The sequence below is a fragment of the Zoogloea sp. genome, from assembly GCF_041908905.1.
GTDB lineage: Bacteria > Pseudomonadota > Gammaproteobacteria > Burkholderiales > Rhodocyclaceae > Zoogloea.
Genome location: NZ_JAYREK010000013.1, coordinates 1 through 92,065, shown reverse-complemented (window position 1 = coordinate 92,065; position 92,065 = coordinate 1). Strand labels below are relative to the sequence as shown.

Genomic DNA, 92,065 nt, shown 5'->3' with positions numbered 1-92,065 from the left:
TACCGCCGTCTCGGCGATGTCCGCGAGATCGCCGTCTGCCAGGGCAAGATCGCCGACATCCTCCAGGACCGCGGACAGCTCGACGAGGCACTGACCATCCTCCAGCAGGAGGCCCTCCCTGCCTTTCAGCGCCTCGGCGATGTCCGCGAGATCGCCGTCTGCCAGGGCAGGATCGCCGACATCCTGCAGGACCGCGGACAGCTCGACGAGGCCCTGACCATCCGCGAGCAGGAACAGCTCCCCATCTACCGCCGCCTCGGCGATGTCCGCGCCATCGCCGTCACCCAGGGCAAGATCGCCGACATCCTCCAGGCCCGCGGACAGCTCGACGAGGCCCTGCGCATCCGCGAGCAGGAACAGCTCCCCGCCCTGGAGCGCCTCGGCGACGTCCGCGCACTCCTGGTCTCCCGCGCCAATCTCGCCATCAACCTCCTCCAGCGTGACGCCCCCGGCGACCGGGATCGTGCCCGCGACCTCCTCACCCTCGCCCTCGCCGACGCCCGCCGCTTAGGCATCCCCGAGGCCGGGCAGATCGAAGCGATCCTGAAGCAGCACGGGTTCCAGCCCGAGGCCTGACCCGCCGGCGGAGCCTCAGCCCGCCCCCCCTCACTCATGCCGCAGCGCCTCGATCGGGTCCAGCCTTGCCGCCCGGCTCGCCGGCACGTAGCCGAAGATCACCCCGATCGCCGCCGAGAAGCCGAAGGACAGCAGGTTGATGCCCGGGTTGAAGAGGTAGGGCACGTGCATCAGCGCGGCGCCGGCCATCGAGGCGGCGGTGGCGAGGGCGATGCCGATGAGGCCGCCGAGGGACGACAGCACCACCGCCTCGATCAAAAACTGCAGTAGCACCTCCCGCTCCAGGGCGCCGATGGCGAGGCGGATGCCGATCTCGCGGGTGCGCTCGGTGACCGACACCAGCATGATGTTCATGATGCCGATGCCGCCCACCAGCAGGCTCACCGCGGCCACCGCGCCGAGCAGGCCGGTCATCACCTTGGTGGTGCCGGACAGCGTCTCGGCGATCTGGCGGGTGTCCATCACCGAGAAGTTGTCGTCGTCGCCAGGGGCGATGTGGCGGCGTTCGCGCATCAGCCAGGTCACCTGGTTCTTGGCCACGTCCATCGAGGCTTCGTCCTTCACCGAGATCATCAGGGTGGCCACGTCGGTGCTGCCGGTGAGGCGGCGCTGCAGGGTGCGCAACGGCACCACCACGATGTCGTCCTGGTCGCTGCCCATGGTGGACTGGCCCTTGGAGGCCAGCAGGCCGATCACCTCGCACGAGAACTGCTTGACCCGCAGCGGCTGGCCGATGGGGTCGAGGCCACCGAAGAGCTCGCGGCGGATGGTCTCGCCGATCACGCACACGGCGGCGCCGGCGCGCTCCTCGGCGGGGTTGAAGACGCGGCCGGCGGCGAGCTGCCATTTGCCGGCGGTGAACCAGTCGGCGGTGGTGCCGGTGACGCCGGACGACCAGTTGCGCGCCATCGCCACCAGGGTCACGGCCTTGCTGGCCACCGGCACCGCGGCGGCGAGGCCGCTCACCTGGCTGCGGAGGGCGTCGGCGTCGGCCACCTTGAAGCGTGGCGCGCCGGCCGAGTCGCGACCGGGGCCGAGCATCTGGCCGGGCCGCACGATGAGCAGGTTGCTGCCGAGGCTGGCGATCTGGTCCGACACCGCGCGGGTGGCGCCGTTGCCGAGGGTGACCATGGTGATCACCGCCGAGACGCCGATCACGATGCCCAGGATGGTGAGGAAGGAGCGCATCAGGTTGCGCCGGATCTCGCGCAGGGCGAGCTGCAGGGCGTTCCAGATCATGGCTGGCCTCCGGGCTCGCGGCGTTCGTCGCTGGCGATGCGCCCATCCACCAGGCGCACGATGCGGTGGGCGTAGGCGGCCATGTCGGCCTCGTGGGTGACCATCACCACGGTGATGCCCTGGTCGCGGTTGAGGCCCGCCAGCAGGTCCATGATCTCGCGGCTGCGGGCGGTGTCGAGGTTGCCGGTGGGCTCGTCGGCGAGGAGCAGCGACGGCCCGGTGACCAGCGCCCGGGCGATCGCCACCCGCTGCTGCTGGCCGCCGGAGAGCTCGGCCGGGCCGTGGTGCTCCCAGCCGGTGAGGCCCACCGCGGCCAGCGCGGCGCGGGCGGCGGCGTGGCGGGCGGCGGCCGGCTCGCCCCGGTAGAGCAGCGGCAATTCCACGTTCTCCTGGGCCGAGGTGCGGGCCAGCAGGTTGAAGCCCTGGAAGATGAAGCCCAGCGCGTGCCGGCGTAAGAGCGCCCGCTGGTCGCGGCTGAGGCCCTCGACGGCCAGGCCGCGGAAGCGGTAGCTGCCGCCGCTGGGGGTGTCGAGGCAGCCGAGGATGTTCATCAGCGACGACTTGCCCGAGCCGCTGGGGCCCATGATGGCCACGAAGTCACCTGACTCTATCGTCAGGTCGATGCCGCGCAGGGCCTGGAAGGCGGCGGCGCCGCTGCCGAAGACGCGGGTGACGCCTTCGAGCACGATCAGGGGTTCGGCGGCGCTCATGGCCTGGGGGTGACGGCTTCGACGATCACCTCGGCGCCCGCCACCAGGGGGCCGCCGGCCTCCACCGGACGCACCTCCGACACCTGGCCGTTGCTGCCGAGCACATTCACCCGCACCGCGCGGGGCTGGCCGCCGTCGAGCAGCCACAGGGTCTGGCTGCCGTCCCTGGGGCCGGCCTCGGAGGCCGCCTTGGGCCCGGCCGAGGGCGGGCGCGGGGTGAGGCTGGCGAGCAGGCTGCGCCTGGGTTGCCCGCCGGCCGCCGGCGGGGCGAAGCGCAGCGCCATGTTGGGCACCAGCAGCACGTCGGCGCGGCGGGCGGTGGTGATGTCCGCGGTGGCGGTCATGCCGGGGCGCAGCAAGAGCGCGTCGTTGCTGACTTCGAGGATGGTGAGGTAGGACACCACCTGGTCCTTGGTCTGGGAACCCCAGCCGACCCGGGTGACCTTGGCCGGGAAGTTCTGGCCAGGCCAGGCATCCACATGGAAACGGGCCTCCTGGCCCTCCTTCACCTTGCCCACGTCGGCCTCGTCCACATCCACCTGCAGCTCCATGCGGCGCAGGTCTTCGGCGAGGGTGAACAGCACCGGGGCGGTCATCGCGGCGGCCACGGTCTGGCCGGGCTCGACCTTGCGGGTCAGCACGATGCCGTCGATGGGCGAGCGGATGGTGGCCTTGCCGAGGCTGATCTCATAGGTGGACAGCAGGGCCTTGCCCGAGGCCACCGAGGCTTCGGCGGCCTTCTGGTCGGCCACCGCCCGCAGCGCCGCGGCCTGGCCGGCGTCGAGCTCGGCCTTGGAGGGCACCTTGCCGCCGGAGAGCCGCGCCACCTCCTGCAGCCGGGCAAGGCTGGCGGCGCTCTCGGCCACGGTGGCCCGGACCTGGCCCACGCGGGCCTCGGCGGCGGCGATGTCGGCCTTGGCCTGGCGCACCTGGTCGCGCAGCCTGGAGGTGTCGAGGCGGGCGATCACCTGGCCCTTCTTCACGCGGTCGTTCACATCCACGAAAACCGCCTCGATGATGCCCGACAGCTCGCTACCGACATCCACCGAGTTGGTGGGCTGCAGGTTGCCGTTGGCCGACACGTTGATGACCAGCTCGCCCTTCGTCACCGGCCGGGTGACGTAGCGCGGCCCCTCCAGGCTGTTGCCGCCGAAGACGGCCCAGGCGAGCCAGCCGGCGAGGGCGAGGCCGGCCACCGCCAGGGCGACGCGGGCCTTGCCGCCGAGGCGACGCCGGCCGCTCTGGAGGATGAGTTCGCGGAGGTCTTCCGGCGAGGTGGGCTTGTTCATGGCTGAGGTCCGGAGGTTGCGGTGTCGGCGGGCGACCAGCCGCCGCCCAGGGCCTTATAGAGCTGCACCAGCGCAGTGAGCCGGGCGGCCTCGGCGCTGGCGAGGCTGTCTTCGAGGGTGAGCAGGCTGCGCTCGGTGCTGAGCACGGTCTGGAAGTCGATGAGGCCGGAGGCGTAGCGGTGGCGCGCGTACAGGGCCGCGTTGCGGGCGGCGGCGGCGGCTTCGACCAGCGCCTGCTGGCGACGGCGCCCGTCGGCAAACGCCACCAGGGCGTTGTGCACCTCCTCGAGGGCGGTCAGCACGGCCTTGCGGTAGGCGGCGAGCTGCTGTTCGCGCAGGGCGTCCTGCACTTCCACCTGGGCCCGCAGCCGGCCGGCGTCGAAGACCGGACCGCTCACCGACGCGGCCAGGGAGCGGGCCACCTGCCCACCGCCGGTGAAGGTGGACAGCCCCAGGGCCTGCAGACCGATGCTGCCACCGAGGCTGAAGGACGGATAGCGGGCCGCCTCCGCCTGGCCGACCCGGGCGGTGGCGGCTGCCAGCCGGCGCTCGGCCGCGGCGATGTCGGGGCGCTGGCGCAGGGCCTCCGCCGGAATGGCGAGGGCGACGCCGGCGGGCAGGCCCGGCAGCAGGCCCTCCCGCGCCCCATCGGCCGCCGCCAGCGCGGCGTGCAGGCTCCCCGGCGCGCGGCCGGTGAGGGTGGCGAGGCGGTGCTCGGCGCCGGCGCGGCCGGTGTCGAGGGTGGGGATCTGGGCGCGGGTGGCTTCGCGGTTGCTGCGTGCCTGCTCCACGTCGAGGGCGCTGGCGAGGCCGGCCTCGGCGCGCCAGCGGGTGATCTGCAGGGTCTCGGTCTGGCTGTCGAGGTTGGCGCGGGCGATCGCCAGACGGGTCTGGAAGGCGCGCAGGTCGATGTAGTTGAGGGCGACCTCGGCCACCAGGCTGACCCGGGCGGCGCGCAGGTCGGCGAGGGCCGCGTCACGCTCGGCGGCGGCGGCCTCGACGGCACGGCGCAGGCCACCGAACACGTCGAGCTCCCAGCCGGCGTCGAAGCCGGCGTCGTAGAGGGTGCGCTCGGCGCCCAGGGCGGCGCTGCGGGTGACGCCACCGGAGGCACTGACCGAGGGGTAACGCTGGGCGGCAGCGGCGTCCCGGCTCGCCCGCGCCGCGCGCAGGGCCGCCCGGGCGGCGTCGAGGCCCGGGTTGGCAGCAAGGGCGTCGGCGACGAGGGACGACAGCTGCGGGTCGGCCAGTTGCTCCCACCAGCGGGCGAGGCCGTCGGGCGTGGCGGCGACGCTACCTTCCAGCGGCACGGCCTGCCAGCCCTCGGGCACGGCGACGGCCGGCGCCCGGTAGTCCGGCCCGACGCTCACGCAGGCCGACAAGCCGCAGGCCAGCACGAGGGGCAGGATCAGACGGGGGGATGCAGGTGGAGCCATGAGCGTTGCCCGGGAGAGTCGATCGGAAGCGCCGTGCGGGGTGGCGACGCCAGGAGAATCATCCTCCGATTGCCGGTAATCCGCGGTTAGCCCAACGTAAAGACGGGTAAAGAGGCCCCGCGGAGGTGGCCATCCAGCGCCCGGCCCGAGACACCGTTCCAGATGCAGCGCCGGCCGTCGCCGAGCCCGGTTCCAAATGTAAAACGGGCCACACGGGCCCGTTTTGATCCAACACAGGGTAGGCGGAAACCCGCCCGCGGCGCTCAGACCACCACGGTCTGGGCCTGGCCCTCGGCGCGGACCTCGATGGTGCCGAGGTTATAAACCGTCTCGCCGGTGGAGCGCAGCTGCTCGGCGGCCATCGCGGCGTCTTCGGCGGCCACGATCACCACCATGCCGATGCCGCAGTTGAAGACGCGGTACATCTCCTGGGCGTCCACGTTGCCGGCCTGCTGCAGCCACTGGAACAGCGGCGGCATCTGCCAGGCGTCTTTGCTGAGCACCGCGGTGACGTTGTCGGCCAGCACGCGGGGCACGTTCTCGAGGAGGCCGCCGCCGGTGATGTGGGCCATACCCTTGACGAGGCCGGCGCGCTTTTCCATCAGCGCGAGGAGCGACTTCACATAGATGCGGGTCGGCTCCATGATGACGTCCTTGAGCTTGCGGCCGTGGAAGTCGGCTTCGAGATCGGGCTTGGCGATCTCGATGACCTTGCGGATCAGCGAGTAGCCGTTGGAGTGGGCGCCGCTGGAGGCGAGACCGAGCACCACGTCGCCCGGGCGGATGGTGGAGCCGTCGATGATCCGGGACTTCTCGACCGCGCCGACGGCGAAGCCGGCCAGGTCATATTCGCCATCGGGGTACATGCTGGGCATCTCGGCGGTCTCGCCGCCGATCAGCGCGCAGCCGGACAGCTCGCAGCCCTGGGCGATGCCCTGGATCACGGTGGCGGCGGTGTCCACGTCCAGCTTGCCGCAGGCGAAGTAGTCGAGGAAGAACAGCGGCTCGGCGCCCTGCACCAGGATGTCGTTGACGCTCATCGCCACCAGGTCCTGGCCGACGGTGTCGTGCTTGTTGAGCTGGAAGGCGAGCTTCAGCTTGGTGCCGACGCCGTCGGTGCCGGAGACCAGCACCGGATCCTTGAATTTTTTCGAGATCTCGAACAGCGCACCGAAACCGCCGATCCCGCCCATCACCTCGGGGCGCATGGTGCGCTTGGCAAAGGGTTTGATACGGTCGACCAGGGCATCGCCGGCATCGATATCCACACCGGCATCGCGATAGGTAAGGGAGCTCATGGGTTCTTTGATCTCTTCTTGAAGCGGCCGGACGCCACCGGAAAACGCTCATCGGGTTGAGCGCCCCGCCGTGACCGGCTACATTAACGGGCCTTGCGCTGCGATTCGCCTGGGGTTTCCGGCCCACCGCACGCAAACAAACCCGAATTTTAGCCGAAATGTCGCCGCCTCGCCCGCCGGGCGTCGACCCGAGGACCGCGTGAAGCAACTCACCCTCGACCTGCGCGGCGACGCGCCGCCCGTACTCGAAAACTTCGTCGCCGCTTCCAACGCCGACCTGCTCGCCTCGCTCTACGAGGCGGTGCCGGTGGCCGAGGTGCCCCAGCACATCTTCTTGTGGGGCGACGCCGGCAGCGGCCGCAGCCACCTGCTGCGCAGCGTCGTCACCGCCGCCGCCCAGGCCGGCCGGCCGGCGTGCTACCTGCAAGCCGTCGATGTGGGCGCGACGCTGCCCGAGGCGCCCGGCCTGCTGCTCGCCATCGACGACGTGGAAGCCCTCGCCCCCGACGCGCAGATCGCGCTGTTCCGGGCCTTCAACGGCGCCCGCGCCCAGCGCATGACCCTGATCACCAGCGGCTGCGCGGCCCCGCTCCACCTGCACCTGCGCGAAGACCTGCGCACCCGCATCGGCCAGAGCCTGATCTTCGAGGTCAAGTCCCTCACCGACGCTGACCGCGAGGCGATCCTCGCCGCCCAGGCCGCCACCCGCGGCCTGCGCCTGGAGCCCGAAATCGTCCAATACCTGCTGCGCCACGGCCGCCGCGACCTCACCAGCCTGCTGCGCACCCTCGACGCGCTGGATGCCGCGTCGCTGGAGCGCAAGCGCGCCATCACCCTGCCCCTGCTGCGGGAAGTCCTGCAGCGCGACCTCAGCCGCTGACACAAAAAAATGGATCTCGTCCTCTTCGACCTCGACAACACCCTGCTCGCCGGCGACTCGGACTTCGAGTGGGCCCAGTTCCTGATCTCCAAGGGCGTCCTCGACCGGGAAGTCTACGAGGCCCGCAACCAGACCTTCTACGACCAGTACAAGGCAGGCACCCTCGACATCTTCGAGTTCCTGGATTTCCAGCTCAAGCCCCTCGCCCGCCACAGCCGCGCCCAGCTCGACGCCTGGCACCGGGAGTTCCTCGACACCCGCATCCGGCCGATGATGACGCCCCAGTCCCAGGCGCTGGTGAAGGAACATCTGGCGTCCGGCGCCGTGGTGGCCATCGTGACCGCCACCAACAGCTTCGTCACCGGCCCGATCGCCCGCGCCTTCGGCATCCCGCACCTGGTCGCCACCATCCCGGCCCAGGAGAACGGCGCCTTCACCGGCAAGCCCCGCGGCACGCCGGCCTTCAAGGCCGGCAAGATCGAGCGGGTCGAGGCCTGGCTGGAGAGCCTCGGCCTGTGCTGGGAGAGCTTCGGGAAGAGCAGCTTCTACAGCGACTCCCACAACGACCTGCCGCTGATGAAGAAGGTGAACAACCCGGTGGCCGTGGACCCGGACGACACCCTCCGCGCCCACGCCACCGCCCAGGGCTGGCCGGTGATCTCGCTGAGGTAGGGAAACGCGGAGCGGGCCAAGCTCCGTATTCCTCACCGCTCACGCTTCACTCACATCCCGCACTTCCCCAACCAGGCCAGCAGCCGCGCCCAGCCATCGGCCGCCTCGGCGGCGCGGTAGCTCGGGCGGTAGTCGGCATGGAAGGCGTGGCCGGCCTCCGGGTAGATCACGAACTCGGCCTGCCTGCCGGCCTTGGCGAGGTCGTCCCGCATATCCTCCACATCCGACACAGGAATCCCCTGGTCCTTCGCGCCGTAGAGACCCAGCACCGGCGCCTTGATCTCGGCCACCAGGTCGAGGGGGTGCCGGGGCGTCAGCGCGCTCGGCGTGCCGGCCACGCGCCCATACCAGGCGATGCCGGCCTTCAGCTTCGGGTTGTGGGCCGCGTAGAGCCAGGTGATGCGGCCGCCCCAGCAGAAGCCGGTGATGGCGAGCCGGGCCGCGTCGCCGCCGTTGGCCGCCGCCCAGGCCGCGCAGGCGTCCAGGTCGCCCATCACCTGGGCATCCGGCACCTTGCCGACCACCTTGTCGAGGATCTCCGCCACGCTGGCGAGCCGCGACGGGTCGCCCTGGCGGCGGAACAGATCCGGCGCGATCGCCAGATAGCCCGCCCGGGCCAGGCGCCGGCACACGTCGCGAATGTATTCATGGACGCCGAAGATCTCGGACACCACCAGCACTGTCGGGAACGGGCCAGCGCCCGCCGGCTGGGCCCGGTAGGCGGGCACCTCGGCACCGTCCGGGCCGCGCACCGTGATGTCGCCGGCGACGAGGCCGTCGGCCGGGGTCTGCACCACGCTCTGCCCCAGCGCCGGCTGCACGGCCAGAGCAAAGGCCGCCGCCAGGGACGTGCCGACGAAGCTGCGGCGGCTGCAGGGCAGCCCGGGGACGAGACTGTCGAAATCGGGGTTCCGCTCTTGCATGGCTGACTCTCCTCATGATGGGGAGTGCAGCATAACCCGAAGCGCCAGACTGCAAGGGGGCACCTGCGGGAGACGCCGCCCGGGCCGCAGCCGCGGGCTCAAGCGCGGCGGCAGCCCGTCAGGCGAACGCCCCGAAACCACCCAGCCGCCCCGGCCGCTCGAAGCGCCCCGCCTCGACACGGCCCGACCGGACAGCCTGGGCCGCCGGCCGCCGCGGCGCGGCGTGATGGCGGCAGAAGGCCTGGAAGAGCGTCACCTGCTTGCCGTGCACATGGATCTCGCCCGCGTCGGCCAGCTCGCGGAAGATCCGCGACAAGGTCTCCGGCGTAAAGCCGAGGCGCGCCGCCAGCACGTGCTTGGGAATCTCGAGCTCCAGCACCACATCGTGCCCCTCGCCCAGCGCCGGGCCGGCGAGCCGGCAGAGGTAATCGACCACCTTTGCCGAACCGGACTGGAAGCAATCCGCCGCGATGTCGCGCTCGATGGACGACTGCCGCTGGGCCAGGGCCGCCAGCATGCGGCGGGACAGGCCGGGCTCCTGCTCGATGGCGCGGAAGACGCCCTCCCGCCCGGCGGCGAGCAGCACCACCGGAGTCACCGCCTCGACCGACGAGACGTAGCTCGCATCGCCAAACAGCTCGGCCACCCCGAAGACCTGCTTCGGCGCCAGCAGCTCGATGACCTTCTCGCCACCATCCGGAGACGACACCCCGACCTTCAGGTGCCCGGACATCACGTGGTACAGCGCCTTCGGGCGCTCCCCGCAGGCATACACCCGCGCGCCCTTGGGGAGGCTGAGGATCTGCACCGAACGGGCGATCTCGGCGCTGACGGCCGCGGGCAGGCCGCGGAAGATAGCGACCTCGCCGAGCACCAATGAGATATCTTGAAGACTGGCTTGCATCGCATTTCCTCGCTTCATTCAAATGGGGAAAGGCGGTCTGCCCGTCCCGGAACACAGGGCGGAGTCTAGGGTTACGGCCGAGTCCAAATTTGACTTACATCAAGCATGACCGGATACCCGAAAGTCATTAACTACCCCTTTCGTGATATCCAAAAAAGCTCTCCATAAAACCACAAGTCATTGTTTTGAATAAGAACCGGCAACGCCCCAGAAAAAACCGCCCGCAAAAACCGCGATGCGCCGGAGGCTCCACCTAACACCTTTTTCCCCGCCGCCCCACCTCCTCCGGGTCACCGGCACGGCCCGACGGCCTCACAATTACGCCAATCCCGAAACACTGCACCTTCCGGAGACCCCAACGTGCCCCACCCCAGCGACAACCCCGCCCAGCCCGACGAAGCCCGGCCCGGCCCCGGGCCATCGGTGGTCTGGCGGATGGGCGCCTGGATCGCCGCGATCGCCGGGCTGGCGATGGTCTCGATCCTGGCCTCGATCACCGTCGCCGAGCTGTCCTCCGGCGAGGCCCGCGCGATCAACCTCGCCGGTTCCCTGCGGATGCAGTCCTATCTGATCGACGCCATCGTCAGCGGCCGCGACGACCCTGGCAACGCCCAGGCGATCGAGGATGCCTTCGACGAATTCGAGGCCCGCTACCGGGCGCCGGCGCTGCAGCAGGCCATTCCCCGCCAGGGCGACGACCCCGCGCGCCTCGCCTACGGAGAGATCGGAGCGTGGTGGCAGGCCCATTTCCGGCCCGCCGCCCTCCGCGCCCTGAAAACCCGGCCGGATGGCCCGGCCCTGCGCGGCGACACCGCCGAGATGGTGACCCGCATCGACCACCTGGTGGCCCTGATCGAGCAGGGGCTGGAGGACAAGCTGGAGTGGCTGCGGCTGGTCCAGGCCGTCTCGCTGGTGCTGCTGCTGATCGTCGGGGCCGGCGCGGTGCTGCAGCTGAAGGCCGACGTGGTGCGGCCCCTCGCGCTGCTCCTCGGTTCGGCACGGCGGGTCCGCAACGGCGACTTCAGCGTGCGCGTGCCCCCGCGGGAGCCCGATGAACTCGGGCAACTGGGCGAAGCCTTCAACTTCATGGTCGAGGATCTGTCGCGCCACTACGCCCGGCTGGAACAACGCGTCCACGACAAGACCGAAGAGCTCGCCCGCAGCAACCGCTCCCTCAACCTGCTCTACGGCACCACCCGCCGCCTCACGGAGCGCACGGTCACCCACGCCGCGCTGCTCGACACCCTGCACGACGTGGCGCAGGCGCTGGGCATCCGCGCCAGCGCCCTGTGCCTCGGCACTGGCGGGCAGATCACCCTGCTCGGCGACCCCGGCCCGGCCGCCGAGGGCGAGCGCCTGTGCCGCAACGGCTGCCCGGGGTGCGACGGCGGCAACGGCCGGCTGCTCCCGCCGCCTGGGGCCGACGCGTCGGGGCGGATGGTCGCCGTGCCGCTCTTCGACGGCACCCGCAACCACGGCGCGATGCTGCTCCAGCAGGCCAACGGCGCCGAACTCGCCCCCTGGCAGGTCGAACTGCTCGAGACCATCGGCCACCACATCGGCACCGCGCTGGCCGCCACCCGGCGCAACGAGGAACGCCATCGCCTGGCGCTCCTCGACGAGCGCTCGGTGATCGCCCGGGAGCTGCACGACTCCCTCGCCCAGGCCCTCTCCTACCTCAAGATCCAGGTCGCACGCCTGCACAAGCTGCTCGGCCCGCAGCCCCAGCCGGTGACCGAGGTGGTCGGCGAACTGCGCGACGGCCTCAACGAAGCCTATCGCCAGCTGCGCGAGCTGCTCACCACCTTCCGCCTGCGCATCGACGGCCGCGGCCTCGGCACCGCCATCGACAACACCATTCAGGAGTTCCGCCGCCGCAGCGGCGTCGCGATCCAGCTCGACCGCCAGCTCGACGGCCCCGAGCTTCCCCCCGAGCGCGAGATCCACGTGCTGCAGATCATTCGCGAAGCCCTCTCCAACATCGAACGCCACGCCCGCGCCGGACAGGTATGGGTCCGCCTCGCCAACGACGGCCCGGGCCACATCCGGGTGCGTATCGAAGACGATGGCATCGGCTTCGCCCAGCAATCCCCCCCGGTCAACCGCTACGGCCTGGTGATCATGCGCGACCGCGCCGAAAGCCTGGCCGGCGAACTCCAGGTCAGCCCACGGACGGGCGGCGGCACGCAGGTCGACCTGCGCTTCCCCATCGCTCCGCCCGCCCGGCCAGCCAGCCCCGAAGGAAAACCATGAACACCCGCACCCCGACCTCGGTGGTCATCATCGACGACCACCCCCTGTTCCGCAAAGGCGTCTCCCAGCTGCTGGCCCTCAACGACGAACTCCAGCTCATCGGCGAGGCCTCCAGCGGCGAAGAGGGCCTGGAGATCGCCCGGGCGCTGGAGCCCGACCTCATCCTGCTCGACCTCAACATGCGCGGCATGGGCGGCATCGAGACCCTGCGCGCGCTGCGCGAGGCCGATCTGGCCGCGCGCATCCTGATCCTCACCGTCTCCGACGCCGCCGACGATCTGGTGGCGGCGATCCGCGCCGGGGCCGACGGCTACCTGCTGAAGGACATGGAGCCCGAAGACCTCCTCGCCCGCATCGTCGAGGCCCTGCGCGGCCGCATCGTGATCACCGAGAGCCTCAGCGGCCTGCTCGCCCGCTCCCTGCGCGAGGAGGCCCAGGCCGCCGAGCGCAGCCTCGCGCCCCTCACCGAGCGGGAGAAGGACATCCTCGGCTGCCTGGCGGGCGGGCTGTCGAACAAGCTGATCGCCCGCGACCTCAACATCGCCGAGGGCACCGTCAAGGTGCACATCAAGAACCTGCTGAAAAAACTGAAGTTCCGTTCCCGCCTCGAAGCCGCCGTGTGGGCCATCGAGCAGGGCCACCGCGGCCAGGATCCGGGCGGCGCGCGCTGAGGCGCGCGATCCGGCACGCCGCCGACCCCGGCTTTGCAATAAACTTGCGAATTATTTGAATCCGGGGCGCGGCACCGGCGAACCCATCGGGCTCGCCGCCGTCTACGTGTCAGATACGGGCAGCCGCCCTCACCTTCCTGCGCGCCCGACGGCGTGGAGACTCTGCGTGAAGAAACGAATCATCTGGACCGCCCTGGCGGTCCTCTGCGCCGGCCAGACCGCCGCCCAGGGCAACCTGAGCGCGCCCCGGCTCGCCCCCACCGCCGACCAGGCCCAGACGGCCTACCTCAGCGCGCAGATCCTCGGGCGCTACCACTACAAGAGCGTGCCCCTCGACGATGCGATGTCGGAGAAGATCTTCGACCGCTATCTCAAGTCCCTCGACCCGGAGCGCCTGTTCTTCACCCAGGCCGACATCGACAGCTTCGCCGACGCCCGCACGCGCCTCGACGACGCGATCCTGAAGGGCAACCTCAGCGCCCCGTTCGCGATCTTCCAGCGCTTCGAGCAGCGCGTCACCGAGCGCCTCACCGACGCCCGCGAGCTGCTCGCCCGCGACTTCGACTTCAGCGTCAAGGAAGGCTACCCCTACGCCCGCGACAAGGCTCCATGGCCGAAGGACGACGCCGAGGTCCGCGACCTGTGGCGCAAGCGCGTCAAGAACGACTGGCTGCGCCTCAAGCTCGCCGGCAAGGACGACAAGAACATCCGCGAGACCCTCGGCAAGCGCTACGACAACTACCTCACCCGCGCCACCCGCAACAAGAGCGAAGACGTCTTCCAGGTGTTCATGAACGCCTACGCGATGTCGATCGAGCCCCACACCAACTACCTCGGCCGCAGCGCCTCCGACGACTTCGACATCTCGATGCGCCTGTCGCTGGTGGGCATCGGCGCGGTGCTGCAGGAGCGTGACGAGTACATCACCATCCGCGAGCTGGTCGCCGGCGGGCCGGCCGCCCGCTCCGGCAAGCTCGCCGTGGGCGACCGCATCGTCGGCGTCGGCCAGGGCGACGGCCCGATCACCGACGTGGTCGGCTCCCGCGTCGATGAGGCGGTCAAGCTGATCCGCGGCGCCAAGGACACCAAGGTCGTCCTCGACGTGCTGCCCGCCGATGCCGGCCCCGACGGCAAGCACAAGCTGGTCAGCCTCGTCCGCGACAAGATCAAGCTCGAGGAGCAGGCCGCCAGCAAGTCGGTGATCAAGCTCGGCGAGGGCCTCACCGCCCGCCGCATCGGCGTGATCAAGCTGCCCGCCTTCTACGAAGACTTCGAAGGCCGCCGCCGCGGCGACCGGGATTTCCGCAGCGCCAGCCGCGACGTGGCCCGCCTGGTGGACGAACTGCGCAAGGAGAAGGTCGACGGCCTGCTCATCGACCTGCGCAACAACGGCGGCGGCTCGCTGCGCGAGGCGGTCGAGCTCACCGGCCTCTTCATCGACAAGGGCCCGGTCGTCCAGCAGCGCCGCCCAGACGGCCAGATCGGCGTCGAGAGCGACGAGCGCGCCGGCGTCGCCTGGGACGGCCCGCTGGGCGTGCTGATCAACCGGGGCTCCGCCTCGGCCTCCGAGATCTTCGCCGCCGCGCTGCAGGACTACGGCCGCGCGCCCATCCTCGGCGAAGCCAGCTTCGGCAAGGGCACCGTGCAGACCATGATCGACCTGGACGAAGTCGCCAAGAACCCGAAGCCCCGCTTCGGCGACCTCAAGATGACCGTCGCCCAGTTCTTCCGCGTCAATGGCGGCACCACCCAGCTGCGCGGCGTGGTGCCCGACATCGCCTTCCCGTCGATCGCCGACGGCGACAGCTTCGGCGAATCCGGCTACGACAACGCCCTGCCGTGGACGCAGATCAGCCCGGCCGACTACCGCATCGTCGGCAAGCTCGGCGACCGCGTGGCCGACCTGCAGCGCCGCCACCAGGCCCGCGTCGGCAAGGACAAGGACTTCCAGCAGCTGCTGCAGGACGTGGCCGAGTTCAAGCGCCTGCGCGAGGCCAAGACGCTGTCCCTCAACGAAGCCGAGCGCCGCAAGGAGAAAGAGCGCCAGGAAGCCCGCCTCAAGGCCCGCGAGGGCAACAAGCTGGCCGCCCTCGACGACGGGCTGCAGGCCGGCGAACGCAGCCTGGCCGCCGACCTCGCCGCCGAAAAGGCCCGCAAGAACGCCAAGGACGTGCTGCTGACCGAGGCTGCCCGCATCGTCGCCGACGACGCCGACCTCTCCGCCGGCCGCACCCAGCTCGCCCTGCGCGAGCGGGTCGAGATCAGCGGCGGCAAGGGCTCCAGCCTGCGCTGATCCGCCAGCCCCCGCCGCGGTTCAGCGCGGCGCGGGGGCGGCCTCCAGACCGGAGGGGGCGAGCGGCACCAGCAGCGCCCGCGCCGCGTCCTCCGACTTGCAGCGCAACCAGTCTCCCCACGCCTCCCGCGGCAGGATCACCACCGAGCGCTTTTCGTCGTCCGGCCTGTGAAAGCGCCGGAACAGCGGGTCGTCGTCGGCGTTGATCGTCAGCATCGCCATCGACCAGCGCGGCAGGCCATCGTCGCTCTCCCGCCGCGCCCAGATTCCCGCAATCCCCATCGGCTTGCCGTCGGCCTGCCCGATGCGCCAACGGACGGCCTTGCCCGTCTCGTAGCTGGGCTCGTAGATGGCCTCGGCCGGGATGATGCAGAGCTGGCCACGCCGCCACGCGTCGCGGAAGGAAGGTTTGTCCCCGATCGTCTCCGAGCGCGCGTTGTAGGTGCTCCGCACGATCTTCACATCCTTCGCCCAGGCCGGAACCAGCCCGAAGCACGCCGGCACCCACTGGCGGGGCGCAAAGTTGGTGACGACCGGCACAACCGAGCCCGGATAGGCCTCGCCGTACGCAAAATCCGGAGGCGGCAGGGGCAGGCTGGCCAGGGCTTCGCGGGACGCCGGCTGGTAATTGGCGCACATGGGTGAGCTTCAGCCGGCCCGCTCGCGCAGGGTGATCAGCGACGCCCCGGTGGGCGGACGCAGCACGTCCTCCAGGGTGTATTGATCCAGCCGGCTGAAGAAGGCCTGCAGCGCATCGTCGAGCGCGGCCTTCAGCTGGCAGCCCGGGCGGATCACGCAGGGCGGGCTGGCGCAGTCGATCAGGGTCGGGTTGTCCTCGAGCTGGCGCAGGACGTCGCCGAGCCGATACTCGCCGGGCGCCCGGGCCAGCGCCATGCCGCCCCCTTTGCCCCGGGTGGTGGCGATGAGCTGCAGCTGGCCCAGCCGATGCACCACCTTGACCAGATGGTTGCGCGAGATGTCGAACTGCTGGGCGATCTCGGGGATCGTCGCCATCGCCTCCGGCCGGGCGGCCAGGTACATCAGGACGCGCAGTCCGAGGTCGGTGAAACGGGTGATCTGCATGCGAGGCTCCTGGAGGTTGGCGGGCAGGCCCGCAGTCTACCCCCGTCCGGAGCCTCGCGCCGCCGATCAGGTCGCAACGCTGCCCGTATCGAACAACTCGGCGTGGATGCGCCCGGAGCCGACCCCCAGCGCATGCAGCGTCGCGATCTGCGCCTGCAGGAAACCCGTCGGACCGCACAGGTAGTAGTCCGCCTCCGGCTGCAGGACGACATCCCCCAGGGCGCGCAGATCGAGCAGCCCCAGCCGGACACCGTCACCCACCGCCCCTTCGTCGTGGAACACGTGCAAGCCGACCTGCGGGTTGTTGCCCGCCACCGCCCGCAGATGCTCGCCGAAGGCGAACACCTCGGCGTTGCGGCAGGCGTGCACAAACTGCACGTCGCGCGCCCGGGCCGTCGCCGTCAGGCGGTTCAGCATGGCGATCATCGGCGTGATGCCGACCCCGCCGCTGATCAGCACGACCGGCGTGCTGCACGCCTCGTCGAGATGGAAATCGCCGAAGGGCGGCGCCAGATCGATCAGGTCACCCACCTGATGGGCATCATGGAGGCGGGTCGACACACGGCCCGGCGGTGTCGACACGGTCCCCGCGTCACGCTTCACCGAGATGCGGAAATGACCCTGCCCCGGCGCCTCCGACAGGGTGTACTGGCGCGGCTGCATCACTCCCAGCTCGGGCACGAAGACCCGCACGCAGGTGTATTGGCCAGCCCGATACTCGGGCAGCGGCCCGCCGTCGCTGGGCGCCAGGTGAAAGGACGTGATCTCGGCGCTCTCCCGCACCTTGTCGACGATCCGGAAGCTGCGCCAGCCGCTCCAGCCCCCGTCCCGGGTGCAGGCATCGGTGTAGAGCTTGCCCTCGGCCTCGATGAACACGTCGGCCAGCGCCCCGTAGGCAACCCCCCAGGCGTTGATCAGCTCGTCGCTCGCAGCCTCGCCGAGGACCTCGCGGATCGACGCCAGCAGATGCTTGCCGACGATCGGGTAATGCTCGGCGCGGATGCCGATGCTGGCATGCTTGTTGGCGATCAGGTTGATCACCGGCGCCAGCACCGACGGATCGTCGATGTTTTCGGCGTAGGCCAGCACCGACAGGGCCAGCGCGGTCGGCTGCTTGCCGGTTTCGCTGTGGGAGCGGTTGAAAAGGTGGTTGAGCTCCGGGTTGTGGCGGAACATGCGCTGATAAAAATAGGTGGTCAGCGCCACACCATGCTCCCTCAAGACGGGGATGGTGGCCTTGACCAACTCTCGCACTCTGGCGTCCATATTTTTTCTCCTGTGGGGTTTTGCTGTTGCAACGGAAAGCCGCAGCGAGCACGGCACTTAAAGATGTGCAAATTATACATCTTTAAGTGCCGTCGTAGTTTTCGACCGAAACAGGTCGGGAGAAAGCGCAACAGCGCGCACCCAGGGGAGGTCGTCGGGATTCAAGCCCCCGGTCAGCCCGCAAGCCGGGGCAGCGAAGATGAGGAACAGCGCCCCGCAATCCGCGAGCGAACGCCAAATCGCGCGGGGATCAGTGAGACCGCGGAAATCCGGCCTGGCTGACGTGTGCGTGGGGGAAGGAATGTGAGGTAGAAAATGAAAACGCCCCTCGCGGGGCGTTTTCATTGAAACAATGGCGGAAAGGGAGGGATTCGAACCCTCGATACGGCTAAACCGTATACCGGATTTCGAGTCCGGCGCATTCGACCACTCTGCCACCTTTCCGCTCGAAGCGCTGCATTATATACAAGCTGAGCCGGAAATCCAGCTTTTTATGCAGGTTTTGCAGTGCGGGCGGTGAACTCGTCGTAGGCCCGGACCGCTTCGGCAGCGTACATCAGGCTCGGGCCGCCGCCCATGTAGGTGCAGATGCCCAGGGTTTCCATGAGCTGCTCGCGGGTCACGCCCAGGCGGATCAGCGCCTTGACGTGAAAGCCGATGCAGCCGTCGCAGCGCGCCGACACGCCGATGGCGAGGGCGATGAGTTCCTTCTCGAGGGCGCTCAGGGCACCCTCCTTCATCGCTTCCTTGGCCATGCTGCCGAACCCCTTCATGGTGTCGGGGATCTCGGCACGCAGGGCTTCCATGCCCTTGGAGAGGTCGGACGTGATCTGGACGAAGGACTTGCTGCTCATGGTGATGACTCCTTTTATTAGAGGACGCTAATATACATCATCACCCGGCCCGTGAAAACCGGGCCGCCCGCAGGCTACCCGGCATTCTTCCTCAGTTGACCGCCTTGAGCTCAGTGATGCCGCCCATGTAGGGAACCAGCACCGCCGGCACGCGAACCGAGCCGTCGGCCTGCTGGTAGTTCTCGAGGACGGCAACGAGGGTGCGCCCCACCGCCAGGCCGGAGCCGTTGAGGGTGGCGAGGGTCTCGTTCTTGCCCTGGGCGTTCTTGAAGCGGGCCTGCATGCGGCGGGCCTGGAAGCCCTCGAAGCAGGAGCAGGACGAGATCTCGCGGTAGGTGTTCTGGGCCGGCAGCCAGACTTCCAGGTCGTAGGTCTTGGCGGCGGAGAAGCCCATGTCGCCGGAGCACAGCACGATCTTGCGGTAAGGCAGCTCGAGCTTCTGGAGGATCGCCTCGGCGTGGCCGGTGAGCTCCTCGAGGGCGTCCCAGGCTTTTTCGGGCTGCTCGATGCGGACGAGCTCGACCTTGTCGAACTGATGCTGGCGGATCATGCCGCGGGTGTCCTTGCCGTAGCTGCCCGCCTCGGAACGGAAGCACGGCGTGTGGGCAACGAACTTGAGGGGCAGCGCGTCGAGCGGAATGATCTCGTCGCGGACGATGTTGGTGACGGGCACCTCGGCGGTGGGGATCAGGTAGAACTTGCCACCATCGGCCTTGGGCACCGAGAAGAGGTCTTCCTCGAACTTGGGCAGCTGGCCGGTGCCGAACATGCTGGCGGCGTTAACCATATAAGGCGTGTACAGCTCGGTGTAGCCGTGCTCGGCGGTGTGGACGTCGAGCATGAACTGGGCGAGCGCACGGTGCAGGCGAGCCAGGCCCCCCTTCATGAGCGTGAAGCGGGCGCCGGAGATCTTGACCGCGGTCTCGAAGTCGAGCCCACCCAGGCGGCCGCCGATGTCCACGTGGTCGCGCACCTCGAAATCGAAGCTGGGCGGCGTACCCCAGCGGCTGACTTCGACGTTGTCTTCTTCGGAGCGGCCCGCCGGCACGCTCTCGTGGGGCAGGTTGGGGAGGCCCGCCACGAAGGCGTCGAAGCGCTCGAGGAGTTCGGCCAGCGCCGCCTCGTTGGCCTTGAGTTCATCACCGATGCCGGCCACTTCGGCCAGCACCGCGGAGGCGTCTTCGCCCTTGCCCTTCAGCTGCCCCACCTGCTTGGAGAGGGCGTTGCGGCGGGCCTGGAGTTCCTGGGTGCGGGTCTGGCGCGCCTTGCGCTCGTCCTCGAGGGCCTGGAAGGCGGTGACGTCGAGGGTCATTCCCCGGGTGGCGAGGCGCTCGGCAACAAAATCCAGGCGGGCGCGCAACAATTGAACATCAAGCATGTCTATCCTTCATCAAGTCGAAAACGGGCTCACGCAATGTGCCACGGCTCGGGCCGCGCTTTCATGGTCTGGGCGTTTAAGTTATATTGCGGCGCAACAATTTGCACCTGGCTGTCAGCAGCAACAATGGAAATCAGGAAGGCGATAGCCGGAAACGGCTCAAACTTTTCTTGATTTGCCGGAGTCACCGTCCAAAATCAAAGTAAGGTGCCCGTGGATGGTGCCGTTAAAACGATTCATCAAGGAGACACCCATGTTGTCCATTCGCGATTGCCTGGATTACTGCGACCTCACCGACGAGGACGTCGCCATCATTGCAGAGCATCACGACATTCCCGAAGCCGCCGCCGCGCAGATCGCCTGCGGGCTGGTGCAGACGCGGGAAGGCACCTTGATGCTCACCCAGTTCATGCTCGACCTGGTCGACCACGCCGAGGAACGCGGCGACGGCATCCGCGCCAAGCGCTTTCGCGACGCTTGCGCCCGCTTCATTGCGAGCCATCCGATTTCCCACTGACACCCGCCCCCTGCCCTGAGCGGGCTGCGTGGGCTTCGGCCAGCCGGTCGAGTTCACGCAGCCTCGCGAGCTTCTCGGCGATCTTCGCCTCCAGCCCGCGGGCGACGGGTTCATACCAGCCGGGCTTGCCCATTCCTTCCGGAAAGTAATTTTCCCCCGCCGCGTAGCCATCGGGCTCGTCGTGGGCGTAGCGGTAGGCATGACCATAACCCAGGTTCTTCATGAGTTTGGTCGGCGCGTTGCGCAGATGGATCGGCACCGGCCGCGACACATCGTTGGCCACAAACTTGCGGGCCGCATTATACGCCTTGTAAACCGCGTTCGATTTGGCGGCGCAGGCCAGGAAGATCGCCGCCTGGGCCAGCGCCAGCTCGCCCTCGGGCGAGCCCAGGCGCTCATAGGTGGTGCAGGCATTGAGGCTGATCTCCAGCGCCCGCGGGTCTGCCAGGCCGATGTCCTCGACGGCCATGCGCACCAGGCGGCGCCCCAGGTAGAGCGGCTCCGCACCGCCATCCAGCATGCGGCACAGCCAGTAGAGGGCGGCGTCCGGGTCGGAGCCGCGCACCGATTTGTGCAGCGCAGAGATCTGGTCGTAGAACGCCTCGCCGCCCTTGTCGAAACGCCGCAGGTTGCGTGACAGGGCTTCATCGACGAAGGCCGGCGTGACCGGATTGACGCCCGCCGTGGTGGCCGCAGTGTGCACCTGCTCCAGCAGGTTGAGGAGACGGCGGGCGTCGCCGTCGGCAAAACCGGTGAGCCGGTCGCGGGCATCACCCTCGAAGGCCAGCTCGGGGCACGCGACGGCGCGGGCGCGCTCGAAGAGCTCGGCCAGCTCGTCGGCGGAGAGCGGCTGCAGCACATACACCGCCGCCCGCGACAGCAGGGCCGAATTGACCTCGAAGGACGGATTCTCGGTGGTGGCGCCGACGAGGGTGACGAGGCCCTGCTCCACGTAGGGCAGGAAGGCGTCCTGCTGGGCCTTGTTGAAGCGGTGAACCTCATCCACGAACAGGATGGTGTGGCGTCCGCGGGCCCGGGCGGCCTCGGCCTGGGCGATCGCCTCGCGGATGTCCTTGACCCCCGAGAACACCGCCGACAGGGCGATGAACTCGGCGTCGAAGGCGCTCGCCATCAGCCGCGCGAGGGTCGTCTTGCCGACGCCCGGCGGCCCCCACAGGATCATCGAGTGCAGCTTGCCCGACTGGAAGGCCAGCGCCAGCGGCTTGCCCGGGCCGAGCAGGTGCTTCTGGCCGATGACCTCGACTATCGTGCGCGGCCGCATCGCCTCGGCCAGGGGCAGGCGCGGCGGATCGAGCGTGTCGAAGAGGTCGGCCATGGGCGGCTCGGCTGGTGGAGCGCCCGCTCAGTCACCCACCACGTCGGCGCCCTTGGGCGGGACGAAGCGGAACTGGGCCGGGTCGATGGCGGGGTTGCGCTCCATCTGGCCGAACTGCAGCGCGGTGGTCTGGCCGAAGTTGTCGTGGAGCACCATGGCCTTCAGCTGGCCGCCGGCAAAGCCCATGCGGATGCGCTCGAAGCTGCTGTCGTCGGCCCTGGGGGTCGCCTCGACCCACTCCAGGCCATCGGCGCTGCCGGCGTCCTTGAGCACGAAGTTCTTGTCGAGGGCGTTGTCGCCGGCCAGGATCGCCGCGGGCGTGCTGCCCAGGGCCTGGCCGAGCTTCTTGGTGGTGACCTGGTTGAGCTCCTGATCCCACGCCCACAGCTTGCTGCCGTCACCCACCAGCAGCTGGGCATAGGGTTTCTCGTACACCCAGCGGAACTTGCCGGGCCGCGAGAAGGCGAAGGTGCCGCTGGCCTGCTGGGGCTTGCGGCCGGATTTGGAGAACACCTGCTGGGAGAAGGCCCCCTTGGCGCTGCGGGTGCCGTCCATGAACTGGCGCAGCTGAGCAAGGGCATCGGCCCGGGCCGAACCGGCGGCCAGCAGCAGGGTGAGGGCCAGCGCGGCCAGGGTGGGCTTGGATTGGAGGTGCATCATTCTCCTTCGCGGGGCGGGGTGACGACTTCCCGGTTGCCGTTGGTGCCCATCGGCGTGACGAGGCCGGAGCGTTCCATCTGTTCGATCAGGCGCGCGGCGCGGTTGTAGCCGATGCGCAGGTGGCGCTGGACGAGGGAGATCGACGGCCGGCGGGTCTTGATGACGATCTCGACGGCCTGGTCGTAGAGCGGATCAGCCTCGCTGCCCTCCCCGCCCTCGCCGGCCATCAGGTCGCCGCCTTCTTCCTCGGCGCCCGCCAGGATGCCATCCACATACTCGGCCGGGCCGGTGGCCTTGAGGAACTCGACCACCTTGTGCACTTCATGGTCGGCCACGAAGGCGCCATGCACGCGGGTCGGCAGGCCGGTGCCCGGCGCCAGGTAGAGCATGTCGCCCATGCCCAGCAGGGTCTCGGCACCCATCTGGTCGAGGATGGTGCGGGAGTCGATCTTGCTCGACACCTGGAAGGCCATGCGGGTCGGGATGTTGGCCTTGATGAGGCCGGTGATCACGTCCACGCTGGGGCGCTGGGTGGCGAGGATGAGGTGGATGCCGGCGGCCCGGGCCTTCTGGGCCAGGCGGGCGATGAGCTCCTCGATCTTCTTGCCGACCACCATCATCAGGTCGGCCAGCTCGTCGATGACCACCACGATGTAGGGCAGCTTCTCGAGGGGCTCGGGGTTGTCCGGGGTGATCGAGAACGGGTTCTTGAGCGGCGCCTCGGCCTCGGCGGCCTCGACCACGGCCTTGTTGTAGCCTGCCAGGTTGCGCACGCCCAGCGCCGACATCAGCTTGTAGCGCTTCTCCATCTCGGCCACGCACCAGTTAAGCGCGTTGGCGGCGTGCTTCATGTCGGTCACGACCGGCGCCAGCAGGTGCGGGATACCCTCGTAGATAGACAGTTCGAGCATCTTCGGGTCCACGAGGATCAGGCGCACGTCGGAGGGCTCGGACTTGTAGAGCAGCGACAGGATCATCGCGTTGATGCCCACCGACTTGCCCGAGCCGGTGGTGCCCGCCACCAGCAGGTGCGGTGTTTTCGCGATGTCGGCCACCACCGGCAGGCCGCCGATGTCCTTGCCCAGCGCCACGGTGAGCGGCGAGTGCATGTCGTGGTAGGCGCGGGAGCCGAGGATCTCCGAGAGGCGCACCGTCTGGCGCCGCGGGTTGGGCAACTCGAGGGCCATGCAGGCCTTGCCCGGCACCGTCTCGACGACGCGGATGCTCATCACCGACAGCGCGCGGGCCAGATCCTTGACCAGGTTGACCACCTGACTGCCCTTGACGCCCACCGCCGGTTCGATCTCGAAGCGGGTGATCACCGGGCCCGGATAGGCCGCCAGCACCTTCACCTCGACGCCGAAGTCGGCCAGCTTGCGCTCGATGAGGCGCGAGGTGGCCTCGAGGGTCTCGGGGGACGGCGGCTCCACGTCGTGGGCCGGCTCGTCCAGCAGCGCGAGGGGCGGCAGCGGGCCATCGGTGATTTCGGTGAACAGCGCGGCCTGGCGCTCCCGGTGGGCACGCAGGGATTTCTCGACCTCGACCACCGCCGGCTCGATGCGGACAGGCCGCGCCGCTTCGGCAACCGCCGGCTCGACACGCGGGGGCCGCTCGAGTTCGGCCACGGCAGGCTCGACACGGGCCGCCTTCGGACGCGGCTCCGGCAGGGGTTCGTCCATGTCCGGCAGGTCGGGTTCGGCGAAGCCCGGCTCGACGCGCTCGGAGAACGCGGGGGCAACGACCTCTTCCTTCTTGCGCGGGGCGGGTGCCTCGGGGGCGTCGGGTTTCTCGGCCGTCTCACGGACGGGCCCGCGTTCGTCGCGCCGCGGAGCGACCCGCGCCACGAAACTCCAGATCTTTTCGAGGCCGGTGCCGAGCAGCTCGGACGCCTCGACCCAGCTCACGCCCGAGAACAGGCTGAGCCCCCCGGCCAGCAGGCCGAGCAGCAGCAGGGTTCCGCCGGTGAAGCCGAGATACTGGAAGACCAGGTTGCCCAGCTCGATCCCGATGATGCCGCCGGGCTCGAGGGGCAGGGTCGCCTTGAGGGTGTAGAAGCGCATCGCCTCGAGGCCGCTGCTCGACAGCAGGACGGCCAGAAAACCCAGCACCACCACCAGGAAGGAGCGCTGGTCGGCGCCGAAACGCCGCTGCAGGCGCCGGAAACCGACCGCCAGCCCGAGCCCGAGGAAGGCCACCCACCACCAGGCCGACAGCCCGAACAGGTAGAGCAGCAGGTCGGACAGCCACGCCCCGAAACGCCCGCCGGGGTTGGCCACGCGGTCGACCAGCACGGCATGGGACCAGCCCGGGTCCGCCTTTGAATAGCCGAACAGGACCATCGCCACATACAGGGCGAGGACGCCGAGCAGCAGCCAGCGGGCTTCCTGGAGGAGGCTGGCGATCTTTTCGGGCAGGGGTGGCGGGCGGGTCGAGGGGCGATTGAGCATGGGGAGCAGCAGGGATACGCGGTGCGGGGCAACACAAAAGCAAAAAGCGCGGTGAGGCACCGCGCCTTTCATTATAAACCAGGGCCGCCGCTCCCCCTCCCCTCTGTTCGGCCGGAGCCGGCGACGGGACGGGAAAACGGTTACAGGTCGTAAATCTTCTCGCGCAGGATGACCCCGCCGTCGGTCTCCTCGATCAGGCCACGCAGGCCGAGATCCTTCATGACGCGGCTGACCATCTCGCGGGAAGCGCCGATCATCTTGGCGATGTCCTGCTTGGAGACCTTCTTGCGCACCACCTTGAGCCCATCGACCTCTTCGGACATCTCGAGGAGCAGGCGCGCCACGCGGCCGTAGACGTCCATCAGCGCCAGGCTCTCGATCTTGCGGTCGGCGTCGCGCAGGCGGCGGGTGAGATTGCACATCACGTGCCAGGCCAGCTCGAAGTTTTCCTGCATCAGGCGCTTGAAGTCGGTCTTGGCGATGGTGACGAGGTCGGACGGCGACACCGCAACCACGGAGGCCGAGCGCGGGCTGTCGTCGAGGACGCCCATCTCGCCGAACATCTCACCCTGGCCGAGGATGGTCAGGATCACCTCGCGGCCATCCTCGTCGCTGACCATAACCTTGAGGTTGCCGGTCAGCACGAAATAAACGAAGTCGGTGCGGTCACCTTCATGCACCACCGCGGCGCCCCGCGGAACCCGTCGCATCATCGCGCAGCGCGCAACGGCTGCCAGCCGGTCATCGCCCAGGCCCTGGAAGATGGGGAAGGTCCGCAGGGCAATCGTGGACACGGAGCTGGTAACGGTCATAGGCCTCTCCTGAGCAATACGCTAAGTTATTTTTTGGCAACGTGACGAAGATGTCATGGCCTAACAATTCCGAAGTATAAAGCAAACTCGCGAGACACCGAATGACAGACGGGCGAGGCCTGCCCGTATTGACCAGACCGCCTCATTTCGAGGGCCGCCCCGGGCCGGGCGCCGTATAATTGGCGGCCCTGCTCCACACTTCAGAGAGACCCAGACCGATGACCACCCGCCACATCAAGCTGCTCATCCTCGGTTCCGGCCCCGCCGGCTACAGCGCCGCGGTCTACGCCGCCCGCGCCAACCTGAACCCCGTGCTCATCACCGGCATCGCCCAGGGCGGCCAGCTGATGACCACCACCGAAGTGGACAACTGGCCGGCCGACGCCGACGGCGTGCAGGGGCCCGAGCTGATGGCGCGCTTCGAGAAGCACGCGCTGCGCTTCAACACCGAAATGATCTTCGACCACATCCACACCACCCACCTGTCGGAGAAACCCATCCGCCTGGTGGGCGATGCGGGCGAATACACCTGCGACGCGCTGATCATCGCCACCGGCGCCAGCGCCCAGTACCTCGGCCTGCCGTCCGAGGAGGCCTTCTCGGGCAAGGGCGTGTCGGCCTGCGCCACCTGCGACGGCTTCTTCTACCGCAACCAGGAAGTCGCGGTGATCGGCGGCGGCAACACCGCCGTCGAAGAGGCGCTTTACCTCGCCAACATCGCCAGCAAGGTCACGCTGGTGCACCGCCGCGACAAGTTCAAGGCCGAGCGCATCCTGGTGGACAAGGTCATGGAGAAGGTCGCCGCCGGCAAGATCGTCCTCGAGCTCGACTCCACCCTCGACGAGGTGCTGGGCGACAACACCGGCGTGACTGGCATGCGCATCAAGCATGCCAAGACCGGCGCCACCAAGGACATCGCGCTGAAGGGCGTCTTCATCGCCATCGGCCACAAGCCCAACACCGACATCTTCGAGGGCCAGCTCGAGATGGAAGGCGGCTACATCGTGACCCAGGGCGGCCGCCACGGCAATGCCACCGCCACCAGCGTGCCGGGCGTCTTTGCGGCCGGCGACGTGCAGGACCACATCTACCGTCAGGCCGTCACCAGCGCCGGCACCGGCTGCATGGCGGCCCTCGACGCCGAACGCTATCTCGACAGCCTCGGCCTGGCCGGCTGAGCCCTTTCGTTGTCACCAGGCGGACCGGGCTCCCGGTCCGTTTTCATTGGACGTTTTGCATCACCATGGGCAAGGACAAGCACGCCAGGGGCCTCGACGCACTCAAGGGCCTTAAGAACCGCGTTCCGGCGGCGGCCCCGTCGCGCCCCAGGATCGTGATCCCGGCGCAGCCCGCCGAGCCGGACGACGCCACCCTCTTCCGTCGCGAGGTCGGCCGCATCCAGCCCCTCAAGGCCGACGACCACGCCGAGATCGCTCGCCCCAAGCCGGCGCCGCTGCCGCGCCCGCAAACCTTCGAGCCCGCCCCCGAGACGCCGCGGCGCCCGACCCGCATCGACGAGAACGACCCGGTCGCCGTCTTCCGGGCCGCCCTCGGCGACATCACCCCGATCAAGGATTTTCACCGGGTGGACCTCAGCGGCCAGCGCCAGCAGGCCAGCAGCCAGATCCGCGCCCTGAGCCACGTGGAGCCCGCCGTGGCTCGCGTCGATGTGGACCAGCTCCACGACCCCGCCGCCCTGTTCCGCCACGTGGCCGGCGAGGTGGCCCCCCTCAAGAGCCGCAACCTGGCCGACGTGGAGCGCCCGCTGCCGGCGCCGCTGCCGCGCAAGCGCGAGGAGGACGAGCGCGAGGTGCTGCGCGAGGCCCTCGAGAGCCCCCTCACCTTCGAAGACCGCCTCGACACCGGTGACGAGGCCGCCTACCTGCGGGTCGGCCTGCCCCGCCGGGTGCTCACCGACCTGCGCCGCGGACGCTGGGTGGTGCAGGCCGAGCTCGACCTCCACGGCCTGACCCGTGACGAGGCCCGCGCCAGCCTCGCCCATTTCATCGCCCTCTCGCTGCAGCAGGGCCGCCGCTGCCTGCGCGTGATCCACGGCAAGGGCCACGGCTCGCCGGGGCGGCTGCCGGTGCTCAAGCACCTCTCCCGCGGCTGGCTGGCCCAGCGCGAGGACATCCTCGCCTTCTGCCAGGCACGCCCCCACGACGGCGGAGAAGGCGCCCTCCTCGTCCTGCTCCAGGCCGGCGGCGCTCCCCGCGCCTGAGCCCGGCGGCGCCGGTCGGCGGGCCGGCGCATGCCTCCATCTGCCGTTCTTGCCCCCGGTCAATTTTTTCCGGCGTACATCGGCTTATTGTCCGCTGCGACAGATTGTCGCAGGGGCAAAGTGCCGCATCCGGGCTGCCGACCCCCCTGCTTCGTCTCGTAACACCGCCGCTCGAGGCGGAATGGACGCTTAGGGCCCAGGGATAAGGGAGAGCAACAATGAGCAACGAAGAGATCAAGCACGACGACCAGAACCTCGTTCCGGGCCGTCGCAAGTTCCTGAACACCGCCGCGCTGGCCGGCCTGGCCGGTGCCGGCCTGTCGGTCGGGCTGTCGTCCTGCAAGCAGGAGGCCGCACCGACCGCCGCCGCTCCGGCCGCCGCCCCCGCTGCACCCGCCGCAGCCCACGGCGCCGCCGGCGAGCTGAACCTGCACCCGGCGCCGGGCCAGCTCGACACCTACTACGGCGTGTGGTCCGGCGGCCACTCGGGCGAGGTGCGCGTGCTGGGCCTGCCCTCCGGGCGCGAGATCAAGCGCGTGCCGACCTTCAACATCGACTGCATGAGCGGCTGGGGCATCACCAACGAATCGAAGGCCGTCATCGGCACCAAGGCCGATGGCAGCCTGAAGTACAAGACCGGCGACACCCACCACATCCACGGTTCTTACACCGACGGCACCTACGACGGCAAGTACTACTGGGTGAACGACAAGATCCACGGCCGCATCGCGCGCATCCGCGGCGACGTCTTCGAGTGCGACAAGATCACCGAGATCCCCAACATCCAGGGCTTCCACGGCATCTTCCCGGACAAGCGCGACCCGGTGGACCAGTCCATCAACCGCACCACCCGCGTCTTCTGCGGCAACGAGTTCCACATCCCGCAGCCCAACGACGGCCGTGACGTGGACGACCCCACCAAGTACAAGACGCTGTTCACCTGCGTCGACGCCGAAACCATGGAGGTGCGCTGGCAGTGCCGCGTCGACGGCAACATGGACCTCGTCGCGACCTCCTACAACGGCCGCCTGGCCGCGGCCAACCAGTACAACGTGGAAGGCGGCGCCAAGTACGAGGACATGATGTCCTCCGAGAAGGACGCCTGCGTGTTCTTCGACGTGGCGCGCATCGAGCAGGCCATCAAGGACGGCAAGTTCACGACCATCGGCGACAGCAAGGTGCCGGTGGTGGATGGCACCAAGGAGGCCAACAAGGATCCGAAGACCGCCCTCACCTGCTACGTGCCGGTGCCGAAGAACCCCCACGGCGTGAACGCCAGCCCGGACGGCAAGTACTTCATCTGCTCCGGCAAGCTGTCGCCCACCGCCACGGTGATCGAGCTGGCCAAGGTCGAGGAGTTCCTCGACGGCAAGCTGGACGACATCAACAAGAGCATCGCCGCCGAAGTCGAGATCGGCCTCGGCCCCCTGCACACCACCTACGACGGCCGCGGCAATGCCTTCACCACGCTGTTCCTGGACAGCCAGATCGTCAAGTGGAACATCGACGCCGCCATCAAGTTCCACGCCGGCGACAAGAACGTCAAGTACGTGGTCGACCGCATCGACGTGCATTACCAGCCGGGCCACATCAGCGCCGACATGGGTGAAACCAAGGAAGCCGGCGGCCAGTTCCTGGCGGTGGGCTGCAAGTTCTCGAAGGACCGTTTCCTGCCGGTCGGCCCGCTGCACCCCGAGAACGAGCAGCTGATCGACATCCGCGGCGAAAAGATGGTGATGCTCGCCGACCACCCGGTGTATCCGGAGCCCCACGACTTCATCATCGTCAAGCGCGAGAAGGTGAAGACCAAGCAGGTCTTCAACGTGGATGACTTCCCCAACGCCGTCAAGGATCCGAAGGACTCCGGCGTCTTCAGGAACGGCAACAAGGTCACCGTCAAGCTGGTGTCCCAGGCCCCCGCCTACAGCCTGCGCGAGTTCAAGCTGAAGAAGGGCGACGAGGTCACGATCATCCTCACCAACCTCGACAAGGTGGAAGACCTCACCCACGGCTTCGCGATTCCCAAGTACGACATCAACTTCATCGTGAATCCGCAGGAAACCAAGTCGGTCACCTTCAAGGCCGACAAACCCGGTGTGTACTGGTGCTACTGCACGCATTTCTGCCATGCACTGCACCTCGAGATGCGCACCCGCATGATCGTCGAGAAGTAATCGGCACCCCGCAGTACGTCGATAAATGAAGAAGTCTTTGGGGAGGCGCTTGCGTCTCCCCGTTTTTCTTTGGGCGCCACCAGGCCTGCCCACAGCAAGTTTTTCTGGCTTGACTCAGCTTAAGGCCGCACCGCCAGCGGCACATCAGAATTCAATGAAACGCTGATTCATCGGAACCGCCATGAAGCCTCTCCCCACCCTCCATCTGAAACGCCTGTACCGGCGGGCCGCCGCCCTGCTCGCCGGCCTCGTCGTGGCCGGCAGCGCCCTCGCCGACACCTACGAAGTCAAGCTCCCGCCCGAGCTGACCAGTTCACCCCGGATGTGCGACTACGCCCCCTGCAAGGACGTGATGCCTGGCGCCACCTCCTTCTCCGAGCGCAAGGGCCAGCCCCCCTACGTGGAAGCCTACGCCGGGGAAGGTGGCCAGAAGAAGCTCGTCGGCTACGTGATGCTGTCCACCGACATCACCGACATCCCGGCCTATTCGGGCAAGCCGGTGGTCACCCTGATCGGCATGGACACCGCCGGCAAGTTTGCGGGCGTCAAGATCCTCAAGCACTCCGAGCCGATCCTGCTCCTGGGCATCCCCGAATCGGCCCTCATCAAGTTCAACAACCAGTACCTGGGCAAGTTCGTCGGCGACAACATCGAGATCGGCAAGTCGCGGCCCGAGGAAAACCTCATCGGCCTCGACGCCATCACCGGCGCCACCGTCACCGTGATCGCCCAGAACCAGGTCATGATGCTGTCCGGCGGCGAGGTGGCCAAGCAGGTCGGCATCCTCAAGCCCGTGGTGCGGCCCCAGGCCAGGTTCCCCGCGGCCACCACCACGCCCGGCTGGGCCCAGCTGGTCGAGGACGGCAGCGTGCAGCGCCTCACCGTCAAGCCCGAGGAGGTCGGCCTCAAGAACAGCGGCAAACCCTACATGGACCTGTGGTTCGGCTACCTCAACCAGCCCACCGTCGGCCAGGCCATCCTCGGCAAGGACGGCTACGCCAGCCTGATGGGCCGCCTCAAGGAAGGCGAGCACGCGATCTTCATCATCAAGACCGCCGGCATGGACTCCTTCAAGGGCTCCGGCTTCGTGCGCGGCGGCATCTACGACCGGGTTCAGGTGCGCCAGGGCGGCGATTCCTTCACCTTCCGCGACCTCGACTACCTCAACCTGTGGGGCGTCTCCGCCGCCGGCGCGCCGGCCTTCGACGAATCGGCGATCTTCATCATCCGCGGCAAGAGCTTCTCGGCCGCCTACCCGTGGAAGCTGGTCTTCCTCGGCAACAAGATCGACAAGGAAACCGCCGCCAAGACCTTCGCCAACTTCGACCGGGAATACTGGCTCGCCGACGCCTACCTCGAAGGTGGCCGCCCGAAGATCGTCAAGCCCGACCCGACCTGGCTCAAGGTGTGGAAGGACAAGGCCGTCGACATCGGCATCTTCGTGACGCTGCTGCTGGTGGTCTCCGCCGCCTATGCCAGCCGCGACAAGCTGGTGCGCCGCGCCGACCGCCGCAACAAGTGGCCGGTGAATGCCTTCAAGTACACCGGCTGGGTGGTGAGCATCGGCTTCGTGGGCTTCTACGCGATGGCCCAGCCGTCGATCACCCAGGTGCTCACCTGGTTCCACAGCCTGCTGTTCCAGTGGAAATGGGAGCTCTTCCTGTCGGATCCGCTGATCTTCATCTTCTGGATCTTCATCATCGCCACGGTGTTCATCTGGGGGCGCGGCTTCTTCTGCGGCTGGATGTGCCCCTTCGGCTCGCTGTCCGAGCTGCTCTACAAGCTCGGCGGTGCGATCGGCCTCAAGCGCTTCCAGACCCACCTGCCCCAGGCTCTCCACGACAAGCTGAAGTGGCTCAAATATGTAGTCTTCTTCGGGCTGCTGGCGGTGTCCTTCTTCAGCATGGGCCTGGCCGAGAAGCTCGCCGAGGTCGAACCCTTCAAGACCACCTTCCTGGTCGGCATCCTCAACCGCAGCTGGCCCTACAGCCTCTTCGCGGCGGGCCTGCTGGGCATCTCGATCTTCGTCGAACGGCCGTTCTGCAAGTACCTGTGCCCCCTCGGCGCCGCGCTCGCCATGCCCACCACCTTCCGCTGGTTCGGCCTGAAGCGCAAGGACGAGTGCACCAGCTGCAAGGCCTGCGCCAAGGGCTGCGGTTCGCTGGCGATCGACACCAGGGGCAACATCGACCAGCGCGAGTGCATGCTGTGCCTCGACTGCATGGTGCTCTACTACGACGACCACGCCTGCCCGCCCCTGGCCCAGGAACGCAAGCGCCGCGAGAAGGCCGGCCAGCCCCTCACCCCCATCGACGGCAAGGGCTACTTCATCCCCATCAAGCCCGTGCCGATGGACACCAAAGCGCAAGGAGCCCGAGCATGACCATCGCCGACCGCAACGAACTGCGCCAGCCCGCCTATGGCGAGGCCAGAGGCGCCGCGTGGTTCATCGCCGAGCTGCGCGACCACCTGTGGCCCTGGGCCGGCAAGGGCCAGCCCGCCCGGAAGGCCATCCAGGGCGCCGGCTTCGCGCTGGCCCTCGCCGCCACCGTGGCCTGGGTGATGGCGGCCCTCGGCCACCTGTCGGCGGGGGCGATCATCGGCTGGTGGTTCGGCTGGAGCGTATTCGAGGTCTTGGTGCGGATGGACGCCAAGCCCTACGTCAAGGAAGGCCCCTGGTGGGGCCGCCTGTACCGCCGCGCCACGCTGATGGACATGCTGTGCTACGTCAGCTTCAAGAACCTGCTGATCGGCGCCGCGCTGTTCATCGGTCTCAAGACCGCGGGCATCCTGCAGATCTGAGGCCAGGCACCGGCGTCAGCGCCTTTGAACAGGCAGCACGCTGGCCCGCTCCAGGCGGTCCTCCAGTTCGCCGAGGTGGGCGGCGACACCGTTGCCGGACCGTTCGATCAACGCCCGCAGCTCGCGCTCGAGCCGGTCGATGCGCTCCAGCACATCAGCCGGCGCGCCGCCGGCGCCCGCCGTGGCCTTCCCGGCCAGCGCCGACTCGATGAAACGACGCAGCTCGGTGAAGCGCGATGCCTCCGCCTCGTCGGCGAGTTCACGGCTGGCGCGGATCTCCCTGGCCTGGCGACGGGTCTCCAGCAGCACCGAGGTCTGCAGGAACAACACGAACACCAGGAACAGCGCGGTGATCGCCAGCAGGAAGCCCAGCATCACCAGCCCGAGGGGCATGCGGACCATGCCCACCCCCAGGCTCAGGTCGGTGGGCGTGATGACCGCCCCCCAGTTCAGCGTCACGAAGGCCGACGCTCCAACCAGAACCAGCAGCAACAGCACGATTGCGACTCTCATCTTCACACGCTCCTTGAACGGCGTCCCCGCAATGGAAACGGCCGGCGCCTGCCGCCTGCGTTAAAGTGCGGCCATGCGCTCCGCCCATCCCATCGCCGAAGACGAAGTGGAATTCATCGCCATCCGCGCCCAGGGGGCCGGAGGGCAAAACGTGAACAAGGTTTCCAGTGCGGTGCATCTGCGCTTCGACATCCTCGCTTCAAGGCTGCCCGAAGCGGTGCGCCAGCGGCTGCTCGGGCTCGGCGACCAACGCATCAGCAAAAATGGCGTGATCGTCATCAAGGCCCAGGAACACCGCAGCCTCGAGAAGAACCGGGCCGAAGCCCTGCGCCGCCTTCAGGCGCTGGTGGACAGCGCCTCACACGTCCCCAAGGCACGCCGGCCGACGCGCCCCACCCGCGGCGCCGTCACCCGCCGCCTCGAGGGCAAGGCCCGGCGCAGCGCGATCAAGGCCGGGCGCGGCCGGGTCGAGTGACGGCTCGTTCAACGCGCAGCAGGCTCATTTGTGCGCTTCGTCGTACCTAGACAGGGTGACACCGGCCCCCGCCAGGGACTCGCGCAGATGCTTGATCTCCTGCTTGGCAAACTCGTTGCCATGGTGGGGGTGATGCACGAAGAACTCATGCCGGTTGAGCAGGATGCGGAACCGGGCGCCATGCCCGGGCTCGACCGTCGCCCCCAGGTGGTTCAGCAGGGATTCGACCTCGCGCCACTGGATGTTGCTGCTGACCGGGTCGCGGAAGATCGCTTCAAGAACATGCCGGTGCTTGTTGCTCATGGTATGGACTCCCTCGTATTGTCCCCGTCATTCTTGCACTACCGGCGCCCCATGGGTATGCCCCACGCCACGAAAGGCGACGTCCCCGCGGCGTTTTTTGCCAAAACCCGGCGGCCGGCGTAGCCTTGGGCCACCTTATTCTGCTGAAAGGATCCATCCATGCCTGTGCTGCTGCAAGTCGACTTTCCGTTCTCCGGCCCCTGGGGCGACGCCATGACCGATGCCCTCCAGGGCCTCGCCGAATCCATCGCACAAGAGCCCGGCCTGATCTGGAAGATCTGGACCGAGAACCCGGCCAGCGCCGAAGCCGGCGGCATCTACCTGTTCTCCGACCGCGCCAGCGCCGAGGCCTACCTGGCAATGCACACCGCCCGGCTCAAGGGCTTCGGCATCCCTGAGGTGAATGGCAAGATCTTCGACGTGAACCCGGCCCTGTCCGCCATCGACCGGGCGCCGCTCTGACCCGCCCGGGGTCGGGTCGGCGCCGGCCAGGCCCGTGAATTCACATGGATCAAGGCTGGCTGCGGCAAATCGCCGCACAATCGGGGCCAATGAGTTCCGGCCCCGTCTCCATGCCACGCAGCAGCCTCCGTCATCTCACCCTCACCGCCGTGCTCCTGGCCACCACGAGCCTCGCCGCCGCGGCCGAGTGGCAGGTGAAACCGGGTGAATCAATCCAGGCCGCCGTCGCCCATGCTGCCCCCGGCGACACCATCCGCGTCGCCCACGGCCGCTACCCCGAAAACCTGCGCCTCGACAAGCCCGTCAAGCTGATCGGCGTCGACCGCCCCACCATCGACGGCGGCGGCAAGGGCGACACGGTGCGCATCGTCGCCACCGACGTGAGCCTGGAGGGCTTCATCGTGGCCGACTCGGGCGGCGACCTGGGCGCCCAGAACGCCGGCGTCTACATCCAGCCCGGCGCCCACCGGGCCCGCGTCATCCGCTGCGACTTCAGCTACACCCTGTTCGGGCTGTGGATCGAGAAGGCCGACGACGTGCTGATCGAGAACAACCTCATCACCGGCAAGCGCGATTTCGACTCCTCCCAGCGCGGCAACGGCATCCAGCTCTACAACACCACCGGCGCGCGAATCATCGGCAACAACATCAGCTTCGTGCGCGACGCCATCTACGTGGACGTCTCCCACAAGGCGATCTTCCGCGGCAACAAGATGCACCACAGCCGCTACGGCACCCACTACATGAACTCCTACCACAACCTGTGGGAGGACAACGACACCTTCCTCAACCGGGGCGGGCTGGCCCTGATGGAGGTGCGGGACCAGGTCGTGCGCAACAACCGCGCCTGGGGCAACTCCGACCACGGCATCATGCTGCGCACCATCCAGGACGCCGTGGTCGAGAACAACGTGGTGGCCGGCAACGCACGGGGCTTCTTCATCTACGACGCCGAATACAACACCCTGCGCGGCAACCTGGTGGTGGACAACCAGGTCGGCGTGCACCTGTGGGCTGGCTCGACCCGCAACGTGGTCGAGCGCAACGACTTCATCTCGAACCGGGAGCAGGTCAAGTACGTGGCCTCCCGCGACGAGCCCTGGGGCACCAAGGAAGGCAACTACTGGAGCAACTACGTGGGCTGGGACCGCAACGGCGACGGCCTGGGCGACGTGCCCTACGAGGCCAACGACATGGTCGACCGCCTCTCGTGGCGCCACCCGATGGTCAAGCTGCTGATCGCCAGCCCGGCCATCCAGACCCTTCGCCTCATCGCCCAGCAGTTCCCGCTGCTGCGCGCCCCCAGCATCGTGGACAAGAACCCGCGCATGCGCCCCGACCATTCCGACTGGAGAAACTGGCTTGGCAAGCACTATCGTTGAAGCCCGCGGGGTGACCAAGGATTTCGGCACCGTTCAGGCAGTAAAAGGTGTCGACCTCTCCATCGCCCCCGGCGAACTCTTCGGCCTGATCGGCCACAACGGCGCCGGCAAGAGCACCCTGTTCAAGATGATGCTCGGCCTGATCCCCATCACCGCGGGCGAGATCCGCATCGACGGCGAACCGGTGAATGGCCCGCGCTTCCGTGAAACCCGGCGCAAGATCGGCTATCTCCCCGAAAACGTGGTGCTCTACGACAACCTCACCGGCATCGAGACGCTCTACTTCTTTGCCGACCTGAAGGCCGTGCCACGCCGCGAATGCGCCGGGCTGCTCGACAAGGTGGGCCTCGCCCACGCCGCCCGCCGCCGGGTGCGCGAATACTCCAAAGGCATGCGCCAGCGGCTCGGCTTCGCCCAGGCCCTGCTCGGCACGCCCCGCCTGCTGTTCCTCGACGAACCCACCACCGGCCTCGACCCTGGCGCCATCCGCGACTTCTACCGCATCCTGCGCGAGCTGAAGGGCGACGGCGTGACCATGGTGCTCACCTCCCACATCCTCGCCGAGATCCAGGAACGGGTCGACCGCCTCGCCATCATGGAAGGCGGCCTCATCCGGGCCACCGGCACCGTGCAGGATCTGCGTGAAGCCATGAACCTGCCGCTGACCCTCGAGATCGCCGGCGGCGCCGGCCTCTCGGAGCAGGTCGGCCGCGTGCTCGCCGGCATGGCCATCGAAAGCATCGAAGAAGCCGGCAACGTGCTGCATATCCGTCTGCCGCGGGAAGCCAAGATGCCCGCCCTCGCCCGGCTGGCCACCCTCGGCGAGACCATGCGCGACCTGCGCGTCCGCGAACCCTCCCTCGAAGACGTGTTCTTCGGCTACCGCAACGGATGACGGGTCAGACCATGCTCTCCATCGACTTCAAACAGATCGCCATCGTCGCCGGCAAGGAGTTCTGGGACCGCATCCGCAACCGCTGGGTGCTCGCGGTGGCGCTGGTGTTCACCGCCTTCGCGCTGGTCATCGCCTATTTCGGCTCCGCCCAGCAGGGCGCGGTGGGTTTCCGCAGCATCGAGGTCACCATCGCCTCGCTGGTCAGCCTGGTGATCTACCTGATCCCGCTGATCGCCCTGATCCTCGGCTTCGACGCGGTGGTCGGCGAGCGGGAACGCGGCTCCCTGGACCTGCTGCTCACCCTGCCGATCACCCGCCGCGAGCTGATCCTCGGCAAATACACCGGCCTCGCCGCCGCACTGGCCTTCTCGACCATCGCCGGCTTCGGTGCGGTCGGGCTGATCCTGTCGCCCCAGCTCAACCTCACCGCGCTCTTCCACTACGCCGGCTTCATGTTTTCGGCGATTCTCCTCGGCCTGGCCTTCCTGAGCCTGGCGGTGATGCTGTCGGTGTTCGCCGCCGACCGCACCCGCGCCTCGGGCCTTGCCATCGGCACCTGGTTCTTCTTCGTGCTGGTCTTCGATCTGCTGCTCCTCGGCATGCTGGTCGTCACCGCCGGCGACTACGGCGGCGCGGTGTTCCCCTACCTGCTGCTGCTCAATCCGGCCGACGTCTTCCGCGTGCTCAACGTCTTCAGCCTCGACGAGGTGCGCACCCTCTATGGCCTCGCCACCGTCTTCCCCGAAGCCTTGAGCAATCCAGCCATCCTCGGCGGCGTCATGCTGGCCTGGATCATCGGCCCGCTGGCCATCGCCATCTGGAGATTCCAACGATGAAACTCACCACCGCCGCCCTTCTCCTCACCGCAAGCCTGCTCGCCGCCTGCAGCCAGACCGCCAATGCGCCGGTCGCGCCCAAGGAGATCGCCCAGGACAGCTACTGCGCCCTCGACGGCATGCTGCTGGCCGACTACCCCGGGCCCAAGGCCCAGATCCACTACGATGGCACCCCCGAGCCCGACTTCTTCTGCGACACCATGGAGATGTTCTCGCTACTCCTCAAACCCGAACAGGCCCGCAAGGTGGCCGCCGCCTATGTGCAGGCCATGGACCAGACCACCTGGGAACAGCCCAAGGGCGCCTGGATAGACGCGAAGAAGGCCTTCTACGTGGTGGGCTCCAAGAAACGTGGTGCGATGGGCCCGACCATCCCCTCCTTCGCCACCCGCGAGGGCGCCCAAAAGTTCGCCGACACGGAAGGCGGCAAGGTTCACCCCTTCCCCGAGATCACTGCCGACATGGCCCGCCTGGACGGCGGCGCCCTGCACGACCAGAGGATGTGAGCATGGACCCGTTCTACAGCGACCTCGCCCCCGAAGATGCCCTCGAGATCGAGCAGTTCGCGCGCCTGATGTACGACCTGCGCAGCGCCCGCGACAAACTGCTGGCGGACCTCGGCGCCCGCGACGCCGCGGGCGTGCTTGCCCGGATCAGCGCCGGCGAACTTCCCGAACACCCGAGCTACGAACACTACCTCTCGCTGAACATCCTCACCGACCTGCACGGCCAGGTGCGCAGCGATCTCGCCCGCATCGTCCAGGAGGCCCGCACCCGATGAGCCTGCATCTCGACCTCGCCGCCCGGATCGAGGAACACTTCGGTGAGCACCTCGAAACGCCCGTCGACGTGAAATACGACGCCCTGATCGCCCACTTCAACAACGGCGTGACACTGGAAGCCCGCATCGCCGGCAGCGACGCCTACGCCATCGCGTGGGCCTGGGGAGAGGCGGAGCTGCGCATCGACACCGCCCCGCTGCACCCCGAGCTCGCAACCCGGCCAAACCATCTCCACACCGCTGACGGCGGTCTGTGGGCCGATCCGCTGACCCGCACCGACGCCAGCCCGTGGGACAATCTGCAACGGGTCATCACCACCATCCTGGACGACCCGCTTCTCGACAAGATCGACACCGGAGCCCGTGCATGAAGCCCAGCGTTCTGACCCTCCTCGCCGCGCCGCTGCTGGCTGGCAGCCTGCTGGTCGCGCAGCCTGTCTCGGCCGCCGACCTGTCGCCTCAATACGTCCAGCGCTCGGCGCGCTGCCCCGTGTGCGGCATGTACCCCTACCGCACACCACAATGGACCGGCCAGATCGTCTTCAACGACCAGAGCGCCTCGAGTTTCGATTCGCCGGTGGACATGTTCCGCTTCCTCAACAACATGCCGCTGTTCGACAAGCAGCATAAACCCGCCGACATCGGTGCCATCTACGTGGCCGATTACGGCACCAAGGCGTGGGCGGACGCCCGGAAGGCCTTCTTCGTGCTCGGCTCGACTGCCCGCGGCCCGATGAACGACCCCAACCTCCCCGCCTTCTCCACCCGCGAGGCCGCCGAAGCCTTCGCCAAAGCCCAGGGTGGCCGGGTTCTGGCGTTCGGCGACGTGACGCGGGACATCATCAAGGGCCTCAACACCAGCTCTCACCAACATTGACCCCCGGGAGCCACAGCCGGACCGACTCCCGTCGGCGGCTAATTCAAGCACAAGAGCGCTGCAACACCGGCTCCCACGTGCAACCGGGCGACGCCCCAACCTTCGGCGCCAAGCCCCGTCCCGTCAATCGGCAACGCTCGCGAGCCTTCAGTCGACCTTGAGGGTATGGCGCAAGGCTTGGGCACACCGCCTTTCCAGTCCCAATAAAAAACCGACCACCCTGTGGTCGGTTTTTCGTCTGGCGCAAAGCGCAGGACGGGCAGTTACTGGGCCTGGCCAACCATGAAATCGACGATCAGCTTGATCTCGTCATCGCCCAGGGCCGCGTTGCCCCCCTTGGGCGGCATCATGCCCTTGGCGCCGTTGAAACCCTCGATTGCGTGCTTGTAAAGCGTGTCCTGGCCTTGGGCGATACGGGGGCCCCAGTCGGCCTTGTCGCCGAGCTTGGGTGCGCCTGCGACACCAGTCTGGTGACACATCGCACAGGTCTTCTTGAACAGGTCGGCACCTTTGCCGCCATCGGCGGCGGGCGCCGCCGGTGCTGCCGCAGGGGCCGCAGCCGCCGGAGCCTGGGAAGCCGGCGGAGATGCCTCGCTCTTGGGGGCTTCGGACTTACCACAGGCAGCCAGGAAGCCGACAAGGATAAGAGGCAACAATTTTTCTACACGCATGATGATTTGACCTCATTGGGGAGATGGCGCACGTGCGCCAGGGCAGCGCGATACTATGCTTTCGCCCCCCCGCGACACATTGACCCGCATCAACCGGCGCCCCAGCCCGACCGAACACTTTTTCGATTGGCATAAAAAGCCCGGCGCGGAAAACACCACCACGCCCGGGACGTCAGAAAACGTGGTCGCCCTCCATCGCAACATCCGCGACATCCGCTACCGCATGAGCGCAAGCCAACGCGTCGCGACCCACTACAGGTCGTTCAGCGAGACCTAAGGGATCCGTCGGCCGCCCTTCTATGGCGACCCCAAAAAAAGCAATACGGCGGCAAGCTCACCGCTTGACCGCCGTATCGGAACATCAGGCCCAGCCACCTTCAAGGCGGCTAGACATTCAGCACTTCAAATCAGAACGATTGCAGCATCGACTGATCGCAGATCCACATAACCCAGCCAGGCAGCAGACCCAGCGCCGCAATGGCCAGCGCGTTGAGCGACAGCGCGACACGCATCGTCGCCGGCGTGGCGATCGGAGCGGAATCCTGCGGCTCGTCGAAGAACATGACCTTGACGACACGCAGGTAGTAAAAGGCGCCGATCAGCGACATCACCACCGCGAACACCGCCAACCACTTGTAGCCCGACGCAACCACAGCCAGCAGCACGGAGAACTTAGCGTAGAAACCAATGAAGAACGGAATACCGGCCATCGAGAACATCACGATGCCCATCATCCCGGCGAACCACGAACTACGCTTGTTCAGGCCCTTGAGATCGTCGAGCGTCTCGCAGTCGAACCCGGCGCGGGAGAGAACCAGCAGCACACCGAACGCGGCAAGGGTCATCAGCACGTACGAGAAAACGTAGAACATTGCAGAGCTGTAGGCGTTGAGCGCGAAATGACGATCCCCGTCCACCACGCCGGACACCAGCGCGAGCAGCATGAAGCCCATGTGCGAAATACCCGAGTAACCCAGCATCCGCTTCAGGTTCGGCTGAGCGATCGCCGCGATGTTACCGAGGGCGATGGACAGCACGGCAAGGAACATCAGCATCGACTGCCACTGGTCGGCAAGCTCGAAAAGGCCATTGACCAGCAGACGCATCGCCATGCCGAACGCCGCCAGCTTGGGGGCCGAGGCGATCAGCAGGGTAACGGACGTGGGCGCACCCTGATAAACGTCCGGCACCCACATGTGGAAGGGGACGACGCCCAGCTTGAAGGCGAGACCAGCCACAATGAAGACCAAGCCGAACATCAGCACGGTCTTGTCGCCGCCCTGATGATAGATCGCCTGGGCAATGCGCGACAGTTCGAGGCTGCCCGTAGCGCCGTAGAGCATGGACATGCCGTACAGGAGCAGACCGGAAGCCAGGGCGCCGAGCACGAAGTACTTCATCGCCGCTTCGGTGGCCCGCGCGGAGTCACGCTGGGTTGCGACCAGCGCGTAGAGCGACAGCGACAGCAGCTCGAGACCCAGGTAGAGCGTCAGGAAATGATTGGCGGCAATCATCACCATCATGCCGAGGGTCGCGTAGATCACCAGCATGTAGTACTCGGTGGACTCCATCTTGCGGTCACCGATATAGCTGCGCGAATAGAGCAACACCACCGCCACCGACAGATACACCATCAGCTTGAGGAAATCACCCATCAGATCATCGACGTACATGTCGCTGAAGGTGAGCGTGACCTGCCCATCCATGGTGTAGACCGTGACGAAGGCCGCCCCAAGCAAGGTAAGCTGAGTCAGGTAATACGAGAGGCTTCGCGATTTCTGAAGGAAGGTGCCGGTCATCAAAACGACGAACGACATCGCAACCACGAAGAGCTCCGCCGCGGCGGGATAGAAATCCGGAATAACAAAGTTCATCTTGAGATCACAATCCGATGGTTTCGTCTCTGCTACCTGAGATCAGAGTTTGCTCACGGCAACGTGCTTAAGCAGGTCAGTCACAGACGCATGCATGACCTCGGTAACGGGGAAGGGATAGATCCCCATGGCCAGGACACAGATGGCGAGAACCGCGAGGAATGCGAATTCCCGGCCATTGATATCCGTGAGTTCAGACACGTGATGGTTGGTGATTGCACCGAACACAACCCGCTTGTACATCCACAGCGTGTAGGCGGCGCCGACGATCAGCGTCGTGGCGGCAGCGAAACCCACCCAGAAGTTGTACTTGACCGCACCGAGGGTAACCATGAACTCGCCCACAAAGCCGGAGGTCGCCGGCAGGCCCGAGTTGGCCATCGCGAACAGCATGAAGAAGGCCGCAAACTTCGGCATGACATTCACCACACCGCCGTAATCGGCGATCTGGCGGGAGTGCATGCGGTCATACAGCACACCGATCGACGCAAACATGGCACCCGACACGAAACCGTGGGAGATCATCTGAACCAGGGCGCCTTCGATACCGAGCGGATTGAAGATGAAGAAACCCAGCGTCACGAAGCCCATGTGCGAGATCGACGAATAGGCCACCAGCTTCTTCATGTCGGTCTGGACCAGCGCCACGAAACCGATGTAGATCACCGCGATGAGCGACAGGGTGATGATGACCGGCGCAAAGGCCTGGCTCGCATCCGGCACGATCGGCAGGGAGAAGCGCAGGAAACCATAGGCACCGAGCTTCAGGCCGATCGCCGCCAGGACGATGGAACCGCCGGTCGGCGCTTCAACGTGGGCGTCAGGCAACCAGGTGTGGACCGGGAACATCGGCACCTTGACCGCGAACGAGGCGAGCAGGAACCAGAAGATCCAGGTCTGGTCCCACATACCGAGCTTCAGCTTGTGCCAGTCGAGAAGGTTGAAGCTGCCACCCGACTCCATGAAGAGATACAGGAAGGCGACCAACATGAGAAGGGAGCCAGCCAGCGTGTAGAGGAAGAACTTGACTGCCGCATACACACGGTTGGGACCACCCCAGACACCAATGATGATGAACAGCGGGATCAGCGAGGCCTCGAAGAAGACATAGAACAGCACACCGTCGAGCGCACTGAAGATGCCGTTGATGAGGCCGGACATCACCAGGAAGGCCGCCATGTACTGCGACACCTTTTCCTGGATCACCTCCCAGCCCGCCACGACGACAATCACCGTGATGAAGCTGTTGAGCAGCACGAAAAGCACCGAAATGCCATCGACACCCAGCGCGTAATTGATGTTGAAGCGCGGAATCCAGGTGCGCATCTCGACGAACTGCATCGCACTCGTGCCGACGTCGAACATCGTGTAGAGCGGAATGGTGACCGCCAGCCCGGCAAGTGCCGCCACGATCGCGACGAACCTGGCGAGCGACGCATTGCGGTCCGAACCGGTGGCCAGCGTGAGCAGGCCACCAACAATTGGAACCCAAATCGCGAGGCTGAGGAGATATTCCTTCATTTCTACTTTCCGTTCTATGCACCGTGTAGCGGCGCTGAAATCCCTAAACTGCCAAATTCACTCGATATACCGCCTGCAGAATCAGGCGCGATTGAACCAGAAGGTCAGAAGCACGAACACCCCAACGATCATCGAGAAGGCGTATTGGTAGATATGCCCGCTCTGGAACAGACGCGTCAGCTGTGCAATCACTCCTACCAGCTTGGCCGTTCCATTCACTGCCATACCGTCAATCAGCGTCTGATCGCCCACCTTCCACAGACTACGGCCCAGCAGACGGGCACCGCCGGCGAAGACGATCTCGTTGAACTTGTCAAAGTAATACTTGTTCTCGAGAAGGGTGTGGATCGGCTTGAAGGTCTTCATGATGGCCGCCGGAATCGCCGGCATCTTCATGTAGAACAGCCAGGCAACCGCAACGCCAGCCATCGCAAGGAAGAACGGCAGCGTGGTCAGACCGTGAATGGCCATACCGACCGCACCATGGAACTCTTCACCCAGCTCCGCCATCACAGGATGTGCATCGGAGAAGTGAATGACACCCTTGAAGAAGCCGCCGAACAGCATCGGCTCGATGGTGAGGAAACCAATCAGGACCGACGGGACAGCCAGCAGCACCAGCGGCACGGTAACCACCCAGGGAGACTCATGGGGCTTCTGACCCGGAGCCAGACCGTGGTGATGGTCGTCATGTCCGTGGTCGTCATCGTGCCCGTGGTCATCGTGGCCATGGTGCTCGACCGGCTTGCCGAAACGCTCCTCGCCATGGAAGACAAGGAAGTACATCCGGAACGAATAGAACGCTGTGACGAACACCCCGACGATCACGCAGAAGTATGCGTAACCAGCGCCAGGAATATGGGACAGCTGAACCGCCTCGATGATCGAATCCTTCGAGTAGAAACCCGACAGGAACGGGAAGCCGATCAGCGCCAGGGAACCCAGCAGCGAAGTGATCCAGGTGACGGGCATGTACTTCCACAGGCCGCCCATGTTGCGCATGTCCTGATCATGGTGCATGCCGATGATCACCGAGCCCGCGCCCAGGAACAGCAGCGCCTTGAAGAAGGCGTGGGTCATGAGGTGAAACACCGCAGCAGAGTATGCCGAGACGCCCAAGGCGACAGTCATGTAACCAAGCTGCGACAGGGTCGAATATGCAACGACACGCTTGATGTCGTTCTGGACGATGCCGAGGAAGCCCATGAACAACGCCGTGGTGGCACCGATGACCAGCACGAAGGACAGCGCAGCCTCGGACAGCTCGAAAAGCGGAGACATGCGGGCAACCATGAAGATGCCGGCGGTAACCATGGTCGCTGCGTGGATCAGCGCGGAGATCGGGGTCGGACCTTCCATCGAATCAGGCAGCCAGACGTGCAGCGGCACCTGGGCGGACTTACCCATCGCGCCGATGAACAGACCGATACAGATTGCGGTGATCAGCGGCCAACCGGTTTCCGGAACGGTCATCGTCGCGAGAGTAGGCGCCTTGGCGAACACTTCCGCATAGTTGAGAGTGCCTGCAAACGCAGCGATCAGACCGATGCCAAGCAGGAAGCCGAAGTCACCCACGCGGTTGACCAGAAAAGCCTTCATGTTCGCAAAGATCGCCGTCGGACGGGTGTACCAGAAACCGATCAGCAGATACGAGACGAGACCCACCGCTTCCCAACCGAAGAACAGCTGGAGGAAGTTGTTGGACATCACGAGCATCAGCATCGAGAACGTGAACAGCGAGATGTAGCTGAAGAAGCGCTGGTAACCCGGATCTTCCGACATGTACCCGATGGTGTAGAGGTGCACCATCAGGGACACGAAGGTCACGACGAGCATCATCATGACCGTCAGGTTGTCGATCAGGAAACCGACTTCAAAAGTGATCCCGCCGCTGGTCGCCCAGGTGTACAGGGTTCCGTTGAAGGTGTTCCCCGCCTGGACATCCTGGAATACGAACACCGACCCGATGAAAGCCACAGCGACACCGAGTATGGTCACGACGTGCGCGCCGGTGCGGCCAATGGTCTTTCCGAACAGGCCGGCCACGATCGCCCCAAAAAGCGGCGCCAGCGGAACCAGCAGGTAGAGTTTTTGCATCTCCGTCATCGAAACGCTTCCTTATCCCTTGAGACTGTCCAGATCATCGACGTGAATCGTCCGCAGATTACGGAACAGAGCCACGAGAATAGCCAAACCGATTGCGGACTCTGCCGCTGCCACAGTCAAGATGAAAAACACAAAGATCTGGCCCGCCGCGTCACCCAGGTAGTAGGAGAACGCCACGAAGTTCAAATTGACCGCAAGCAGCATCAATTCGATGGCCATCAACAGCACGATCAAGTTCTTTCTGTTGAGAAAGATTCCGACGACGCTGATGGCGAAAAGAATCGCGCCAAGGATCAAATAATGAGACAGGGAAAGCATCTGAATTCCTCTCTAAAGCCGCCCGCGGAGCTTATTTTTTCTCTGCGTCCATCGAGACGACACGCACCCGTTCGTCGCGCTTCACTGCGATCTGCTTGGCCGGATCGATCTTCTTGACGTTATTGCGCTTGCGCAAGGTCAGGGCGACTGCTGCAATCATCGCCACCAGCAGAACGATCGACGCCAGCTCGAACGGATACACGTAATCCGTGTAAATCAGCCGGCCGAGTTCCTTGGTGTTGCTGTAACCCGCCGGAAACTCCCCGGGTTGCGGCACGCGATCGAGTCCGAAGTAACGGCTGCCCAGCACGACCACCATTTCAGCCAGCATCAGGATGCCAATCAGGGCGCCGATGGGCAGGTAGCTCCAGAACCCCTGGCGAATCCTCTCCAGATTGATATCGAGCATCATGACGACGAAGAGGAAGAGCACCATCACCGCACCGACATAGACCATCACGAGCGCGATCGCCAGGAACTCCGCATGCAGGAGCATCCAGATGCCACCGGCGGAGAAGAAGGCAAGCACGAGAAAAAGTGCCGCATGCACCGGGTTCTTCGCGGTGATCACTCTCAACGACGCGAGAACTACGACCGTCGAAAGAAAGTAAAAAACTATAGTCTGGAAATCCATAAACGCATCTCGCAAAAGTACTTCAACCTGCCCCGGGCAGTTTACCGATACTTAGAATCCACTTCGCGATCCTTGGCGATCTGAGCTTCGTTCCGATCACCCACCGCAAGCAGCATCTGCTTCGTGTAATACAGGTCGCCCCGAGACTCGCCGTGATATTCGAAGATCCGGGTCTCGACGATCGCATCCACCGGACAGGCCTCTTCGCAGAAGCCGCAGAAGATGCACTTGGTCAGATCGATGTCGTAGCGACTCGTCCGGCGCGTGCCGTCGTCCCTTTGCTCCGACTCGATGGTGATCGCCATCGCCGGGCAGATCGCCTCGCATAGCTTGCAGGCGATGCAGCGCTCTTCACCGTTCGGATACCGCCTCAAGGCATGCAGTCCGCGGAAACGCGGGCTCTGCGGCGTCTTCTCTTCAGGAAACTGGACGGTGATCTTCCGTGCGAAGAAATGCCGCCCCGTCAACGCCATGCCCTTCACGAGCTCCTTCAGGAAGAGGCTTCCTACGTAATCCTTCATAGAACCCATTTGAAAGCCCTCACTTCCAGATCGACAACGGAGACATGATCCAGACGGCAACCACCACCACCCAGAACAAAGTCAAGGGAATGAACACCTTCCAGCCCAGACGCATGATGTGGTCGTAGCGGAAACGCGGGAAGGTAGCCCGGAACCATAGAAACAGGAACAGGATGAAGGACGTCTTGAGCGCCAACCAGACAAAACCGTCGGGAAGGAAGCCCACCGGAGAGAGCCAGCCGCCCAGGAACAGGATCGAGGTCAGTGCGGAGACCAGGATCATGTTGGCGTATTCGCCAAGGAAGAACAGAGCAAACGCCATGCCCGAGTATTCGACCATGTGACCGGCGACGATCTCGGACTCGCCTTCGACGACGTCAAACGGCGCGCGGTTGGTTTCCGCAATGCCGGAGATGAGATAAACGATGAACATCGGGAACAACGGCAGCCAGTTCCAGCTCAGAACACCAAGCCCCATGTCGGCGAATTGACCCTTGTTCTGGCTATTGACGATATCCGTCAGGTTAAGGCTGGACGAAATCATCAGCACGCAGACCAGCGCGAAACCCATGGCGATCTCGTAGGACACCATCTGGGCTGCCGCACGGATGCCACCAAGGAACGCATACTTGGAGTTGGATGCCCAGGCAGCGATGATCACACCGTAAACTTCGACCGAGGTGATGGCCAGCAGGAACAGCAGACCCGCGTCCACATTCCCGACAACCCAGCCTTCGGAAAACGGTACCACCGCCCACGCAGCGAGCGCGGGTCCTAGGGCCAGAACCGGGCCAAGGATGAACAGCCCCTTGTTGGCTCCGGACGGAACGATGATTTCCTTCAGCAGCAGCTTGACGCCGTCGGCGATCGGCTGCAGCAGGCCATACGGGCCAACACGGTTCGGGCCGATACGGACCTGCATGTAGCCGATTACCTTGCGCTCGGCGAGCGTGAGGTAGGCCACGCACAGGAACAACGGCGCAATGATGCCGATGATCTTCAATAGCGACCAGACCAGTGGCCAAGCCGGACCGAAGAACTGTGCGACCGGTTCAATGTAGGATTCCATCAAATACGCTCCACGCTGACTTCACCGCCGAGACTGCCGAGGCCTACGGTACTCGCGTGAGCACCTGCCAGGCGCACACACCCTGCCGCGACTCCATCATCCTCGATCACGTTAACCGTGGCTTGACCCGCTGCAGATCGGACCACCACACGATCTCCGCCGCCAAGACCAAGGGCCTTGAGGGTCGACGCATTCATGCGCGCCAGCGGAGCCACGGAATCCTTCGTCGCCTGCAGCGGCGCAGAGCGCCGAACCAGCGGATCCGCAAAATGAATCGGCACGTCAGCCACGCGTTGCAGACCTTGGGAAGCGCCCTGCATATTGAGGCTGTCGATAGCGACCGCATTGTTCAGACGGTTTGGAACAACCACACCCTCTGCTCCAAGCACCTTTGCCCGAACGGCGTCGACGCTCTCGAAGGCAAAATCCGCAAGACCAAGAGCCTCGCCCAGCACCCGCAGAACCTTCCACGCCGGGCGCGAATCTCCAGCGTTCTTGACCACCGGGTGGAACGACTGTGCGCGCCCTTCGCAATTGACGAAAGTACCGCCAGTCTCAGTGAAAGGCGAAACAGGCAGCATAACGTCCGCGTACTCGAGCGCCGCGTCCACCTTGAACGGAGTGAGCATGACCACCATTTCGGCGGCGCCGAACGCGTTCCGCGCCTTGGCGCCTTCCGCGAGATCCAACTCGGGCTCGAGGCCGAGAAGCACGTAGGCCTTGAGCGGAGCCGACAGCATTTCGGCCTTGTTCTTGCCGGAAACCGCCCCGAAAGGCACCGCACCCGCGATATAACCGCCAACGCTATTGGCCGCCTCTCCCAGCACGCCAAAACGGCCGCCGCACAGGCGCGCCACTTCGTTGGCCAGCGCATGCAGCGCCACGCCGCTTTGGTGCTGAACGGCATGATTGCCAATCCAGACCGCGACACGCCGACCGGACGCCAGACTCTGCGCAATGGCCAGCGCGGCATCGTCAACCTGCACCTGCGCCACGGCGGACTGGAGTTCCGGGGCAACCGCAACACCAGCCTGCTCGGAAAGGGCCTTTGCCACCTTGGCCAGCGCAACACCCATCTCGGACGGCGCAACGCACAGCTGATTCTGGAGCGCAAACTGCCAGTCATCGAATGCGGGATTCAGCGCGCTGACCTTCAGGCCCTTCTTGACCGCCTGGCGCACACGTTGCGCGATGAGCGGATGATCCTTGCGGAAGAAGCTGCCGACGATGAAGAGGCGATCCAGCCCGGCAATCTCGGCAACGGGCATGCCCAGCCACGGGGCACCGCCCATGCGGCCATCGGCCGAGAAATCCGATTGACGCAGGCGGAAATCGACGTTACCCGAGCCCAGACCACGTACCAGCGACTGGAGCAGGTGCAGCTCTTCGAGGGTGCTGTGGGGCGAAGCGAGGGCGCCAATGGATTCTGCGCCATGTTCGGCCTTGATCCCCTTGAGGCCTCGCACGACGTAGTCCATCGCGGTCTGCCAGTCGGTTTCTATCCAGGCGCCACCCTGCTTGACCATGGGGCGGGTGAGACGGCTGTCGCCGTTCAGGCCCTCGTAGGAGAAGCGGTCCTTGTCCGAAAGCCAGCACTCGTTGAGCGCTTCATTCTCGAGCGGCAGCACGCGTTTCACGGTGTCGTGCTTGACCTGAACGATCAGGTTGCTACCCAGGGAATCGTGGGGGCTGACAGACTTGCGACGGGACATCTCCCAGGCCCGGGCCGCAAAACGGAAAGGCTTGGAGGTCAGCGCGCCCACGGGGCAGAGGTCGATGATGTTGCCGGACAATTCGGAGTCGATCGTTTTCTCGACGAACGGCATGATCTCGGCGTGCTCGCCACGGAAAGCCTGGCCGAGCTCCATCAGACCAGCAATCTCGGTCGTGAAACGAACACAGCGGGTGCAGTTGATGCACCGGGTCATGTCGGTGGAAACCAGCGGCCCGAGGTTCTTGTTGCCGACGACGCGCTTTTCTTCTTCGTAGCGCGACTGGGCACCACCGTAGCCAACGGAAAGATCCTGCAGCTGGCATTCGCCGCCCTGGTCACAGACCGGACAGTCAAGCGGATGGTTGATAAGCAGGAACTCCATCACCCCCTTCTGGGCCTTCACGGCCTGCTCGGAGTGAGTCCACACCTTCATGCCATTCGTCACGGGCGTCGCGCAAGCCGGCAGAGGCTTGGGGGCCTTCTCGACCTGCACCAAGCACATCCGACAGTTGGCCGCGATCGAGAGCTTCTTGTGGTAGCAGAAATGGGGCACATAGGCTCCAACCGTCGCAGCGGCCTCCATGACCGTGCTGCCGTCAGGTACCTGCAACTGCTTTCCGTCAATTTCGATTTCTAGCATGTCGAGCCTACGCTACGTAAATCTTGCTGCCTTCGTACTGCACCTGAGGCGGCACGAGGCACTTCTTGTGTTCGATATGGAATGCGAACTCGTCACCGAAATGCTTGACGAAGCTTTGAACCGGCATCGACGCCGCATCCCCCAGGGCACAAATGGTGCGCCCCATGATATTGGCGGTCACGCTATTGAGCAGGTCGAGGTCGTCGGGGCGCCCCAAGCCGTTCTCGATGCGATGCACCACCCGGTACAACCAGCCAGTGCCCTCGCGACAGGGGGTGCACTGACCACAGGACTCTTCAAAGTAGAAGTAGGACAGACGCTCCAGGGCTTTCACCATGCAGGTGCTCTCGTCCATCACGATGACCGCCCCGGAGCCAAGCATCGATCCCGCCTTGGAGATCGAGTCGTAGTCCATGGTGCAATCCATCATGACCGAACCAGGAAGGACAGGCGCAGAAGAACCGCCAGGAATTACCGCCTTCAACTTGCGACCACCACGCATGCCGCCCGCCATCTCTAGCAGCGCCGGGAACGGGGTGCCCAGCGGAACCTCATAGTTGCCCGGCTTGTTCACATGGCCGGAAACCGAGAACAGCTTGGTACCACCGTTGTTCGGCTTGCCCAGCGCAAGGAAGGCGTCACCACCCTCGCGAATGATGTAGGGAATCGAGGCGAAGGTCTCGGTATTGTTGATGGTGGTCGGCTTGCCGTACAAACCGAAACTGGCCGGAAAAGGCGGCTTGAAGCGCGGTTGCCCCTTCTTGCCCTCAATGGACTCGAGCAGCGCGGTTTCCTCGCCACAGATATAGGCGCCGTAACCGTGATGGGCAAACAGATCGAAGCTGAAATCGGAGCCGAGGATGTTGCGCCCCAGCAGGCCGGCTTCCCGCGCCTCGGCGAGGGCCTCTTCGAATCGCTCGTAGATCTCGAAGATCTCGCCGTGGATGTAGTTGTAGCCGCGCTCACAACCCATCGCGTAACCTGCGATGATCATCCCTTCGATGACGGTATGGGGGTTGTAGCGGAGAATGTCGCGGTCCTTGAAGGTACCGGGCTCGCCTTCATCCGAATTACAGGCGAGGTACTTCGCACCGGGAAACGCCCGCGGCATGAAGCTCCACTTCAGTCCAGTGGGAAAGCCAGCGCCGCCACGACCACGCAGACCGGACTTCTTGACTTCACCGATGATCTCATCCGCCGACATCTTCTGCGCGATGATCTTTTTCAATGCCTCATAGCCGCCACGCTTAACGTAGTCGGCGAGGCGCCAGGTACGGTCACCGTCCAGGCCAGCGAGGATAATCCCTTGAGAACTCATTTTTGAAGATCAGCCAGGAGTTGATCGATTTTTTCTTCGGTCATCCAGCTGCACATCTGGTGATTATTCACCAGCAGCACCGGAGCATCGCCGCACGCACCCATGCACTCCCCTTCCTTCAACGTAAATTTTCCGTCCGCGGTCGTCTCGTTGAAGTCGATGCCAAGCTTCTTCTTGATGTATTCCGCTGCGTGAACACCGCCGGACAGGGCGCAAGGAAGATTTGTACAGACCGTGATCTTGCGAGCCCCTACCGGAGCAAGGTCGTACATGTTGTAGAAGCTGGCGACCTCATAAACGGCAATCGGAGGCATGCCAAGGTACTTCGCGACGAACTCGATGACCTCGTTTGAAAGCCAGCCCTTTTCCTGCTGCGCGATTCTGAGGGCAGACATCGAAGCCGACTGCTTCTGGTCAGCCGGATACTTCGCTATCTCTTGATCAATTTTCTTCAGGGATTCAGGGCTAAGCATTATTTATCCACAGAGCAGGATGTCGATACGGAGAAAAAGGCTGCAAGACAACGGCTTGTCAGCGATCCACGTCTCCAAACACGATGTCCATCGTACCGATGATCGCGACCACGTCAGCAATCATGTGACCGCGGGACATCTCGTCCATGGCCGAGAGATGCGCGAAGCCCGGCGAACGCAGCTTGATCCGGTACGGCTTGTTGGCGCCATCGGACACGGCGTAAACGCCAAACTCACCCTTCGGATGCTCGATCGGAGCATAAACCTCGCCCGGCGGAACGTGCATACCTTCGGTGAAGAGCTTGAAGTGGTGGATGAGCTCTTCCATATTGCCCTTCATCCGCTCCCGTGACGGCGGCGCCACCTTGTGATTGCTGGAGATGACGGGGCCGGGATTTTTGCGCAGCCAGTCGATGCACTGCTTGATGATCCGGTTGGACTGGCGCATTTCCTCGATCCGGCACAGATAGCGATCGTAGCAATCGCCCTCAACCCCGACCGGAATGTCGAAATCGAGCTGGTCGTACACCTCGTAGGGCTGCTTCTTGCGGATGTCCCACTCGATGCCGGAACCGCGCAGCATCACACCGGAGAAACCGAGTGCCAGCGCCTTCTCGGGCGTAACCACGCCAATACCGACCGTGCGCTGCTTCCAGATACGGTTATCGGTGAGAAGGGTTTCGTAATCGTCAACGTATTTCGGGAAACGATTGGTGAAGTCTTCAAGAAAATCGAGCAGCGAACCCTGGCGGTTCTCGTTCAATTCGGCAACGGTCTTGGCGTTCTTCCACTTGGAGACTTCGTACTGCGGCATGCGATCCGGCAGATCACGATAAACACCGCCAGGACGGTAATAAGCAGCGTGCATCCGGGCACCGGAGACGGCTTCGTACGCATCCATCAGATCCTCCCGCTCGCGGAAGGTGTAAAGCACCATCGTCATCGCGCCGATATCGAGCGCATGGGTACCGACAGCAAGCAGGTGATTCAGCACCCGGGTGATCTCGTCGTAGAGAACCCGGATGTATTGAGCGCGAATGGGAACTTCCAGACCAAGCAGCCGCTCAATTGCCATGCAATAGGCGTGCTCGTTGCACATCATCGAGACGTAATCCAGACGATCCATATACGGAACCGACTGGATCCAGGTACGCGTCTCGGCGAGCTTTTCCGTACCACGATGCAGCAGGCCGATGTGCGGATCAGCCCGCTCAACGACTTCGCCGTCCAACTCGAGCACAAGACGCAACACACCGTGCGCGGACGGGTGCTGAGGACCAAAGTTGATGGTGTAGTTACGGATTTCAGCCATGACCGACATTCCCATAATTTTCGTCACGAACGATCCGCGGCGTATTTTCACGCGGCTCGATGGTGACCGGCTGATAAATCACTCGGCCGAGCTCCTGGTCGTAACGCATTTCGACGTAACCCGAAATCGGAAAATCCTTGCGGAACGGATATCCGACAAAACCGTAATCGGTGAGGATGCGACGAAGGTCGGGATGTCCCTCGAACATGATCCCGTAAAGATCGAACGCCTCACGCTCGAACCAATTCACGCCCGGCCAGATTTCGCAAAGCGAGGGGAGAACGGGGAAGCTGTCGTCGGCCGCAAAAGTACGCAGGCGCAGGCGCAGGTTCTTACTGACGGAAAGGAGGTGCGCGGACACGGCAAAACGACGCTCGGGGCGCTCACCGGCATAGGTGGAATAGTCTAGACCGGTCAAATCGACGAGCTGCTCGAAACGCAGTGAGGAATCGTCACGAAGATCCCGCGCAACCGACAGGTAATCTTCCGCGCGAACAACGATGGTCAATTCACCACAGGCCGCAGCGACCTGCTGAATCCGCTCGCCCATCTTGTCAGTCAGCAGCTGAGCAAGACCTTCAAGTTTTTCAGTCATCATAATTGGCCATCAGCGAGCGATCGTGTAGGAGCGCTTGATTTTGTTCTGCAGCTGGACGATCCCGTAGAGCAGAGCCTCCGCCGTCGGCGGGCAGCCAGGCACATAAACATCCACCGGGACAATGCGATCACAGCCCCGCACCACGGAGTACGAATAGTGGTAATAACCACCACCATTCGCACACGAGCCCATCGAGATCACCCAGCGAGGCTCCGACATCTGGTCATAAACCTTACGCAACGCCGGGGCCATCTTGTTGCAGAGCGTGCCAGCAACGATCATCAGATCCGACTGCCGGGGACTCGGCCGAAACACGATCCCGAATCGGTCGAGGTCATACCGCGAACAACCCGCATGGATCATCTCAACGGCACAACAGGCAAGACCGAAAGTCATCGGCCAGAGCGAACCGGTACGCGTCCAGTTGATTACCGTATCAAGAGAGGTGGTGACAAACCCCTCCTTGAAAACACCCTCGATGCTCATAGACACCCTTTAGCCAACAATTTACCCGCCACAGGCCGAAACCAGCTCACTCCCAGTCGAGAGCGCCTCGTTTCCATACGTAGATGTAGCCGAGAAGAAGAATACCGAGAAAGACGATCATCTCGAAGAAACCAAAGAGCCGAATGGACTCGTTGGCAGCAATTTCCTGCAGGATCGTCGCCCACGGAAAGAGGAAGGCAATTTCGAGATCGAAAAGAATGAAAAGAATTGCCAGGAGGTAATAGCGAACGTCAAACTTGATCCGCGCATCCTCAAAAGGCTCGAAGCCACACTCGAACGGTGAAAGCTTCTCTGCATCGGGCTTGCTGGGGCCGATCACCCAACCCGCGACAATGGGAATAAAACCAAAAGCAGCCGCAAACAGGATGAAAACAAGGACTGGAAAATAAGATTCCAACATGGCTTAACTCCCGTAACCAACAGCAATCGCGTGTGCTGCCTGCAAGCAAAAGCCCGCTAATGCGGGCAGCTCGCTTATTTTATGGTGCCGACGATGAGACTCGAACTCATACGGCTTTCGCCACTACCCCCTCAAGATAGCGTGTCTACCAATTTCACCACGTCGGCTTGTTTGCTTGACGCTGCGCATTATAAGACAAGCCCCCCCAAGCGCCAAGCATTACATGGTTTTATCGGGGGATATCCTTTGCCTTGGAGCCATCCGCAGCGGGAGCCACGGGCGTCGGCGCGGCACCGGAAACGGGCGCCTGAACCGGCGCGCCAGCCCCCATCACGCTAGATGCGGACGGCGTCTTGGCACCCGCCAGATAGCTCAGACCGAGACTGGTGACGAAGAATACCGCCGCGAGCGCCGCGGTCGTGCGGCTGAGAAAGTTGGCCGAACCGGACGAACCAAACAGACTGCCGGACGCGCCACTACCGAAGGCCGCCCCCATGTCCGCACCCTTGCCGTGCTGCATGAGAACGAGACCAATGACGCCGAGACCCGCCAGCACATGCACCGTCAGGACAACCGAAAAAACCAGACCACCCATACAAACCTCCGCAAATCAGACTCAGGATGCAGCAGCTGCAGCTGCCGCACAAATCGAGGAAAAACCATCAGCAACAAGTGAAGCGCCGCCCACCAGGGCCCCGTCAATGTTCGGCTGAGCAAAAAGCGCTGCGGCATTGGCCGCGGTGACGCTACCACCATACAAAATGCGGACGCCAGCGACCGCCACGCCTGCAAGCTCCAGACATTCGCGGATGCATGCATGCATGAGCTCGGCCTGCTCCGGCGTCGCGGTGCGCCCGGTCCCAATCGCCCAGACCGGCTCGTAGGCAACGACCACGCGGGCCATGGCATCCGCGCCAAGCAACGACACCACCGACATCACCTGGGACCGCACGACCTCTTCCGCCTGACCGCCATCGCGCTCCGCCAGGGTCTCCCCCACGCAGAGAATGGGCTTCAGGCCCGCCTCGAGGGCAACGGCGACCTTCTCGGCGACCAGTCCATTGCCTTCGCCGTGCAGGGTTCTGCGCTCGGAGTGACCGACCAACACCCACTCACAACCAACGTCGAGCAACATCGCAGCCGCGACATCGCCCGTGAAGGCACCCTCCTTCCGGGGGCTCAGATCCTGCGCACCGACCGCCAGCCCAAGGGGCTCACCCAGCGCCTGCACCTGCGCGAGATAGGGGGATGGCGGACACACCGCAACCTCGACCCCGGCGGGAATGCGCCCTTTCAATCCATCGATCAGCGCAAGGTTGCGCGCCCGATCTCCGTTCATCTTCCAGTTGCCGACGACCAGCTTTTTCCTCACGCTCAGCACCACAGGCAAATTTTTCCATTTTAGCCATGCGGACACAGCAGGTCAAAAAAAAAGGGTTGGCATGTGCCAACCCCTTCATGTGCCTCAAACGTATCGAATCAACCAAATCGCCCGGTAATGTAGTCCTCAGTCTCCTTGCGCTTCGGCTTGATGAAGATTTCATCGGTCAGACCGAACTCGACGAGTTCGCCGAGGTACATGTAGGCGGTGTAGTCGGACACACGCGCCGCCTGCTGCATGTTGTGGGTCACGATGGCGATGGTGTATTCGCTCTTCAGCTCGTGTACAAGCTCCTCGACCTTGGCCGTGGAGATTGGATCGAGGGCCGATGTCGGTTCGTCGAGGAGCAGAACCTCGGGCTTCACGGCGACGCCACGCGCGATGCAGAGACGCTGCTGCTGGCCGCCCGACAGGGACAGGCCGCTCTGGTTGAGCTTGCCTTTGACCTCGTCCCACAGGGCGGCCTTGCGGAGCGCCCACTCGACCCGGTTGTCCATGTCTGCGCGGGACAGGCTCTCGTAGAGGCGCACACCGAAGGCGATGTTCTCGTAGATCGACATCGGGAACGGGGTAGGCTTCTGAAACACCATGCCGACCTTGGCCCGGAGGGCGTTGACGTCCTGGCCTTCATCGAGGACGTTGCGGCCGTTGAGCAGGATCTCTCCCGTAGCGCGCTGGCCGGGGTACAGGTCGTACATCCGGTTCAAGGTGCGCAGCAGCGTGGACTTGCCGCACCCGGACGGCCCGATGAAAGCCGTCACCATCCCTTCGTGGATGTCGAGGTTGATGTGCTTGAGGCCCTGGAATGAACCGTAGAAGAAGTCGAGATTGCGGATCTTGATCTTCGGCTCTGCACCCTGCGCGGCAACAGCGCCCGGCTCGCTGCGTAGTTGCGAGAACGACATGTCGCGCGTTGTGACAGTAGAGGATTGCATCATGGATTTCCTTAAATCTTCTTACGGAACAGGGTGCGAACGGCAATGTTCAGGCAGAGCACACCAAAGGTGATGATGATCGCGCCCCCCCAGGCAAGCGAGTTCCAGTTTTCGTAGGGGCTCATGGCAAACTGGAAGATCACCACCGGCAGGTTGGCCATCGGGCCGTTGAGGTCCGTGCTCATGAACTGGTTGTTGAGGGCAGTGAAGAGCAAGGGCGCTGTTTCGCCGCTGACCCGCGCCACCGCCAGCAGGATGCCCGTCAGCACGCCCGCCTTGGCTGCCCGCAGCACCACGCTCAGCAGCACCTTCCAGCGGGGCGCTCCCAGGGCGGAGGCGGCTTCACGCAGGCTGGCCGGAACGAGATTGAGCATGTTCTCGGTGGTGCGGACGACGACCGGAATGGCGATCAGCGCGAGCGCCAACGACCCCGCCCAGCCCGAGAAGTGCTGCACCTGGGCCACGTAGATCGCATAGATGAAGACGCCGATCACGATCGAAGGGGCCGACAGCAGGATGTCGTTGATGAAGCGGGTAGCCGGCGCGAGCCAGCCACGACGCCCGTACTCGGAGAGGTAGATGCCGGCAAGGATCCCGATCGGCGTCGCGATGAAGGTGGCCACGCCGACCATGGCGGCGCTGCCGAGGATCGCGTTTGCCAGACCGCCATCGGATCCGGGTGCGGGCGTCGAAGCGGTGAAGAGCGTCAGGCTGAGCGCGCCAAAGCCTTTGTACAGGAGCACCGCCAGAATCCAGGCGAGAAAGCTCATGCCGATCAGCATGGCGAGGACCGAAAGCACCAGCGCGACCCGATTGGTTCGCACCCGCTTCCGATAGAGCGCGGTTGTTTCGAGCGCCATCAGGTTTTCTCCCCTTCACTACGCTGAAGACGCATCAGCAGAACTTTGGAAATCGCCAGCACGACGAAGGTCACGAAGAACAGGATCAGGCCAAGGGCGATCAGCGACGCGACATGAAGATCCGACGCGGCCTCGGCAAACTCGTTGGCCAGCGTGGAGGCAATGCTGTTGCCCGCCTCGTAAAGCGAAGGGCTGATGCGGTGCGCGTTGCCGATGACGAAGGTGACGGCCATCGTTTCGCCGAGCGCACGGCCGAGACCGAGCATCACGCCACCGATCACGCCGACACGGGTGTAGGGCAGGACGACATTCCAGACCACCTCCCAGGTGGTTGCACCCAGGCCATAGGCCGACTCTTTAAGAATCCCGGGCACCACTTCGAAAACATCGCGCATCACCGAGGCAATGAACGGGATGACCATGACGGCCAGGATCAAGCCGGCCGACAGGATCCCGATGCCGTTCTGGGGCCCCTGAAAAAGCGCCCCCACGAACGGCAGATTGCCGAAGGTGGCGCTCAGGACCGGCTGGATGTAGTCGGCAAAGAGCGGAGCAAAGACGAACAGGCCCCACATGCCGTAGATGATGCTGGGCACCGCGGCCAGCAGCTCGACCGCCACGCCCAGCGGGGCTCGCAGCGCGGGGGGGCACAGCTCGGTCAGGAAGAGCGCGATACCGAAACTCACCGGCACCGCCACGATCAGCGCGATCAGGGACGTGCTCAACGTCCCGTACACCGAAATGAGGCCACCAAATTTGTCGAGCACCGGATTCCATTCGGCGCTGAACGGGAACCCTGCGCCGAACTCCTTCAGGGCCGGCCAGGCACCATAGAAAAGCGAAGCCAGGATCGCGACCAGGATCGCGAGGACGAGAAAGGCGAAGAGACGCGTGAGCTGAAAAAAGAGCGCATCCTGGAGGCGTTGCACACGCATTCGATCACGCGAAGGATCGGGTTTTTTCACCCCACCTGCCTGACCGGAGACCGCCGAGCCTTGCGCGGCAGCGCCTCCGGTTCCAAGAGCAGTGCTATATGAAGACATTGCAGCTCACCGTGTTGATTCGACGACAAAACAGGGCGGGCGAACTGCCACGCAGCCGCCCTGCCCCCTTCAGACCTGAGATTTACTTGACGACCGGGTTGCCAGCGGCATCCTTGAGGGAACCACGGAGAGCGGTGTCGATCTGCTTGACCAGCACGGCAGGCAGGGCAACATAGTCGAGCTCTTCGGCGGTCTTCTGACCGTTCTTGAAAGCCCAGTCGAAGAACTTCACCACTTCTGCGCCCTTGGCGGGATCAGCCTGCACCTTGTGCATCAGGATGAAGCTGGCGCCGGTGATCGGCCAGCTGGTCTTGCCAGGCTGCTCGGTGAGGATCTCGCCGAAGCCCGGCACCTTGTTCCATTCGGCGAAGGACGCGGCAGCCTGGAAGGTCAGGTCATCCGGCTGAACGAACTCGCCGGCCTTGTTCTTCATCGCCAGGTGGATCATCTTGTTCTTCTTGGCGTAGGCGTACTCCACGTAGCCGATGCCGCCCTTGATACGCTGGACGTAGGAAGCCACGCCTTCGTTGCCCTTGCCACCGACACCTTCCGGCCACTGGACCGCGGTACCGGCACCGACCTTGTCCTTCCAGTCACCCGACACCTTGGACAGGTAATTCGTGAAGAGGAAGGTCGTGCCCGAGCCGTCGGCACGGCGGACGACAGTGATGTTTTCGTCCGGCAGCTTGACGCCGCTGTTCAGCGCAGCGATCGCCGGATCGTTCCACTTCTTGATCTTGCCCATGTAGATGTCGGCCAGCACGACGCCGGTCATCTTCATCTGGCCCGGCGCGACCCCTTCGAGATTCACCACCGGAACCACGCCGCCGATCACAGCGGGAAACTGGACGAGGCCATCCTTCTCGAGGTCTTCAGCCTTCAGCGGCATGTCGGAAGCACCGAAATCGACGGTCTTCGACTTGATCTGCTTGATGCCACCACCGGAGCCGATGGACTGGTAGTTCAGACCGACGCCGGTCTTGGCCTTGTAGATTTCAGCCCACTTCGAGTAGATGGGGTAAGGGAAAGTGGCCCCTGCACCGGTAATATCAACAGCCTGCGCGACACCAGCACCACCCAGGGCAACAACAAACGTACAGGCGCGAATGAAACCTTGCATGAATTTCTCCATCGTAGAGTGAGCCGCACAAAGCCACTGACGGCTTGAAACAAAAAACCCGGGGCCAGTTCGCACAACGCGAATCTGACACCGGGCTGATTCTACGACTGGTAAATTTCAGATTTGTTACATGTCGCGCTGCAGCAAATTTAGTTTGCCGCTGCCTTCACGACCTCGGCGAGACCGTGGGCGAGGCGCTCGACCTGCTCACCATCACTGCCCTCTACCATCACCCGCAGTAAGGGCTCGGTTCCCGACGGGCGCAGCAGGACCCGCCCCGTATCTGCAAGCTCCTGGGTCGCCGCGTCTACGGCCGCCTTGATCGAGTCGTTGTCCGACCACGCAAAACCCGGCTTGATCGGCACATTGACGAGCTTCTGCGGATAAAAGACGAGATCAGCGCACATCTCGTCGAGCGTCGAATTCTGCTGGCACAGGGCCGCGAGCACCTGCAGGCCGGCGATGATGCCGTCGCCAGTCGAGTGACGATCCAGGCAGATGATGTGACCGGAGTTCTCGCCCCCCAGCTTCCAGCCGTTGGCGTGCATCATTTCGAGCACATAGCGGTCGCCCACCTTGGCCCGGGCGAACGGCAGGCCCAGCCGCGCCACTGCGTGCTCGAAGCCGAGATTGCTCATCAGGGTACCGACCACACCGTTCGCGTTGCCCTGCGCCACCGCAGCCTTGGCGATCACGTACAGCAGCTTGTCGCCGTCGTAGATGCCGCCCTTGCCGTCGACCATGATGATCCGGTCGCCGTCGCCGTCCAGCGCGATACCCAGATCGGCCCCGCTCTTCAACACGGCGTCGCGGATGCTCTGGGGCGAGGTCGCGCCGACCTTGTCGTTGATGTTGAGGCCGTTGGGCTCCACCCCCACCAGCACGAGTTCCGCACCCAGTTCGTGGAAGACCTTGGGCGCCACCATGTAGGCCGCGCCGTGGGCACAGTCGAGCGCAATCTTCAGGCCGCGCAGGTCGAGCTCGTTGGGGAAGGTGTTCTTGCAGAACTCGACGTAGCGCCCCCGCGCATCGTCGATGCGCTGGGCCTTGCCGAGGCCCGCCGAATGTTCGCAGCCCATCGGCTCATCCAGCCGCGCCTCGATCTCGAGCTCGACGGAGTCGGGCAGCTTGGTGCCGGCCGCGGAGAAGAACTTGATCCCGTTATCCTCGAACGGGTTGTGCGAAGCGGAGATCACCACGCCCGCCTGCAGACGGAGCGCGCGGGTCAGATAGGCAATCGCCGGCGTCGGCAGCGGACCGGCCAGGAAGACGTCGACACCGGCAGCCGAGAAGCCCGCCTCCAGGGCCGACTCGAGCATGTAGCCGGAAATCCGGGTGTCTTTGCCGATGATCACCGCAGGCCGCTCACCCGGGCGCAAATGCTCGCGGGCCACCAGGGTCTTGCCGGCCGCATAGCCAAGACGCAGGCAGAAATCCGGCGTGATCGGCGCATCGCCGACACATCCACGCACACCATCAGTACCAAAATACCTTCTAGACATCTTCCCCTCGCAAGCACTCTTTCATGATTTCAGCATTTTGCCGCAAAGCCGGCATGACTGTCTGCCTCGACGGCTGCCCATACGCGCAAAACATCACGCGTTGCGCCGACGTCATGGGTGCGTACGATACGCGCCCCACGTTGAACCGCCAACAACGCCGCCGCCGCGCCGGCAAAGACACGTTCGTTGACGTCGCGCCCGGTGATTGCTCCCAGCATCGTCTTGCGTGACATCCCCACGAAAACCGGATAACCGGCTTCGCCAAACACTTCGAGATTCCGCAGCAGCGCCAGATTGTGATCCAGCGTCTTGCCGAAGCCGAAACCGGGATCGACCACGATGCGCTCCCGCACCACGCCATGATCGAGGAGGACCCGGACCCGATCGTCGAGAAAGTCCTTCACCTCGGCGACGACGTCGCCGTAGCTCGGCGCACGCTGCATCGTACCGGGCTCACCCTGCATGTGCATGACACTCAGAGCCACCGAGGTGCTGCACACGACCTCCAGCGCCCCCGGCGCCCTGAACGACGCGATATCGTTGATCAGATCGGCGCCGGCGCGGATCGACTCCCGCATCACCGCCGGCTTCACCGTATCGATGGAGAGCGGAATGTTTAACGGCGCCAGCGCCTCGACCAAGGGCACGACGCGATCCAGCTCCTGCTGCTCCGAAACGGGGGCGGCACCCGGCCGGGACGACTCGCCGCCGATATCGAGAATCTCGGCACCCTCCTTTATCGCCCGTTCGGCCGCGCGCACAGCGGTGTCGAGATCCGGACAACCATCGCCAGAGAACGAATCGGCGGTGACGTTGATGATCGCCATGATCTTGGGCTGGGACATGTCCAGCCGAAAGCGACCGCAGGCGAGAATGGAAGAACTCATTTGGGCCTCGAAATTAAAAAGGCCGGCGTCGAGCCGGCCCTGGGTGTGACGGGAAACGATGCGTCAGGCGACGGGTGCCGCCGCTGTCGGCGCGGCGCCGGGGGAATCATCACTCGGCCGACGGGGGGGCTGCGACGAGGGCTTGGGCGCGCGGGGCGTCCGGCCTTCCATGATATCGTTGATCTGGTCGGCGTCGATGGTCTCCATCTCCAGCAGGGCAGCGGTCATCGCCTCGACCTTGTCGCGATTCTCCTCAATGAGCCGGCGCGCCAGCGCGTATTGCTGGTCGAGAATTCGCCGGATCTCGGCATCCACTTTCTGGAGCGTGGCTTCGGACATGTTCTTGTGGGTCGTCACCGAGCGGCCGAGGAAAACCTCGCCCTCTTCTTCGCCATAGACCATCGGACCGAGGTTGTCGGACATCCCCCACTGGGTGACCATCCGGCGTGCCAGATCAGTGGCGCGCTGAAAGTCGTTGGAGGCGCCGGTGGTCATCTGGTTCATGAAGATTTCCTCGGCAATCCGCCCGCCGAAGAGCACCGCGATGGTCTGGAGCAGACGCTCCCGGTCCTGGCTGTAACGATCCTGCTCGGGAAGCTGCATCGTGACACCGAGCGCCCGACCGCGCGGGATGATCGTAACCTTGTGCACCGGATCGGTCTTGGTGAGGCACTTGGCCACCACCGCATGGCCCGACTCGTGGTAGGCGGTGTTGCGACGCTCCTCCTCGGGCATGACCATCGAGCGCCGCTCAGCCCCCATCATGATCTTGTCTTTCGCGCGCTCGAAGTCGTCCATATCGACAAGGCGCTTGTTGCCTCGCGCCGCGAACAGTGCCGCCTCATTCACCAGGTTGGCCAGATCGGCGCCGGCAAAGCCAGGACAGCCACGCGCCAGGATCAGCGCGTCGACGTCGGGCGCGATGGGCACCTTGCGCATGTGAACGCGGAGGATCTGCTCGCGGCCACGGATATCGGGGAGCGGCACCACCACCTGGCGGTCGAAACGGCCCGGACGAAGGAGTGCGGGGTCCAGAACGTCGGGGCGGTTGGTGGCGGCGATCACGATCACACCGGAAACGCCTTCGAAACCGTCCATCTCAACGAGCAACTGGTTGAGGGTCTGCTCGCGTTCGTCGTTGCCACCGCCGAGACCTGCACCACGCTGGCGACCCACGGCGTCGATTTCGTCGATGAAGATGATGCAGGGCGCCTGCTTCTTCGCCTGCTCAAACATGTCACGGACCCGGGCCGCACCCACGCCGACGAACATCTCGACGAAGTCGGAACCCGAGATCGAGAAGAAAGGCACCTTCGCCTCACCCGCGATCGCCTTCGCGAGCAGGGTCTTGCCAGTGCCGGGAGAGCCCACCATCAGCACGCCCTTCGGGATGTGCCCACCGAGCTTCTGGAACTTGGAGGGATCGCGGAGGAATTCGACGAGTTCGCCCACTTCCTCCTTCGCCTCGTCGCAGCCGGCCACGTCGGCAAAGGTGACGGTATTGGCCGTCTCGTCAAGCATCTTGGCCTTGGACTTGCCAAACGAAAATGCACCACCGCGCCCCCCGCCCTGCATCTGGCGCATGAAGAACACCCACACGCCGATGAGCAGGATCATCGGGAACCACGAAACGAAGATGTTCATCAGGAAGGACTGCTCTTCCTCGGGCTTGGCCGCCGTCACCTTGACGCCGTAGCGCATCAGGTCGCCAACCATCCAGATATCCTGGAAGCCCGGCGTATAGACGGTGATCTGGCGACCATCCTGGGTCGTCGCCCGGACCGTGCGTCCGTCCACAACCGCCTTGGCGACCTTGCCCTGCTTCGCATCCTCCATGAACTGGGAGTATTCGACCGAATTCTGGGCCGCCTGGCGATTGTTGAACTGATTGAAAACGGTCATCAGCACGACACCGATCACCAACCAGATCGCAAGATTCTTGAATAAATTGTTCACACGATTCCTTGACAGCCCGACATGAGCTACAACCTTGTAGACTGATTCTATGTCCGATCGTTCGATCGATCAAATGATCGTAACCATAGCTGGGAACAATGGCTCGATCTCTACTTACCCGCGCTTTCCCGAGCCCAGCAGATAAACCTCGGGACTCCGGTCGCGGGATGCCTGGGGCTTGCGCACCAGCACCGACTTGAAATCACGCTCCATCTGCTTGCGGAAGGCGTCGAACCCCTCCCCCTGAAAGACTTTGACGACAAAGCGCCCCCCCGCGGCCAGGTGTTTCTGCGCAAAATCGAGGGCGAGTTCGGCGAGGTAAATGGATCGTGCCTGATCGCTGCTCGGAATACCGGATATATTGGGCGCAATGTCGGACATTACAAGATCCACCCGGCGACCACCCAGCATTTCCTCGAAGCGCTCCACGAATACCTCGTCGTGAAAGTCGCCCTGCATGAATTCAACCCCGGGAATAGGCTCCATCGGGAGCAGGTCGAGGGCGAACACCCGGCCGGACGCGCCGACCCGCTTGTGCGCCACCTGGCTCCACGAACCCGGCGCCGCACCGAGGTCGACGACGACCATGCCCGGACGCAGCAACTTGTCCTTGTCGTCGATCTCCATCAACTTGTAGGCCGCCCGGGCCCGCCACCCTTCCGATTTGGCTCGCTGGACGAAAGGGTCGTTGACATGCTCCGCCATCCAGGATTTGCTGGTCTTGCTACGCTTCATCGCGGTACAATTACGCCCTTTTGTCAATGGGTTTCAAAATGATTGATCTCACGCCGGCTCAGCGGCGAGCGTTTCGTGCGCAAGCCCACCACCTGCACCCGGTAGTCAGCGTCTCCAGCAACGGGCTCACGCCCTCCGTGCTCAAGGAGATCGACCACGCCCTCCAGGCCCACGAACTCATCAAGATTCGCGTTTACGGCGAGGACCGCGCCCACCGGGATTCGATCATGGAAACGGTGTGCACCGAATTGCAGGCGGCGGCTGTCCAGCACATTGGCAAGACCCTGGTGGTATGGCGCGAAAAACGTGAGGAAGAAGCTTCCACGGCCGCCTCCAGCGAGCGCCCGAAGAAGCCTGTCTCGAAGGCCAAATCGGCCAAGGCCCTGTCGGCCCGCCGCGGCATCGCGTCGCTTACTGCGAAGGCCCCCAAGAAGACCCACTGGTTCGCGGCCCCCAGCAAGAGCCGTCGCAACGCGGCCGACTGATCCCGCCAGCCTGCCAGACCGCTCGCCAGACTGCAGGGTCGCGATCAACGAAGACCGCGATCCTGCACCGCGACCAGAATCAGCCCAAGCAAGCTCTGGACCAGATAGACGACGCTGGAGACACCGTGCCAGGCGGCAAAGCGGTCCCGCAAGGCACTTTCCATCACCTCGCGAGGGAAGGAATCTGCCTTCAGCTGGGCAAGGATCGGCTGGACGCCGAAATACCCGGCCACGGTGAGCAACAGCATCACCAGCACCAGCCAGAAGACGCTGCTCTTGAAAGCAGCCCCTTCCTTGCGCAGGGCCACGAAGATGAGCAGGTAGGCCGCCAACGCCATGCCCAGCCACGCCACATAAGTGAACATGTCGCCGGCCAGGCGCCCTGCCAGCCCCCTGTCCTCGAGCACCCGGAAGAGGGTCGGCGCCGCCAGATACCCGATCGCCCACAGGGCTCCCACCCACAGGGTGATCGAGATGCGGTAGAGGTGCTCGGCAAAGCGCTGCATGGCGACCGCGTCAGACGTAACGGACGTCGATCAGTTCGAGTTCGCGAACGCCGCCCGGCGCCTGCACCTCGGCCACATCACCGGCGAACTTGCCGATGAGGGCGCGGGCGATGGGCGAACTGATCGCGATCTTGCCTTCCTTGATGTCGGCCTCGTCGTCACCGACGATCTGGTAGGTAACGGTGTCACCGGTATCCAGATCCTCGAGTTCGACCGTCGCGCCGAAGACACAGCGGCCGTCGGCATCCAACAGCTTGGGATCGATGATCTGCGCATTGGAGAGCTTGCTCTCCACCTCGCGGATCCGGCCTTCGATGAAGCCCTGGCGCTCCTTGGCCGCATCGTACTCGGCGTTTTCGGAGAGATCGCCATGGGAGCGCGCCTCGGCGATCGCCGCGATCACATTGGGACGATCCACGGTCTTCAGGCGCTGGAGTTCCTGCCGGAGCTTTTCAGCCCCGGCGACAGTCAGGGGAACCTTGTTCATGCCTGAGCCAGCTCCGCGTGCAGGGCCTGCAGCGAGTAGGCCTCGAGACCGGACAGGTGGCGCATGCCCATGCAGGCGGCCTTGGCGCCTTCGATGGTGGTGAACACCGTGACCTTGGCAGCCAGCGCGCTGGTGCGGATCGAACGGGAGTCGGTGACTGCCTGGCGCTTTTCCTCGACGGAGTTGATGACGAGGCTGATCTCGTTGTTCTTGATCATGTCCACAATGTGCGGACGCCCCTCATTCACCTTGTTGACCTCCGACACCGTCAGCCCCGCTGCAGCGATAGCCGACGCCGTGCCACGGGTTGCGACCACCGAGAAGCCGAGGTCGATCAGTTCGCGAGCCACCTCGACGGCCTTCGGCCGATCAGCGTGCTTGACACTGATGAAGGCCTTGCCGGAGGTCGGCAGACGCACGCCGGCACCGATCTGGCTCTTCACGAAGGCTTCGGCGAAGGTGCGGCCGACGCCCATCACTTCGCCGGTGGACTTCATCTCGGGGCCGAGGATGGTATCGACGCCCGGGAACTTGACGAAGGGGAAGACGGCTTCCTTGACCGAGTAGTACGGCGGCACGACTTCGCCGGCCACGCCCTGGTCGTCCAGGCTGCGGCCTGCCATGCAGCGGGCAGCAATCTTGGCGAGCGGCAGACTGCACGCCTTGGAAACGAAGGGCACGGTACGGGACGCACGCGGGTTGACCTCAAGCACGTAAACCACCGCCGCGTCGCCCTGCCCCTGGATCGCGAACTGCACGTTCATGAGGCCGCAGACGTTGAGGGCGCGCGCCATCGCTTCGGTCTGGCGGCGCAGCTCGTCCTGCAGCTTGGCGGACAGCGTGAAGGGCGGCAGCGAACAGGCGGAATCGCCCGAGTGCACGCCGGCCTGCTCAATGTGCTCCATGATGCCGCCGATCATCACGCGCTTGCCGTCGGAGAGGGCATCGACGTCGACTTCGGTGGCGTCGTTGAGGAAGCGGTCGAGGAGCACCGGCGAATCGTTGGACACCTTGACCGCCTCGCGCATGTAGCGCTCGAGGTCCTTCTGCTCATGGACGATTTCCATCGCCCGGCCGCCCAGCACGTAGCTCGGACGCACCACCAGCGGGTAGCCGATCTCGGCAGCCAGCCGCACGGCGTCTTCGGGGGTGCGCGCGGTGCGGTTGGGCGGCTGCTTGAGGCCCAGTTCGAAGAGCAGCTTCTGGAAGCGCTCGCGGTCTTCGGCCGCGTCGATCATGTCGGGGCTGGTGCCGATGATGGGCACACCGTTGGCTTCGAGGTCGCGGGCACGCTTCAGCGGGGTCTGGCCGCCGAACTGCACGATCACGCCGACGGGCTGCTCGACGGCGACGATCTCGAGGATGTCCTCGAGGGTCAGCGGTTCAAAGTACAGGCGGTCGGAGGTGTCGTAGTCGGTGGAGACGGTCTCCGGGTTGCAGTTGACCATGATGGTCTCGTAGCCGTCCTCGCGCATCGCCATTGCCGCATGCACGCAGCAGTAGTCGAACTCGATGCCCTGGCCGATGCGGTTCGGGCCACCACCCAGCACCATGATCTTCTTGTTGCCGGTGGGGCGCGCCTCGCATTCGTCTTCATACGACGAGTAGAGGTAGGCAGTGGAGGTGGCGAACTCGGCGGCGCAGGTGTCGACACGCTTGAACACCGGACGGACGCCGGCGGCGTGGCGGTGCAGGCGGACGGCGGTCTCATCGGTGGCCAGCAGCTTGGCCAGACGACGGTCGGAGAAGCCCTTGCGCTTCAGCTCGCGCAGCTCGGCGGCGCCGATGCCCTTGAGCGAGCGGCCGGTGAGGGACTTCTCGGTCTTGACGATGTCTTCGATCTGGATCAGGAACCACGGGTCGATGCGGGTCAGCGCCTGGACCTGCTCGAAGGACATGCCTTCGCGGAAGGCCTGGCCCACGTACCAGATGCGCTGGGCGCCCGGCTCGCCGAGCTCGCGCTCGAGGTCTGCCTGGTCGGCCTCGATCTCGTCGAGGCCGTAGGCGCCGGTCTCGAGGCCACGCAGGGCCTTCTGGAAGGACTCCTGGAAGGTGCGGCCCATGGCCATCACCTCGCCCACCGACTTCATCTGGGTGGTCAGGCGGTCGTTGGCGGCCGGGAACTTCTCGAAGGCGAAGCGCGGGATCTTGGTGACGACGTAGTCGATGGACGGCTCGAAGGACGCCGGAGTCGCACCGCCGGTGATGTCGTTCTTGAGCTCGTCGAGGGTGAAGCCGACCGCCAGCTTGGCGGCGACCTTGGCGATCGGGAAGCCGGTGGCCTTGGAGGCCAGGGCCGACGAGCGCGACACCCGCGGGTTCATCTCGATGACGATCATGCGGCCGTCGGCCGGGTTGATCGCGAACTGCACGTTGGAACCGCCCGTGTCAACGCCGATCTCGCGCAGCACGGCGATCGAGGCGTTACGCAGGATCTGATATTCCTTGTCGGTCAGCGTCTGGGCCGGCGCGACGGTGATGGAGTCGCCGGTGTGCACACCCATCGGGTCGAGGTTCTCGATGGAACACACGATGATGCAGTTGTCCGCCTGGTCGCGGACCACTTCCATCTCGTATTCCTTCCAGCCGATCAGCGACTCTTCGATGAGCAGCTCGTTGGTCGGCGAGGCTTCGAGGCCGCGCTTGCAGATCTCGACGAATTCTTCGGTGTTGTAGGCGATGCCGCCACCGGTGCCACCCAGGGTGAAGGACGGGCGGATGATGACCGGGAAGCCGATCTCGGCCTGCACCTGATGCGCCTCTTCCATGCTGTGGGCGATGCCGGAACGCGCGGAGCCGAGACCGATCTTGGTCATCGCGTCCTTGAACTTCAGGCGATCCTCGGCCTTGTCGATGGCCTCTTCCTTGGCACCGATGAGCTCCACGCCGTACTTCTCGAGCACGCCGTTGCGGGCGAGGTCGAGGGCGCAGTTGAGGGCGGTCTGGCCGCCCATCGTCGGCAGCACCGCGTCGGGGCGCTCTTTTTCGATGATGCGCTCGACGACCTGCCAGGTGATCGGCTCGATGTAGGTGACGTCCGCCGTTTCGGGGTCGGTCATGATGGTCGCCGGGTTGGAGTTCACCAGCACGACCTTGTAGCCCTCTTCGCGCAGGGCCTTGCAGGCCTGGGCGCCGGAGTAGTCGAATTCACAGGCCTGGCCGATGATGATCGGGCCGGCACCAATGATGAGGATGGTCTTGATGTCTGTACGTTTGGGCATGGTTCTTCAGGGGCAGGCAAGCGGATGAGCGGAGAAAGGCGCGCCGGGGCGCGCCTGCGCAAGGATCGGCTTCAGCCCTTCGCCTCCATCAGCGAAATGAATCGATCGAACAGGTAAGCCACGTCATGGGGACCGGGGCTGGCTTCCGGGTGGCCCTGGAACGAGAAGGCCGGCGCGTCGGTGCGGGCCAGGCCCTGGAGGCTGCCGTCGAACAGCGAGACGTGGGTAGCGCGCACGTTATCCGGCAGGGTGGCGACATCGGCGGCGAAACCGTGGTTCTGACTGGTGATCAGCACCTGACCGGAGTCGAGGTCCTTGACCGGGTGGTTGGCGCCGTGGTGGCCAAACTTCATCTTCATCGTCCGGGCGCCGGAGGCCAGGGCCAGCAGCTGGTGGCCGAGGCAGATGCCGAAGGTCGGCACGCCTTTGGCGACGATCTCGCGGATTGCCGCGATGGCGTAGTCGCAGGGCTCCGGATCGCCGGGACCGTTGGACAGGAAGACGCCATCGGGATTCATCGCCAGCACTTCGGAGGCGGGCGTCTGGGCCGGCACCACGGTGAGGCGGCAGCCGCGCTCGGCGAGCATGCGCAGGATGTTGCGCTTGACGCCATAGTCGTAGGCCACCACATGGAAGCGGGCCTCCTGCTGGGCGACATAGCCCTTGCCGAGCTTCCACTCGCCCTCGGTCCAGGCGTAGGGCTCGGAGGCGGAGACGACCTTGGCGAGATCGAGGCCGGCCAGGCCGGAGAAGGCGCGTGCCTGGGCCACGGCGGCATCGGCGTTAAGTTCGGCCTGGGTGGCGGCGGTCATGATGCAGCCGCTCTGGGCACCCTTCTCACGCAGGATGCGGGTGAGCTTGCGGGTGTCGAGACCGGCGATGGCGACGATGTTTTCGGCTTTGAGGTAGGCATCCAGCGACTGCTCCGAGCGCCAGTTGGACGCCACCAGGGGCAGGTCGCGAACCACCAGACCGGCGGCGTAGACCTTGTCGGCCTCGCAGTCTTCGCGGTTGACGCCCGTGTTTCCGATGTGCGGATAGGTGAGAGTGACGATCTGGCGGCAGTAGCTCGGGTCGGTGAGGATTTCCTGGTAACCGGACATGGAGGTGTTGAACACCACCTCACCGGTCGTAACACCTATCGCCCCGATGCCCTTTCCGTAAAACACCGTCCCGTCGGCAAGAGCAAGAATGGCGGGCGGGAAAGTTGACACGGCGAACTCCTCGAAATCTTTGGATTGAACGGCATGCATGCGTGGCCGGGCCACACATGAAAAACGGGATCAGCCTGGACGGCCATCCCGTAAAAACTTTGCAATTATAGCCCGCCGCAGGTAGTTCGGGCAAACCCGCGAAGGGGCTGCGCGAGAAACCGGCAAAGCCACGGCCCATCACGTTTTGCGCGCCTTGCGCAGCACCCCGGCGAGCTTGCCCTGCTCGGCCAGCAGCACGGGAAGCTCCCGCCGGACACCGGCCGCGTCCGAATCCCGGGCCAGGGTCTCGAGGCGGCGGGCCGCGGCCATCACGCTCTCGGCATTGAACACACCGGCGCTGCCCTTGATGGTGTGGGCCAGGTTGCGGATGGTGGTGAAATCGCCAGCCCGCTGGGCCTGCTCAAGGGCCTTGCGGTTGCGCTCGAGGTCGGCGAAGAACAGGCCGATGAGCTGCTGCAGCGCCCCTTCGTCGCCGTCGAGGAGTTCGCGTGTCGCGTCGAGGTCGGCCGCGCTGTCGTCCGCCTCGAAATCCATGCTCCCCTCTTCGGCTTCCTTTTCCTCGGCCTCCACCGCGCCCATGTCGCCGATGATCCGCTCGATGACCGCGCGCAGCTCGGCCGGCTTGATCGGCTTGGCGATGTAGTCGTCCATGCCGGCCGCCAGACAACGGTCGCGGTCGCCCTGCATCGCGTGGGCCGTCATGGCGACGATCGGCGTCGACCGCCACTGACCGCCGGCCGCCCAGGTCCGCCGGGCCTCCTTGGCGCGGATCGCCTGGGTGGCCTCCAGGCCACCCATCACCGGCATCTGGACGTCCATCAGGATGAGGTCGAACTTCTCCTTGTCGAACATGTCTAGCCCCTCCTGGCCGTTGGAGGCGACAGTGAGGGTGTGGCCCATTTTCTCGAGCATCTTGAGGGCGACGGTCTGATTGACCGGATTGTCTTCGACCAGCAGGATCTTGAGCCGCCGCACGCGCGCCGCCTCGGCCGGTGAATAGGCCTGGGTCTGGGTGGCGTCGAAGGTGAAGAAACGGTCACCTTCCGCCGCCGCGCCATTGAGCGCCAGCCTCAGGGCGTCCTGCAGGTCCGCCCGGGAGAAGGGCTTGATGAGCCGCGCACCGATCTTCAGGCGCTCGCACTTGACGCTGTCCTCCCGGTGGCTATGGACATCGAGCATCATCACGATGCGATCGAGGGCCGGCCAGTCCTTGATCAGCCGCTCGGCCAGGGCGTACCCGCCCGGCGCCGGCATCGCGGCATCCATCAGCAGCCAGTCGAAGGGCGTACCCGCCTTGTGAGCTGCCGCCAGGGCCTCTTCGAGGGCCGTGCCGTTGTCGGCCTCCTGCACCTCGAGCCCCATCGCGCGCAGCTGCACGCCGACGCAGCGGCGCAACGCCGCATTCCGCCCCGCGACCAACGCCCGCCGCGGGCCGAGGCTCTCGACGACCAGCGCCTTGGGACGACCGAGACCGACGCGGACGGTAAAACGGAAGGTGCTGCCCTCGCCCGCCTCACTCTCGAGCAGGATGGAGCCCCCCATCAGCTCGACGATGCGCCGGCTGATCGCCAGCCCTAGCCCGGTGCCGCCGTACTTGCGGGTGGTCGACGCGTCGGCCTGGGAAAACGCGCCGAACACCAGCGCGTGCTTGTCCTTGGGGATGCCGATCCCGGAATCGCGCACCGCGAATTCAAGCACCAGCTCGCTGTCGTCGAGATTGCTGGCCGTCACCGAGACCTCGACCTCACCCTTCTCGGTAAATTTGACCGCGTTGCCGACCAGATTGGTCAGCACCTGGCGCAGGCGGATCGGATCCCCGACCACCACGTCGGGCACATCCGTGCCGATGTCGTAAAAACACTCCACGCCCTTCTCGTAGGCCCGGAGCGCGAGCGACTTCATCATGTCGCCGAGAAGACTGCCAATCGAGAACTCGACCTTCTCGACGCTCATGTGCCCGGCCTCGATCTTCGAGAAGTCCAGCACATCGTTGATGATGTGGAGCAGCGAATCGGCAGAACTCTTGACCGTCTGCAGGTATTCGCGCTGCTCGCTGTCAAGCTTGGTGTCGAGCACGAGCTCCGTCATGCCGATGATCCCGTTCATCGGCGTGCGGATCTCATGGCTCATGTTGGCGAGGAAGTCGCTCTTCGCGCGGTTGGCGGCCTCGGCCTGCTCCTTGGCGTGGAGCAGCTCCAGCTCGGCGCACTTGGCCTGGGTGACGTCCTGATAGGTGCCCACCATGCGCGCCCAACGCCCGTCCGGCGTCCGGTTGGAGGCCTTGCCCCGGGCCAGCACCCAGCGCCAGCCCCCATCCTTGGCCTTGATGCGGAACTGGGCTTCGAAATACGGCATCTCGCCACGCAGGTGCGCGGCGACCTGGTAATGCATCACCTCGTAGTCGTGGGGATGCACCAGGGGCACCCAGCCAAAATTGCCCGAGGCGTATTCAGAATCGTCGTAGCCCAGCGTCTGACGCCAGTCGTTGTCGATCGCCAGGGACTGATGGATGATGTCCCAGTCCCACACCCCGCCTTCGATGTTGTACATCGCCAGGTCGAGGCGCTCGCGCATCTCGCGCAGGCCGCGCTCGGCGGCATCCCGGGCCCCGAGCAACGCGCCCAGGGCCGCAACGCACTGTTCGGCGGAAGTCCCGGCCGCATCGAACGGGGCTTCCAGCCACCCCTCCTCCACGCCCCGGGCGAGAAACGCGCGCAGGGCGCGCCCGATCTGGGCGTCCTGTATATCGAGTTCGGCGTCGGAAGGGATCACTTGAGCTGCCAGCAAGGGGTCGTGGTAAGCGGGGCGCGCCACCCTTGGCGGCGCGCTTCCCTGAAAGCCATCAGGATAACGGCACCACACGCCCGTGCTTGAGCCCCCACCGGGCGCCCATCCGGGCTTTTTACTTCAGCCCGAGGACATCCTGCATGTCGAACAGGCCCGACTTGCGGGGCGCAATGAAACGGGCCGCGCGCAGGCTGCCCGAAGCGTAGGACATGCGGCTGCTGCTCTTGTGGGTGATCTCGATGCGCTCGCCGATGCCCGCGAAGAGCACCGTATGGTCGCCGACGATGTCGCCACCGCGAATGGTGGAGAAGCCGATGGTCTGGCTCTCGCGCTCGCCGGTCACGCCTTCGCGCCCATAGATCGCGCAGGACTCGAGGTCGCGGCCAAGCGCTTCGGCAACCACCTCACCCATGCGCAGGGCCGTACCCGACGGGGCGTCCACCTTGAGACGGTGGTGCGCCTCGATGATCTCCACATCGTAGCCTTCGTTGAGGATGCGGGCGGCGACGTCAAGCAGCTTGAAGACCGCGTTCATGCCGACCGCCATGTTCGGCGCGAACACCACCGGGATGTGCTCGGCGGCGGCGGCGATGGCGGCCTTCCCGTCCGTCGAGAAGCCAGTGGTGCCGATCACCATCCCGCAGCCCGCGGCGCGGGCCAGCTCCAGGTGATGCAGGGTGCCTTCGGGGCGGGTGAAGTCGATCAGGCAGTCGGCCTGGGCCAGCCCGGCCGCCACGTCGCTGGAGATCGCCACGCCACAGGGCAGCCCGACGAGTTCGCCGGCATCCTTGCCGATGAAGGGGCTGTCCGGCTGCTCGAAGGCCGCCACCAGGGCGGTGTCGGAGGCCTTGAGCGTCGTTTCGATGAGCATCCGGCCCATGCGGCCGGACGCACCGGCGATGGCGATACGAATTTTTTTCATGCAATCCTCGGCATTACGAATAAATGAGAATGGTCGACGCTGTCGCCGACGCCCGCCACGATCGCGGCCGGTACGCGCCTCAGGGGGCCGGCTGCGGCGCAGCCTCGGCGGCCCGCACGTCACCGTCCAGGCGAACCAGGCGCCCCTCCTCGAAGATGACGGTGAGGCGCCGCTCCTGGGCGACACCCTTGCCCGGCTGGAAGCGGTAGACGTAATCCCAGCGATCCGCGTGGAAGATGTCGCTGACGAGCGGCGTGCCCAGCACGAAGCGCACCTGATCACGACTCATGCCGGGCTTGAGCTGGGAGACCATGTCCTGGGTGACGTAATTGCCCTGCCGGACATCGATCCGGTAAGGCTTCACGAAATCAACAACCGCGGTACAGCCGGAAACGGCCACGATCAGCAGGGCGGAGGAAAGCAGTTGGCGCATGGCGTTTCTGAGGTCGGAGACGGGAGCCGCGCCTTTGAGGCGCATTCTCAACACGGGGAAGAAACTATATCATATGGAGTTGGCCGGGTTCCCGGCCGCCAAGTCCAGTTTTTCGAGGCCTCCATGTCCAGCAGCAATTCTGAGAACCTCAAGAGTATCGGCCTCAAGGCAACCTTCCCGCGTCTCAAGATTCTCGACCTCTTCCAGAAGGTCGAAAACCGCCACCTGACCGCCGAGGACGTGTACCGCCTGCTGATCGCCGAAGACATGGATATCGGCCTCGCCACCGTTTACCGGGTGCTCACCCAGTTCGAACAGGCGGGTCTCCTCGAGCGCCATTATTTCGAGTCCGGCAAGGCGGTCTTCGAGCTCAACGAAGGCCACCACCACGACCACCTGGTCTGCCTGCAATGCGGCCGGGTCGAGGAGTTCTTCGACCCCGAGATCGAGGAGCGCCAGAACAAGGTGGCCGCCGAGCGCGGCTTCACGGTGCGCGAGCACGCGCTCTACCTCTACGTGGAGTGCACCAAGGCCGACTGCCCCCACAAGGCCGCCTCCGGCGCCCCCTCCCGCTAAGCCCTGGCGGCCCTGCCGCCCATGCATTCCGTGGAAGCCTTCCTTACCTCGACCGCCCTCGTCGCCCTGGCGGAGATCGGCGACAAGACCCAGCTCCTGTCCTTCGTGCTGGCGGCCCGGCTGCGCAAGCCGTGGGCGATCATCGCCGGCATCTTCGTCGCCACGGTGCTCAACCACGCCCTCGCCGGTTCGGTGGGCGTCTGGCTGGCCGACTTCACCCCGGCCGCCTGGCTGCCGTGGATCATCGGCATCGTCTTCATCGCCTTCGGCCTGTGGACGCTCAAGCCCGACACCCTCGACGATGACGAAGCCCCCTCCGAAGTGCACCCGGCCGGCGCCTTCGTGACCACCACCATCGCTTTCTTCATCGCCGAGATGGGCGACAAGACGCAGTTCGCAACGGTGGCCCTGGCCGCCAAATACGACGCCCTGCTGTGGGTCGTGCTCGGCACGACGATCGGCATGATGCTCGCCAACGTGCCGGCGGTGCTGCTCGGCGAAGGGCTCGCCCGCCGCCTGCCCCTCGCGCTGATCCGCTGGATCGCCGCGGCCGTGTTCGTGCTCACCGGCGTGGTCACCGTCGCCCACGCGGTGATCGGCTGAGCGCCGCAGGGCAAACCCGGGCCAGCGACCGGCCCTGGCGCCCCTCAGGCCGGAATCGGCAGGCCCAGCATCTCCGCCGCATGGCGGCGGGTGGTGTCGGTGATATTGACGCCACCCAGCATCCGCGCGATCTCGTCGATGCGTTCGCGCTCACCGAGCCGCGTCACCCGCGACAGGGTTTCGCCATCGCGGGTCTCCTTGGCGATGTTCCACTGGCTGTCGGCCCGCGCCGCCACCTGCGGCAGGTGGGTCACGCAAAGCACCTGCCGGTCGACGCCGAGCTGGTGCAGCATGCGGCCGACAATCTCGGCCACCCGTCCGCCGATCCCCACGTCCACCTCGTCGAAGATCAGGGTCGGCGTGGCGGCGTTGCGGCTGGTGATCACCTGGATCGCCAGACCGATCCGCGACAGCTCGCCACCCGACGCCACCCGGGCCAGCGGCCGCAGCGGCTGGCTGGCGTTGGCGGTGACGAGAAACTCGACACCCTCCAACCCACTGGCGCAACCGTCATCCACCGGGCGCAGGGCAATATCGAAGCGCGCACCGCCCATCGCGAGGGACTGCATGGCCTCGGTGACGGCAGCCGACAGCTCGGCCGCCACCCGCCGGCGCGCCTCCGACAACGGCCGCGCGAGGGCCATGAAGGCCTCGCGGGCCTGGCCCTCCTCCCGCGCCAGCGCCTCGGGGTCGGCCTGGCGGGTCAAGCGTTCGAGCCGGCCGACGCTGTCGGCGAGCACCCCGGGCAACGCCTCGGGCGCGACCCGGTGCTTGCGGGCCATGGCCGTCACGGCCTGGATGCGCTGGTCGATCTCGGCAAGGCGGGCCGGATCGAGGTCCAGCCTGTCCCGGTAACGGCGCATCGCATGCAGGGCTTCGTCGAGCTGGATGCTGGCGCCAGAGAGCAGCTCCTGCACGTCGGCAAGCTGGGCGTCGTGCTGGGCCATGCCGGCAACCCGAACAAGCAGGCGCTCGACCTGGGGCACCACCGCGTATTCACCGTCGGCAAGGCCATCGAGCACCTCGGAGCCACCTTCGAGCAGGCCGGCGGCATGGGCCAGGCGGCTCTGCTCGAGGTTGAGGCTCTGCCATTCCTCCGGGTCGAAGGCCAGCTCGCGCAGCTCATTGACCTGCCAGCCGAGCAGCTCGCGCTCCCGCTCGGTGCTGGAGGCGCCCTCCTCGGCCGCCTCCCTGGCCCGCCGCAGGGCGGCCCAGGCCCGATAACGCTCGGCCACCGCCTGCGCCTGGGCCTCGAGCCCGCCGTGGGCATCCACCAGCGCAAGCTGGGCGTCGGTGCGCAGCAGGGCGTGGTGGGCATGCTGGCCGTGGATGTCGGCGAGCATGTCGCCGGCCGTACGCAACTGGGCGAGAACCACCGGCGAACCGTTGAGCCAGGCCTTCGAGCGGCCACCGCTCTCGATCACCCGGCGCAACAGCACGCGCCCCTCCTCGGCGTCGAGCGCCTGCTCGGCGAGCCAGCCGCGCAGGGGGCCGTCGGCGGGGAGGTCGAACTCGGCGACGATCTCCGCGCGGGGCTGGCCCGTCCGCACCACGCCGGCCTCGGCCTTGCCCCCCAGGGCCAGCCCTAGGGCGTCGAGGAGGATGGACTTGCCGGCGCCGGTCTCGCCCGTCAGGGCACCGAAACCAGCCTCGAAGTCGAGTTCGAGCCGATCGACGATCACGAAATCGCGAATGGAAAGATGACGCAGCATGGGAAATCGGGGGTTCAGCTGTGGCGGGGAGTGGAGCTCCAGTGCAGCTTCTCGCGCAGCATCGCGAAATAACTGTAGCCCTCGGGGTGCAGCAGGCGGACGTTGTGGGGCGAACGGGTGATCTGCACCGTGTCGCCGGCCCGGGTGTCGTAGCGGGTCTGGCCGTCGAAGTGCACCCGCGAGTCGTGGGGCGGCAGCAGCACGATCTCGATCCTGCAGCGATCCGGCAGGGTGATCGGCCGCGCCGTGAGGGTGTGGGGGCACATCGGCACCAGCGCGATGCCGTCGACGTTCGGGTGCAGGATCGGGCCATTGGCCGACAGGGCGTAGGCCGTCGAGCCGGTGGGCGTCGAGATGATCATGCCGTCGGAGCGCTGGGTGTAAACATACTCGCCGTCGATGCGCAGGTCGAACTCGATCATGCGGCCGAGCTCACCCTTGTTGACAACCACGTCATTGAGCGCCAGGGTATGAAAGACCCGTCGCCCGCCCCGGCGCACCTCGGCATCGAGGAGCACCCGGGTTTCTTCGGTGTAGCGGCCGGCGAGGATCTCGCCGATCTTCTCGAGGGCCACCTCGCGGGAAATGTCGGTCAGGAAGCCGAGCCGGCCCTGGTTGACCCCCGCCAGCGGCACGTCGTATTCAGCCAGGCGGCAGGCGCTGTTGAGCAGGGTCCCGTCACCGCCGAGCACCACGGCCAGGTCGGCGCGCTCGCCGATCTCCTCGTAGCTGGCCACGGCGAAGCCGGCGGTGAGCCCGGTGGAACTCGCCGTCCCCTGCTCGATCAATACAGCCAGCCCCTGGTCGCGCAGGTAATTGGCGAGGCGCAGCACGGCCTCGGCCACTTCCGGACTCTGGTATTTGCCGATCAGGGCAATTGTCTTGAAGGCACAGGTCATGGAACGATTAAACCACATTATGCGGACGCCTCGCAGCGCGGCCGACGAATCCGCTACGGCGGCGCGCAGCCCCGGCTTCTCATGACCGCCGCGCTTCCTTAGAATCCCTGCGAGTCTCAGAATCCGCAGCCATGACCCAACTCGACCAACGTTCGCAAATCCTCCTCAAGTCGCTGGTGGAGCATTACATCGCCGAAGGCCAGCCCGTGGGTTCGCGCGCCCTGTCGCGCCACTCCGGCCTCAACCTGTCGCCGGCCACGGTGCGCAACGTGATGTCGGACCTCGAGGAACTCGGCTTCATCACCAGCCCGCACACCTCGGCCGGCCGCGTCCCCACGGCCCGCGGCTACCGCTTCTTCGTGGACAGCCTGCTCACCGTGCAGCCGATCGGCGTGGGTCAGCTCGAGGCGATCCAGGGCCAGATCCAGCCCGGCGAACCCCAGCGGGTCATCAACGCGGCCTCGCAGCTGCTGTCGGGTCTCACCCATTTCGCCGGCGTGGTGGTCTCGCCCCGCCAGGACGCCCTGAAGATCCGCCAGATCGAGTTCGTCAGCCTGTCCGACACCCGCATCCTGCTGATCCTCGTCACCACGGCCGGCGACGTGCAGAACCGCATCCTGTTCACCAAGCGTGCCTACAGCCCGTCCGAGCTGGTCACCGCCGCCAACTACCTCAACCAGCACTTCGCCGGGCTGGCCTTCACCGAGATCCGCACCCGCATCCAGGACGAGCTCAAGCAGCTCCGCTCCGACATGACCGAGCTGATGAGCGCCGCTGTCGAGGCCGGCAGCGAAGTCCTCGAGGAAACCCAGGAAACCTACGTGATCTCCGGCGAAACCAACCTGCTCGACGCCGAGGACCTCTCCTCCAACATGGCCCGCCTGCGGGAGCTGTTCAAGCTCTTCGAGCAGAAGACCGGGCTCATGCAGCTGCTCGACATCTCCAACCGCGCCCAGGGCGTGCAGATCTTCATCGGCGGCGAAAGCGGCCTCAGCCCCCTCGACGACTGCAGCGTGATCACCGCCCCCTACGAGGTGGACGGCCAGCTCGTCGGCTCGGTGGGCGTCATCGGCCCGACCCGCATGGCCTACGAGCGGGTGATCCCCATCGTCGACGTCACCGCCCGCCTCCTCACCAGCGCCCTCTCGGGCCACAACTGAAAGAAAGCCCACCCCATGCCCCAATACTGGCAGGAGCCAGCCTATACCCATGGCCAGGCGCCCCGCACGGGCGTCCTGCTGGTGAATCTCGGCACGCCCGCCGCGCCGACCGCCGCCGCGCTGCGCCCTTATCTCAAGCAGTTCCTGTCCGACCCGCGGGTCGTCGAGATTCCCAAGCCGATCTGGTGGCTGATCCTCAACGGCATCATCCTGCGCACCCGACCGGCCAAGTCGGCCCAGAAATACGCCAGCGTATGGACCGACGAGGGCTCACCCCTCAAGGTCCATACCGAAAAGCAGGCCAAACTGCTGGCCGGCTTCCTGGCCAATGCCGGCCAGCGCGACCTCCACGTGAGCTGGGCGATGCGCTACGGCCAGCCCTCGATCCGCAGCCAGCTCGACGCCATGCGCGCCGCCGGCTGCACGCGCATCCTGGTCGTCCCGCTGTATCCCCAGTACGCCGCCAGCACCACCGCGACGGTCATCGACGAGGTTGCCGACTGCCTTCGCCACTGGCGCAACCTGCCCGAAATCCGCTACGTGCGCAGTTTTGGCGACGACCCGGGCTACATCGAAGCCCTCGCCGCCAGCGTGCGCGCCCACTGGCAGCGCAACGGCCAGGCCGACAAGCTGGTGCTGAGCTTCCACGGCATTCCGCGCCGCTCCCTCGACCTGGGCGACCCCTACCACTGCGAGTGCTACAAGACCGCGCGCCTGCTCGGCGAGGCGCTCAAGCTGCCCCGCGAACGGCTGATCGTCAGCTTCCAGTCGCGCTTCGGCAAGGCCGAATGGCTCAAGCCCTACACCCAGCCCACCCTCGAGGCCCTGGGCCGGGAAGGAGTCGGATCAGTGGATGTGATGTGCCCGGGTTTCGTCTCGGACTGCCTGGAGACCCTGGAAGAAATCAACATGGAATGCCGCGAAGCCTTCCTGCACGCGGGGGGCAGGCAGTTCGGCTACATCCCTTGCCTGAACGAAGACCAGGCGTGGATCGAGGCGCTCACCACCCTGTCGCTGAAGCACCTCGGCAGCTGGCTGGAGACACCCAAGCCCGACACCGCCAGCCTGGCCCACCAGGCGAGCCTCGCCCGCGCCCTGGGCGCCAAGGCCTGAACGCCACACGGGCCGACGCCGGCCCGCCACTGGGAAAATCGGAAATGAAACTGCTTCTGCGCTGGGCCCTGAACGCGGTAGCCCTGATGCTGGTCCCGGAGGTGCTGACGGAGATCCGGGTGGACGGCTACGCCGCCGCGCTGATCAGCGCCCTGCTGCTGGGCTTCGTGAATGCCATCATCCGGCCGGTGCTGGTGCTCGTCACGCTGCCGATCACCCTGCTGACCCTGGGGCTGTTCACCCTGGTGATCAACGCCCTAATGTTCTGGGCGGTATCCGGGCTGGTGGCGGGCTTTGTCGTCCCGGATTTCTGGACGGCCTTCTGGGGCGCCCTCTTGTACAGCCTGTTGACCTGGCTGGTCAGCCTCGCCCTGTCGGACAGGGACGACTGACCCGCCCGCGAAAGCTCAGCCCGCCGTCGGCGCCGCGGCGGCGGCGGGGCGGCGGCGGCTCGACTTGCGCCGCACGGCACCCGGGTCGAAGGCCCCGACCAGCTTGCCGAGGGCGGCCGCCCGAGCGTCCATCGCCATCTGGAAGGCGCCCTCCTCGCCGTACTTCTTCACCGAAAACTTCACGCGCTTGCGCCGGCCGTCGGGCAGCGGCCACGAGGCCACCCAGAACCAGCGCTGCTTCTCTTCGGGCAGGTCGCGGGTCTCGGAGGCGCAATAGCGGCAAACGCCCACCACCCCCGACCGGTTGTTCTTCTTGACGATGTTCGAATACTCCTGCATCGACAAGGGCGGGTGGGCGGCAATGATTTCGTCGCGATACGCCTTTGCCGCTGCAAAGGAGCGCTGCTTGCCCCCGAACACGCCATCACTGAAATGCTTGCGGTAGATCACGCCCCTGCGCTGGATGGTCACCAGCCAACCGTGAGTGCGGCTCGTCTCGTTATCGACACGACTGATTCCATAAGTACTGCCTCGGCTCACAGGCCACCTCCTATCGACGCCGCTGCGACAATCGCGGCACAGGTGTGGTTTCGGCCAAATCGGGCAGAACTTTAGCGCAGGAAGCGCGCAGCGCTGACCTTTCCAGGGGGACGACAACCCCCATGGCATAACAGATCCAGGGTTGAAATCCGCGACAGCAGCCCCATGTACAAGTGGCAACCAAAACTCCAGAGATCACCGCCATGAGCGAATCGTTGTTGATCCCCTGCCCTCACTGCGCCGCGCTAAACCGGGTTCCCGCCGACCGCCTGAACGACGGCGGCCATTGCGGGCGATGCAAGGCAGGGCTGTTTGCCGGCGCGCCGGTTCATCTGACGGAAAGCAACTTCGGCGCCCACGCGCAGCGGAGCGACCTCCCGCTGCTGGTGGATTTCTGGGCGCCCTGGTGCGGCCCGTGCCGCAGCATGGCGCCCGCCTTCGACGCCGCGGCTCGCGCGCTGGAGCCGCGGATGCGCCTGGGCAAGGTCAATACCGAAGAAGAGCAGGCCCTGGCAGCCCGCTTCGGCATACGCAGCATCCCGACCCTGATCCTGCTGCACCAGGGAAGGGAGCTGGCACGCCAGGCCGGCGCGATGGGCGCCGAAGACATCCAGCGCTGGGCCCTCGCCCACCTGGGCGGTCGCTGAAGGTAAACAAAACAAGGCAACGACGCGCGCTCCGGGGGCTTGCCCCGGGCCCGTCAGTTGTCGACCAGCTGCAGCTCCATGCCGAAGCCGCTGGCGGTGATCCGCTCGGCCGGTGGGCCGCTCTTGGCGAGTTCGCGGTAGGCCGCCCCGAGCCGGCGGGCCACGACGGTGATCAGGCGGGTCCGGAAGGCATCCTGGCACTCGTCCGTGGCCAGCGACAGGGCTGCCGGGTTGAGTTCGAGATAGGTGGTGCTGGCGGTGGTCACCGCGGTGTACATATGGCGATGCTCCTGCTGGTCGAGGTAGGCCAGCTCGCCGAACACTTCGCCGGCCCCCACCGCATCGACCCGCTGACCATCCACCGACAGCTCGACGCAGCCATCGATGATGAGCCCGAAACGCTGGTCGGCATCGCCTTCCCGCATCACCAGGGTGTTCGATTCGATGCGGCGCCAGCGTGAGATGCGCAGGAACTCCCAGATCTCCACGTCCTCGAACTCGGTGAAGAAGGGCATCTTGCGGAGGATGGAGTAACGGCTGGTGTCCTCGGTGCCGGTGGAGTCGTCGAGGATCTTGTAGCGGACGGCGGACAGATCCTTGGCGAAGTCGGCGCCATTCTTGTAGCGGGAGTACAGATCCTTCTCGAGCGCCTTGCGGATCACCTGATCGAGCTGATCGGGCAGTTCGGAGTTGATCTGCGAGACCAGCGGCGGCTCGGTGTTGATGATCTTGTAGATCAGCTGGGCCGGGTTCTTGGCCCGGAAGGGCAGGCGCCCGGTGAGCATGTGAAAGAGCACCACACCCAGGGAGAACAGGTCGGTCTTCTGGTTGAGCGGATAGCCCTTGATCTGCTCCGGGCTCATGTAGGCCGGCGAGCCGACCCCCATGATGAAGGTGGAATCGGAGGCGCTCTTCTTGCTGATGTTGAGGGCCAGGCCGAAGTCGGTGATCTTAACGTTGTCGTTCTCGTCGACCAGGATGTTGGCCGGCTTGATGTCGCGATGGACGATGCCCTGGCGGTAGGCGTAGTCAAGGGCCATCGCGCACTTGAAGACCATGCCGATCGTGCGGTGCAGCGGCAGGAGATTCTGGAAGCTGCAGTAGTGCTCCAGCGTCGTCCCCGGGAAATACTCCATGACGATGTAGGCGTAATCCTTCTCGACACAGGTATCGAAGATCTTGATGATGTTCGGGTGATCGAGCTTGCGCGAGACGTCCATCTCGGCGCGCAGGAGCTTGAGCAGCCGCCGGTTCCACTTGGCCTCGTCCTTGGCCTTGTCGTCGAAACGGATGAGCTTCAGCGCGACGGGTTCGGGGTACTGGGGATGTTCGGCCAGATACACGGTCGCCGTGGCCCCCCGCCCGACCTCCCGGATCAGCTTGTATTTGCCGATTTTGTCTGGATTCTTTTCCATACCTGCTTTACGCCGCATTGTCCGTAAAGATGCCCCCGCAATGCTCCGGGGATCTAGATTTTACACACCTGGCAGCTATTTTCAGCGACTACATGCAGCCCACCCCTTGAAAACTTCATCCGAGCCCCCAGATCAGGCAAATCGAAAAAAGGAGCCGTTACCCATGCAAGACCAGAACACCCCTCCGAGCCCCGCCGAACAAGCCGCGCCGGAGCTCGTGGAGAACGTCGCCAACGCCGCCGCCGAAGCCCCCGCCACCGAGGAAGCCGCCGGCGACAGCATGCCCAGCCTCGTCGAGCAGCTCCGCCAGGCCGAGCTGAAGGCCGCCGAACACCACGACGCCTGGCTGCGCGCGAAGGCCGAAACCGAGAACGTCCGCCGCCGTGCCCAGGACGACATCGCCAAGGCCGGCAAGTTTGCCGCCGACAAGTTCGCCCAGGCGATGCTGCCGGTGAAGGACAGCCTGGAGGCCGCCCTGGCCGCCGAGAACACCGTCGACAGCCTGCGGCAGGGCGTCGAGCTGACCCTCAAGCAGCTCGTCTCCGCCTTCCAGGGCGCCAGCCTCACCGAGGTCAACCCCATCGGCGAAAAATTCGACCCCAACAAGCACCAGGCCATCAGCGCCGTCGAAGCCGACGGCGAGCCCAACACCGTGATCACCGTGCTGCAGAAGGGCTACCTGCTCCACGAGCGCACCCTGCGCCCGGCGCTGGTGGTCGTCTCGAAAGCCAAATCCGCTGCTTGAAACCCGGCGGCCCGTCCCCATATTAGCCAGCAAGCAGGGGTTTCCGACCCAATCGGGCCCCTATCACACAGAATTCGAATTTAAGGAAAACTCATGGGCAAGATCATCGGCATCGACCTCGGCACCACCAACAGCTGCGTCTCCGTGATGGAAGGCGGCAAGCCGAAGGTCATCGAAAACTCCGAAGGCGCGCGCACCACCCCGTCCGTGGTGGCCTACGCCGACGACGGCGAGATCCTGTGCGGCGCGCCGGCCAAGCGCCAGGCCGTCACCAACGCCAGGAACACCCTGTACGCGGTCAAGCGCCTGATCGGTCGCCGCTTCGAAGAGAAGGAAGTGCAGAAGGACATCGACCTGATGCCCTTCACGATCTGCAAGGCCGACAACGGCGACGCCTGGGTTGAAGTGCGCGGCAAGAAGGTCGCCCCGCCGCAGGTTTCCGCCGAAGTGCTGCGCAAGATGAAGAAGACCGCCGAAGACTACCTCGGCGAGGAAGTCACCGAAGCCGTCATCACCGTGCCGGCCTATTTCAACGACAGCCAGCGCCAGGCCACCAAGGACGCCGGCCGCATCGCCGGCCTCGACGTCAAGCGCATCATCAACGAGCCGACCGCCGCGGCCCTCGCCTTCGGCATGGACAAGAAGCCGGGCGACTCCAAGGTGGCGGTGTTCGACCTGGGCGGCGGCACCTTCGACATCTCCATCATCGAGATCGCCGACATCGACGGCGAACACCAGTTCGAAGTGCTGGCCACCAACGGCGACACCTTCCTGGGCGGCGAAGACTTCGACCAGCGCATCATCGATTACATCGTCACCGAGTTCAAGAAAGAGCAGGGCGTCGACCTCAAGAATGACGTGCTCGCGCTGCAGCGCCTCAAGGAAGCCGCCGAGAAGGCCAAGATCGAGCTCTCCTCCGGCCAGCAGACCGAGATCAACCTGCCCTACATCACTGCCGACGCCACCGGCCCGAAGCACCTGGCGCTCAAGATCACCCGCGCCAAGTTCGAATCGCTGGTCGAAGACCTGGTCGAGCGCACCATCGAGCCCTGCCGCGTGGCCCTCAAGGACGCCGGCGTGAAGGTCTCCGACATCGACGACGTGATCCTGGTCGGCGGCCAGACCCGCATGCCGAAGGTCATCGAGAAGGTCAAGGAGTTCTTCGGCAAGGACCCGCGCCGTGACGTGAACCCCGACGAAGCCGTCGCCGTCGGCGCCTCCATCCAGGGCGGCGTGCTGCAGGGCGAAGTCAAGGACGTGCTGCTCCTCGACGTCTGCCCGCTGTCGCTGGGCATCGAGACCCTGGGTGGCGTGATGACCAAGCTGATCCAGAAGAACACCACGATCCCGACCAAGGCCTCGCAGGTGTTCTCCACCGCCGAGGACAACCAGAACGCGGTCACCATCCACGTGCTGCAGGGCGAGCGCGAGATGGCCTCCGGCAACAAGAGCCTGGGCCAGTTCAACCTCTCCGACATCCCGCCGGCCCCGCGCGGCATGCCGCAGATCGAAGTCACCTTCGACATCGACGCCAACGGCATCCTGCACGTGTCCGCCAAGGACAAGGCCACCGGCAAGGAAAACAAGATCACCATCAAGGCCAACTCCGGCCTGTCGGATGAAGAGATCCAGCGCATGGTGCGCGACGCCGAGGCCCACGCCGAGGAAGACAAGAAGGCCCACGAACTGGTGGATGCCCGCAACCAGCTCGACACCCTGGTGCACTCGGTCAAGAAGGCCGTGGCCGAGCACGGCGACAAGATCGGCGACGACAAGGCAAAGATCGAAGCCGCCATCGCCGAGGCCGAAGAAGCCATCAAGTCCGGCGACAAGGCCACCATCGACGCCAAGAGCGAAGCCCTGGCCACCGTCAGCCAGAAGCTGGGCGAGCACATCTACGCCCAGGCCCAGGCCGAAGCCGGTGCGGCCGGTGGTGCGGGCGCCGGCGCCTCTGCCGGCGGCAGCAAGGCCAACGATCCGGACGTGGTCGACGCCGAGTTCACCGAGGTGAAGGACAAGAAGTAAGCAACCCAGCCTGTCCGGCCTGAGGGCCCCCGACAGACCCGGCCGAGCCATGCCGGCGCCTCGCGCGCCGCTCGGCTCGGCCTTTACGCAAGAAAGCCAGAGCACCCAAACATGGCGAAACGGGATCTATACGAAGTCCTCGGCGTCAATCGCGACGCCTCCGAGGACGAACTGAAGAAGGCCTACCGCAAGCTGGCCATGAAGTACCACCCGGACCGCAATCCGGACAACAAGGACGCCGAGGAGAAGTTCAAGGAGGCCAAGGAGGCCTACGAGATCCTCACCGACGCCAACAAGCGCGCCGCCTACGACCGCTACGGCCACGACGGCGTCAACCCGCAGATGGGCGGTGGCGGCGGCCAGGGCTTCGACGGCTTCGCCGACGCCTTCGGCGACATCTTCGGCGACATCTTCGGCGGTGGCGGCGGGCGCGGACGCTCCAACGTCTATCGCGGCGCCGACCTGCGCTACAACCTCGAGATCACCCTCGAGGAAGCGGCCCGCGGCGCCGAAAAAACCATCCGCATCCCCGCCCAGGAAGAGTGCGGCAGCTGCCACGGCAGCGGCGCCAAACCCGGCACCCAGCCCAAGACCTGCCCCACCTGCGGCGGCGCGGGCCAGGTGCGCATCCAGCAGGGTTTCTTCTCGATCCAGCAGACCTGCCCGAAGTGCCACGGCAGCGGTCGCATCATCCCCGAGCCCTGCACCAGCTGCGGCGGCGCCGGCCGCGTCAAGCGCCAGAAGACCCTCGAGGTGAAGATCCCCGCCGGCATCGACGACGGCATGCGCCTGCGCCATGGCGGCCACGGAGAGCCGGGCGTCAATGGCGGCCCCGCCGGCGACCTGTACGTGGAGATCCACATCAAGCAGCACCCGGTCTTCCAGCGGGATGGCGACGATCTCCACTGCGAGATGCCGATCAGCTTCACCACCGCGGCCCTCGGCGGCGAGATCGAGATCCCGACCCTCGACGGCGCAGCGAACATCCGCATCCCGCCGGAAACCCAGAGCGCCAAGGTCTTCCGCCTGCGCGGCAAGGGCATCCGCAACGTGCGCACCCACGCCCCCGGCGACCTGATGGTGCACGTGGTGGTCGAGACCCCGGTCAAGCTCACCGAACGGCAGAAGGAACTCCTGCGCGAGTTCGAGGATATCGCCTCGAGCAATGCCGAACGTCACAATCCGAAGGCGAAATCCTGGATGGACAAGGTCAAGGATTTCTTCAGCGGCTGAGCCCTCGCGTACCCATCCGCCAACATTGTCACGACAAAGGCCGACGTCATCACGACGCCGGCCTTTGCTTTATCCCCAACAAGTTTCTTTCACTTATACTCGACGACGTTTGCCCCTTCATCACCCAGAACAATAACGTCCATGCGCATCCACACCCTCAAGAAGTTGCTGGCGCTTGCCGGAGCCGGCCTGCTTTTAAGCTCTGCCCCCGCCGCACGGGCGGCCGACCCCGGGATTGGCGACAACACCATCACGCTGGGCATGTCGGCGCCATTCACCGGCCCCAACGGGGCCTATGGCAAGGAGCTGCGCGAAGGCGCCCTCGCCTACTTCGCCCAGCTCAACGGCGCCGGTGGCATCAACGGCAAGAAGGTCGAACTCATCACCCTCGACGACGGCTACGAGACCGACAAGACGGTTGCGAACACCCGCAAGCTGATCGAAGAGAACAAGGTCTTCGCGCTGATGGCCTACTATGGCTCCTCCCCCACCGCAGAGGCCATGAAGGTGTTCTCGGAGGCCAAGGTGCCGCTCGTCGGCACCATCAGCGGCTCCAGCACCCTGCGCAGCCCGGTCAATCGCTACATGTTCCACCTGCGGGCGAGCTACGCCGACGAGACCGAAGCCATCGTCAACCACATGGTCGCGCTGGGGATCACCAACATCGCGGTGTTCTACCAGAACGACGGCTTCGGCAAATCCGGCAAGGACGGGGTCGCCGCGGCCCTCGCCCGGCACAAGCTCAAGCCGGTCGCCGAAGGCAGCGTCGAACGCAATTCGCTGCAGGTCGAGGCGGCCGTCGCGCAGATCGCCAAGGGCGACCCCCAGGCGGTCATCATGGTGACCCTCTACAAGCCCACCGCCGAATTCATCCGCCAGATGCGCAAGGCCGGGCAGATGCCCCAGTTCGCCACCCTGTCGCCGATCGGCGCCGACCTGCTGGTGGGCGAGATGGGTGCCAAGGACGCCCACGGCGTCGGCATCTCCCAGGTCATGCCCTACCCCTGGAACGACACCGTTCCGGTGGTGAGGGAATATCACAAGGCGCTGCAGGCCTTCGCCAAGCACACCCGCTACAGCTACTACGGCCTCGAGGGCTTCCTCAACGCCAAGCTGATGGCCGAAGCGCTGCGCAAGCTGGGCCGCGATGCCACCCGCGAAAAGCTGGTCAATGTGCTCGAAACCACCCCCTTCGACCTGGGCGGCTACAAGATCAACTACACCCCCGCCAGCCACAACGGCTCCCGCTTCGTGGACCTCACCGTGCTCGGGCGTGACGGCCGCGTGCTGCGCTGAACAAACCGGCTGCAGACAATGAAAAAGGGGCGCCCTCGAGCGCCCCTTCGTTTGTCACGCGATCGCTCAGGCCCGGCGCCAGATTGTCCCCTGGGGGGAGTCCTCGAGGGCGATCCCTTCGGCCAGCAGCTCGGCCCGGATGCGGTCGGCCTCGGCAAAGTTCTTCGCCTTCTTGGCTTCGATACGCGCCGCGATGCGCGCCTCGATGGCCGCGGAATCATCGTCCGCTGCTTCGGCGCCGCCCTGCAGGAAAGCCTGGGGCACCTGCTCCAGCAGGCCGAGCACACCACCCAGGGCCTTCAGCTGGGCCGCGGCCTCCGGCGAGCGGTTGCGGTTGACCTCGTTGGCGAGGTCGAACAGGACCGCGATGGCCTCGGCTGTGTTGAAGTCGTCGTCCATCGCCATCTTGAAGCGGGCCGCCGCCGGCTGAGACCAGTCGAGGGTGAAGCCCGGCACCGGCTCCACGTTGCGCAGCGCCGTATACAGCCGCGACAGCGCATGGCGGGCATCCACCAGGTGGGCGTCGGAATAGTTGAGCGGGCTGCGGTAATGGGCCCGCAGGATGAAGAAACGCACCACCTCGGGGGCGTATTCCTTCAGCACGTCGCGGATCGTGAAGAAGTTGCCGAGGCTCTTCGACATCTTCTCGTCGTCCACCCGCACGAAGCCGTTGTGCATCCAGTAGTTCACGAAGGAGCACTGGTGGGCGCCCTCGCTCTGGGCGATCTCGTTCTCGTGGTGCGGGAACTGCAGGTCGGCGCCGCCGCCGTGGATGTCGAAGTGCTCGCCGAGCAGCTCGGAGCTCATGGCCGAGCACTCGATGTGCCAGCCCGGACGGCCGGGGCCCCAGGGGGAATCCCACTTCACCTCGGCCGGCTCGTCGGCGCGGGCGTGCTTCCACAGCACGAAGTCGAGGGGGTCCTGCTTGCCGCCGGCCACCTCGACGCGCTCGCCGGCGCGCAGCTCGTCGAGGGACTTGCCGGACAGCTTGCCGTAGCCCTCGAACTTGCGCACCGCATAACACATGTCCTGGTTGCCGGCCTTGTAGGCCAGGCCGTTGTTGACCAGATTGCCGATCAGCTTCTGCATCGGCTGCACGAACTCGGTGGCCCGCGGCTCGTGGTCGGGGCGCAGCACGCCGAGGGCGTCGGCGTCCTCGTGCATCGCGGCGATGAAGCGGTCGGTCAGGGCGCGGATGGTCTCACCGTTCTCCTGGGCGCGCTTGATGATCTTGTCGTCGATGTCGGTGATGTTGCGGACGTAGGTGACCTGGTAATCACTGGCCCTCAACCATCGCGCAACCATGTCGAAAACCACCATGACCCGGGCGTGGCCGAGGTGACAGTAGTCATAGACGGTCATGCCGCAGACGTACATGCGAACCCGGCCGGGGTCGATGGGGGTGAACTGCTCCTTCTGCCGCGAAAGGGAGTTATGAATTTTCAACATGAGAAAGACCGCAATGAAACCGAAGGAAAAATGGGAAGCGCCCGGGCCACATGTGAGGGAGGGCGCGCACGGCCAGGACGGGAAGTCGACCAGTGGAGAAACAGGGGTGACTCATGGCCGGCAGCGGAGCTTCTTGATAAAATGCGAAGCTTGTACTCAAACCACCCAGCCCAAACCCCGCGTGCCCGGGTACGCGGGCGAATCATATCACATGTCAAAACGTGCTCTGGCCGCCACCCTGCTCCTCGCGAGCCTGATCTGCAGCCCTGTCCGGGCGGACTCCATCCAGGACCTGCAAACCCTCGTCAAACAGGGTCAGCTGAGCCAGGCCCTCGAAAAGGCCGATCAGCTCCTCGCCTCCAAGCCCCGGGACGCCCAGGTGCGCTTCCTGCGCGGGGTGATCCTGTCCGAGCTCAACCGCGGCACTGAAGCCGTTGCCGTCTTCCAGAAGCTGACCGAGGACTACCCGGAGCTCCCCGAGCCCTACAACAACCTCGCCGTGCTCTACGCCCAGCAGCGCCAGTACGACAAGGCCCGCAACGCCCTCGAGATGGCGATCCGGACCCACCCGAGCTACGCCACGGCCCACGAGAACCTCGGCGACATCTACGCCCGCCTCGCCAGCCAGGCCTACGACAAGGCGCTGGCCCTCGATTCGTCCAACGTCGGCGCCCAGAGCAAGCTGGCGATGATCCGCGAGATGATGAGCGTCGGCGGCAAGACAGTGCGCCCGACTCCGCCCGCCGCCGCCAAGCCGGCGCCGGCCGTTGCGAGCGCAGCGGTGCCCGCGGCCGCCCCCGCCGCGGCTCCGGCCAAGCCGGTCGCGCCGGCGCCGGCCGTCGCGCCGGCGCCCGTAGCCGCCGCCAAGCCCGTACCGGCGCCCGCGCCGGTG

Annotated in this window: 90 protein-coding genes and 2 tRNA genes; 34 read left to right on the top strand and 58 right to left on the bottom strand. The window is 65.4% G+C overall.

All coding sequences use genetic code 11. The features are described 5' to 3' along the window. A partial coding sequence (locus tag ACE3OU_RS09645) for a hypothetical protein (protein ID WP_374241344.1) occupies window positions 1-576 on the top strand: 576 nt, incomplete at its 5' end. 30 nt (window positions 577-606) lie between these two features. On the opposite strand, the gene ACE3OU_RS09640 is transcribed toward ACE3OU_RS09645, so the two are convergent. The 5 genes from ACE3OU_RS09640 to purM form a co-directional block, all read right to left on the bottom strand. After that, window positions 607-1,815 carry an ABC transporter permease gene (locus ACE3OU_RS09640; RefSeq protein ID WP_374241343.1) on the bottom strand — a complete coding sequence of 403 codons (1,209 nt, stop codon included), beginning with the start codon at window positions 1,813-1,815 and terminating at the stop codon, window positions 607-609. Next, a complete protein-coding gene (locus ACE3OU_RS09635) occupies window positions 1,812-2,525 on the bottom strand; it encodes an ABC transporter ATP-binding protein (protein ID WP_374241342.1) in 714 nt (237 codons plus the stop codon). Before ACE3OU_RS09635 ends, ACE3OU_RS09640 begins: the two co-directional genes overlap by 4 nt. Next, a complete protein-coding gene (locus tag ACE3OU_RS09630) occupies window positions 2,522-3,814 on the bottom strand; it encodes an efflux RND transporter periplasmic adaptor subunit (RefSeq protein WP_374241341.1) in 1,293 nt (430 codons plus the stop codon). The genes ACE3OU_RS09635 and ACE3OU_RS09630 overlap by 4 nt, the downstream gene beginning before the upstream one ends. Beyond that, the gene (locus tag ACE3OU_RS09625) at window positions 3,811-5,250 is read right to left on the bottom strand and encodes an efflux transporter outer membrane subunit (protein ID WP_374241340.1); all 1,440 of its coding nucleotides are present in this window, start codon (window positions 5,248-5,250) and stop codon (window positions 3,811-3,813) included. The genes ACE3OU_RS09630 and ACE3OU_RS09625 overlap by 4 nt, the downstream gene beginning before the upstream one ends. Before the next feature lie 263 nt (window positions 5,251-5,513). Continuing rightward, the gene (gene purM, locus ACE3OU_RS09620; RefSeq protein WP_374241339.1) at window positions 5,514-6,548 is read right to left on the bottom strand and encodes a phosphoribosylformylglycinamidine cyclo-ligase; all 1,035 of its coding nucleotides are present in this window, start codon (window positions 6,546-6,548) and stop codon (window positions 5,514-5,516) included. A gap of 199 nt (window positions 6,549-6,747) precedes the next feature. Between purM and hda the strand changes: the two genes are divergently transcribed. Both hda and ACE3OU_RS09610 read left to right on the top strand, forming a co-directional pair. After that, window positions 6,748-7,428, top strand: coding sequence for a DnaA regulatory inactivator Hda (gene hda, locus ACE3OU_RS09615; protein ID WP_374241338.1), 681 nt, complete (start codon window positions 6,748-6,750; stop codon window positions 7,426-7,428). Window positions 7,429-7,437: 9 nt separating this feature from the next. Continuing rightward, a complete protein-coding gene (locus ACE3OU_RS09610) occupies window positions 7,438-8,100 on the top strand; it encodes an HAD family hydrolase (protein WP_374241337.1) in 663 nt (220 codons plus the stop codon). A gap of 50 nt (window positions 8,101-8,150) precedes the next feature. Here ACE3OU_RS09610 and ACE3OU_RS09605 read toward each other — a convergent pair whose 3' ends face one another. After that, window positions 8,151-9,023, bottom strand: coding sequence for a dienelactone hydrolase family protein (locus ACE3OU_RS09605; RefSeq protein WP_374241336.1), 873 nt, complete (start codon window positions 9,021-9,023; stop codon window positions 8,151-8,153). A gap of 118 nt (window positions 9,024-9,141) precedes the next feature. Further along, window positions 9,142-9,927, bottom strand: coding sequence for a Crp/Fnr family transcriptional regulator (locus ACE3OU_RS09600; protein ID WP_374241335.1), 786 nt, complete (start codon window positions 9,925-9,927; stop codon window positions 9,142-9,144). A gap of 360 nt (window positions 9,928-10,287) precedes the next feature. On the opposite strand from ACE3OU_RS09600, the gene ACE3OU_RS09595 reads away from it, so the two are divergent. The 3 genes from ACE3OU_RS09595 to ACE3OU_RS09585 all read left to right on the top strand — a co-directional run bounded on the left by ACE3OU_RS09595 (window position 10,288) and on the right by ACE3OU_RS09585 (window position 15,144). After that, window positions 10,288-12,180: a histidine kinase gene (locus ACE3OU_RS09595; RefSeq protein WP_374241334.1), complete on the top strand. Its 1,893-nt coding sequence runs from the start codon at window positions 10,288-10,290 to the stop codon at window positions 12,178-12,180. Then, the gene (gene narL / locus ACE3OU_RS09590; protein WP_374241333.1) at window positions 12,177-12,851 is read left to right on the top strand and encodes a two-component system response regulator NarL; all 675 of its coding nucleotides are present in this window, start codon (window positions 12,177-12,179) and stop codon (window positions 12,849-12,851) included. Before ACE3OU_RS09595 ends, narL begins: the two co-directional genes overlap by 4 nt. 166 nt (window positions 12,852-13,017) lie before the next feature. Continuing rightward, complete coding sequence (locus ACE3OU_RS09585) at window positions 13,018-15,144, top strand: carboxy terminal-processing peptidase (protein WP_374241332.1); 2,127 nt, start codon at window positions 13,018-13,020, stop codon at window positions 15,142-15,144. Between the two features lie 21 nt (window positions 15,145-15,165). Here the strand turns inward: ACE3OU_RS09585 and ACE3OU_RS09580 are convergent, their stop codons facing one another. The 7 genes from ACE3OU_RS09580 to ACE3OU_RS09550 all read right to left on the bottom strand — a co-directional run bounded on the left by ACE3OU_RS09580 (window position 15,166) and on the right by ACE3OU_RS09550 (window position 19,913). Further along, window positions 15,166-15,783 (bottom strand): SOS response-associated peptidase, encoded by a 618-nt coding sequence (locus ACE3OU_RS09580; protein WP_374241331.1) that lies wholly within the window; start codon window positions 15,781-15,783, stop codon window positions 15,166-15,168. Window positions 15,784-15,792: 9 nt separating this feature from the next. Beyond that, the gene (locus tag ACE3OU_RS09575; protein ID WP_374241330.1) at window positions 15,793-16,227 is read right to left on the bottom strand and encodes an Rrf2 family transcriptional regulator; all 435 of its coding nucleotides are present in this window, start codon (window positions 16,225-16,227) and stop codon (window positions 15,793-15,795) included. 66 nt (window positions 16,228-16,293) lie between these two features. Further along, on the bottom strand, window positions 16,294-17,493 hold the full coding sequence (gene hmpA / locus ACE3OU_RS09570; RefSeq protein ID WP_374241329.1) for an NO-inducible flavohemoprotein: 1,200 nt from the start codon (window positions 17,491-17,493) through the stop codon (window positions 16,294-16,296). Window positions 17,494-17,846: 353 nt separating this feature from the next. Next, a tRNA-Ser gene (locus tag ACE3OU_RS09565) sits at window positions 17,847-17,937 on the bottom strand. Between the two features lie 47 nt (window positions 17,938-17,984). Further along, entirely contained in the window at window positions 17,985-18,347 is a 363-nt protein-coding gene (locus tag ACE3OU_RS09560; protein ID WP_374241328.1) for a carboxymuconolactone decarboxylase family protein, read from the bottom strand. A gap of 91 nt (window positions 18,348-18,438) precedes the next feature. Beyond that, complete coding sequence (gene serS, locus ACE3OU_RS09555; RefSeq protein ID WP_374241327.1) at window positions 18,439-19,725, bottom strand: serine--tRNA ligase; 1,287 nt, start codon at window positions 19,723-19,725, stop codon at window positions 18,439-18,441. Between the two features lie 29 nt (window positions 19,726-19,754). Next, window positions 19,755-19,913: a hypothetical protein gene (locus tag ACE3OU_RS09550; protein ID WP_374241326.1), complete on the bottom strand. Its 159-nt coding sequence runs from the start codon at window positions 19,911-19,913 to the stop codon at window positions 19,755-19,757. Window positions 19,914-19,978: 65 nt separating this feature from the next. Between ACE3OU_RS09550 and ACE3OU_RS09545 the strand changes: the two genes are divergently transcribed. Then, on the top strand, window positions 19,979-20,242 hold the full coding sequence (locus ACE3OU_RS09545; protein ID WP_374241325.1) for a hypothetical protein: 264 nt from the start codon (window positions 19,979-19,981) through the stop codon (window positions 20,240-20,242). On the opposite strand, the gene ACE3OU_RS09540 is transcribed toward ACE3OU_RS09545, so the two are convergent. From ACE3OU_RS09540 to ACE3OU_RS09525, 4 genes are all read right to left on the bottom strand, one after another. After that, a complete protein-coding gene (locus ACE3OU_RS09540; protein ID WP_374241324.1) occupies window positions 20,214-21,578 on the bottom strand; it encodes a replication-associated recombination protein A in 1,365 nt (454 codons plus the stop codon). The genes ACE3OU_RS09545 and ACE3OU_RS09540 overlap by 29 nt on opposite strands. A 27-nt stretch (window positions 21,579-21,605) precedes the next feature. Next, window positions 21,606-22,238: an outer membrane lipoprotein chaperone LolA gene (gene lolA, locus ACE3OU_RS09535; RefSeq protein ID WP_374241323.1), complete on the bottom strand. Its 633-nt coding sequence runs from the start codon at window positions 22,236-22,238 to the stop codon at window positions 21,606-21,608. Continuing rightward, complete coding sequence (locus tag ACE3OU_RS09530; protein ID WP_374241322.1) at window positions 22,235-24,685, bottom strand: DNA translocase FtsK 4TM domain-containing protein; 2,451 nt, start codon at window positions 24,683-24,685, stop codon at window positions 22,235-22,237. Before ACE3OU_RS09530 ends, lolA begins: the two co-directional genes overlap by 4 nt. Before the next feature lie 140 nt (window positions 24,686-24,825). Further along, on the bottom strand, window positions 24,826-25,497 hold the full coding sequence (locus tag ACE3OU_RS09525) for a Crp/Fnr family transcriptional regulator (RefSeq protein WP_374241321.1): 672 nt from the start codon (window positions 25,495-25,497) through the stop codon (window positions 24,826-24,828). Window positions 25,498-25,715: 218 nt separating this feature from the next. Here ACE3OU_RS09525 and trxB point away from each other — a divergent pair, with 218 nt between their 5' ends. The 5 genes from trxB to ACE3OU_RS09500 all read left to right on the top strand — a co-directional run bounded on the left by trxB (window position 25,716) and on the right by ACE3OU_RS09500 (window position 32,694). Beyond that, complete coding sequence (gene trxB, locus ACE3OU_RS09520; RefSeq protein WP_374241320.1) at window positions 25,716-26,675, top strand: thioredoxin-disulfide reductase; 960 nt, start codon at window positions 25,716-25,718, stop codon at window positions 26,673-26,675. Window positions 26,676-26,740: 65 nt separating this feature from the next. Next, window positions 26,741-27,718 (top strand): Smr/MutS family protein, encoded by a 978-nt coding sequence (locus ACE3OU_RS09515; protein ID WP_374241319.1) that lies wholly within the window; start codon window positions 26,741-26,743, stop codon window positions 27,716-27,718. 218 nt (window positions 27,719-27,936) lie between these two features. Next, complete coding sequence (gene nosZ, locus ACE3OU_RS09510) at window positions 27,937-29,892, top strand: TAT-dependent nitrous-oxide reductase (protein ID WP_374241318.1); 1,956 nt, start codon at window positions 27,937-27,939, stop codon at window positions 29,890-29,892. Window positions 29,893-30,073: 181 nt separating this feature from the next. Continuing rightward, window positions 30,074-32,275: a 4Fe-4S binding protein gene (locus ACE3OU_RS09505; RefSeq protein ID WP_374241317.1), complete on the top strand. Its 2,202-nt coding sequence runs from the start codon at window positions 30,074-30,076 to the stop codon at window positions 32,273-32,275. Next, the gene (locus tag ACE3OU_RS09500; protein ID WP_374241316.1) at window positions 32,272-32,694 is read left to right on the top strand and encodes a transcription regulator; all 423 of its coding nucleotides are present in this window, start codon (window positions 32,272-32,274) and stop codon (window positions 32,692-32,694) included. Before ACE3OU_RS09505 ends, ACE3OU_RS09500 begins: the two co-directional genes overlap by 4 nt. A 15-nt stretch (window positions 32,695-32,709) precedes the next feature. Here ACE3OU_RS09500 and ACE3OU_RS09495 read toward each other — a convergent pair whose 3' ends face one another. After that, window positions 32,710-33,207 carry a hypothetical protein gene (locus ACE3OU_RS09495; RefSeq protein ID WP_374241315.1) on the bottom strand — a complete coding sequence of 166 codons (498 nt, stop codon included), beginning with the start codon at window positions 33,205-33,207 and terminating at the stop codon, window positions 32,710-32,712. Between the two features lie 73 nt (window positions 33,208-33,280). Between ACE3OU_RS09495 and arfB the strand changes: the two genes are divergently transcribed. Continuing rightward, window positions 33,281-33,682 carry an alternative ribosome rescue aminoacyl-tRNA hydrolase ArfB gene (gene arfB / locus ACE3OU_RS09490; protein WP_374241314.1) on the top strand — a complete coding sequence of 134 codons (402 nt, stop codon included), beginning with the start codon at window positions 33,281-33,283 and terminating at the stop codon, window positions 33,680-33,682. Between the two features lie 24 nt (window positions 33,683-33,706). Here the strand turns inward: arfB and ACE3OU_RS09485 are convergent, their stop codons facing one another. Further along, window positions 33,707-33,985 (bottom strand): type II toxin-antitoxin system HicA family toxin, encoded by a 279-nt coding sequence (locus ACE3OU_RS09485; RefSeq protein ID WP_374241313.1) that lies wholly within the window; start codon window positions 33,983-33,985, stop codon window positions 33,707-33,709. Window positions 33,986-34,144: 159 nt separating this feature from the next. Here ACE3OU_RS09485 and ACE3OU_RS09480 point away from each other — a divergent pair, with 159 nt between their 5' ends. The 8 genes from ACE3OU_RS09480 to ACE3OU_RS09445 all read left to right on the top strand — a co-directional run bounded on the left by ACE3OU_RS09480 (window position 34,145) and on the right by ACE3OU_RS09445 (window position 39,218). After that, window positions 34,145-34,447: a monooxygenase gene (locus ACE3OU_RS09480; protein WP_374241312.1), complete on the top strand. Its 303-nt coding sequence runs from the start codon at window positions 34,145-34,147 to the stop codon at window positions 34,445-34,447. Between the two features lie 110 nt (window positions 34,448-34,557). Continuing rightward, window positions 34,558-35,829: a nitrous oxide reductase family maturation protein NosD gene (locus ACE3OU_RS09475; RefSeq protein WP_374241311.1), complete on the top strand. Its 1,272-nt coding sequence runs from the start codon at window positions 34,558-34,560 to the stop codon at window positions 35,827-35,829. After that, window positions 35,810-36,724 carry an ATP-binding cassette domain-containing protein gene (locus ACE3OU_RS09470; protein ID WP_374241310.1) on the top strand — a complete coding sequence of 305 codons (915 nt, stop codon included), beginning with the start codon at window positions 35,810-35,812 and terminating at the stop codon, window positions 36,722-36,724. The genes ACE3OU_RS09475 and ACE3OU_RS09470 overlap by 20 nt, the downstream gene beginning before the upstream one ends. After that, on the top strand, window positions 36,721-37,560 hold the full coding sequence (locus tag ACE3OU_RS09465) for an ABC transporter permease (protein ID WP_374241309.1): 840 nt from the start codon (window positions 36,721-36,723) through the stop codon (window positions 37,558-37,560). The genes ACE3OU_RS09470 and ACE3OU_RS09465 overlap by 4 nt, the downstream gene beginning before the upstream one ends. After that, complete coding sequence (locus ACE3OU_RS09460; RefSeq protein ID WP_374241308.1) at window positions 37,557-38,066, top strand: nitrous oxide reductase accessory protein NosL; 510 nt, start codon at window positions 37,557-37,559, stop codon at window positions 38,064-38,066. The genes ACE3OU_RS09465 and ACE3OU_RS09460 overlap by 4 nt, the downstream gene beginning before the upstream one ends. Window positions 38,067-38,068: 2 nt before the next feature. Next, window positions 38,069-38,341, top strand: coding sequence for a hypothetical protein (locus tag ACE3OU_RS09455; RefSeq protein WP_374241307.1), 273 nt, complete (start codon window positions 38,069-38,071; stop codon window positions 38,339-38,341). Continuing rightward, a complete protein-coding gene (locus ACE3OU_RS09450) occupies window positions 38,338-38,712 on the top strand; it encodes a hypothetical protein (RefSeq protein ID WP_374241306.1) in 375 nt (124 codons plus the stop codon). The genes ACE3OU_RS09455 and ACE3OU_RS09450 overlap by 4 nt, the downstream gene beginning before the upstream one ends. Further along, window positions 38,709-39,218, top strand: a complete 510-nt coding sequence (locus ACE3OU_RS09445) for a nitrous oxide reductase accessory protein NosL (RefSeq protein ID WP_374241305.1) — start codon at window positions 38,709-38,711, stop codon at window positions 39,216-39,218. Before ACE3OU_RS09450 ends, ACE3OU_RS09445 begins: the two co-directional genes overlap by 4 nt. Before the next feature lie 263 nt (window positions 39,219-39,481). Here the strand turns inward: ACE3OU_RS09445 and ACE3OU_RS09440 are convergent, their stop codons facing one another. Beyond that, window positions 39,482-39,889 (bottom strand): cytochrome c5 family protein, encoded by a 408-nt coding sequence (locus ACE3OU_RS09440; protein ID WP_374241304.1) that lies wholly within the window; start codon window positions 39,887-39,889, stop codon window positions 39,482-39,484. Between the two features lie 79 nt (window positions 39,890-39,968). On the opposite strand from ACE3OU_RS09440, the gene ACE3OU_RS09435 reads away from it, so the two are divergent. After that, entirely contained in the window at window positions 39,969-40,166 is a 198-nt protein-coding gene (locus ACE3OU_RS09435; protein ID WP_374241303.1) for a hypothetical protein, read from the top strand. Window positions 40,167-40,296: 130 nt separating this feature from the next. Here ACE3OU_RS09435 and nuoN read toward each other — a convergent pair whose 3' ends face one another. The 25 genes from nuoN to rlmE form a co-directional block, all read right to left on the bottom strand. Continuing rightward, window positions 40,297-41,763, bottom strand: coding sequence for an NADH-quinone oxidoreductase subunit NuoN (gene nuoN / locus ACE3OU_RS09430; protein ID WP_374241302.1), 1,467 nt, complete (start codon window positions 41,761-41,763; stop codon window positions 40,297-40,299). A gap of 42 nt (window positions 41,764-41,805) precedes the next feature. After that, the gene (locus ACE3OU_RS09425) at window positions 41,806-43,284 is read right to left on the bottom strand and encodes an NADH-quinone oxidoreductase subunit M (RefSeq protein ID WP_374241301.1); all 1,479 of its coding nucleotides are present in this window, start codon (window positions 43,282-43,284) and stop codon (window positions 41,806-41,808) included. 81 nt (window positions 43,285-43,365) lie between these two features. Next, window positions 43,366-45,390: an NADH-quinone oxidoreductase subunit L gene (gene nuoL, locus ACE3OU_RS09420; protein ID WP_374241300.1), complete on the bottom strand. Its 2,025-nt coding sequence runs from the start codon at window positions 45,388-45,390 to the stop codon at window positions 43,366-43,368. Between the two features lie 12 nt (window positions 45,391-45,402). Beyond that, window positions 45,403-45,708, bottom strand: a complete 306-nt coding sequence (nuoK, locus tag ACE3OU_RS09415; protein WP_141349329.1) for an NADH-quinone oxidoreductase subunit NuoK — start codon at window positions 45,706-45,708, stop codon at window positions 45,403-45,405. Between the two features lie 31 nt (window positions 45,709-45,739). Further along, the gene (locus ACE3OU_RS09410) at window positions 45,740-46,342 is read right to left on the bottom strand and encodes an NADH-quinone oxidoreductase subunit J (RefSeq protein ID WP_374241298.1); all 603 of its coding nucleotides are present in this window, start codon (window positions 46,340-46,342) and stop codon (window positions 45,740-45,742) included. A 41-nt stretch (window positions 46,343-46,383) separates the two neighbouring features. Next, entirely contained in the window at window positions 46,384-46,872 is a 489-nt protein-coding gene (nuoI, locus tag ACE3OU_RS09405; protein WP_374241297.1) for an NADH-quinone oxidoreductase subunit NuoI, read from the bottom strand. A gap of 10 nt (window positions 46,873-46,882) precedes the next feature. Then, window positions 46,883-47,932, bottom strand: coding sequence for an NADH-quinone oxidoreductase subunit NuoH (nuoH, locus tag ACE3OU_RS09400; RefSeq protein WP_374241296.1), 1,050 nt, complete (start codon window positions 47,930-47,932; stop codon window positions 46,883-46,885). Next, a complete protein-coding gene (gene nuoG, locus ACE3OU_RS09395; protein WP_374241295.1) occupies window positions 47,932-50,286 on the bottom strand; it encodes an NADH-quinone oxidoreductase subunit NuoG in 2,355 nt (784 codons plus the stop codon). Before nuoG ends, nuoH begins: the two co-directional genes overlap by 1 nt. Before the next feature lie 7 nt (window positions 50,287-50,293). After that, the gene (gene nuoF / locus ACE3OU_RS09390; RefSeq protein WP_374241294.1) at window positions 50,294-51,604 is read right to left on the bottom strand and encodes an NADH-quinone oxidoreductase subunit NuoF; all 1,311 of its coding nucleotides are present in this window, start codon (window positions 51,602-51,604) and stop codon (window positions 50,294-50,296) included. Beyond that, the gene (gene nuoE / locus ACE3OU_RS09385; protein WP_374241293.1) at window positions 51,601-52,077 is read right to left on the bottom strand and encodes an NADH-quinone oxidoreductase subunit NuoE; all 477 of its coding nucleotides are present in this window, start codon (window positions 52,075-52,077) and stop codon (window positions 51,601-51,603) included. Before nuoE ends, nuoF begins: the two co-directional genes overlap by 4 nt. A gap of 58 nt (window positions 52,078-52,135) precedes the next feature. Continuing rightward, window positions 52,136-53,389 (bottom strand): NADH-quinone oxidoreductase subunit D, encoded by a 1,254-nt coding sequence (locus tag ACE3OU_RS09380; RefSeq protein ID WP_374241292.1) that lies wholly within the window; start codon window positions 53,387-53,389, stop codon window positions 52,136-52,138. Then, the gene (locus ACE3OU_RS09375; protein ID WP_374241291.1) at window positions 53,382-53,984 is read right to left on the bottom strand and encodes an NADH-quinone oxidoreductase subunit C; all 603 of its coding nucleotides are present in this window, start codon (window positions 53,982-53,984) and stop codon (window positions 53,382-53,384) included. Before ACE3OU_RS09375 ends, ACE3OU_RS09380 begins: the two co-directional genes overlap by 8 nt. A 12-nt stretch (window positions 53,985-53,996) precedes the next feature. After that, window positions 53,997-54,473: an NADH-quinone oxidoreductase subunit B family protein gene (locus ACE3OU_RS09370; protein WP_374241290.1), complete on the bottom strand. Its 477-nt coding sequence runs from the start codon at window positions 54,471-54,473 to the stop codon at window positions 53,997-53,999. A gap of 46 nt (window positions 54,474-54,519) precedes the next feature. Beyond that, window positions 54,520-54,894 carry an NADH-quinone oxidoreductase subunit A gene (gene ndhC / locus ACE3OU_RS09365; protein ID WP_374241289.1) on the bottom strand — a complete coding sequence of 125 codons (375 nt, stop codon included), beginning with the start codon at window positions 54,892-54,894 and terminating at the stop codon, window positions 54,520-54,522. 82 nt (window positions 54,895-54,976) lie between these two features. Beyond that, a tRNA-Leu gene (locus ACE3OU_RS09360) sits at window positions 54,977-55,061 on the bottom strand. 62 nt (window positions 55,062-55,123) lie between these two features. Beyond that, on the bottom strand, window positions 55,124-55,489 hold the full coding sequence (gene secG, locus ACE3OU_RS09355; RefSeq protein WP_374241288.1) for a preprotein translocase subunit SecG: 366 nt from the start codon (window positions 55,487-55,489) through the stop codon (window positions 55,124-55,126). A gap of 21 nt (window positions 55,490-55,510) precedes the next feature. Continuing rightward, window positions 55,511-56,266 carry a triose-phosphate isomerase gene (gene tpiA, locus ACE3OU_RS09350; RefSeq protein ID WP_374241287.1) on the bottom strand — a complete coding sequence of 252 codons (756 nt, stop codon included), beginning with the start codon at window positions 56,264-56,266 and terminating at the stop codon, window positions 55,511-55,513. Window positions 56,267-56,373: 107 nt separating this feature from the next. Next, entirely contained in the window at window positions 56,374-57,180 is an 807-nt protein-coding gene (gene pstB / locus ACE3OU_RS09345) for a phosphate ABC transporter ATP-binding protein PstB (protein ID WP_374241345.1), read from the bottom strand. Window positions 57,181-57,221: 41 nt separating this feature from the next. After that, a complete protein-coding gene (gene pstA / locus ACE3OU_RS09340) occupies window positions 57,222-58,070 on the bottom strand; it encodes a phosphate ABC transporter permease PstA (RefSeq protein ID WP_374241286.1) in 849 nt (282 codons plus the stop codon). Beyond that, window positions 58,070-59,035, bottom strand: coding sequence for a phosphate ABC transporter permease subunit PstC (gene pstC / locus ACE3OU_RS09335; protein WP_374241285.1), 966 nt, complete (start codon window positions 59,033-59,035; stop codon window positions 58,070-58,072). Before pstC ends, pstA begins: the two co-directional genes overlap by 1 nt. A gap of 160 nt (window positions 59,036-59,195) precedes the next feature. Next, window positions 59,196-60,233 (bottom strand): phosphate ABC transporter substrate-binding protein PstS, encoded by a 1,038-nt coding sequence (pstS, locus tag ACE3OU_RS09330; protein WP_374241284.1) that lies wholly within the window; start codon window positions 60,231-60,233, stop codon window positions 59,196-59,198. 149 nt (window positions 60,234-60,382) lie between these two features. After that, window positions 60,383-61,735, bottom strand: coding sequence for a phosphoglucosamine mutase (glmM, locus tag ACE3OU_RS09325; protein ID WP_374241283.1), 1,353 nt, complete (start codon window positions 61,733-61,735; stop codon window positions 60,383-60,385). Window positions 61,736-61,764: 29 nt separating this feature from the next. Beyond that, window positions 61,765-62,622, bottom strand: coding sequence for a dihydropteroate synthase (gene folP, locus ACE3OU_RS09320; RefSeq protein ID WP_374241282.1), 858 nt, complete (start codon window positions 62,620-62,622; stop codon window positions 61,765-61,767). Between the two features lie 63 nt (window positions 62,623-62,685). After that, window positions 62,686-64,578, bottom strand: a complete 1,893-nt coding sequence (gene ftsH, locus ACE3OU_RS09315) for an ATP-dependent zinc metalloprotease FtsH (RefSeq protein WP_374241281.1) — start codon at window positions 64,576-64,578, stop codon at window positions 62,686-62,688. A 114-nt stretch (window positions 64,579-64,692) separates the two neighbouring features. Then, on the bottom strand, window positions 64,693-65,313 hold the full coding sequence (gene rlmE / locus ACE3OU_RS09310) for a 23S rRNA (uridine(2552)-2'-O)-methyltransferase RlmE (RefSeq protein WP_374241280.1): 621 nt from the start codon (window positions 65,311-65,313) through the stop codon (window positions 64,693-64,695). A 38-nt stretch (window positions 65,314-65,351) separates the two neighbouring features. Between rlmE and yhbY the strand changes: the two genes are divergently transcribed. Further along, window positions 65,352-65,798, top strand: a complete 447-nt coding sequence (gene yhbY, locus ACE3OU_RS09305) for a ribosome assembly RNA-binding protein YhbY (protein ID WP_374241279.1) — start codon at window positions 65,352-65,354, stop codon at window positions 65,796-65,798. 44 nt (window positions 65,799-65,842) lie between these two features. On the opposite strand, the gene ACE3OU_RS09300 is transcribed toward yhbY, so the two are convergent. The 7 genes from ACE3OU_RS09300 to ACE3OU_RS09270 form a co-directional block, all read right to left on the bottom strand. Then, window positions 65,843-66,304, bottom strand: coding sequence for a DUF4149 domain-containing protein (locus tag ACE3OU_RS09300; protein ID WP_374241278.1), 462 nt, complete (start codon window positions 66,302-66,304; stop codon window positions 65,843-65,845). Between the two features lie 10 nt (window positions 66,305-66,314). Next, the gene (greA, locus tag ACE3OU_RS09295) at window positions 66,315-66,791 is read right to left on the bottom strand and encodes a transcription elongation factor GreA (protein WP_374241277.1); all 477 of its coding nucleotides are present in this window, start codon (window positions 66,789-66,791) and stop codon (window positions 66,315-66,317) included. Then, a complete protein-coding gene (gene carB / locus ACE3OU_RS09290) occupies window positions 66,788-70,012 on the bottom strand; it encodes a carbamoyl-phosphate synthase large subunit (RefSeq protein WP_374241276.1) in 3,225 nt (1,074 codons plus the stop codon). Before carB ends, greA begins: the two co-directional genes overlap by 4 nt. 71 nt (window positions 70,013-70,083) lie before the next feature. Then, window positions 70,084-71,226 (bottom strand): glutamine-hydrolyzing carbamoyl-phosphate synthase small subunit, encoded by a 1,143-nt coding sequence (gene carA / locus ACE3OU_RS09285; RefSeq protein WP_374241275.1) that lies wholly within the window; start codon window positions 71,224-71,226, stop codon window positions 70,084-70,086. A 177-nt stretch (window positions 71,227-71,403) separates the two neighbouring features. Then, the gene (locus tag ACE3OU_RS09280) at window positions 71,404-73,998 is read right to left on the bottom strand and encodes a response regulator (RefSeq protein WP_374241274.1); all 2,595 of its coding nucleotides are present in this window, start codon (window positions 73,996-73,998) and stop codon (window positions 71,404-71,406) included. A gap of 130 nt (window positions 73,999-74,128) precedes the next feature. After that, window positions 74,129-74,935, bottom strand: a complete 807-nt coding sequence (dapB, locus tag ACE3OU_RS09275; RefSeq protein ID WP_374241273.1) for a 4-hydroxy-tetrahydrodipicolinate reductase — start codon at window positions 74,933-74,935, stop codon at window positions 74,129-74,131. A gap of 79 nt (window positions 74,936-75,014) precedes the next feature. Next, on the bottom strand, window positions 75,015-75,368 hold the full coding sequence (locus ACE3OU_RS09270) for an outer membrane protein assembly factor BamE (RefSeq protein WP_374241272.1): 354 nt from the start codon (window positions 75,366-75,368) through the stop codon (window positions 75,015-75,017). Window positions 75,369-75,491: 123 nt separating this feature from the next. On the opposite strand from ACE3OU_RS09270, the gene fur reads away from it, so the two are divergent. Next, window positions 75,492-75,944 (top strand): ferric iron uptake transcriptional regulator, encoded by a 453-nt coding sequence (gene fur / locus ACE3OU_RS09265; RefSeq protein ID WP_374241271.1) that lies wholly within the window; start codon window positions 75,492-75,494, stop codon window positions 75,942-75,944. 21 nt (window positions 75,945-75,965) lie between these two features. After that, the gene (locus tag ACE3OU_RS09260) at window positions 75,966-76,547 is read left to right on the top strand and encodes a TMEM165/GDT1 family protein (RefSeq protein WP_374241270.1); all 582 of its coding nucleotides are present in this window, start codon (window positions 75,966-75,968) and stop codon (window positions 76,545-76,547) included. 44 nt (window positions 76,548-76,591) lie between these two features. Here ACE3OU_RS09260 and recN read toward each other — a convergent pair whose 3' ends face one another. Beyond that, window positions 76,592-78,259 carry a DNA repair protein RecN gene (gene recN, locus ACE3OU_RS09255; RefSeq protein ID WP_374241269.1) on the bottom strand — a complete coding sequence of 556 codons (1,668 nt, stop codon included), beginning with the start codon at window positions 78,257-78,259 and terminating at the stop codon, window positions 76,592-76,594. 14 nt (window positions 78,260-78,273) lie between these two features. Then, the gene (locus tag ACE3OU_RS09250; protein WP_374241268.1) at window positions 78,274-79,158 is read right to left on the bottom strand and encodes an NAD kinase; all 885 of its coding nucleotides are present in this window, start codon (window positions 79,156-79,158) and stop codon (window positions 78,274-78,276) included. 131 nt (window positions 79,159-79,289) lie between these two features. On the opposite strand from ACE3OU_RS09250, the gene hrcA reads away from it, so the two are divergent. The 3 genes from hrcA to ACE3OU_RS09235 are packed head-to-tail and all read left to right on the top strand — an operon-like array spanning window position 79,290 to window position 81,823. Continuing rightward, complete coding sequence (gene hrcA / locus ACE3OU_RS09245; RefSeq protein ID WP_374241267.1) at window positions 79,290-80,318, top strand: heat-inducible transcriptional repressor HrcA; 1,029 nt, start codon at window positions 79,290-79,292, stop codon at window positions 80,316-80,318. Between the two features lie 15 nt (window positions 80,319-80,333). Further along, a complete protein-coding gene (gene hemH, locus ACE3OU_RS09240; RefSeq protein ID WP_374241266.1) occupies window positions 80,334-81,431 on the top strand; it encodes a ferrochelatase in 1,098 nt (365 codons plus the stop codon). 44 nt (window positions 81,432-81,475) lie between these two features. After that, window positions 81,476-81,823, top strand: a complete 348-nt coding sequence (locus ACE3OU_RS09235; RefSeq protein ID WP_374241265.1) for a phage holin family protein — start codon at window positions 81,476-81,478, stop codon at window positions 81,821-81,823. Window positions 81,824-81,838: 15 nt separating this feature from the next. Here ACE3OU_RS09235 and ACE3OU_RS09230 read toward each other — a convergent pair whose 3' ends face one another. Further along, a complete protein-coding gene (locus ACE3OU_RS09230; RefSeq protein ID WP_374241264.1) occupies window positions 81,839-82,294 on the bottom strand; it encodes an AP2 domain-containing protein in 456 nt (151 codons plus the stop codon). A gap of 272 nt (window positions 82,295-82,566) precedes the next feature. On the opposite strand from ACE3OU_RS09230, the gene trxC reads away from it, so the two are divergent. After that, window positions 82,567-83,010, top strand: coding sequence for a thioredoxin TrxC (gene trxC, locus ACE3OU_RS09225; protein ID WP_374241263.1), 444 nt, complete (start codon window positions 82,567-82,569; stop codon window positions 83,008-83,010). A 53-nt stretch (window positions 83,011-83,063) separates the two neighbouring features. Here the strand turns inward: trxC and ACE3OU_RS09220 are convergent, their stop codons facing one another. Continuing rightward, on the bottom strand, window positions 83,064-84,425 hold the full coding sequence (locus tag ACE3OU_RS09220; RefSeq protein ID WP_374241262.1) for a protein kinase: 1,362 nt from the start codon (window positions 84,423-84,425) through the stop codon (window positions 83,064-83,066). Window positions 84,426-84,588: 163 nt separating this feature from the next. On the opposite strand from ACE3OU_RS09220, the gene grpE reads away from it, so the two are divergent. From grpE to ACE3OU_RS09200, 4 genes are all read left to right on the top strand, one after another. Next, window positions 84,589-85,170 (top strand): nucleotide exchange factor GrpE, encoded by a 582-nt coding sequence (gene grpE / locus ACE3OU_RS09215; RefSeq protein WP_374241261.1) that lies wholly within the window; start codon window positions 84,589-84,591, stop codon window positions 85,168-85,170. Between the two features lie 93 nt (window positions 85,171-85,263). Then, on the top strand, window positions 85,264-87,195 hold the full coding sequence (gene dnaK / locus ACE3OU_RS09210; RefSeq protein WP_374241260.1) for a molecular chaperone DnaK: 1,932 nt from the start codon (window positions 85,264-85,266) through the stop codon (window positions 87,193-87,195). Window positions 87,196-87,306: 111 nt separating this feature from the next. Further along, the gene (gene dnaJ, locus ACE3OU_RS09205) at window positions 87,307-88,428 is read left to right on the top strand and encodes a molecular chaperone DnaJ (protein ID WP_374241259.1); all 1,122 of its coding nucleotides are present in this window, start codon (window positions 87,307-87,309) and stop codon (window positions 88,426-88,428) included. A 141-nt stretch (window positions 88,429-88,569) separates the two neighbouring features. Beyond that, on the top strand, window positions 88,570-89,724 hold the full coding sequence (locus ACE3OU_RS09200) for an ABC transporter substrate-binding protein (protein WP_374241258.1): 1,155 nt from the start codon (window positions 88,570-88,572) through the stop codon (window positions 89,722-89,724). A gap of 66 nt (window positions 89,725-89,790) precedes the next feature. Here the strand turns inward: ACE3OU_RS09200 and cysS are convergent, their stop codons facing one another. Beyond that, window positions 89,791-91,173, bottom strand: coding sequence for a cysteine--tRNA ligase (gene cysS / locus ACE3OU_RS09195; RefSeq protein WP_374241257.1), 1,383 nt, complete (start codon window positions 91,171-91,173; stop codon window positions 89,791-89,793). A gap of 211 nt (window positions 91,174-91,384) precedes the next feature. Between cysS and ACE3OU_RS09190 the strand changes: the two genes are divergently transcribed. Next, the coding region (locus ACE3OU_RS09190) for a tetratricopeptide repeat protein (RefSeq protein WP_374241256.1) at window positions 91,385-92,065 on the top strand (681 nt) is incomplete at its 3' end.

Bases quoted from the DNA above. Each gene is read 5' to 3' on its own strand.
- ACE3OU_RS09480 (WP_374241312.1), top strand. From the start codon at position 34,145: ATGCCTGTGCTGCTGCAAGTCGACTTTCCGTTCTCCGGCCCCTGGGGC.
- purM (WP_374241339.1), bottom strand. From the start codon at position 6,548: ATGAGCTCCCTTACCTATCGCGATGCCGGTGTGGATATCGATGCCGGC.
- ACE3OU_RS09515 (WP_374241319.1), top strand. From the start codon at position 26,741: ATGGGCAAGGACAAGCACGCCAGGGGCCTCGACGCACTCAAGGGCCTT.
- ACE3OU_RS09495 (WP_374241315.1), bottom strand. From the start codon at position 33,207: ATGAGAGTCGCAATCGTGCTGTTGCTGCTGGTTCTGGTTGGAGCGTCG.
- ACE3OU_RS09545 (WP_374241325.1), top strand. From the start codon at position 19,979: ATGTTGTCCATTCGCGATTGCCTGGATTACTGCGACCTCACCGACGAG.
- ACE3OU_RS09200 (WP_374241258.1), top strand. From the start codon at position 88,570: ATGCGCATCCACACCCTCAAGAAGTTGCTGGCGCTTGCCGGAGCCGGC.
- ACE3OU_RS09560 (WP_374241328.1), bottom strand. From the start codon at position 18,347: ATGAGCAGCAAGTCCTTCGTCCAGATCACGTCCGACCTCTCCAAGGGC.
- ACE3OU_RS09235 (WP_374241265.1), top strand. From the start codon at position 81,476: ATGAAACTGCTTCTGCGCTGGGCCCTGAACGCGGTAGCCCTGATGCTG.
- ACE3OU_RS09375 (WP_374241291.1), bottom strand. From the start codon at position 53,984: ATGACTGAAAAACTTGAAGGTCTTGCTCAGCTGCTGACTGACAAGATG.
- fur (WP_374241271.1), top strand. From the start codon at position 75,492: ATGTCCAGCAGCAATTCTGAGAACCTCAAGAGTATCGGCCTCAAGGCA.
- ACE3OU_RS09425 (WP_374241301.1), bottom strand. From the start codon at position 43,284: ATGAAGGAATATCTCCTCAGCCTCGCGATTTGGGTTCCAATTGTTGGT.
- pstB (WP_374241345.1), bottom strand. From the start codon at position 57,180: ATGTCGTTCTCGCAACTACGCAGCGAGCCGGGCGCTGTTGCCGCGCAG.
- ACE3OU_RS09530 (WP_374241322.1), bottom strand. From the start codon at position 24,685: ATGCTCAATCGCCCCTCGACCCGCCCGCCACCCCTGCCCGAAAAGATC.
- ACE3OU_RS09575 (WP_374241330.1), bottom strand. From the start codon at position 16,227: ATGCAGATCACCCGTTTCACCGACCTCGGACTGCGCGTCCTGATGTAC.
- nuoF (WP_374241294.1), bottom strand. From the start codon at position 51,604: ATGAGTTCTCAAGGGATTATCCTCGCTGGCCTGGACGGTGACCGTACC.
- hemH (WP_374241266.1), top strand. From the start codon at position 80,334: ATGCCCCAATACTGGCAGGAGCCAGCCTATACCCATGGCCAGGCGCCC.
- ACE3OU_RS09410 (WP_374241298.1), bottom strand. From the start codon at position 46,342: ATGGATTTCCAGACTATAGTTTTTTACTTTCTTTCGACGGTCGTAGTT.
- pstS (WP_374241284.1), bottom strand. From the start codon at position 60,233: ATGCAAGGTTTCATTCGCGCCTGTACGTTTGTTGTTGCCCTGGGTGGT.
- rlmE (WP_374241280.1), bottom strand. From the start codon at position 65,313: ATGAAGCGTAGCAAGACCAGCAAATCCTGGATGGCGGAGCATGTCAAC.
- trxC (WP_374241263.1), top strand. From the start codon at position 82,567: ATGAGCGAATCGTTGTTGATCCCCTGCCCTCACTGCGCCGCGCTAAAC.
- ACE3OU_RS09610 (WP_374241337.1), top strand. From the start codon at position 7,438: ATGGATCTCGTCCTCTTCGACCTCGACAACACCCTGCTCGCCGGCGAC.
- nuoN (WP_374241302.1), bottom strand. From the start codon at position 41,763: ATGAACTTTGTTATTCCGGATTTCTATCCCGCCGCGGCGGAGCTCTTC.
- nuoH (WP_374241296.1), bottom strand. From the start codon at position 47,932: ATGGAATCCTACATTGAACCGGTCGCACAGTTCTTCGGTCCGGCTTGG.
- folP (WP_374241282.1), bottom strand. From the start codon at position 62,622: ATGAGTTCTTCCATTCTCGCCTGCGGTCGCTTTCGGCTGGACATGTCC.
- ACE3OU_RS09460 (WP_374241308.1), top strand. From the start codon at position 37,557: ATGAAACTCACCACCGCCGCCCTTCTCCTCACCGCAAGCCTGCTCGCC.
- dnaJ (WP_374241259.1), top strand. From the start codon at position 87,307: ATGGCGAAACGGGATCTATACGAAGTCCTCGGCGTCAATCGCGACGCC.
- ACE3OU_RS09370 (WP_374241290.1), bottom strand. From the start codon at position 54,473: ATGAGCATCGAGGGTGTTTTCAAGGAGGGGTTTGTCACCACCTCTCTT.
- arfB (WP_374241314.1), top strand. From the start codon at position 33,281: ATGCGCTCCGCCCATCCCATCGCCGAAGACGAAGTGGAATTCATCGCC.
- dnaK (WP_374241260.1), top strand. From the start codon at position 85,264: ATGGGCAAGATCATCGGCATCGACCTCGGCACCACCAACAGCTGCGTC.
- ACE3OU_RS09450 (WP_374241306.1), top strand. From the start codon at position 38,338: ATGAGCCTGCATCTCGACCTCGCCGCCCGGATCGAGGAACACTTCGGT.
- ACE3OU_RS09465 (WP_374241309.1), top strand. From the start codon at position 36,721: ATGACGGGTCAGACCATGCTCTCCATCGACTTCAAACAGATCGCCATC.
- ACE3OU_RS09640 (WP_374241343.1), bottom strand. From the start codon at position 1,815: ATGATCTGGAACGCCCTGCAGCTCGCCCTGCGCGAGATCCGGCGCAAC.
- nuoE (WP_374241293.1), bottom strand. From the start codon at position 52,077: ATGCTTAGCCCTGAATCCCTGAAGAAAATTGATCAAGAGATAGCGAAG.
- serS (WP_374241327.1), bottom strand. From the start codon at position 19,725: ATGCTTGATGTTCAATTGTTGCGCGCCCGCCTGGATTTTGTTGCCGAG.
- recN (WP_374241269.1), bottom strand. From the start codon at position 78,259: ATGCTGCGTCATCTTTCCATTCGCGATTTCGTGATCGTCGATCGGCTC.
- grpE (WP_374241261.1), top strand. From the start codon at position 84,589: ATGCAAGACCAGAACACCCCTCCGAGCCCCGCCGAACAAGCCGCGCCG.
- greA (WP_374241277.1), bottom strand. From the start codon at position 66,791: ATGAACAAGGTTCCCCTGACTGTCGCCGGGGCTGAAAAGCTCCGGCAG.
- carB (WP_374241276.1), bottom strand. From the start codon at position 70,012: ATGCCCAAACGTACAGACATCAAGACCATCCTCATCATTGGTGCCGGC.
- ACE3OU_RS09580 (WP_374241331.1), bottom strand. From the start codon at position 15,783: ATGTGCGCCAATTACCAGCCGGCGTCCCGCGAAGCCCTGGCCAGCCTG.
- ACE3OU_RS09300 (WP_374241278.1), bottom strand. From the start codon at position 66,304: ATGCAGCGCTTTGCCGAGCACCTCTACCGCATCTCGATCACCCTGTGG.
- lolA (WP_374241323.1), bottom strand. From the start codon at position 22,238: ATGATGCACCTCCAATCCAAGCCCACCCTGGCCGCGCTGGCCCTCACC.
- ACE3OU_RS09220 (WP_374241262.1), bottom strand. From the start codon at position 84,425: ATGGAAAAGAATCCAGACAAAATCGGCAAATACAAGCTGATCCGGGAG.
- nosZ (WP_374241318.1), top strand. From the start codon at position 27,937: ATGAGCAACGAAGAGATCAAGCACGACGACCAGAACCTCGTTCCGGGC.
- hmpA (WP_374241329.1), bottom strand. From the start codon at position 17,493: ATGGACGCCAGAGTGCGAGAGTTGGTCAAGGCCACCATCCCCGTCTTG.
- ndhC (WP_374241289.1), bottom strand. From the start codon at position 54,894: ATGTTGGAATCTTATTTTCCAGTCCTTGTTTTCATCCTGTTTGCGGCT.
- secG (WP_374241288.1), bottom strand. From the start codon at position 55,489: ATGGGTGGTCTGGTTTTTTCGGTTGTCCTGACGGTGCATGTGCTGGCG.
- glmM (WP_374241283.1), bottom strand. From the start codon at position 61,735: ATGTCTAGAAGGTATTTTGGTACTGATGGTGTGCGTGGATGTGTCGGC.
- ACE3OU_RS09260 (WP_374241270.1), top strand. From the start codon at position 75,966: ATGCATTCCGTGGAAGCCTTCCTTACCTCGACCGCCCTCGTCGCCCTG.
- dapB (WP_374241273.1), bottom strand. From the start codon at position 74,935: ATGAAAAAAATTCGTATCGCCATCGCCGGTGCGTCCGGCCGCATGGGC.
- ACE3OU_RS09540 (WP_374241324.1), bottom strand. From the start codon at position 21,578: ATGGCCGACCTCTTCGACACGCTCGATCCGCCGCGCCTGCCCCTGGCC.
- ACE3OU_RS09455 (WP_374241307.1), top strand. From the start codon at position 38,069: ATGGACCCGTTCTACAGCGACCTCGCCCCCGAAGATGCCCTCGAGATC.
- ACE3OU_RS09250 (WP_374241268.1), bottom strand. From the start codon at position 79,158: ATGACCTGTGCCTTCAAGACAATTGCCCTGATCGGCAAATACCAGAGT.
- hrcA (WP_374241267.1), top strand. From the start codon at position 79,290: ATGACCCAACTCGACCAACGTTCGCAAATCCTCCTCAAGTCGCTGGTG.
- ACE3OU_RS09380 (WP_374241292.1), bottom strand. From the start codon at position 53,389: ATGGCTGAAATCCGTAACTACACCATCAACTTTGGTCCTCAGCACCCG.
- yhbY (WP_374241279.1), top strand. From the start codon at position 65,352: ATGATTGATCTCACGCCGGCTCAGCGGCGAGCGTTTCGTGCGCAAGCC.
- ACE3OU_RS09635 (WP_374241342.1), bottom strand. From the start codon at position 2,525: ATGAGCGCCGCCGAACCCCTGATCGTGCTCGAAGGCGTCACCCGCGTC.
- nuoI (WP_374241297.1), bottom strand. From the start codon at position 46,872: ATGGGTTCTATGAAGGATTACGTAGGAAGCCTCTTCCTGAAGGAGCTC.
- nuoK (WP_141349329.1), bottom strand. From the start codon at position 45,708: ATGCTTTCCCTGTCTCATTATTTGATCCTTGGCGCGATTCTTTTCGCC.
- narL (WP_374241333.1), top strand. From the start codon at position 12,177: ATGAACACCCGCACCCCGACCTCGGTGGTCATCATCGACGACCACCCC.
- ACE3OU_RS09445 (WP_374241305.1), top strand. From the start codon at position 38,709: ATGAAGCCCAGCGTTCTGACCCTCCTCGCCGCGCCGCTGCTGGCTGGC.
- ACE3OU_RS09605 (WP_374241336.1), bottom strand. From the start codon at position 9,023: ATGCAAGAGCGGAACCCCGATTTCGACAGTCTCGTCCCCGGGCTGCCC.
- ACE3OU_RS09625 (WP_374241340.1), bottom strand. From the start codon at position 5,250: ATGGCTCCACCTGCATCCCCCCGTCTGATCCTGCCCCTCGTGCTGGCC.
- ACE3OU_RS09270 (WP_374241272.1), bottom strand. From the start codon at position 75,368: ATGCGCCAACTGCTTTCCTCCGCCCTGCTGATCGTGGCCGTTTCCGGC.
- nuoG (WP_374241295.1), bottom strand. From the start codon at position 50,286: ATGCTAGAAATCGAAATTGACGGAAAGCAGTTGCAGGTACCTGACGGC.
- cysS (WP_374241257.1), bottom strand. From the start codon at position 91,173: ATGTTGAAAATTCATAACTCCCTTTCGCGGCAGAAGGAGCAGTTCACC.
- ACE3OU_RS09525 (WP_374241321.1), bottom strand. From the start codon at position 25,497: ATGACCGTTACCAGCTCCGTGTCCACGATTGCCCTGCGGACCTTCCCC.
- ACE3OU_RS09500 (WP_374241316.1), top strand. From the start codon at position 32,272: ATGACCATCGCCGACCGCAACGAACTGCGCCAGCCCGCCTATGGCGAG.
- ACE3OU_RS09475 (WP_374241311.1), top strand. From the start codon at position 34,558: ATGCCACGCAGCAGCCTCCGTCATCTCACCCTCACCGCCGTGCTCCTG.
- ACE3OU_RS09485 (WP_374241313.1), bottom strand. From the start codon at position 33,985: ATGAGCAACAAGCACCGGCATGTTCTTGAAGCGATCTTCCGCGACCCG.
- trxB (WP_374241320.1), top strand. From the start codon at position 25,716: ATGACCACCCGCCACATCAAGCTGCTCATCCTCGGTTCCGGCCCCGCC.
- ACE3OU_RS09600 (WP_374241335.1), bottom strand. From the start codon at position 9,927: ATGCAAGCCAGTCTTCAAGATATCTCATTGGTGCTCGGCGAGGTCGCT.
- nuoL (WP_374241300.1), bottom strand. From the start codon at position 45,390: ATGACGGAGATGCAAAAACTCTACCTGCTGGTTCCGCTGGCGCCGCTT.
- ACE3OU_RS09630 (WP_374241341.1), bottom strand. From the start codon at position 3,814: ATGAACAAGCCCACCTCGCCGGAAGACCTCCGCGAACTCATCCTCCAG.
- ACE3OU_RS09440 (WP_374241304.1), bottom strand. From the start codon at position 39,889: ATGCGTGTAGAAAAATTGTTGCCTCTTATCCTTGTCGGCTTCCTGGCT.
- pstA (WP_374241286.1), bottom strand. From the start codon at position 58,070: ATGGCGCTCGAAACAACCGCGCTCTATCGGAAGCGGGTGCGAACCAAT.
- ACE3OU_RS09505 (WP_374241317.1), top strand. From the start codon at position 30,074: ATGAAGCCTCTCCCCACCCTCCATCTGAAACGCCTGTACCGGCGGGCC.